This window comes from Leifsonia sp. Root4 (assembly GCF_001425085.1).
In the GTDB taxonomy this organism is placed as follows: domain Bacteria; phylum Actinomycetota; class Actinomycetes; order Actinomycetales; family Microbacteriaceae; genus Microterricola.
The window spans coordinates 1-88,462 of the sequence record NZ_LMDN01000006.1 but is presented as its reverse complement, the minus strand read 5'-3'; the positions used below and the strand labels follow the sequence as shown (position 1 = coordinate 88,462).

General features: G+C 67.6%; 84 protein-coding genes, 7 tRNA genes and 2 pseudogenes. 24 read left to right on the top strand and 69 right to left on the bottom strand.

What is annotated here, in order from left to right; translation table 11 throughout:
• The 3 genes and pseudogenes from ASC66_RS18635 to ASC66_RS17360 all read left to right on the top strand — a co-directional run.
• Nucleotides 1–430, top strand: a pseudogene (locus ASC66_RS18635) (HNH endonuclease signature motif containing protein); the annotation flags it as partial.
• A 1-nt stretch (nucleotide 431) separates the two neighbouring features.
• Nucleotides 432–818 (top strand): annotated as a pseudogene (locus tag ASC66_RS18510) (HNH endonuclease); the annotation flags it as partial.
• Between the two features lie 423 nt (nucleotides 819–1,241).
• Nucleotides 1,242–2,573, top strand: coding sequence for an MFS transporter (locus ASC66_RS17360; protein ID WP_235496998.1), 1,332 nt, complete (start codon nucleotides 1,242–1,244; stop codon nucleotides 2,571–2,573).
• Nucleotides 2,574–2,606: 33 nt separating this feature from the next.
• On the opposite strand, the gene nusB is transcribed toward ASC66_RS17360, so the two are convergent.
• The 15 genes from nusB to ASC66_RS17285 all read right to left on the bottom strand — a co-directional run bounded on the left by nusB (nucleotide 2,607) and on the right by ASC66_RS17285 (nucleotide 15,565).
• Complete coding sequence (gene nusB, locus ASC66_RS17355) at nucleotides 2,607–3,026, bottom strand: transcription antitermination factor NusB (protein WP_055842699.1); 420 nt, start codon at nucleotides 3,024–3,026, stop codon at nucleotides 2,607–2,609.
• A 14-nt stretch (nucleotides 3,027–3,040) separates the two neighbouring features.
• Nucleotides 3,041–3,601: an elongation factor P gene (efp, locus tag ASC66_RS17350; protein WP_055842696.1), complete on the bottom strand. Its 561-nt coding sequence runs from the start codon at nucleotides 3,599–3,601 to the stop codon at nucleotides 3,041–3,043.
• Between the two features lie 78 nt (nucleotides 3,602–3,679).
• Complete coding sequence (locus ASC66_RS17345; protein WP_055842692.1) at nucleotides 3,680–4,135, bottom strand: type II 3-dehydroquinate dehydratase; 456 nt, start codon at nucleotides 4,133–4,135, stop codon at nucleotides 3,680–3,682.
• A 27-nt stretch (nucleotides 4,136–4,162) separates the two neighbouring features.
• Entirely contained in the window at nucleotides 4,163–4,363 is a 201-nt protein-coding gene (locus tag ASC66_RS17340; RefSeq protein WP_055842689.1) for a hypothetical protein, read from the bottom strand.
• A gap of 94 nt (nucleotides 4,364–4,457) precedes the next feature.
• Nucleotides 4,458–5,540 carry a 3-dehydroquinate synthase gene (gene aroB, locus ASC66_RS17335; protein ID WP_055842722.1) on the bottom strand — a complete coding sequence of 361 codons (1,083 nt, stop codon included), beginning with the start codon at nucleotides 5,538–5,540 and terminating at the stop codon, nucleotides 4,458–4,460.
• Nucleotides 5,541–5,542: 2 nt separating this feature from the next.
• A complete protein-coding gene (locus tag ASC66_RS17330; RefSeq protein ID WP_235496997.1) occupies nucleotides 5,543–6,064 on the bottom strand; it encodes a shikimate kinase in 522 nt (173 codons plus the stop codon).
• Between the two features lie 11 nt (nucleotides 6,065–6,075).
• Complete coding sequence (gene aroC / locus ASC66_RS17325; RefSeq protein ID WP_055842686.1) at nucleotides 6,076–7,284, bottom strand: chorismate synthase; 1,209 nt, start codon at nucleotides 7,282–7,284, stop codon at nucleotides 6,076–6,078.
• A 5-nt stretch (nucleotides 7,285–7,289) separates the two neighbouring features.
• Nucleotides 7,290–8,165 carry a shikimate dehydrogenase gene (locus tag ASC66_RS17320; protein WP_055842683.1) on the bottom strand — a complete coding sequence of 292 codons (876 nt, stop codon included), beginning with the start codon at nucleotides 8,163–8,165 and terminating at the stop codon, nucleotides 7,290–7,292.
• Nucleotides 8,162–9,415, bottom strand: a complete 1,254-nt coding sequence (mltG, locus tag ASC66_RS17315; protein WP_082492482.1) for an endolytic transglycosylase MltG — start codon at nucleotides 9,413–9,415, stop codon at nucleotides 8,162–8,164. Before mltG ends, ASC66_RS17320 begins: the two co-directional genes overlap by 4 nt.
• A 2-nt stretch (nucleotides 9,416–9,417) precedes the next feature.
• Complete coding sequence (gene ruvX / locus ASC66_RS17310) at nucleotides 9,418–9,903, bottom strand: Holliday junction resolvase RuvX (protein ID WP_200944853.1); 486 nt, start codon at nucleotides 9,901–9,903, stop codon at nucleotides 9,418–9,420.
• A complete protein-coding gene (gene alaS, locus ASC66_RS17305) occupies nucleotides 9,903–12,572 on the bottom strand; it encodes an alanine--tRNA ligase (RefSeq protein WP_055842679.1) in 2,670 nt (889 codons plus the stop codon). The genes ruvX and alaS overlap by 1 nt, the downstream gene beginning before the upstream one ends.
• A 66-nt stretch (nucleotides 12,573–12,638) precedes the next feature.
• Nucleotides 12,639–12,836, bottom strand: a complete 198-nt coding sequence (locus tag ASC66_RS17300; protein WP_055842677.1) for a hypothetical protein — start codon at nucleotides 12,834–12,836, stop codon at nucleotides 12,639–12,641.
• Nucleotides 12,837–12,884: 48 nt separating this feature from the next.
• Nucleotides 12,885–13,259, bottom strand: coding sequence for a DUF948 domain-containing protein (locus ASC66_RS17295; RefSeq protein ID WP_055842673.1), 375 nt, complete (start codon nucleotides 13,257–13,259; stop codon nucleotides 12,885–12,887).
• Nucleotides 13,260–13,377: 118 nt separating this feature from the next.
• Entirely contained in the window at nucleotides 13,378–14,007 is a 630-nt protein-coding gene (gene rpsD, locus ASC66_RS17290; RefSeq protein ID WP_055842670.1) for a 30S ribosomal protein S4, read from the bottom strand.
• Between the two features lie 208 nt (nucleotides 14,008–14,215).
• Complete coding sequence (locus ASC66_RS17285) at nucleotides 14,216–15,565, bottom strand: replication-associated recombination protein A (protein ID WP_082492481.1); 1,350 nt, start codon at nucleotides 15,563–15,565, stop codon at nucleotides 14,216–14,218.
• A gap of 81 nt (nucleotides 15,566–15,646) precedes the next feature.
• Here ASC66_RS17285 and ASC66_RS17280 point away from each other — a divergent pair, with 81 nt between their 5' ends.
• The 3 genes from ASC66_RS17280 (at nucleotide 15,647) to ASC66_RS17270 (ending at nucleotide 18,473) form a co-directional block, all read left to right on the top strand.
• Nucleotides 15,647–16,438, top strand: coding sequence for a peptidylprolyl isomerase (locus tag ASC66_RS17280; protein WP_055842665.1), 792 nt, complete (start codon nucleotides 15,647–15,649; stop codon nucleotides 16,436–16,438).
• 154 nt (nucleotides 16,439–16,592) lie between these two features.
• A complete protein-coding gene (locus ASC66_RS17275; protein WP_055842661.1) occupies nucleotides 16,593–17,825 on the top strand; it encodes a DUF349 domain-containing protein in 1,233 nt (410 codons plus the stop codon).
• Between the two features lie 87 nt (nucleotides 17,826–17,912).
• Nucleotides 17,913–18,473, top strand: coding sequence for a type IV toxin-antitoxin system AbiEi family antitoxin (locus tag ASC66_RS17270; RefSeq protein ID WP_055842658.1), 561 nt, complete (start codon nucleotides 17,913–17,915; stop codon nucleotides 18,471–18,473).
• On the opposite strand, the gene ASC66_RS17265 is transcribed toward ASC66_RS17270, so the two are convergent.
• The 17 genes from ASC66_RS17265 to ASC66_RS17185 form a co-directional block, all read right to left on the bottom strand.
• Nucleotides 18,460–20,712, bottom strand: a complete 2,253-nt coding sequence (locus ASC66_RS17265; protein WP_055842655.1) for a RelA/SpoT family protein — start codon at nucleotides 20,710–20,712, stop codon at nucleotides 18,460–18,462. The genes ASC66_RS17270 and ASC66_RS17265 overlap by 14 nt on opposite strands.
• Nucleotides 20,713–20,748: 36 nt before the next feature.
• On the bottom strand, nucleotides 20,749–21,765 hold the full coding sequence (gene secF / locus ASC66_RS17260; protein ID WP_055842653.1) for a protein translocase subunit SecF: 1,017 nt from the start codon (nucleotides 21,763–21,765) through the stop codon (nucleotides 20,749–20,751).
• Nucleotides 21,765–23,504, bottom strand: a complete 1,740-nt coding sequence (secD, locus tag ASC66_RS17255; RefSeq protein WP_055842650.1) for a protein translocase subunit SecD — start codon at nucleotides 23,502–23,504, stop codon at nucleotides 21,765–21,767. Before secD ends, secF begins: the two co-directional genes overlap by 1 nt.
• 66 nt (nucleotides 23,505–23,570) lie before the next feature.
• Nucleotides 23,571–23,978 (bottom strand): preprotein translocase subunit YajC, encoded by a 408-nt coding sequence (gene yajC, locus ASC66_RS17250; RefSeq protein WP_055842647.1) that lies wholly within the window; start codon nucleotides 23,976–23,978, stop codon nucleotides 23,571–23,573.
• Between the two features lie 75 nt (nucleotides 23,979–24,053).
• On the bottom strand, nucleotides 24,054–25,097 hold the full coding sequence (ruvB, locus tag ASC66_RS17245; RefSeq protein WP_082492479.1) for a Holliday junction branch migration DNA helicase RuvB: 1,044 nt from the start codon (nucleotides 25,095–25,097) through the stop codon (nucleotides 24,054–24,056).
• Nucleotides 25,094–25,720, bottom strand: a complete 627-nt coding sequence (ruvA, locus tag ASC66_RS17240; RefSeq protein WP_055842644.1) for a Holliday junction branch migration protein RuvA — start codon at nucleotides 25,718–25,720, stop codon at nucleotides 25,094–25,096. Before ruvA ends, ruvB begins: the two co-directional genes overlap by 4 nt.
• On the bottom strand, nucleotides 25,717–26,319 hold the full coding sequence (gene ruvC / locus ASC66_RS17235; RefSeq protein ID WP_055842640.1) for a crossover junction endodeoxyribonuclease RuvC: 603 nt from the start codon (nucleotides 26,317–26,319) through the stop codon (nucleotides 25,717–25,719). Before ruvC ends, ruvA begins: the two co-directional genes overlap by 4 nt.
• Before the next feature lie 4 nt (nucleotides 26,320–26,323).
• Nucleotides 26,324–27,082: a YebC/PmpR family DNA-binding transcriptional regulator gene (locus ASC66_RS17230; protein WP_055842637.1), complete on the bottom strand. Its 759-nt coding sequence runs from the start codon at nucleotides 27,080–27,082 to the stop codon at nucleotides 26,324–26,326.
• Nucleotides 27,083–27,152: 70 nt separating this feature from the next.
• Complete coding sequence (locus ASC66_RS17225; RefSeq protein ID WP_055842634.1) at nucleotides 27,153–27,677, bottom strand: DUF1697 domain-containing protein; 525 nt, start codon at nucleotides 27,675–27,677, stop codon at nucleotides 27,153–27,155.
• The gene (gene pdxT / locus ASC66_RS17220) at nucleotides 27,674–28,267 is read right to left on the bottom strand and encodes a pyridoxal 5'-phosphate synthase glutaminase subunit PdxT (RefSeq protein WP_055842632.1); all 594 of its coding nucleotides are present in this window, start codon (nucleotides 28,265–28,267) and stop codon (nucleotides 27,674–27,676) included. Before pdxT ends, ASC66_RS17225 begins: the two co-directional genes overlap by 4 nt.
• A 32-nt stretch (nucleotides 28,268–28,299) precedes the next feature.
• Complete coding sequence (gene pdxS / locus ASC66_RS17215; protein ID WP_055842629.1) at nucleotides 28,300–29,202, bottom strand: pyridoxal 5'-phosphate synthase lyase subunit PdxS; 903 nt, start codon at nucleotides 29,200–29,202, stop codon at nucleotides 28,300–28,302.
• Nucleotides 29,203–29,245: 43 nt separating this feature from the next.
• Nucleotides 29,246–29,812, bottom strand: coding sequence for an HIT family protein (locus ASC66_RS17210; protein ID WP_055842626.1), 567 nt, complete (start codon nucleotides 29,810–29,812; stop codon nucleotides 29,246–29,248).
• A 1-nt stretch (nucleotide 29,813) separates the two neighbouring features.
• Nucleotides 29,814–31,754 carry a threonine--tRNA ligase gene (gene thrS / locus ASC66_RS17205; protein ID WP_235497001.1) on the bottom strand — a complete coding sequence of 647 codons (1,941 nt, stop codon included), beginning with the start codon at nucleotides 31,752–31,754 and terminating at the stop codon, nucleotides 29,814–29,816.
• Nucleotides 31,755–31,964: 210 nt separating this feature from the next.
• Nucleotides 31,965–32,036: transfer RNA gene (locus ASC66_RS17200), tRNA-Gly, on the bottom strand.
• 71 nt (nucleotides 32,037–32,107) lie between these two features.
• A tRNA-Val gene (locus tag ASC66_RS17195) sits at nucleotides 32,108–32,182 on the bottom strand.
• A gap of 48 nt (nucleotides 32,183–32,230) precedes the next feature.
• A tRNA-Cys gene (locus ASC66_RS17190) sits at nucleotides 32,231–32,301 on the bottom strand.
• A gap of 52 nt (nucleotides 32,302–32,353) precedes the next feature.
• A tRNA-Gly gene (locus ASC66_RS17185) sits at nucleotides 32,354–32,425 on the bottom strand.
• 205 nt (nucleotides 32,426–32,630) lie between these two features.
• Here ASC66_RS17185 and ASC66_RS17180 point away from each other — a divergent pair.
• Nucleotides 32,631–32,703: transfer RNA gene (locus ASC66_RS17180), tRNA-Val, on the top strand.
• Nucleotides 32,704–32,761: 58 nt separating this feature from the next.
• Here ASC66_RS17180 and ASC66_RS17175 read toward each other — a convergent pair.
• The 9 genes from ASC66_RS17175 to zapE form a co-directional block, all read right to left on the bottom strand.
• A complete protein-coding gene (locus tag ASC66_RS17175; RefSeq protein ID WP_055842620.1) occupies nucleotides 32,762–32,959 on the bottom strand; it encodes a hypothetical protein in 198 nt (65 codons plus the stop codon).
• Between the two features lie 91 nt (nucleotides 32,960–33,050).
• The gene (locus ASC66_RS17170; protein WP_157509844.1) at nucleotides 33,051–34,685 is read right to left on the bottom strand and encodes a DUF5671 domain-containing protein; all 1,635 of its coding nucleotides are present in this window, start codon (nucleotides 34,683–34,685) and stop codon (nucleotides 33,051–33,053) included.
• A complete protein-coding gene (locus ASC66_RS17165; protein WP_055842614.1) occupies nucleotides 34,685–35,146 on the bottom strand; it encodes an LpqB family beta-propeller domain-containing protein in 462 nt (153 codons plus the stop codon). Before ASC66_RS17165 ends, ASC66_RS17170 begins: the two co-directional genes overlap by 1 nt.
• 99 nt (nucleotides 35,147–35,245) lie before the next feature.
• Nucleotides 35,246–36,232, bottom strand: a complete 987-nt coding sequence (locus ASC66_RS17160) for an aldo/keto reductase (RefSeq protein ID WP_055842611.1) — start codon at nucleotides 36,230–36,232, stop codon at nucleotides 35,246–35,248.
• A 64-nt stretch (nucleotides 36,233–36,296) separates the two neighbouring features.
• Nucleotides 36,297–36,950, bottom strand: a complete 654-nt coding sequence (locus ASC66_RS17155; RefSeq protein WP_082492478.1) for an SOS response-associated peptidase — start codon at nucleotides 36,948–36,950, stop codon at nucleotides 36,297–36,299.
• A 72-nt stretch (nucleotides 36,951–37,022) separates the two neighbouring features.
• Nucleotides 37,023–38,444 (bottom strand): HNH endonuclease signature motif containing protein, encoded by a 1,422-nt coding sequence (locus ASC66_RS17150; RefSeq protein ID WP_082492477.1) that lies wholly within the window; start codon nucleotides 38,442–38,444, stop codon nucleotides 37,023–37,025.
• Between the two features lie 522 nt (nucleotides 38,445–38,966).
• Nucleotides 38,967–40,019 carry an ammonium transporter gene (locus ASC66_RS17145; protein WP_055842605.1) on the bottom strand — a complete coding sequence of 351 codons (1,053 nt, stop codon included), beginning with the start codon at nucleotides 40,017–40,019 and terminating at the stop codon, nucleotides 38,967–38,969.
• Nucleotides 40,020–40,243: 224 nt separating this feature from the next.
• Complete coding sequence (locus ASC66_RS17140; protein WP_055842602.1) at nucleotides 40,244–41,464, bottom strand: ammonium transporter; 1,221 nt, start codon at nucleotides 41,462–41,464, stop codon at nucleotides 40,244–40,246.
• A gap of 175 nt (nucleotides 41,465–41,639) precedes the next feature.
• Entirely contained in the window at nucleotides 41,640–42,680 is a 1,041-nt protein-coding gene (gene zapE, locus ASC66_RS17135; RefSeq protein ID WP_055842599.1) for a cell division protein ZapE, read from the bottom strand.
• A gap of 174 nt (nucleotides 42,681–42,854) precedes the next feature.
• On the opposite strand from zapE, the gene ASC66_RS17130 reads away from it, so the two are divergent.
• Together ASC66_RS17130 and ASC66_RS17125 are read left to right on the top strand one after the other, a co-directional pair.
• Nucleotides 42,855–43,772 (top strand): sulfurtransferase, encoded by a 918-nt coding sequence (locus tag ASC66_RS17130; protein ID WP_055842596.1) that lies wholly within the window; start codon nucleotides 42,855–42,857, stop codon nucleotides 43,770–43,772.
• Between the two features lie 5 nt (nucleotides 43,773–43,777).
• Nucleotides 43,778–44,245: a SufE family protein gene (locus tag ASC66_RS17125; RefSeq protein WP_055842593.1), complete on the top strand. Its 468-nt coding sequence runs from the start codon at nucleotides 43,778–43,780 to the stop codon at nucleotides 44,243–44,245.
• On the opposite strand, the gene ASC66_RS17120 is transcribed toward ASC66_RS17125, so the two are convergent.
• On the bottom strand, nucleotides 44,217–45,428 hold the full coding sequence (locus ASC66_RS17120; RefSeq protein WP_055842589.1) for an alpha/beta hydrolase: 1,212 nt from the start codon (nucleotides 45,426–45,428) through the stop codon (nucleotides 44,217–44,219). The two genes, ASC66_RS17125 and ASC66_RS17120, sit on opposite strands and share 29 nt — an antisense overlap.
• A 73-nt stretch (nucleotides 45,429–45,501) precedes the next feature.
• Here ASC66_RS17120 and ASC66_RS17115 point away from each other — a divergent pair, with 73 nt between their 5' ends.
• From ASC66_RS17115 to ASC66_RS17095, 5 genes are all read left to right on the top strand, one after another.
• Nucleotides 45,502–46,098: a DUF3000 domain-containing protein gene (locus ASC66_RS17115; RefSeq protein WP_055842587.1), complete on the top strand. Its 597-nt coding sequence runs from the start codon at nucleotides 45,502–45,504 to the stop codon at nucleotides 46,096–46,098.
• Nucleotides 46,091–47,293, top strand: a complete 1,203-nt coding sequence (locus tag ASC66_RS17110; protein WP_055842584.1) for an HRDC domain-containing protein — start codon at nucleotides 46,091–46,093, stop codon at nucleotides 47,291–47,293. Before ASC66_RS17115 ends, ASC66_RS17110 begins: the two co-directional genes overlap by 8 nt.
• A gap of 76 nt (nucleotides 47,294–47,369) precedes the next feature.
• On the top strand, nucleotides 47,370–48,569 hold the full coding sequence (locus tag ASC66_RS17105) for a thiolase family protein (protein WP_055842582.1): 1,200 nt from the start codon (nucleotides 47,370–47,372) through the stop codon (nucleotides 48,567–48,569).
• 11 nt (nucleotides 48,570–48,580) lie between these two features.
• Complete coding sequence (locus ASC66_RS17100; protein WP_055842579.1) at nucleotides 48,581–50,734, top strand: 3-hydroxyacyl-CoA dehydrogenase NAD-binding domain-containing protein; 2,154 nt, start codon at nucleotides 48,581–48,583, stop codon at nucleotides 50,732–50,734.
• A 78-nt stretch (nucleotides 50,735–50,812) separates the two neighbouring features.
• Nucleotides 50,813–51,418 (top strand): dihydrofolate reductase family protein, encoded by a 606-nt coding sequence (locus ASC66_RS17095; protein WP_055842577.1) that lies wholly within the window; start codon nucleotides 50,813–50,815, stop codon nucleotides 51,416–51,418.
• On the opposite strand, the gene dxs is transcribed toward ASC66_RS17095, so the two are convergent.
• Nucleotides 51,405–53,336, bottom strand: a complete 1,932-nt coding sequence (dxs, locus tag ASC66_RS17090) for a 1-deoxy-D-xylulose-5-phosphate synthase (RefSeq protein WP_055842573.1) — start codon at nucleotides 53,334–53,336, stop codon at nucleotides 51,405–51,407. The two genes, ASC66_RS17095 and dxs, sit on opposite strands and share 14 nt — an antisense overlap.
• Before the next feature lie 130 nt (nucleotides 53,337–53,466).
• Here dxs and ASC66_RS17085 point away from each other — a divergent pair, with 130 nt between their 5' ends.
• The gene (locus ASC66_RS17085) at nucleotides 53,467–54,918 is read left to right on the top strand and encodes a carboxylesterase/lipase family protein (protein ID WP_082492475.1); all 1,452 of its coding nucleotides are present in this window, start codon (nucleotides 53,467–53,469) and stop codon (nucleotides 54,916–54,918) included.
• A 7-nt stretch (nucleotides 54,919–54,925) separates the two neighbouring features.
• On the opposite strand, the gene ASC66_RS17080 is transcribed toward ASC66_RS17085, so the two are convergent.
• The 10 genes from ASC66_RS17080 to dut form a co-directional block, all read right to left on the bottom strand.
• The gene (locus tag ASC66_RS17080) at nucleotides 54,926–55,831 is read right to left on the bottom strand and encodes an ABC transporter substrate-binding protein (RefSeq protein WP_055842570.1); all 906 of its coding nucleotides are present in this window, start codon (nucleotides 55,829–55,831) and stop codon (nucleotides 54,926–54,928) included.
• A gap of 73 nt (nucleotides 55,832–55,904) precedes the next feature.
• Entirely contained in the window at nucleotides 55,905–56,876 is a 972-nt protein-coding gene (locus ASC66_RS17075; protein ID WP_055842568.1) for a carbohydrate kinase family protein, read from the bottom strand.
• Nucleotides 56,873–57,376, bottom strand: coding sequence for an ureidoglycolate lyase (locus ASC66_RS17070; RefSeq protein ID WP_055842564.1), 504 nt, complete (start codon nucleotides 57,374–57,376; stop codon nucleotides 56,873–56,875). The genes ASC66_RS17075 and ASC66_RS17070 overlap by 4 nt, the downstream gene beginning before the upstream one ends.
• On the bottom strand, nucleotides 57,373–58,110 hold the full coding sequence (locus ASC66_RS17065) for a BtpA/SgcQ family protein (RefSeq protein ID WP_055842561.1): 738 nt from the start codon (nucleotides 58,108–58,110) through the stop codon (nucleotides 57,373–57,375). Before ASC66_RS17065 ends, ASC66_RS17070 begins: the two co-directional genes overlap by 4 nt.
• 22 nt (nucleotides 58,111–58,132) lie before the next feature.
• A complete protein-coding gene (locus tag ASC66_RS17060; RefSeq protein WP_055842558.1) occupies nucleotides 58,133–58,852 on the bottom strand; it encodes a GntR family transcriptional regulator in 720 nt (239 codons plus the stop codon).
• A gap of 79 nt (nucleotides 58,853–58,931) precedes the next feature.
• Entirely contained in the window at nucleotides 58,932–59,243 is a 312-nt protein-coding gene (locus ASC66_RS17055) for a 4a-hydroxytetrahydrobiopterin dehydratase (RefSeq protein WP_055842555.1), read from the bottom strand.
• A 95-nt stretch (nucleotides 59,244–59,338) separates the two neighbouring features.
• Nucleotides 59,339–62,149 (bottom strand): aconitate hydratase AcnA, encoded by a 2,811-nt coding sequence (gene acnA, locus ASC66_RS17050; protein ID WP_055842553.1) that lies wholly within the window; start codon nucleotides 62,147–62,149, stop codon nucleotides 59,339–59,341.
• A 214-nt stretch (nucleotides 62,150–62,363) separates the two neighbouring features.
• The gene (locus tag ASC66_RS17045) at nucleotides 62,364–63,089 is read right to left on the bottom strand and encodes a DUF3159 domain-containing protein (RefSeq protein ID WP_055842550.1); all 726 of its coding nucleotides are present in this window, start codon (nucleotides 63,087–63,089) and stop codon (nucleotides 62,364–62,366) included.
• Nucleotides 63,082–63,708, bottom strand: a complete 627-nt coding sequence (locus tag ASC66_RS17040) for a DUF3710 domain-containing protein (protein ID WP_055842547.1) — start codon at nucleotides 63,706–63,708, stop codon at nucleotides 63,082–63,084. Before ASC66_RS17040 ends, ASC66_RS17045 begins: the two co-directional genes overlap by 8 nt.
• Complete coding sequence (gene dut, locus ASC66_RS17035) at nucleotides 63,705–64,175, bottom strand: dUTP diphosphatase (protein WP_055842545.1); 471 nt, start codon at nucleotides 64,173–64,175, stop codon at nucleotides 63,705–63,707. Before dut ends, ASC66_RS17040 begins: the two co-directional genes overlap by 4 nt.
• A 38-nt stretch (nucleotides 64,176–64,213) precedes the next feature.
• Between dut and ASC66_RS17030 the strand changes: the two genes are divergently transcribed.
• On the top strand, nucleotides 64,214–64,702 hold the full coding sequence (locus ASC66_RS17030) for a DUF3093 domain-containing protein (protein ID WP_055842542.1): 489 nt from the start codon (nucleotides 64,214–64,216) through the stop codon (nucleotides 64,700–64,702).
• Here ASC66_RS17030 and ASC66_RS17025 read toward each other — a convergent pair.
• Nucleotides 64,699–64,992 carry a DUF4193 domain-containing protein gene (locus ASC66_RS17025; protein ID WP_055842540.1) on the bottom strand — a complete coding sequence of 98 codons (294 nt, stop codon included), beginning with the start codon at nucleotides 64,990–64,992 and terminating at the stop codon, nucleotides 64,699–64,701. The genes ASC66_RS17030 and ASC66_RS17025 overlap by 4 nt on opposite strands.
• Before the next feature lie 204 nt (nucleotides 64,993–65,196).
• Here ASC66_RS17025 and sepH point away from each other — a divergent pair, with 204 nt between their 5' ends.
• A complete protein-coding gene (gene sepH, locus ASC66_RS17020; protein ID WP_055842536.1) occupies nucleotides 65,197–66,366 on the top strand; it encodes a septation protein SepH in 1,170 nt (389 codons plus the stop codon).
• Here the strand turns inward: sepH and ASC66_RS17015 are convergent.
• The 8 genes from ASC66_RS17015 to ASC66_RS16980 form a co-directional block, all read right to left on the bottom strand.
• A complete protein-coding gene (locus ASC66_RS17015) occupies nucleotides 66,363–67,574 on the bottom strand; it encodes a benzoate/H(+) symporter BenE family transporter (RefSeq protein WP_353612536.1) in 1,212 nt (403 codons plus the stop codon). The two genes, sepH and ASC66_RS17015, sit on opposite strands and share 4 nt — an antisense overlap.
• Before the next feature lie 106 nt (nucleotides 67,575–67,680).
• Entirely contained in the window at nucleotides 67,681–68,955 is a 1,275-nt protein-coding gene (clpX, locus tag ASC66_RS17010; RefSeq protein ID WP_055842530.1) for an ATP-dependent Clp protease ATP-binding subunit ClpX, read from the bottom strand.
• Nucleotides 68,956–69,288: 333 nt separating this feature from the next.
• Nucleotides 69,289–69,957, bottom strand: a complete 669-nt coding sequence (locus ASC66_RS17005; RefSeq protein WP_055842527.1) for an ATP-dependent Clp protease proteolytic subunit — start codon at nucleotides 69,955–69,957, stop codon at nucleotides 69,289–69,291.
• Between the two features lie 43 nt (nucleotides 69,958–70,000).
• The gene (locus ASC66_RS17000) at nucleotides 70,001–70,588 is read right to left on the bottom strand and encodes an ATP-dependent Clp protease proteolytic subunit (RefSeq protein ID WP_055842524.1); all 588 of its coding nucleotides are present in this window, start codon (nucleotides 70,586–70,588) and stop codon (nucleotides 70,001–70,003) included.
• 90 nt (nucleotides 70,589–70,678) lie between these two features.
• Nucleotides 70,679–71,587, bottom strand: coding sequence for an EamA family transporter (locus tag ASC66_RS16995; RefSeq protein WP_055842522.1), 909 nt, complete (start codon nucleotides 71,585–71,587; stop codon nucleotides 70,679–70,681).
• Between the two features lie 87 nt (nucleotides 71,588–71,674).
• A complete protein-coding gene (locus ASC66_RS16990; protein WP_055842518.1) occupies nucleotides 71,675–72,169 on the bottom strand; it encodes a tetratricopeptide repeat protein in 495 nt (164 codons plus the stop codon).
• An 87-nt stretch (nucleotides 72,170–72,256) separates the two neighbouring features.
• Nucleotides 72,257–73,720, bottom strand: a complete 1,464-nt coding sequence (gene tig, locus ASC66_RS16985) for a trigger factor (protein ID WP_055842517.1) — start codon at nucleotides 73,718–73,720, stop codon at nucleotides 72,257–72,259.
• A gap of 50 nt (nucleotides 73,721–73,770) precedes the next feature.
• Nucleotides 73,771–73,847: transfer RNA gene (locus ASC66_RS16980), tRNA-Pro, on the bottom strand.
• Between the two features lie 207 nt (nucleotides 73,848–74,054).
• Between ASC66_RS16980 and ASC66_RS16975 the strand changes: the two genes are divergently transcribed.
• The 3 genes from ASC66_RS16975 to ASC66_RS16970 all read left to right on the top strand — a co-directional run bounded on the left by ASC66_RS16975 (nucleotide 74,055) and on the right by ASC66_RS16970 (nucleotide 75,330).
• Nucleotides 74,055–74,128: transfer RNA gene (locus ASC66_RS16975), tRNA-Gly, on the top strand.
• Between the two features lie 62 nt (nucleotides 74,129–74,190).
• Nucleotides 74,191–74,334, top strand: a complete 144-nt coding sequence (locus ASC66_RS18230; RefSeq protein WP_157509843.1) for a hypothetical protein — start codon at nucleotides 74,191–74,193, stop codon at nucleotides 74,332–74,334.
• Between the two features lie 87 nt (nucleotides 74,335–74,421).
• Nucleotides 74,422–75,330: an alpha/beta fold hydrolase gene (locus ASC66_RS16970; RefSeq protein WP_055842514.1), complete on the top strand. Its 909-nt coding sequence runs from the start codon at nucleotides 74,422–74,424 to the stop codon at nucleotides 75,328–75,330.
• A 7-nt stretch (nucleotides 75,331–75,337) separates the two neighbouring features.
• Here ASC66_RS16970 and ASC66_RS16965 read toward each other — a convergent pair whose 3' ends face one another.
• The gene (locus tag ASC66_RS16965) at nucleotides 75,338–76,714 is read right to left on the bottom strand and encodes an NAD(P)-binding protein (RefSeq protein WP_055842512.1); all 1,377 of its coding nucleotides are present in this window, start codon (nucleotides 76,712–76,714) and stop codon (nucleotides 75,338–75,340) included.
• A gap of 115 nt (nucleotides 76,715–76,829) precedes the next feature.
• On the opposite strand from ASC66_RS16965, the gene ASC66_RS16960 reads away from it, so the two are divergent.
• Nucleotides 76,830–80,687, top strand: coding sequence for an SCO7613 C-terminal domain-containing membrane protein (locus tag ASC66_RS16960; RefSeq protein ID WP_055842509.1), 3,858 nt, complete (start codon nucleotides 76,830–76,832; stop codon nucleotides 80,685–80,687).
• A 58-nt stretch (nucleotides 80,688–80,745) separates the two neighbouring features.
• Nucleotides 80,746–81,438, top strand: a complete 693-nt coding sequence (locus ASC66_RS16955) for a hypothetical protein (protein ID WP_055842506.1) — start codon at nucleotides 80,746–80,748, stop codon at nucleotides 81,436–81,438.
• A gap of 181 nt (nucleotides 81,439–81,619) precedes the next feature.
• Here the strand turns inward: ASC66_RS16955 and ASC66_RS16950 are convergent, their stop codons facing one another.
• The 5 genes from ASC66_RS16950 to ASC66_RS16930 all read right to left on the bottom strand — a co-directional run bounded on the left by ASC66_RS16950 (nucleotide 81,620) and on the right by ASC66_RS16930 (nucleotide 85,978).
• Entirely contained in the window at nucleotides 81,620–82,300 is a 681-nt protein-coding gene (locus tag ASC66_RS16950) for a response regulator (protein ID WP_055842503.1), read from the bottom strand.
• A gap of 10 nt (nucleotides 82,301–82,310) precedes the next feature.
• Entirely contained in the window at nucleotides 82,311–83,675 is a 1,365-nt protein-coding gene (locus tag ASC66_RS16945; RefSeq protein WP_055842500.1) for a sensor histidine kinase, read from the bottom strand.
• A gap of 94 nt (nucleotides 83,676–83,769) precedes the next feature.
• Nucleotides 83,770–84,405: an FMN-binding negative transcriptional regulator gene (locus ASC66_RS16940; protein ID WP_055842497.1), complete on the bottom strand. Its 636-nt coding sequence runs from the start codon at nucleotides 84,403–84,405 to the stop codon at nucleotides 83,770–83,772.
• 38 nt (nucleotides 84,406–84,443) lie between these two features.
• Nucleotides 84,444–85,433 carry an Fpg/Nei family DNA glycosylase gene (locus ASC66_RS16935; RefSeq protein ID WP_055842493.1) on the bottom strand — a complete coding sequence of 330 codons (990 nt, stop codon included), beginning with the start codon at nucleotides 85,431–85,433 and terminating at the stop codon, nucleotides 84,444–84,446.
• A gap of 53 nt (nucleotides 85,434–85,486) precedes the next feature.
• Nucleotides 85,487–85,978, bottom strand: coding sequence for a ribose-5-phosphate isomerase (locus ASC66_RS16930; RefSeq protein WP_055842490.1), 492 nt, complete (start codon nucleotides 85,976–85,978; stop codon nucleotides 85,487–85,489).
• Nucleotides 85,979–86,034: 56 nt separating this feature from the next.
• Here ASC66_RS16930 and ASC66_RS16925 point away from each other — a divergent pair, with 56 nt between their 5' ends.
• Nucleotides 86,035–87,573 carry an SDR family NAD(P)-dependent oxidoreductase gene (locus ASC66_RS16925; RefSeq protein WP_082492473.1) on the top strand — a complete coding sequence of 513 codons (1,539 nt, stop codon included), beginning with the start codon at nucleotides 86,035–86,037 and terminating at the stop codon, nucleotides 87,571–87,573.
• Here ASC66_RS16925 and ASC66_RS16920 read toward each other — a convergent pair.
• Nucleotides 87,552–87,986 carry an ASCH domain-containing protein gene (locus ASC66_RS16920; protein ID WP_055842487.1) on the bottom strand — a complete coding sequence of 145 codons (435 nt, stop codon included), beginning with the start codon at nucleotides 87,984–87,986 and terminating at the stop codon, nucleotides 87,552–87,554. The genes ASC66_RS16925 and ASC66_RS16920 overlap by 22 nt on opposite strands.
• Nucleotides 87,987–88,038: 52 nt before the next feature.
• Here ASC66_RS16920 and ASC66_RS16915 point away from each other — a divergent pair, with 52 nt between their 5' ends.
• Nucleotides 88,039–88,272, top strand: a complete 234-nt coding sequence (locus tag ASC66_RS16915) for a putative acetyltransferase (protein WP_055842485.1) — start codon at nucleotides 88,039–88,041, stop codon at nucleotides 88,270–88,272.
• Nucleotides 88,273–88,462: the final 190 nt, after the last annotated feature.

Here is an 88,462-nt window from a genome sequence, read left to right as displayed (position 1 = left end):
CAGGCCCGGCACGACGTCTTCGCCAGCCTGATCGACGGGGCCGCCCGCAGTGCGGACAGCCCGACGATCGGCGGGGCGGCCCCGACCGTGCTCGTCTCCGTTCGACAGTCCGACCTCGATGCCGGCATCGGGTCCGGGTTCATTGAGGGCTGCGAGGCGCCGATCTCGATGGCGTCGGTGGAGCAGTTCATCTGCGCCGGCGGACAGCAACACGTGCTGATCGGCCCGGATGGCACGATCAACGCGATCGGCAACGATGACCGGTTGTTCAATGCCACACAGAGGCGGGCGATCAGCCTCCGCGATGGCGGCTGCATCATCCCGGGCTGCTCCATCCCCGCCGCCTGGAGCGAGATCCACCACGTCAAGGAGCACCACGACGGTGGCGCTCGCCTTGGTCTCCGGCGACATGTTCTTCGAGACGATCTGCNCCTTCGGCAGCACCGCTGCCAGCCATCGGCTCCCACGACCGCCTCTTCAACGTCACCCAGCGGCGGGCGATCAGCCTCCGCGATGGCGGCTGCATCATCCCGGGCTGCTCCATCCCCGCCGCCTGGAGCGAGATCCACCACGTCAAGGAGCACCACGACGGTGGCGAAACGGAAACCTGCAACGGTGTCCTACTCTGCTGGTTCCACCACCACACCATCGACACCAGCGGGTGGCAGATCATGATGGTCAACGGGGCCCCGTACGTGAAACCGCCACCCTGGCTCCGCGGCGGCCGCTCCGACACCGACACCCCGTGGCGACGATCGACCAAGTCCCGCACCCAGCAAGCCGATTTGCTGCAACACAGTCAGCTGCTGGTCCAGTAGGCCGCCCGCGGCCGTATCGAGACCCGGCGAGCTGATCGATCCGGTGAGGCGCTCAGGGCTTCGGTCGCTGGCGCTCCCTCAAGCCAGCGTGCAAATGCACGGCGGGGACGCACGACGTCTAGCTGCGGCGTGAGGACGCACGACGAGTGCCTGCGGCGGCACTCTGCACGATGGCTCGAGCGAGCGGCGCCGCGACGAAGGAGCAGCGACGCACGCGAAGCCCCGAGCGGATCCGCCGACACTCCAGGCGCGACATCCCGGGCGACCCGATCCGGTCAGCCGCTCAGGGCTTCGGTCGCTGGCGCTCCCTCAAGCCAGCGGCGCCGCGACGAAGGAGCAGCGACGCCCACGAAGCCCCGAGCGGATCCGCCGACACTGCTAGGCCGGTCCGGCCATCCGCTCCGGACCGGTATCGTTCTCCGAGTGACCGAAGCCCCTCCCCGCCGCCGTTTTGTCGACATCTCACCACTCAGGGAACCCGCGTTCGGCCGGCTCTGGGTAGGTGGCGCGATTTCCGGCATCGGCGCCCAGCTCACGATCGTCGCCGTCGGTCTGCAGATCTTCGACATGACGGGCTCGACGCTCGCCGTCGGCCTCGTCGGCGGCATCGCCCTGATTCCGATGATCATCGCGGGGCTCTGGGGCGGCGTGCTCGCCGACGCTTTCGACCGGCGCCGGGTCTTGATCGTGAGTTCGCTGGTGGCGTGGGTCGCGACATTGGGCCTCGTCGCCCTGTCGATGGCGGATACCGCGACGCGCGGCTCGGAGCACGCGATCCCGGTCTGGCCGTTCTACGTCGTCACGACGCTCGCGACCGTCGCCGCGACCATCAGCGGGGCGACGCGTGCGGCCATCACCCCGCGCATCCTGCCGCAGCACCTCATCTCCCGCGCCGCGGCGCTCAGCGGCATCAGCCTGGGCGTGCAGCTGACGCTGGGCCCGGCATTGGCCGGTGTGCTCGTCGCGACGGCCGGCTTCTCGATCACCTTCGCCGTCGACGCGGTGTTGTTCACCGCCGGCTTCCTCGGCATCGTCACGCTCCCCGCCCTGAAGCCGGATGGCGCGGCACCGCGCGCCGGCCTGCAGTCGCTCCGCGACGGTCTGGCCTTCCTGCGCCAGGCGCCCAACATCCGCACGAGCTTCCTCGTCGACATCGTCGCGATGACGTTCGGCCGCCCCTTCGCCCTGCTGCCGGCCGTCGCGGCCCTCGCCGTCGGCGGCGGGGCCATCACCGTCGGCATCCTCACGGCCGCCGCCGCGCTCGGCACCTTCCTGGCGAGCCTGTTCAGCGGCCCGGTGGCCCACGTGCACCGCTACGGCGTTGCGATCGCGCGCTCGATCATGATCTACGGCGGCTGCGTCGCACTGCTCGGTACGGTCGTCGGCGTGATGCAGACCGGTTGGTTCGGCCCGGTCGGCGAGAGCTTCGGCGAAGTCAATGTGCCCGCCCTGGTGATTGCAGCCATCGCGATGGCCGGCACGGGCGCATCCGACGAGGTGAGCGCCATCTTCCGCAGCACGATGATGCTCACGGCGACCCCGGATGCCATGCAGGGCCGCCTGCAGGGGATCTTCACCGTTGTCGTCGCCGGTGGCCCGCGACTCGGCGACCTCTACGTCGGAATCCTCGCGACGGCCGTCGGCCTGTGGTTCCCGCCGCTGTTCGGCGGTCTGGCCATCATCGCGCTGATCGCCGTGATCATGCGCGCGCAGCCCTCGTTCAGAAACTACGACGCCCGCAACCCCCAGCCGTAGCGGGGAGTGCGGGCGTCGTGGTGCGGTGACGGGCTAGGCGCCCGGCTTCACCTGCGAGATCTTCGCGAGCAGGCCGTTGATGAAACCGGCCGAGTCGTCGGTGGAGAGCACGGTGGCCGCCTCGACGGCCTCCGAGATGGCCACGGCATCCGGCACATCGTCGTTGTACATGATCTCCCAGATGCCGATGCGCAGCAGGGCGCGGTCGATCGCGGGCATCCTGGCGAGAGTCCAGCCGACGGCATAGGTCTCGATCATCTCGTCGATGTCGGCCTTGTTGTCGACGATGCCGTCGACGATCTCGCGGGCGTACAGCCAGCTGGCCGCACGGGCGGGCTCGCTGACGGCGCGCGCCGCCTCGGCCGCGATGGCGTCGTCGATCGAGATCTGCCGCATGTCGGCAGAGTAGAGAATGTCAAGGGCGCGCTTGCGTGCCTTGGTGCGTGCGCTCACAGCGTCAGCGTCGCTTAGTTGACGCGGCCGAGGTAGTCACCCGTGCGGGTGTCGACCTTGACCTTGGTGCCGGTCTCGAGGAACAGCGGGACCTGGATCTCGTAGCCGGTCTCGACGGTGGCCGGCTTGGTGCCGCCGGTCGAGCGGTCGCCCTGGAGGCCGGGGTCGGTGTGCGTGATGACCAGCACGACGGATGCCGGCAGCTCAATGAAGAGCGGGTTGCCGTTGTGCAGGCCGAGGGTGACGGCCTGGTTCTCCAGCATGAAGTTGACGGCGTCGCCGACGACGGAGGCCGGCACGTGCAGCTGGTCGTAGTCGGAGACGTCCATGAAGACGTAGGACTCGCCATCGGCGTAGAGGTACTGGAAGTCGCGGCGGTCGACGTTCTCGGTCTCGATCCTGGCGCCCGCGTTGAAGGTCTTGTCGACGGTCTTGCCGGTGACGACGTTCTTCATCTTGGTGCGCACGAATGCGCCGCCCTTGCCCGGCTTGACGTGCTGGAACTCGATGATGGTCCACAGCTGGCCATCGATGTTGAGCACGACGCCATTCTTGATGTCAGCGGTTGAAGCCATTGTTTGAGTCCATTCAGTTGGGAAAGTTTCGCGGCCACTGTGCGATCACGCACACGGCCCAGCGTTCAAGTTTAGACGCTAGAGGGCGGATCGCAGAATGTGGTCGACGGCGAGGCGGTAGGAGTCGAAACCGAAGCCCGCGATCACGCCCGTCGCCACCCCGCTGATGACGCTGTCGTGACGGAAGTTCTCGCGGGTGTGCGGGTTGGTGATGTGCACCTCGATCAGGGGCAGTCCCGCCTTGGTGACGAGGGCTGCGGCATCCCGCAGCCCGTAGCTGTAGTGCGTGAATGCGGCCGGGTTCATCACGACGGGGCTGGCCGAGTCGACCGCTTCGTGCAACCAGTCGATCAGCTCGGCCTCGTCGTTGGTCTGGCGCAGGTCGATCTCGACGCCGGCCGGGACCGACGCCACGAGCAGCGCCTCGAGGTCGGCCAGGTTGCCAGAGCCGTACACCTCCGGCTCCCGCGACCCGAGGCGGCCGAGGTTGGGACCATTGAGCACGAGGACGCGGGTGACGGGGTTGCTGGTCATGCGATCAGCCTAGCGTCACGAGACGGTTCAGGCCCCGAGCAGGACGAGCACGTGGTACACCACGTAGACCGGCCAGACGATCGCCTGGAGCAGGCCGAGGATGACGCCCCAGAAGGAGCCGTCAGACACCGAGACGAAGTAGATCGCCGCCCCGATGTACGCGAGGAACCAGAAGAAGCCCCACGAGCCATCCCTGACGGTGACTCGGCTTGTGCTGTCGGTGCCCATCTGATCCTCCGCCTCGGTCCTCGGCATCAGGGGGTGCCTGCGCGCAAGCTCAGCACAACTCCGAGCCACCGGCAAGAGCTACCGGCAGCTGGGATCAGTCGCCGATCTCCTGGTACGCCGCGAACAGCAGGCTCGTGTCCGGTCCCTGCAAGACGGTCGGGCGCGCCAGGTCGTCGAGCACGATGAAGCGCAGCATCGCGCCGCGCGCCTTCTTGTCGCGCTGCATGGTCGCCAGCAGTGTGCTCCACCGGCCGACCGGGTAGGTGGTCGGCAGCATCAGCGACTTCAGCACGCTGCGGTGGCGGGCGACGACCTCGTCGCTCAGCGAGCCAGTGAGGCGGCCGAGCTCGGCGGCGAAGACCATGCCGACCGCGACGGCTGCACCGTGCCGCCACTGGTAGCGCTCCGCGTGCTCGATGGCGTGGCCGAGGGTGTGGCCGTAGTTGAGGATCTCGCGCAGGGCGAGGTCGTGCAGGTCCTCGGCGACGACGCGGGCCTTCATATCGATCGAGAGTTCCACGACGCGGCGGAACTCCGGCGTCGTCACGTCGGTGACGCGGTCAACGTCCGCCTCGATGATGTCGAGGATCTCCGGGTAGTAGATGAAACCGGCCTTGACGATCTCGGCGAATCCGGCGAGCACCTCGTTGCGGGGCAGGGTGTCGAGGGTGTTGAGGTCGCAGAATACGGCGCTCGGCTCGTAGAAGGCACCCACGAGGTTCTTGCCCTCGTTGGTGTTGATGCCGGTCTTGCCGCCGACGGCCGCGTCGACCATGCCCGCGACGGATGTCGGCACCTGCACGAGCGTGACGCCGCGCAGCCAGGTGGCGGCCACGAAGCCGGCAACGTCGGTCACGGCGCCGCCGCCGAAGCCGATCACGGCATCGCTGCGGGTGAAGTCGGCCTGCCCGAGCACCTGCCAGCAGAACGCGGCGACCTCCATGCGCTTGCCGGCCTCGGCGTCCGGGATCTCGGCGAGCAGCACCTGGTAGTGCTCGGCGAGCTGCTCGCGCAGCACAGCGGCCTTGGCCGCGACGGTCGGGCTGTGCACGATGAGCACCTTGGCGACCTTGGTGCCGAGGTGCTCGCTGATGCCACCGAGGATGTCGTTGCCGACGCGTACGTCGTAGGGCTTCTCGCCGCCGACGGTGATGATGGTTGTCGTTGATTCGGTCACGGTCACGATCTTTCTCTTGCCCAGGTCACGATGTCGTCGGCGATCCGCGTGATCGGCCGAGCGGAGGTGTCAAACGTTTCGGTTGCCAGCGCTTCGTAGATCGGCATCCGCGCATCGGCGATGGCCGCCCACCGTTCGACGGCGTCGGTGTTCTCGCCTGCACTGCCGAGCAGCGGTCTGCCACTGCCGGCGAGGCGCTTGGCGACGGCGTCGCGGGTCACGGTGAGCAGCACGACGGTGCGGTCGGCCAGCTCGATGCGGGTGTCCGGATGCAGCACCGCTCCCCCGCCGAGCGAGACGACGGCGTCGCCACGCAAGGCCTCGACCACGGCATCCCGTTCGAATGCGCGGAAGGCCGGCTCACCCTGCGTGGCGAAGATCTCGGGGATCGGGCCGTGCTGGGCCGCGACGACCTTGTCGGTGTCGATGAACGGCACCGCGAGCCTGCGGGCGACGAGACGACCGATCTTGCTCTTGCCCGCGGCCATCGGACCGATGAAGACGAGTGGCAGCACAGAGGGCACGCTGTTCACGTTCAGGAGAACGGGCGGCTGGTGCTGCCCGTGGCCAGGCGGCTCGGGATCGCGTCGAGGTAGCCGCGGAGGTTCCGGCGGGTCTCGCCGATGGAGTCGCCGCCGAACTTCTCGAGCATCGCGTTCGCCAGGGTCAGTGCGACCATGGCCTCGGCGACGACACCGGCTGCCGGCACGGCACAGACGTCCGAACGCTGGTGGTGCGCGACGGCGGCCTCGCCCGTGGCGACGTCGACCGTGCGCAGCGAGTGCGGCACGGTAGCGATCGGCTTCATGCCCGCGCGCACGCGGAGCAGCGTTCCCGTGCTCATGCCGCCCTCGATGCCGCCGGCCTTGTCGCTGGCGCGCTGGATCTCCTCGCCGTCGACGAAGAGCTCGTCGTGGGCCGCTGAGCCCCGGCGGGTGGTGGTGAGGAAGCCGTCGCCGACCTCGACGCCCTTGATGGCCTGGATGCCCATCAGCGCGCTCGAGAGCTGCGCGTCGAGGCGGCGGTCGCCGTGCACGTAGGAACCGAGTCCGGGCGGAACCCCGTACGCGAGCACCTCCACGACACCACCGAGGGTGTCGCCCTCCTTGTGGGCGTCATCGACCTCCGCGACCATGAGTGCACTCGTGGCCTCGTCGAAACAGCGGAGCGGGTCGGCGTCGAGGGTGTCGACGTCATCCGGTGTCGGCAGCGTGCTGCCCTCCGGCACGCGCACCGGACCGATGGAGAGGGTGTGGCTGACCAGGCGGATGCCGAGTTCGGAGAGGAAGGAGCGCGCGACGGCGCCCAGTGCGACGCGGGCGGCGGTCTCACGGGCGCTGGCGCGCTCGAGGACGGGGCGGGCCTCGTCGAAGTCGTACTTCTGCATGCCGACGAGGTCGGCGTGGCCGGGCCGCGGCCTGGTCAGCGCGGCACCGCGGCCGCGGCCGAGCTTGGACTCGTCGATGGGCTCGGCGCTCATCACGTCTTTCCACTTCGGCCACTCGGAGTTGCCGATGCGCAGCGCGACAGGGCTGCCGAGGCTGAGGCCGTGGCGAACGCCGCCGGAGATGTTCAGCTCGTCCTGTTCGAACTTCATCCTGGCGCCGCGGCCGTAGCCGAGCTTGCGGCGTGCCAGATCGGCACGGATGTCGTCCAACGCGACCGGGACGCCCGCGGGGAGCCCTTCGATCACGGCAATGAGTTCTGGGCCGTGGGATTCCCCGGCGGTGAGCCAACGCAGCATGTTCTCTATCTTTCCACAGGGTCGGAGTGCGCTGCGCTCGCCATCGGCACCGCCGCGCTCATCGCGGCGAAGACCGCCTGCTCGTTCGGAAGCTCGGCGAATGGATCACCGGTGACGAAGATGCGCACCTGAACGAGGGCCTGGTGCAGCAGCATGCCGATGCCGGAGATCACCCGTCCACCCGTCTGCTGCCATGCCGCACCGAGCGGGCTCGGCCACGGCGAATATGCGACGTCGTAGAGCGGTGTGCGCAGCATGAAGTCCGTGTCGAAGCGCAGGCCGGCGTCTGCGCCACCCGGCAGCGTGCTGATGACGAGTTCGACCTCGGATGCCGCAGCCACGGCATCCGCGAGTGCGACGACGCGCAGCGCGAGGCCCGCAGCTCGCGCCAGCTCGCGCAGGCCGTCTGCGGACTCCGGTCTGCGCACGGCGACGACGACGCCGACAGCGCCGAGCTCGGCCGCCGCCATGATCGCGGATCCGGCCGTCGCTCCCCCACCGACGATGAGCACGGAGCGCGCCATCGTGATGCCGGCGTCGGCGAGCGAGTCGACCAGGCCGGCGACGTCGGTGTTGAAGCCGTGCAGCCGCCTGTCTGCACCGGCTCCGCTGAACAGCAGAGTGTTGACGGCGCCGGTGATCCGGGCCGTCGCGTCGACATCGTGGGCCAGGGCCAGTGCCTCGAATTTCAACGGCATGGTGAGCGAGAATCCGCGCCACTCCTGGTCGCGGCCGGCGAGGAACGAGGCGAGACCGTCGGCGGCGAGCTCGAATCGCCCGTACTCCCAATCGAGACCGAGCGCCGCATAGGCTGCGCTGTGGATCGCCGGCGACTGCGAGTGCGCGATCGGCGAGCCCAGGACGGCCAGGCGCGTTGTCACTGGTACTCCGGGTGCTCGTCCATCCAGGCCAGCCACTTGTCGACTGCGGCCTCGTGCTCCTCGACGGTCGCCGAAAAGATCGTCTCCCCGGTGTCGAGGTTCCAGGTCACGAAGAACAGCCATGGACCATCGGCCGGGTGCAGCGCGGCGTCGATGGCCAGGTCACCCGGGTTGGAGATCGGGGCGATGAGCATTCCGGGGTGCACGTAGGTGTTGTACGGGTTGCTCGCGTCCTCGCGCTCGGCGTCGCTCGTCGACACCCTGTGGGTGTTGCCTGTGCCGTATGCGACTGTCGCGTCGGACTGCAGCAGCCCGCTCTCCCAGAGTGCGGGGTCCAGACGGTTGAGGAAGACCCGGGAGACCTTGTAGTAGTCCTCGCGCAGGCCGGCCTCTTTCTGGACCAGGGAGGCGAGCACGATGGTGCTCCAGCGGTCTTCCGGAGCGACGCCGGCCGCGTCCAGCGCCTGGAACTGCCGCTCGACGAGCGTCGCGAGCGCATCGTGCGCGCTGAGGCCCGGGGTGAAGGTGTAGGTCGCGGGGAACAGGAAGCCCTCGAGGCTGGTGGCCTCGGCCGGGAGCCCGAAGGAGGCGACATCCGCCGCAGCCGTCTGCAGATCGGCCAGCGGGATCTCTGTTCCCTCCGAGATCAACTGCAACACATCGGCCGCGACGGTGCCCTCCGGCACGACCACGGTCTGTTGGAGCCAGTTCTCTGGATTCTCCAGTGCGTCGAGCGCGGCCTGGGCGCTCATCTCCTTGGCGAGCATGTATGCGCCGGGTTGGAACACGGGCGGCGTGCTCTGTGCCAGGAGCAGATCGTAGAAGGCATCGAAACTCTTGGTGACGCCGCTCTCGTGCAGCGTCGTCGCGACATCGGAGCCGATGTCACCCTCGTGGATCATCACGGTCACCTCGCCGGTGCCGCTGCCCTCGTAGTCCTCCGGCCCGGATGCCGCGGAGATCAGCTGCTGGATCGGTCCCTGCAACAGGAAGTAGCCGGCCGTGGCGATGCCGGCCAGGACGACGAGCACGATCAGGCAGCCGATGCCGCCCTTGCCGCGCTTCCGCTTCCTGCTCGATGCCCGGGGGCGCAGGCTCTCGGCCAGTTCCGGCTGGGTCGGCGCCGGAGCGGTGAAGAGCTCGTCGAACGACGGGCGTGCATCCGTCGCCGCAGGCGCCGTGACCTCCGCGGGTGTGCCGTCCTTCTGGGCACCCGCATCGTCGGGGGTGTCCGGCTGCAGCTGTGACACTGTCAGAGTCCTTCGTTCGGGCTGAGAGTCGTTCCGGGCGGAGTGCCCGTTCCACGCTCGGAGTCGAGAGCGTGCTGCAAAATGATAACCGCGGCCACCTGATCGATCACCGGACGGTGGGACTTCGCCTTCTTGCCCGATGAGCGGAGCGCCGACTGCGCTGACACGGTCGAGAGCCGTTCGTCGACCAGGCGGACCGGCACGGCGATGGCCTGCTGCAGCGCGGTCGCGAAGTGCCTGGCATCCGCCGTGGATGCCGTCTCTGCTCCGGAAAGCGCGAGCGGCAGCCCGACGACGACCTCGATCGCGTCGAGCTCCCGCTGCACCTCCGCTATGCGAAGAACGTCGGAACTTTGAGTGATCTCGCCCTCCGGCAGGGTGCGTGGAACCGTTTCGATCGGCGTTGCCAGCATGCCGTGCAGATCGGAGCGGGACAGCCCGACGCGCGCCTTGCCGACGTCGACGCCGAGCCGCACCCCCGACCGCACTATGCCCGTGCCGCTGCGGCGACCGTGCCGCGCACGGCATCCAGTGCGCGCGGGATCGCGCTCACATCGGGTCCGCCGCCCTGCGCGAGATCGTCTTTTCCGCCGCCGCCGCCGCCGAGGATTCCCGCCATCTCGCGGGCCAGAACGCCGGCCTTGATGCCGCGCTCGCGCGCAGCGGGGTTGCTCGCCACGATGGCGACGGCCTTGCCGCCCGCCTCGGCGGCCAGTGCGACCACCGCTGCCTCGTTGCCGAGGCGCTCGCGCACGGCGTTGACCAGGGTGCGAACATCGTCGGCGGATGCCAGCGTGCCGAGGTTCTCGGCGATGAGCGTGAGCCCGCCGTCGAGCGTCGCCTTCTCCAGCAGCGCTGGGACCTTGTCGCCGAGCGCCTTCGCCTCGAAGGCCGCGATCTTCTTCTCAGCGGCCTTGAGGTTGGCGACGAGCTCGGACACCTTCTCCGGAAGCTGTTCGCGCGGCGTCTTGAGCGAGCTGGTCAGCTGCGTGACGAGCGCACGCTCGGCCGCCAGGTCGCGGAACGCCTCGATGCCGACGAGAGACTCGACGCGGCGGTTCGTCGAACCGACGGAGGACTCGCTGATGAGGTTGATCATGCCGATCTCGGCGCTGGAGGCGACGTGGGTTCCCGCGCAGAGCTCGCGCGACCACGGGCCACCGATGTCGACCATGCGCACGCGATCGCCGTACTTCTCGCCGAACAGCGCCATGGCACCGAGCTCGCGGGCCTCGTCCAGCGCCATCTCCCGGGTGACGACCTCGAGGTTGTCGCGGATGGCGTTGTTGGAGATCTCCTCGATCTCGCTGCGCGTGGCGGCCGAGAGCCCCTGGTTCCAGGAGAAGTCGAGGCGCAGGTAGCCGGCCTTGTTGTACGAGCCGGACTGGTGGGCGTTCGGGCCGAGCACCTGCCGGAGCGCTGCGTGGATGATGTGCGTTCCGGAGTGTGCCTGCTGGGCACCACGGCGGTTGTCCGCGTCGACGACGCTCGTCGCGGCATCCCCGACGCCGACCTCGCCGAAGCGCACCTGCACCTTGTGGCTGATGAGCCCCTTGACGGGCTTCTGCACGTCGAGCACCTCGAGCTCGTAGCCGGGGCCGACGATGAGGCCGCTGTCGGCCTCCTGTCCACCGGATTCGGCGTAGAGCGCGGTCTCGGCCAGGATCACCTCTGCGATGTCGCCGGCGACGGACTTGGTGACCGAGTGACCGCCGACGATGAGCCCGAGGATCGTGGACTCGGTCTGCAGGTTGGTGTAGCCGGTGAACACCGTCTCACCGAACGCGCGGAACTCGCCGTAGACGGAGAGGTCGGCGAGGAGCGTCTTCTTGGCCTTGGCGTCGGCCTTGGCGCGGGAGCGCTGCTCGGCCATCAGGGCGTCGAATGCGGCGCGGTCGACGGTGAGGCCCGCTTCTTCCGCAACCTCCAGCGTCAGATCGATCGGGAACCCGTAGGTATCGTGCAGCAGGAACGCGGCGTCGCCGGCGAGCTGCGGCGATGAGGCTGCCTTCGTCTTGTTCAGGGCCAGGTCGAGCACGGTGGTGCCGGCCGCGAGGGTGCGGAGGAATGTCTCCTCCTCGCCGATGGCGCTCTGGGCGATGCGCGAGTAATCGCGCTCCACCTCGGGGTAGGCATCCTTCATCGCGTCGCGTGACGCGGCGAACAGCTCGGGGAAGGTGGCTGCGTCGACGCCGAGGAGGCGCATGGCACGCACGGTGCGCCGCATCAGGCGTCGCAGGATGTAGCCGCGGCCCTCATTGGACGGCGTCACACCGTCGCTCATCAGCATCAGCGAGGAGCGCACATGGTCGGCGATGACGCGCATGCGCACGTCGTCGTCGTGGTCGGCGCCGTAGCGGCGCCCGGAGAGCTCCGCTGCACGGTCGAGCACCGGGCGGACCTGGTCGATCTCATAGAAGTTCTCGACGCCCTGCTTGAGGAACGCGACGCGCTCCAGCCCCATGCCGGTGTCGATGTTCTTGTTCGGCAGCTCCTTGACGATCGTGAACTCGGTCTTGCCGCGCACGTCGCCGATCAGGTACTGCATGAACACGAGGTTCCAGATTTCGACGTAACGGTCGTCATCCGTGGCAGGGCCGCCGTCGCGCCCGTACGCCGGTCCGCGGTCGAAGAAGATCTCCGAGCAGGGTCCGGCCGGGCCGGACTGGCCGGTGTGCCAGTAGTTGGTGTCCTTGTCGAGGCGCTGGATGCGCTCGTCGGGCAGGCCGGCGACACGCTTCCAGATCTCGATGGCCTCGTCGTCGTCCTTGTAGACGGTGACCCAGAGGTCCTTCTCGGCGAAGCCGTAGCCGCCGTCGGCCTCCGAGCTGGTCAGCAGCTCCCAGGCGTAGCTGATCGCGCCCTCTTTAAAGTAGTCGCCGAACGAGAAGTTGCCGTTCATCTGGAAGAAGGTGCCGTGGCGCGGCGTCTTGCCGACCTCGTCGATGTCGAGGGTGCGGATGCACTTCTGCACGCTGGTCGCACGCGAGAACGGCGCAGGCACGAGACCGGTCAGGTACGGCACGAAGGGAACCATGCCGGCGACGGTGAAGAGGAGCGTTGGGTCGTCGCTGACCAGGGAGGCGGATGGCACGACGGTGTGACCGCGCTCTCCGAAGTAGTCAAGCCAGCGGCGGCGAATTTCTGCAGTCTGCATGGGTCCCGTAGTACGTAGTGGACAAGCGCCGGATCCGGCGCCTGATGGTGCGATGGTCGCTCGAGCTTAGTCGAGCACCTCGTCGATGGCCTGGCGCAGCTCGGCCTCGCGCTGGTGGTAGCCGTCGGCGACGGCCGCCCCGAATTCGCGCGCCTTGGCGTCAACGCCGGTGAAGAAGCGGCGCCCTTCCTGGGTCTTGTTGACCTCGTGAGCGATGACGAAGCCACCGATGATTCCGAGAATCAGCCACAGCAGGTTTTTCATGAGAAGAGTCTCCTTGCGATCCGAGAGTTCGTTGACAACAGTAGTGCTTCAGCGCCGGCTGGTTCCGCGTGCGGCCGGGCGTGCTGCCCGGAATGCGGCACGCACGCCGGCGGAGAATCCGGCCAGCTTGATCAGCGGGCCTCCGACGGTGGCGGCGAAGAGGGCGACAAGAGCCGAGACGTTGCCCGTGACATCCGCGACGTTGGCGGTGATGACATCGATGCGCGCCAGCTGCTTGTTCGTCTCCTTCAGGGTGACCGCCGTCTCCTCGAGGAGAGGCGTCACACCGTCCGTGGTCTCGCGGATGGAGTCGCGTGTCTGGTCGAGCACGCCGCCGAGCTTGATCAGCGGGATGGCCAGCAATCCGACGAGCACGGCGAATACACCGGCCGCGATGAGTCCTGCGATGTCACCGAGGGACATTGTCCACCTTCCATTCCACGAGCAGCCCATTCCTGCGCGGGCCATTCCCCGAGGGGCATATACCGCGAAGGGCGGACCATCCGAAGATGATCCGCCCTCCAGCGTAGTTCACTGGTGACTAGCGAGCCGCGTAGTACTCCACGACGAGCTGTACTTCACAGGTCACGGGGACCTCGGCGCGCTTCGGGCGGCGCACGAGGCGGGCCTGCAGCTTGTCGAGCTCAACCTCGAGGTATGCCGGGGTCTTCGGCAGAACGTCGACGTGTCCGCCGGCGGCAGCAACCTGGAAGGGCTCGGTGCCCTCGGAGCGTGCCTTGACGTGGATCTGCTGTCCCGGCTTCACGCGGAAGGAGGGACGGTCGACGAGCTGGCCGTCGACGAGGATGTGACGGTGCACAACCATCTGGCGAGCCTGAGCCGTGGTGCGGGCGAAGCCGGCACGCAGCACGAGAGCGTCAAGACGCGTCTCGAGGATCTCGACGAGGTTCTCACCGGTCAGGCCCTTGGTGCGACGAGCCTCTTCGAAGGCAATCTTCAGCTGCTTCTCGCGGATGCCGTACTGGGCGCGCAGACGCTGCTTCTCGCGCAGACGAACGGCGTAGTCGCTGTCCTGCTTGCGCTTGGTGCGGCCGTGCTCACCGGGAGCGTATGGGCGCTTCTCGAGGTACTTGGCTGCCTTCGGGGTGAGGGCGATGCCGAGTGCGCGCGAGAGGCGGGTCTTGCTGCGGGTACGTGACTTAGTAGACACGGTTTCCTTTCGAAATGAATCTCAAACAATGAAATACCGCGGGCACGATGTGCCACGGCAAAGTTAGAGGGGTGAGCCACGGGGACTGAGCGGCTACAGCTCCTGCCCCTTGAGCTCTGAGATTCGCGCAGCCGCACGCAAAAGTCAGGCTTTAGGCCTCAGACAGCCTAACACAGCGGTTGCCTGGGCAGTGCGCGGTGCGCACGCCTCACGGCTCCCCGCGGACGATGCGGCGGATCTTGGCGAGCCGGGCCGACACCTCGCGCTCGTTGCCGTGTTCGCTCGGCTGGTAGTACTCCCGACCACGCAGCTCGTCCGGCAGGTACTGCTGGGGCACGACGCCGACCGCGGCATCGTGCGGGTAGACGTAACCCTTGCCGTGGCCGAGGCGCTTTGCCCCCGGGTAGTGGCCGTCACGGAGGTGTTTCGGCACCCGGCCGAAGTCACCGGCCCGCACATCGGCGATCGCCGCGTCGATGCCGAGGTAGGCCGCGTTCGATTTGGGCGCCGTCGCCAGGTGCACGACGGCCTGCGCCAGCGGAATGCGCCCCTCTGGCATGCCGATGAACTGCACGGCATCTGCCGCGGCGATCGCGACGACGAGCGCCTGCGGGTCGGCGAGACCGATGTCCTCTGACGCCGAGACGATGATGCGCCTCGCGATGAAGCGCGGGTCCTCCCCCGCCTCGATCATGCGGGCCAGGTAGTGCAGTGCTGCGTCAACGTCCGAGCCGCGAACGGATTTGATGAATGCGCTGATCACGTCGTAGTGCTCGTCGCCGTTGCGGTCGTAGCGGAGCAGCGCGCGGTCGACGGCCAGCGCGACGAGTTCCGTCGTGATCACGGCTTTGTCGGCATCCGGCTCGCTGAGGTCGAGGCCGGTCGCCGCCGAAACCGATGCCGCCTCCAGCGCGGTGAGCGCGCGCCGCGCGTCGCCGGAGGCCAGCCGGATGATCGCGGCCCTCGCCTCTGGCTCGAGCGCGAAGCGGCCGCCGAGGCCGCGAGAGTCTTCGACGGCGCGATCGAGCACGACACCGAGGTCGTCGTCGCTGAGCTGCTCGAGTGTGAGCAGCAGGGAGCGCGAGAGCAGTGGGGAGATCACGGAGAAGGAGGGGTTCTCCGTGGTCGCGGCGACCAGGATCACCCAGCCGTTCTCGACGCCGGGCAGCAGGGCGTCCTGCTGCGCCTTCGTGAAGCGGTGGATCTCATCGAGGAAGAGCACGGTCGACGTGCCGTAGAGGTCGCGATTGGTCATCGCCTGCTCCATCACCTGGCGCACATCGCGCACGCCGGCGTTGACGGCGGAGAGCTCGACGAAGTTGCGGCCGGATGAGTGCGCGATCGCCTGGGCGAGGGTCGTCTTGCCCGTGCCGGGTGGGCCCCAGAGGATGACGGAGACCGAGCCCTTCTCCCCGGTCTTGTCGCTCGCCAGCGCGACGAGCGGCGAGCCCGGCGTGAGCAGGTGCTTCTGGCCCGCGACCTCGTCGAGAGAACGGGGCCTCATCCGAACGGCAAGCGGTGTCGCACCGCTGCGCAGACCAAGACCCTGATTCACCATGAACCCAGCGTACTTGGCGCCGCAGACACGCCTTGCGTAGAGTTCACTGTTGATCCCATCGCATCACCATTAAGGAGCAGTGTGGCCTCGAACCCGAAGCAGGAACGCGAAGCACGGGCGCGCCTGCGTGCCTACCAGGCCCGCCAGAGCGTGCACGAACGTCGCATCAGCCGACGCGCCCGCGACAACTGGATCGCCGCCATCGCGCTCGTGATCATCCTCGTGCTCGCGGTCGGGGCCCAGATCTTCTTCTTCAGCGGCGGACCGGGCACCCCGGCACCGACGCCATCCGCCTCGGCGACGCCGAGCGCGACGGCGACCCCGGATGCCGGGCAGAACATCGGCGATGTGCCACCGGCCGAGCTCGCCGAGGGGCGCACGTGGACGGGAACGCTCACCCTCAACGACGTCGCCCTCGGCGTCGAGCTCGACGGCGCGGCTGCACCGCAGGCCGTTGCATCGACGGTCAGCCTCGCCGAGAGCGGCTTCTACGACGGCGTCAGCTGCCACCGCCTCACCGACGGCGGCTTCTTCGTGCTGCAGTGCGGCGACCCGTCCGGCGACGGGACGGGCGGCCCCGGCTACAGCTACGGCCCCATCGAGGCGGCACCGGCAGACAACCTGTACCCGGCGGGCACCATCGCCATGGCCCGCTCGGGTGGCAACGCCTACAGCATGGGCAGCCAGTTCTTCATCGTCTACGACGACACCACGATCGGCGCGGACGCCGCGGGCGGCTACACCGTTCTCGGCCACGTGACGAGCGGGCTCGATGAGCTGAAGAAGCAGATCACGGATGCCGGCGTCGAGGGCGGCGCCGGCGACGGCGCCCCGGCCGTTCCGACCACGATCACAGGCTTCACGCTGGAGTAACGCGCGACACAGACGTAACGGTTCTATAGCAAGCCCAGTTTGAGCCACCGAGTGGAATAGGCTGGGCCGGGTATGGTCGCGCAGACGGAAGTCGTCTGGCGCGCAGACGGCCGCACCAATTGGGCGGCCCAGGCATTCAGCAAGGATGAGACTCTTGGCTCAAGCAGATCAGCAACCGTGGGGGCGCGTCGATGAGACGGGCACCGTCTTCGTTCGCGAGGAATCCGGTGAGCGCGCGGTTGGTCAGTACCCCGATGGCACACCAGAGGAAGCTCTGGCGTACTTCGAACGCAAATACGTCGACCTCGCCGGTCAGGTGACGCTGCTCGAGCAGCGCGCGAAGCGCGGAGCTCCGGCATCCGACATCGCCAAGGCCGTCGCCTCGATCAGTGCGAATGTCGAGGGCGCCAACGCCGTCGGCGACCTCGCCGCGCTCAAGGCACGCCTCGAGAAGCTTGGCGGCGCCGTGTCGGAGCTCACGGAGCAGCAGAGCGCGGAGGCGAAGGCCGCCGTTGAGGCCGCCATCGCTGAGCGCACCGAGATCGTCGAGGCCGCGGAGAAGCTCGCGGCCGGCGACCCGGCCAAGACGCAGTGGAAGCAGGCGACGTCGACCCTCGACGCCCTCTTCGCCCGCTGGCAGGCCCACCAGCACGACGCTCCGCGTCTGCCCAAGGCCGAGGCGAACGAGCTGTGGAAGCGGTTCCGTGCCGCCCGCACCACGATCGAGCAGCACCGCAAGGCGTTCTTCGCCGAGCTCGACAGCGCACACAAGGATGTCCGCACGCGCAAGCAGGCCCTGATCGACCAGGCAGAGGCACTCGCAGACAAGGGCGTCGACGGGATCCCCGGATACCGCCGCCTGCTCGACGAGTGGAAGCTTGCCGGCCGTGCAGGCAAGAAGCAGGATGACGCACTCTGGGCGCGCTTCAAGGCCGCCGGGGACGTGCTGTACTCGGCCAAGTCCGAGGTCGACGCCCAGGAGAACGAGGAGTTCTCCGAGAACCTCGCCCAGAAGCAGGCGCTGTTGGCCGAGGCCGAGCCGATCCTCGCGGAGAAGGACCGGGTCAAGGCCCGCGCTGCGCTCACCGCGATCCAACACCGCTGGGACGAGATCGGACGGGTCCCGCGCGAGCAGGTCCGCGTGATCGAGGACCGCCTGCGCAAGGTCGAGAATCACGTCCGCGCGCTCGACGACGACTACTGGGCGCGCAACAACCCGGAGACGAAGGCACGCGCAGAGGGCCTGACCGGCCAGCTCGAAGACGCCATCGCCAAGCTCGAGGCCACCATCGCCTCCGCTGAGGCCGCCGGCGACACGAAGGCAGCCAAGGCCGCGAGCGAGGAACTCGAGACCAAGCGCGCCTGGCTGAAGGCCATCGGGGGCTAGTTCTCCACAGCTGTACGCCCGGAGTGAATTCTCCACAGAAAGCGGCGCGTCTCGTTTCGACGAGGCGCGCCGCTTCACTGTTGGGTCATGCGTTCACCATCGTCCTCACCGCTGATCGGCACGGCGACGCTGTCGATCGCTGAACTCTCTGCGGCCCGGCTGGACGGCGAACTCTATCCTCTGGCCGAGATGTTCTGCCCGGTCGATCTGCCGCCGTTCCCCGCCGTGCGAGCCGCAGGCCTCGCTGCGGAGCTTCCCGAGTACGCCTTCGTCGAGCGGCTCAGCGCGGCCTGGCTGCATGGCGCACTCGCCGAGCCACCGCGCCCGGCCCAGTTCGCCCTGCCGTCCGGCATCGGCGCGAGGCCGCGTCGGCCACGCGCCTACGCCCTGCGACAGGTCGTCATCACCGAGCGCGAACTCGTCATCATCGGCGGATGCACTGTCACGTCTCCGGCGCGCACGCTCGTCGACGTGTTGCTCGACGACGAACTCGACACCCAGCGTGCCATCGCCGTCGCCAGTGCCATCGCTTTCACGGCCGGGCTCTCCCCCGCGATTGCGCGCGCGTCACTCCGCTCCCGTTACCGCGTGCCCAACACCGTGCTGGCCGAGGAACGGATCAGGCTCTGGCTGGCTAACCATCGCTGACGCGGTAGACGTCGTAGACGGCGTCGATGCGGCGCACGGCGTTGAGGACGCGGTCGAGGTGCGTCGTGTCGCCCATCTCGAAGACGAAGCGGCTGAGCGCGAGGCGATCATTGGATGTGGAGACGTTCGCGGAGAGTATGTTCACGTGGTGCTCTGAGAGCACGCGGGTGACATCGGAGAGCAGGCCTGCCCGGTCGAGCGCCTCGATCTGTATCTGCACGAGGAAGAGGCTCTTGGACGTCGGTGCCCAGGCGACCTCGATCATGCGCTCCGGCTCGTTCAGCAGCGACTGCACGTTGTGGCAGTTCGCCTGGTGCACCGAGACGCCGGAGCCGCGCGTGATGAATCCGACGATCTCGTCGCCGGGCACCGGGGTGCAGCAGCGGGCGAGCTTGACGAGGATGTCGGGCGCCCCCCGCACGAGCACGCCGGAGTCGCTGCTGCGCAGCTGCTGCGTGCGGCCCCTGACGGGGATGGAGAGCTCCGGTCCGTCCGTGTCGTCGACGGCCTGCACGGCGGCGACGACCTTCTCGAGCACCGACTGCGTCGACACGTGCCCCTCGCCGACCGCGGCGTAGAGGGCGGAGACGTCGACGTACTTCATCTGGGCCGCGACCTCGGCGAAGGAGTCCTGGCTCATCAGCTTCTGCAGCGGCAGGTTCTGCTTGCGCATGGCTCGGGCAATGGCATCCCTGCCCTGCTCGATGGCCTCGTCGCGGCGTTCCTTGGTGAACCACTGCCGGATCTTGTTGCGGGCGCGCGGGCTCTTGACGAAGTTCAGCCAGTCCTGGCTGGGCCCGGAATCGGGGTTCTTCGACGTGAACACCTCGACGACATCACCCGTGTTGAGTTCCGTCTCGAGCGGCACAAGCCGGCCGTTGACCTTGGACCCCATGGTGCGGTGGCCGATCTCGGTGTGCACGGCGTAGGCGAAGTCGACCGGCGTTGCTCCGGCAGGAAGCCCGATCACACGGCCCTTCGGCGTGAAGACGTAGACCTCTTTCGCACCGATCTCGTAGCGCAGCGAGTCCAGGAACTCCCCGGGGTCGGCGGTCTCCGCCTGCCAGTCGGAGATGTGGGCGAGCCACGCCATGTCGGTGTCGTTCTGCAACGAGGAGGAACCGGTCTTGCCTGTCGCCAGCTGCTCTTTGTACTTCCAGTGCGCCGCGACACCGAACTCGGCGCGCTGGTGCATCTCCTGCGTGCGGATTTGCAGCTCGACCGGGCGCCCCTCCGGGCCGAGCACGGTGGTGTGCAGCGACTGGTAGAGGTTGAACTTGGGGGTGGCGATGTAGTCCTTGAAGCGGCCGGGCAGCGGCGTCCACCTGGCGTGGATGGCGCCGAGCACGGCGTAGCAGTCGCGCACGGAGTTGACGAGCACCCGGATGCCGACGAGGTCGTAGATCTCGTCGAAGTCGCGGCCGCGCAGCACCATCTTCTGGTAGATCGAGTAGTACTGCTTCGGGCGACCGACGACCTGCCCGCGGATCTTGGATGCGCGCAGGTCTTCGTTGACCGCGTCGATCACCGACTGCACGAACTCTTCGCGCTGCGGCGTCCGCTGGCGCACGAGGCTCTCGATCTCGGCGTAGAGCTTGGGGTAGAGCACAGCGAATGAGAGGTCTTCCAGCTCCCACTTGATCGCCTGGATGCCGAGGCGATGCGCCAGGGGCGCGTAGATCTCGAGGGTCTCCGTCGCCTTGCGCGCCGCCGACTCGGCCGGGACGAAGCCCCAGGTTCGCGCGTTGTGCAGACGGTCGGCGAGCTTGATGATGAGAACGCGGATGTCCTTGGACATCGCAACGATCATTTTGCGGACGGTCTCCGCCTGGGTGGAGTCGCCGTACTTGACCTTGTCGAGTTTGGTGACACCGTCGACGAGCATCGCGATCTCGTCGCCGAAGTCGGCGCGCAACTGCTCGAGCGTGTACGCGGTGTCTTCGACGGTGTCGTGCAGCAGGGCGGCGGCGACCGTCTTGGAACCGATGCCGAGGTCGGCGAGGATCTGCGCGACCGCGAGGGGATGCGTGATGTACGGCTCGCCGCTGCGGCGCTTCTGCCCGCTGTGTGCGCGCTCCGCGGCCGTGTATGCGCGCTCGATGACGGTGAGGTCGGCCTTGGGGTGGTGCATGCGCACCGTGCGCACGAGGGTGTCGACGGCGCCGGCCGGCTGCGCCTTGGAGAAGATCCGCGGCACGAGACGGCGCAGGGAGGCTGTCGATGACGTCGAATCGCTCATCTGGCCACCTCCCTGCGTCTCATGGGCTCAGTAAGCCTACGCCGTGACGGCTTCGGCGGCGGCCGAAGCGGCAGCCTTCTCGCGGGCCGCGAGAACCGACTTGTCGTGGCGCACGACCTCTTTCTCGCCCTGACGGAACTGCACGTACATCGGCGCCGCGAGGAACACGGTCGACCACGTGCCGACCAGGATGCCGATGAACAGCGCGAGCGAGATGTCTCGCAGGGTGTCTGCGCCGAGCACGAACGATCCGATGAAGAGAATCGCGGCGACGGGCAGCACGGCGACGACGCTGGTGTTGATCGATCGCACCAGTGTCTGGTTGACGGCGAGGTTGGTCGACTCCGCGAAGGTGTGCTTCGACTTCACCGCATCTTCCGTCGTGTTCTCGCGGATCTTGTCGAACACCACGACGGTGTCATAGAGCGAGTACGCGAGGATCGTCAGGATACCGATGACGGCAGCCGGCGTGATCTCGAAGTCCGTCGCGGCGTAGACACCGACGGTGATCACGAGGTCGACGAGCAGGGCGGCGATGGCGGCAAGCGACATCTTCCACGTGCGGAAGTAGAGCGCCATGCCGACCGCTGCCAGAAGCAGGAAGACGACGAGGCCCTGGATTGTCTGTCGTGTGACGTCGGCGCCCCACACTGGACCGATGAAGGAGGAGGTGACCTCCGACTCCGGCACGGAGTAGGCGTCGGCGAGGGCGGTGGCGACCTCACGGTTCTCGGCCTGGCTCAGCTGGTCGGTCTGCACCCGCACGCCGGAGTCGCCGACGGTGGTGACGCGGGCGACGGCATCCGGAACCACGGAGGCGACGGCCTCAATGGCCGGCTCCTGGGTGGCGTTCTCGACACTCGTGACGACGAACTGCGAGCCGCCACGGAACTCGATGCCGAAGTTGAAGCCGCCCTTGGCGATCGGGATGGCGATCGCGAGCAGGACGAGCAGGCCGATGATGAAGTACCAGATGTTGCGCTTGCCGACGAAGTCGAAGGAGCGCTTACCGGTGTAGAGGTCGTTTCCGAAGGTAGCCAGTCGGTTGGCCATCAGGATTCCTTGCCTTCCGTGGTCTTGGTTCCGGTGCTCGCCGCGGCCAGCTCTGCGGCCTTGCGCTCGGCGATCGTCTGGCGCCGCTCGGCTTCCTTGGCGCTGGATGCCGCCTTCTTCGAGTCCACGGCTGCGGTGGGCTTCCGGAACTCCGCACGTCCTCGGTAGATCGCACCGAGTGCCTGCGGGTCGAGCCCGCTCCACGGGTGGCCGCTCGAGAAGAACTTCGTGCGCGAGAGCAGCTGAAGCATCGGGTGCGTGAACAGGATCACGATGATCACGTCGATGATCGTTGTGACACCGAGCGTGTACGCGAAGCCACGCACGTTGCCGACCGCGATGAGGAACAACACGATGGCGGCGAGCAGGTTCGTCGCCTTGGAGGCGAAGATCGTGCGCACGGCGCGCTTCCACCCGGCCTCGACGGCGGAGGTGAGGATTCGACCCTCACGCAACTCGTCTCGAACGCGTTCGAAGTAGACGATGAAGGAGTCCGCCGTGAAACCGATGGCGACGATCAGACCGGCGACACCGGCCAGCGAGAGCCGGTAGCCCTCGCGCCACGACAGGATCGTGATCACGATGTAGGTCATGATGCCGGCGACGATGAGCGAGGCGATGGTGACCATGCCGAGGAGTCGGTATTGGAACAGCGTGTAGATGACCACGAGCAGCAGACCGATCAGACCCGCGATCATTCCGCTCTGCAGCTGCGAGCTTCCAAGCGTCGGCGAGATGGTCTCAGAGCTCTGCACGGTGAAGCTGATCGGCAGGGCGCCGAATTTGAGCTGGTCGGCGAGAGCCTTGGAACTCTCCTCGGTGAACTGACCGGAGATGGATGGCCGTCCGTCGGTGATGACGCCGTTCATTGACGGGGCCGAGAGTACCTGGCCGTCGATCACGAAGGCGAACTGGTCGAGCGGAGGAGTCGCCTTCAGACCGAACAGACGCGTGCTGACCTCGGCGAAGTCCTTGGTGCCCTGGTCGTCGAAGACGAGGTTGACGACCCAGCGGCCCGTCGTTGCACCGGACTGCGTGGTCTCCATGCCCGCTGAGGCATCGGAGATGTTCGCGCCCTCGACCTCGACCGGGCCGAGGATGTACTTGACCGTGCCGTCGACGTCGCAGGTGACGAGCGGCTCGTCGGCCGGCGCGGCGTTCGCGGTGGCGGCCTCCGTCGACGCGCAGTCGAAGCTCTCGAACTCTGCCTGCAGTGCCGGGGTGACCCAGTTCAGGTCGCTGCCGTTGCTCGGCGTGACGCTCGGAGTCGTCTCCAGCGCGGGGTCGGGCGTGGCGCTCGGCTCCGGTGTGGCAGTCGACTCGCCGTCGATCGACGCGTTGGTCGGCGCACCGGCGACGAGCACCGGTCGCAGTTCCAGCTTGGCCGAGGACTGGATCCGGTTGCGCGTCTCGTCGTCGAGCTCGCCCGGGATCGCCACGACGATGTTCTGTCCACCCTGGGTGTTGATCTCCGCCTCGGAGACACCGGAGGCGTCAACGCGCTGACGGATGATCGTCACGGCCTGGTCGAGCTGCTCCTGCGAGACGGTCTGACCGCTCTCCAGCTTGGGCGCGAGAATGATCTGCGTTCCGCCCTCGAGGTCGAGTGCAAGCTTGGGCGTCCACGAACCACCGCCCCAGATGACGCCTGCTGCATTGATGGCGAACAGGCCAACGATGATGACGGCAAGCCAGGTGAGGGAACGCCAGGCTTTCTTGACCGGGGTCGACTTTGCCACCGCGGAACTCAGCTTTCTACGTTCGTGCCCACGCCTTCATCGGCGTGGGCACGGAAAACGGACTATTTAGTCGTTCGACTTCTTGTCGGTCGAGCCATCGGCATCGCCGGGCTCCGTGCCGGGCTCTGAGCCGGCACCCTCGATGCGCTCACCGAACTCGGGAGCGGCGTCGTCGATCGCGGAATCCGCTGCATCCGGGATGGCCACAACCTCGACGGGGGTGACGACACGGGCGATCGTCTGGCGGTGCAGTGCCAGAACGGTGCCGGGAGTCGACTCGAGGAGAACCTCGTTCTCCTCCTCGTCGATCGAGAGGATGGTTCCGTAGAGGCCGGAGTTGGTCATGACCTTGGCACCGGGAACGACCTGGGTCTGCAGCTCTGCTGCATCCTTCTGGCGCTTGCGGCTGTTGCGGAACATGAAGAAGATGAGCACCGCGAGAACGGCGAGCATGATCATTGTCAACGGATCCATAAAGTTGGAGAACCTTCCGATTTGCGGCTGGACTACCGCAGCTGTCTAGTGCGGTGCATGGTGAGCCAGCTTGAATTATAGGTCATCCAGCAGTGTCCCAGCCGACGCCGGGTGCAGGCCGAAGTGCTGCCATGCATCCGGGGTGGCGACACGCCCCCGCGGGGTGCGGGTCAAGAGTCCGATGCGCACCAGAAATGGCTCCACGACCGCCTCGATCGTCTCGCTCTCCTCGCCAACGGAGACGGCGAGCGTGTTGAGGCCGACCGGTCCACCGTTGAAGCGCGTGAGGATGATCTGCATCACGGCGCGGTCGAGACGGTCGAGGCCGAGGGCATCGACGTCGTAGAGCTCGAGTGCCGCGCGGACGGAGTGAATGTCGGCCCTGCCGTTTCCTGAGTAGACGAGTGCGTAGTCGCGCACGCGGCGCAGCAGACGGTTCGCGATTCGCGGGGTTCCCCGGCACCGGCCGGCGATCTCCGCCAGGGCCTCACGGTCGATGTCCAGGCCGAGCAGGGATGCCGCGCGGGTGAGCACCTGCTCGAGCTCGTCGTCGGCGTAGAACTCGAGGTGCGCCGTGAAGCCGAAGCGGTCCCGCAGCGGGTTCGGCAGGAGTCCTGCCCTGGTCGTGGCACCGACGAGGGTGAATGGGGCCAATTCGAGTGGCACCGAGGTAGCGCCTGCGCCTTTGCCGACCATGATGTCGATGCGGAAGTCTTCCATGGCGAGGTAGAGCATCTCCTCCGCGGAGCGCGCCATCCGGTGGATCTCGTCGATGAAGAGCACCTCGCCGGGAACGAGCGAGCTGAGCACGGCGGCCAGGTCCCCTGCGTGCTGAATCGCCGGGCCGCTCGCCATCCGCAACGGACGGTTGCCCTCGTGGGCGACGATCATCGCGAGAGTCGTCTTTCCCAGGCCGGGCGGGCCCGCGAAGAGGATGTGGTCTGGCGTGCGCCCCTGCATGGTCGCAGCCGTGAGCAGCAGTTGCAGCTGGCCACGCACCTTGACCTGCCCGACGAACTCGGTCAGCGAGGCCGGGCGCAGCGCACCCTCGAACGCAAGCTCGGCGTCCGATTCGAGCTCCGGTGCGAGCAGTTCCGTCGGGGTGTCGTCGTAGTTCACGAGCGGCCGCCGATCGTGTGCTGGGCCGGGCCGAGTCGACCGAGTGCGAGCCTCAGCAGCACGGCAACGGATGCCTTGTCTGCGTCGCCGGCCTCCGCCAGCGTCTCGTCAACGGCCTGAACGGCGATCTTCTCCGACCAGCCGAGGCCGACGAGCGCGGCGAGGACGCTCTCGCCGACGGCGCTCGGGGCGACCCTGGCCACGTTCGGGGCGCTGGCCGCTGTGACGGCAAGCTTGCCGGTCAGCGAGAGGACGATGAGTTTCGCGGTCTTCGGTCCGATGCCGCTGACCTTGCGGAACGCCGCATCGTCGTCATCCGCGACGGCGCGGGCGACCTGGTCGGGGCTCAGCACGGCGAGCACGCCGAGACCGGACTTCGGGCCGACGCCCGTCACTCCGGTGAGCAGTTCGAACACGGCGAGCTCGTCAGCGCTGTCGAAACCGTAGAGCGTCAGGGCGTCCTCACGCACGACGAGGGTCGTGTGCAGGCGCAGCTCCTGCCCGATGCGGGCGGACAGGGCCGTCGCGGGCGTGACGTTGATCGCGAGCCCGACTCCCCCGACCTCGACGACGACGGTTGAACCGAGAGCAGAGAGCACGAGGCCACGAACGGAAGAGATCACCGCTTAAGACTACGGGGGGCCACCGACATGCGAGTGCCGGACTCGGCGGCGCGCCACGCCTTTTGCGCTGGCGTGAGCCCGTCCGGCTGGCCGGGCGCGCTCGGCAGGGTGCCACCGCTTACGCCCGTGCGCCAGGCGTGGCAGATCGCGATGGCGAGTGCGTCGGCGGCGTCCGCGGGCTTGGGTGGCGCGGCGAGCTTCAGGATGCGGGTCACCATCGCGCCGACCTGGGCCTTGTCTGCCGCGCCGTAGCCCGTGATCGAGGCCTTGACCTCGCTCGGCGTGTGTAGGCCGACGGCGAGGCCACGCTGAGCGGAGAGGAAGAGGGCGACGCCGCTGATCTGGGCCGTGCCCATCACCGTGCTCAGGTTGTGCTGGGCGAAGACGCGCTCCAGCGCGACCGCGTCCGGCTGGTGCCGGTCGAGCAGCTCGGCAAGCCCGGTCGCGACGGTGAGCAGGCGCTTCTCGATCGGATCGCCCGGCGAGGAGCGGATGACGCTCACATCGACCAGGCGGGCCGTGCGATTGGGCTCGACATCGACGACTCCGACACCGCAACGGGTGAGGCCGGGATCGATGCCGAGCACACGCACGGCCATCGCTTTACTCAGCCTCGAGCTCTGCCTGGACCTCGGGGGTCAGATCGAAGTTGCTGTAGATGTTCTGCACGTCGTCGAGGTCCTCGAGCGCGTCGATGACCTTGAAGACCTTGCGGGCCGTCTCGGCGTCGACCTCGATCTTGAGCGACGGCACGAAGGCGGAGTCGGCGGAGTCGTAGTCGATCCCGGCCTCCTGCAGGGCGACGCGGGCGGCGACCATGTCGCTCGGATCCGTCAGGATCTCGAAGGTCTCGCCCTCGTCGTTGACTTCCTCAGCACCGGCGTCGAGCACGGCGTCCAGGATGGCGTCCTCGGTGAGGTCGGCCGTCTTGGAGACGACGATGACGCCCTTGCGGTGGAAGTTGTACGCGACGCTGCCCGGGTCACCCATGGTGCCGCCGTTGCGGCTGACCGCGGTGCGCACCTCGGCCGCGGCACGGTTCTTGTTGTCGGTCAGACACTCGATCAGCAGGGCGACGCCGTTTGCGGCGTAGCCCTCGTACATGATCGTCGTGTAGTCGACGGACTCGCCGCTGAGGCCGGCACCACGCTTGACGGCGCGGTCGATGTTGTCGTTGGGGACCGAGGTCTTCTTCGCCTTCTGGATGGCGTCGACGAGTGTCGGGTTGCCCGAGAGGTCTGCACCGCCCATCTTGGCGGCGACTTCGATGTTCTTGATCAGCTTGGCGAAGGCCTTCGCACGGCGGGAATCCGTGATGGCCTTCTTGTGCTTGGTCGTTGCCCACTTGGAATGCCCGGACATGAGTCTCCTGTTTTACTCGCTGAAATCTGCCTTGACAGTCTAGAACAGCACTGCGCCCCCGCCCGATAACTCAGGCGAGCTTCATCAACGTTCGCAGATTCCGGTTGGTGGTTGACGAGCGAAAGCGTGCCTTCGCGGTGAGCTTGCTGAACGCGCTGTTGACGCCGACCTCGCGGCGGCAGTGCCAGTAGAGAACGCCGTTCCCCTCGACGACGATCTCGTCGGCGGGGTCGAGCGTCGGCGCTGCGGCCAGCAGCTCGGCCAGCGAGGCCGCGTCCGAGCTGAAGAGGACGTATGGATGCCAGCCGTCCAGCTGAGCGTCGAACGGGAACCGTTCGATAACGCTCTGCACCCGGCTGAGCGGCTCGAGCACGATCCAGGCGTCGTAACCGAATCTCTCGGTGAGCGCCGTCTCGATGCGGAGCTTCAGCGCCGCGTCATCCGGTGCATCGGCATCGAAGACGACATTGCCGCTGGCCAGCACCGTGCGCACGTTCTCGAAGCCCAGAGTCCGGAACAGCTCAGCGAGATCGGCGGACTTGATGGAGATGCCGCCGACATTCACCCCGCGCAGGAGTGCGACGAATCGAGTCATGCAGCGAGTGTACGCGCGCGCACCTTGCTCAAGAAGTACTCGTGGAAGCGGTGCTCCCCCGTGATCTCGGGGTGGAAGCTGGTGCCGAGCAGATTGCCCTGCTCGACGGCGACGACGCGGCCGTCGGCGAGGGTTGCGAGGGGCCGCGCGTTCCGGCCGACGGATTCGACGACAGGGCCACGGATGAAGACGGCGTGCACGGGCACCTCGCCGAGCTCCGGGATGTCGAGATCGGTCTCGAATGACTGCGTCTGCGAGCCGAAGGCGTTCCGGCGCACGACGACGTCGAGGCCACCCAGGCTCTGCTGGCCCGCGATCGCATCGAGCACGGAGTCGGCGAGCATGATCAGGCCGGCGCAGGTGCCGTAGACCGGCAGTCCGTCGCGGATGCGCTCGCGCAGCGGATCGGCGAGGCCGAAGGTGCGCGCGAGTTTGTCCATCACGCTCGACTCGCCACCCGGAATCACCAGGCCGTCGATGGCGGCCAGTTCGTCCGGGCGTCGAACGAGGGTGACGTCGGCCCCCAGGGTGCGCAGAACACTCGCGTGTTCGCGGAAATCACCCTGGAGGGCCAGAACGCCAACGGTCATTTCGGCAGGCTCAATGCAAGCACGGCTGCGAGTTACCAGCCGCGCTCGGCGAGACGGTGCGGTGCGGGCAGGTCGGAGACGTTGATGCCGACCATGGCCTCGCCCAGGCCCCGCGACACCTCGGCGATGACCTTGGCGTCGTCGAAGAAGGTGACCGCCTTGACGACGGCCGCTGCGCGCTGAGCCGGGTTGCCCGACTTGAAGATGCCGGAGCCGACGAACACGCCGTCAGCACCGAGCTGCATCATCATGGCGGCATCCGCGGGGGTGGCGACGCCACCGGCGGTGAACAGCACGACGGGGAGCTTGCCGGTCTCGGCGATCTCGGCGACGAGCGCGTACGGCGCCTGCAGCTCCTTGGCCGCGACGTAGAGCTCGTCCTTGCTCATCGAGCTGAGCTGGGCGATCTCGCTCTTGATCTTGCGGATGTGCTTGGTCGCCTCAGAGACGTCGCCGGTGCCGGCCTCGCCCTTCGAGCGGATCATCGCAGCGCCCTCGTTGATGCGGCGGAGTGCCTCACCGAGGTTGGTCGCTCCACAGACGAAGGGAACGTTGTAGCCCCACTTGTCGATGTGGTTGACGTAGTCGGCCGGGCTCAGCACCTCGGACTCGTCGATGTAGTCGACCTCGAGTGCCTCAAGCACCTGGGCCTCGACGAAGTGGCCGATGCGGGCCTTGGCCATCACGGGGATGGAGACCTCGGCCTTGATGGCCTCGATCAGGTCGGGGTCGCTCATGCGGGCGACGCCGCCCTGCGAACGGATGTCGGCGGGCACGCGCTCGAGAGCCATGACGGCTACGGCGCCGGCATCCTCTGCGATACGGGCCTGCTCTGCGGTGACGACGTCCATGATGACGCCGCCCTTGAGCATCTCGGCGAGGCCGCGCTTGACGCGGCTGGAACCGAACTGCTCGGTAGAAGTGCTCTCAGTCATGCTGTTAATCCTATTCGGCTGTGAGGGTGGGACTGTGCAGGGGTTACGAAGTGTGAGCGGACGGCCAGCCGTCGGCGACTTCTTTGCGCACATCGCCGAGCAGGCGCGGAAGCGCCTTGGTGCCGGCGATGATCGGGAAGAAGTTCGCGTCGAGCGCCCAGCGCGGCACGATGTGCTGGTGCAGGTGCTCTGCGATGCCTGCTCCGGCGATGCGGCCTTGATTCATGCCGATGTTAAAGCCGTCGCAGTGTGAGACCTCGGTGAGCACGCGCATCGCGATCTGGGTCAGCTCGCCGATCTCGGCGACCTCTTCCGGCGTCGCCTGGTCATAGGTGGCGATGTGACGGTAGGGGCAGATCAAGAGGTGCCCGCTGTTGTACGGGTACAGGTTGAGCAGGACGTAGGCGTGCGTGCCGCGCGCGACGATCAGCGCCTTCTCATCGTCCATCGACGGGGCCAGGCAGAACGGGCAGTCGTCCTTGTGCGGCTGCTGCCCGTCCTGGATGTAGACCATGCGGTGCGGGGTCCAGAGGCGCTGGAACGCGTCGGGGACAGCGGCGAAGTCCGCACTGTTCTCGACCTCTGGCACGTCTGGCCCTGCATCCGTCATGTTAGATCTGACCCTGCGTCGTGACCTGGGCGCGGCTGTCGATCGCCGCGCGGATGCGGGCGATGGCGTCCGCGACCGGGACACCGTTCTCTTGCGTGCCGTCGCGGAAGCGGAAGCTGACGCTGCCGTTGTCGCGGTCTTCCTCGCCGACGATGAGCTGGAAGGGAACCTTGGCCATGGTGTGGTTGCGGATCTTCTTCTGCATGCGCTCATCGGAGAGGTCGAGCTCAGCGCGCACGCCGGCCTTTTTGAGCTGGTCGATGACGTCGCCCAGGAACTCGGCGTACTGCTCGGCGACGGGGATGCCGACGACCTGCACGGGCGAGAGCCAGACCGGGAACGCGCCGGCGTAGTGCTCGGTGAGCACGCCGAAGAAGCGCTCGATCGAGCCGAACAGCGCACGGTGGATCATGACGGGCCGCTGACGGCTGCCGTCCGGCGCCGTGTACTCGAGCTCGAAGCGCTCCGGCAGGTTGAAGTCGAGCTGGATCGTCGACATCTGCCAGGTGCGGCCGATGGCGTCGCGCGCCTGCACCGAGATCTTGGGGCCGTAGAAGGCGGCTCCGCCCGGGTCGGGAACGAGTTCGAGGCCGGATGCCGCGCCGACCTCTGCCAGGGTCGCCGTCGCCTCTTCCCAGGCGTCGTCGCTGCCGACGAACTTCTCCGGGTCCTTGGTGCTGAGCTCGAGGTAGAAGTCGTCGAGACCGTAGTCCTTCAGCAGGTCGAGCACGAAGTTGAGGGTGCTGGTGAGCTCCTCGCGCATCTTCTCGCGCGTCGTGTAGATGTGGGCGTCGTCCTGAGTCATGCCCCGCACCCGGGTGAGACCGTGCACGTTGCCGGACTTCTCGTAGCGGTAGACGCTCCCGAACTCGAACAGGCGCAGCGGCAGGTCACGGTAGGAGCGCGCGCTGGACCGGTAGATCAAGTTGTGCATCGGGCAGTTCATGGGCTTCAGGTAGTAGTCCTGGCCCTCGCGGTGCACGGTGCCGTCCTCGCCGATCTCGGCGTCGATGTGCATCGGCGGGTACATGCCGTCGCGGTACCAGTCGAGGTGTCCGGAAACCTCGTACAGCTTGCCCTTGGTGATGTGCGGGGTGTTGACGAAGGAGTAGCCCTCCTCAACATGGCGGGTGCGCGAGTAGTTCTCCATCTCGGCGCGGATGATGCCGCCCTTGGGGTGGAAGACGGGCAGGCCGCTGCCGAGCTCCTCCGGGAAGCTGAACAGGTCCAGCTCCGCTCCGAGCTTGCGGTGGTCGCGCTTGGCTGCCTCCTCGAGGCGCTCCTTGTACGCGCGCAGCTCGTCCTTGCTCGGCCACGCCGTGCCGAAGATGCGCTGCAGCTGCTTGTTCTTCTCCGAGCCGCGCCAGTAAGCGGCGGCGACGCGCATGAGTGAGTGCCCCTCGCCGATCAAGCGGGTGCTGGGCAGGTGCGGGCCGCGGCAGAGGTCGCTCCAGAGCGTCTCCCCCGTCTTCGGGTCCACGTTGTCGTAGATCGTGAGCTCTGCGCCACCGACCTCGACGTTCTCGTTGTCCGCGCCCAGCTCGCTGGTTGAGCCTGTCGAAACCCCGCCCTTGAGCCCGATGAGCTCGAGCTTGTACGGCTCGTCGGCGAGTTCTGCGCGCGCCTCATCGTCGGTCACGACCCGGCGCACGAAACGCTGGCCCTGACGGATGATGCGGCTCATGGCCTTCTCGATGGCCTTGAAATCGTCGATGCTGAAGGGTTCAGCGACGTCGAAGTCGTAGTAGAAGCCGTCGTTCACGGGAGGGCCGATGCCGAGCTTGGCCTCCGGGTTGATCGTCTGCACGGCCTGGGCGAGCACGTGGGCCGCCGAGTGGCGCAGGATGTTCAGACCATCGGGCGAATCGATCGTCACCGGCTCGACGACGTCGGTGGTCGTAGTCTGCGTGGCGAGGTCTTTCAGCTCACCGTTGACGCGCATCGCGACAACGGACCGGTCGGTGAAAAGCTCGAAGCCGTCAGCCACCTTCATCCACTCCCAAAATTGATTGATTTCCGCGAATGCGCGGACTTCATCAACTTTAGCGTTGCCAGCGCGGCGGCGTTGTCGCGCCAGTACTCCCCCGGCGCAGAATGGCCGGATACGCAGAAAGGCCCGCCAGTTCCCTGGCGGGCCTTTCTTGTGAATCTGAGCGGATGACGAGATTCGAACTCGCGACCCTAACCTTGGCAAGGTTATGCGCTACCACTGCGCCACATCCGCATTGTGTTGCTGTGTAGATGATACGACTCTACGCTTCAAGCAAAAACCCCCGGAGGTCCGGGGGTTTCACTTGGTGGGCGATACTGGGATCGAACCAGTGACCTCTTCCGTGTCAGGGAAGCGCGCTACCGCTGCGCCAATCGCCCATTTCTGGGGTGCTGCTGGGGGGTGTACTGCAAGTGTGGAGTGCTACGAGGTGGCGACGGGATTCGAACCCGTGTGGACGGCTTTGCAGGCCGCTGCCTCGCCTCTCGGCCACGCCACCATTGTGGGTTCCCCACCTGTGTTACCGAAACTGGCTTGCTCGGTTTCACTCGAGCGGATGACGAGATTCGAACTCGCGACCCTCACCTTGGCAAGGTGATGCGCTACCACTGCGCCACATCCGCATTTCTTTCGCCGCATTTCTGCGACGTCCAAAACTCTAACCGATGGATCTCTGGATCACCAAACCGGCGAAACCCGGGCGTGTTCGATCCCCCTCCGGATCGGCCGAGATCCGCCCCGAAACGCCGTGACCGATCGTCGATGTGCATTGCGACATCTGGGTCGGCTAGTATCGGTAATCGCGATCACCACACAGGTGAAAGCACTGGGCGATTGGCGCAGTTGGTAGCGCGCTTCCTTCACACGGAAGAGGTCATCGGTTCGAGTCCGGTATCGCCCACAGACAAAACCCCCGGCTCAGCCGGGGGTTTTCTGTTTCCCCCGCAGCGCGCGCCGGCCTAGCCGCCCAGCGCGTCGATTGCGGTCTGCAGCTCCCAGTATTCGCCGAGCGCAACCCAGCGCCGGTGCCGGACGTTGAGGCGGCGTGCACGGTATCGGATGCCGTCACGGGCGTCGATCGCGTCAACGTACCCGGCGAGCTCGCCACCCCGCGTGACCTTCCAGAGGCGCTCATGAACGGGGATGACGGTGACCATGCTGGGGACGAGCCTACGACGCCACTCTGACAGGGTCGAATGGCGTGGCCTGCCCACCACACGTCCTGCCCACCACACCTATCGCTCGACGTCACTCGGCCAGTGGCACGAGCTGCACCGCTCCGTCCGCTCCGGTGATGACGAGCAGCCGTGCTGCAGTGACGCCGTTCAGCGCCTCGCTGAGGCGCTCATCGGCGTGGTTCGGCACCTCCGCGGGCGACTCCCCCGGCGCAGCGGCGCGCACCCAGGTGGTGACGCTGGCTCCGGTGAGCTGCTCGATCAGCTGCCGCTGCCCCGTCGATGCGGCATCGGTCACCAGGATCACCTCGCCGATCGTGCGCTCACGGACGGGGGTTGTGAGGGCGACCGCTGCTCGATCACGCCGCCAGACGCTGAAGTGGTAGCCGAACACCGCCGCCGTCGCGATCAGCAGCCCGAGCGGGGCGCGCACCTGCTCGATCAGGCTCGTGCCCGTCGTGGAGTCGAGTGCGAACACGAACACCCCGTAGCCGACGATCAGGAGCGCGATCAGGGCGACGATGGCGCTGACGCCGAACACGGCCACCAGGTAGACGCGGCGCGAGGTGTCGCGCCGGTCCGCATCGGAGACCGGGTCTGCCGGCTTCCAGGCGAACCACCAGACCACACCGCCGACGAGGAACGCGCTCAGACCGCCGAGTAACAGGGTACGCGGGTCCGAACCCGCGATCGAGGTGCTGAGCGTCGCGAGCAGGGCGTTGATGATGACGCCGATCCCGGACGCCGTTGCGGCCATGCCGACCCCGGCCACAACGACGCTGCTCGCCCGCTGCACGCCGCCGGTGCGTTCCCGCGTGACCAGCCAGTGGTAGCGCCACACGACGGCACCGATGAGCGCGGCCGCGACCGCGTCGCCGAGCGGCTCGGTGATAACGGCGATCGGCTCGAGGCGGTCGAAGGCGAGACGGAGGGCAACGAACACGCTCATCCAGATCCCGCTGAGTGACAGGAGGCTGGCCCCGAGCACTCCCACCCAGATCAGGGCGACGGAGGCGAGCCCGCCAGTCACCCGCGACGCGCCGCCGCGCACCCAGTGCAACCACCACACCGCACCGCCGACGATGAACCAGAGCACCCCCGTGGTCATCGGGGAGAACACGCTCTCCCCGACCAGCACCAGGGCGCTCGCGCCGCGGATCGCGCTGTTCAGCAGCGCACCGAGCGCGCTCACGGCACCGCTGCTTGCCGCTATGAGGCCGTACACGCCGCCGAGAACCACGGGGACGGTGGCCAGACGCAGCGGTCGCCTGTCGTGCCGCGACATCGCGAGATGGGCAAGCCAGATCCCGAACCAGACCAGGGCGGTCGCGAACCGGGCGGGGTCCCATGCACCGCGGATCACCGAGTTCGCGGCATCCACCGTCGCCACGCTGAAGACAATGAGCGACACGACGTACATGCCGCTGAGGTAGAGCCCCCACGACAGCGCGGCGCGCTCCGTCCCCTCGTCGAGCCGGCGCCAGAGCCACCACCACAGCAGGGCGGCGAGGGGCGCACCGATCACCGTGAAGGCGAGCGACTGCGCGAGATCGGAGCTTCCGCCGCGGACGATCTCTGAGCCGGAGTCGAGGACGCGCCCGAGCACGCCGGAGATGCCCATGCCGGCGACCGTGACGAGCACGAAGAGCAGCACATACGCGATCACGCGGCGAACCGTGTGCTGTGCCGAGCCAGTCGTGTCAGCCATCAGTAGACCGCCGATGCTGCGCAGATCGCGAGCGGCCATGGCACCGCGGTGATCACCCATGCATCGTCGCTCTTCACGAGCGAGAACGACTCGGTGCTCTCGGACGACGATGAGCCGAACAATCCGCCCTCATAGCTGGTGACGAACGACACCGTCACGGTGGCCGATTCACCGCGATCGGTGCTGTCGACCAGCGCCACGCGCAGATTCTCGGTGTACACGCTGTCGAAGCCGTCGCACTGTTCGCGCACCTCCGGCGCGAGGTAGTTGAGGGCTGCCTCAGTGTCGCCGTCGATCACCGCAGCCGAGTAGCCCTGAACGACGCCCTCAGGCGTATCGGGGTCGAGTGCCGTCGGAGCGCCACGCGTGAACACGACGACCACGGCGATGATGACGAGTGCGGCGATCGCGATCAGGATGACGAGCAGGGTGCGGTCCGGCCTCCGCGCAGGTGGGTTCATAGTGCACATCATGGCGGTCATGCCCAGCTTGGCTCCGGATTGCGGTGCGGCGCGCCGGTCGGACGCGCCCGCGCGCCCGACCGGCGGATCGGCAGATCGTCACAGCCCGACTGCGCGCATCCCTGCTTCGTCGTAGCGGTTGCCTGCGACGCCGATGCGCTCGACCAGCAGGTTCAAGCCGTCGATGTCATCCGCCGAGAGAGCCACAGCGGTGGCGCCGGCGTTTTCGTCGATCCGCTCGCGCCGTCTGGTGCCCGGAATCGGCACAATGAACGACTGCTGGGCGAGCAACCAGGCGAGCGCGACCTGAGCGGGCGTTGCACCGCGCTGCGCGGCGAGGGCACGCACCTCATCGACGAGCGCCTGGTTGGCGGCGAGGTTCTCCGGTGCGAAGCGGGGAACGCGCGCGCGAATCTCCCCTGCGCCGAAGCTGGCACCGGCGTCGACCGTTCCGGTGAGAAAGCCCTTGCCGAGCGGGCTGAACGGTACGAAACCGATGCCCAGCTCCGCGCAGGCTGGAAGTACCTCGGCCTCTGGATCGCGCGTCCACAGCGAGTATTCGCTCTGAACGGCCGTCACGGGGAACACGGCGTGCGCACGACGGATCGTGCTCGCAGCGGCCTCGGAGAGGCCGAAGTGTTTGACCTTGCCCTCGCGCACCAGCTCGGCGACCGTGCCCGCGACATCCTCGATCGGGATCAACGGGTCGACGCGGTGCTGGTAGAACAGGTCGATCGTGTCGACTCCCAGGCGCCGGAGCGACGCATCGGCAACCGTGCGGATGTGCTCTGGCCTCGAGTCCGTGCCGCGGTTCGCGCCATCGACGATGTCGAAACCGAATTTCGTCGCCACGATGACCTCGTCGCGCAGCGGGGCGATGGCTTCACCCACCAGTTCCTCGTTGACGTATGGACCGTAGACCTCCGCAGTGTCGATAAATGTGGTCCCGCTCTCGATCGCGTAGCGGAGCACGCCGATCATGTCATCGCGGTCGCCCGGATTCGGCCCGTAACTCATCGACATCCCCATCGCGCCGAGCCCGATCGCCGACACCTCGAGTCCCTGTCCCAGTGTTCGCTTGTGCATTGCGTGTTCCCTTCGCTTCCTTCTCAGGATGCCGCGCGAGAGCGCCGCGCAACAGGTACTGTCGTTACCTTCCTTCGAGCTCATGCATCTGAACCCGCTGCGACGGTTCCTCTGAGGCCGCCAGCGCGGCATCCACGAGGGTCTGGTCGCCGGCGAGATCTGGGGCCAGCCAATCCGCGTACATCTCGGGCGGGATGATCAGCGGCATCCGGTCGTGGATCTCCTCGACGTGGCTCGCAGCCGGCCGAGTCACGATGGCGTAGGTGGGGAGCCAGCCGTCCGGCGTCGGGGCGGCGTCTGTGCGGTTGATGGTGTAGATCGCGCCGATGCTGAAGAGCTCTCCCCCGAGGTCGAAACGGCGGCCCTTCTCGAAGTAGTGCGTGACGGGGACGAGGGCACGGCGCGCCTTCGTCGGGCCGGCCCACACGCCCTTCAGCAGGTTCTCGCTGCGGGCATTGATTGTCGAGAATTTCGGGCGCTGGCCGCCGATCCACATCTGCCACCACGCCAGGTCAAGCTGACGCACCGGGTCGTCGCCGATGACGCGCTCGCGCACCAGCGGGTTGAGGTTGAGGGCGCGCGGCCCTGTCGGCTTCACGACCTCCGTTGCGTTCGCGGCCAGCCACTCGACAACGGCCGCATTGCGACCGCGTTCATCGAAGGCGAAGTGCTCGTCCAGTTCGTCTGGCGTGGTCTCAAGTCCGTAGCTCGCACACATGCGTTCAGGGTAGTCGCGCGCTCCGACGGCGGCCAGAACTCGGCGTGAGCTGGATCAGCTGCGAGAACACAATCAGAACGGCGGGGTGTCCGGGTATCGCATCCGGGTTTCGACAGGCTCAACCAGCGGGAGTGGCTCAACCGGCGGGGGCGGCGGCTCGTCCGGTGAACCCGGCGGGGGTCGTCGGCTGCCGGGCGGGGCCGGGTGGGTGTCGTAGGTGCGGCCGGCCGGGCTGGTCCAGCGGAGCACACCGTGGCCGAGTTGCATCACGCGCCAGCAGGAGTTGTGCTTGAGCCGGTGGTGCTTCTTGCAGAGCACCGCGAGATTGCACTCCTCGGTGAGCCCGTCGTGCTCGAAGGGGTGGGTGTGGTCGATCTCGCACCGCTCGGCTGTGCGGCTGCAGCCAGGGAAGCGGCAGATTTGGTCCCGATAGAGGATCCACCGGCGCAGCGCCTTCGTCATCGTGTACTTGGTCGGGTCCAGCTGGAGTGGGGTGTTGTCGACCGGGTCGACGAGGATCCGGTGCAAAGTGGGGGCGGCGGCGGCGAGGCGGCGGGCGGTGTCGGCGTCGATCGGTCCGTAGCCGTGCAGCTCGCTCGGCTCATCTGATTGGCCGATCAGGGTCGCGTACGGGATCGTCAGCTTCGGCACGGCCACGAAGACCTCGGGGCGAGAGAACGCCAGCCCCGGCATCCGCGACCGCTGTGTGCCCTCCGCGCTGCTGGAGGGCGGTGTCGGCGGGAGCAGCAGCAGTTCGGCGGCGATGTCCGCCTCCAACTGGGCGTGCGTTCCCGGGCTGAGCGCCGCCTCCGTGTCGGCGAGGTGAGCCGTGTCGAGCGCCTCGGCTTGGGCGTGGTCGGCGAGGTGGCTGATCCGTTCCGCGATCGCGATGGCCTTCTCCGCCTCCAGGTGCAGGTGCAGCCACGCCATGCCGTCCGCGGCGGGTTCGAACCAGAGCCGCCGCTCGGTGCGGCCCTGCGCCGCCCGCAGGGTGAGAGAGTCCGGGTGGAGGCGTTCTCGGAGCCGGGCCGCCGTGCGGCGGAACGCCGTCGGGGTCTGTGTCGCCGCGTTCAGCAGTGCTTCGGCTTCGAAGCGGGCGTGGAGCTCCGGCGGCAGGGAGATGGCTTGGGCGAGGATCTCGCGGACGTGGCGTTGCCCGACCGTGCCGGCCGCGAGAGCGGTGAGCGACTTGGTGAAGACGGTGCCGAGTTGCTTGGCCTCGTAGATCAGCCCGGTCATGGTGCGCTCGTGGACGCGGAGGACGAGGGCGAGCTCGGCCGTGATGCTGCGGAGGGCGAACTCTTCCTCGATGCGGCGGGTCCGGCCCATGGGGTCGGCGGTGGCGACGGCGTGGGAGCGGGCGGTTTCGATGACGCGGTACTGCTCCGCTTGGACGGCTCCGGCTTGGGCGACGCCCGAAGCCAGCCCGGTGAGGCACTGGGTGATGACCGGGTCGGTGGCCGATCCGGGAAGCTGCACCACTGCTTCGCTCATGCATGAAGCGTCTCACCGACCACCGACACGGACTGCTGCAAACGGGGTCGGTATCAGGGGTTATCCACAGAAGGAGTGGACCGTGACCCAACCGTGATCAAGTGGTTTCGACAGGCTCAACCAACGGGGTGTTCGGGGTTTCGACAGGCTCAACCAGCGGAGTGTGGGGTGGTGTCAGGGCTTCGGTCGCTGGCGCTCCCTCAAGGCAGCGTGGGCAGGGGCGGGGAGTTCGGGCGTGTCAGGGCATCGGACGCTGGTGCTCCCTCAAGCCAGCGTCGGAGAGAGGCGAGTCCGGCGGTATCAGGGTTTCGACAGGCTCAACCAGCGGAGTGTTCGGGGGGTGTCAGGGCTTCGGTCGCTGGCGCTCCCTCAAGCCAGCGTGGGAGCGGGCGGAGTGTTGGGTGGTGTCAGGGCTTCGGTCGCTGGCGCTCCCTCAAGCCAGCTTGGGGCTCGAAGCGTGTCCGGCGGGTGGGTTTCGACAGGCTCACCCAGCGGAGTGTTTGGCGGTGTCAGGGGCGTGGGCTATCCCACGGGCTCCGGGCGCTCACGCGACCACCCGGCGCTCACCATCACTCGCCCGACGGCGAGGGCGACCAGGCCCGCGACGAGGAAGGCGAACCCGGCGACCACCGCGATCGAGAACAGCTGGGTGCCCAGCTGCGCCCAACTGCCCGTGATGAGGCCGCCGACGCCGTCGCCGAGGATGCCGATGAAGACGCAGCCGAGCGCGGCAGCGCTGAGCTGGGTGAGCAGCAGGCCGAGCACGGAGCCGCGGGGACCGGCGAGTGCTGCCGCCACCGCCCCGGCGGCGAGCCCGAGCATGCAGGCCCAGAACGGAGAGAGCACATCGGCGGCCGGCGTCACCGCGACGAGCCCGGCGAAGATGCCGCGCACGGCGCCGCCGATGCTCACACGGTGGTGACGGATGTGCTCGACGACGACCCAGGCGACGACGCCGCCGAGCGGTGCGAGCAGGGTGTTCACCGCGGCATCCACCGCGATCTGGTCAGGCACGGCCTCTGATCCGACCGTCAGCGCGAAGAAGCCCACCCAGAGCGGGATGATGGTGGCGACGGCACGACGCGGTGTAGCAACGGCGATGATCGGCCCGCGACTGCGTTGCACGAGCAGACAGGCCAGCCCGGCCGCGGCAGTGGAAATGAAGAGCATGCTGCTGCCACCGAAGTCGAGCAGGCCGAGCGAGGCCACGAGCCAGCCGTCGACCAGATTGAGCGTCCACGCCGAAATGGCCAGCTGCGCCACGAGCGCCCACACGAGGACGAAAGCGACCCACCCGAGTGTGCGCGCACGCGGCTCGCGCGGCAGGATCGGACTCAATTGCACGGCGGTGAGCGAGAAGAGCAACCCGTAGTAGACGCTCAGTGACAAGGAGGCGTCGGCACCGAGCACCGCGCGCGCACCGAAGAACAGCCACAGTAGGAGGAGTGCGGCGCTGGCGATGACGACGACGGGGAACTGAGGCCTGCGCAACCCGGCCAGCAGCCCGAGGCCGAGCCCGAGCACCGGGATCAGCGCCGAGAAGGCGAGGACGAAACCGGCATCGTCGTAGTTCACGGGGTCCTCTCGAAGCGCAGGGCGCGTATCAGCCGACCCCCGCAGACAACCATATCGGGGGCGCCGTGCATAGCCGGCGACACAGACGGGCGACACAGACGAAGGGGCAGTGCGGTGTGAATTCCTTCACACCAACACTGCCCCACCGCTCGGCTTCGCCGGTTCCAAACGACGCCGCCTGTAGTACGCGCTCAGCGCCTTCGCGCAGTTAGCCTGCGCTACTGCTATGCGTTGTTGAGCGCGTAACCCTCCTCGCCGTGCACGACGGTGTCGATGCCGGCAACTTCATCCTCGTTCTTGATACGGAAGCCGATGCTCTTCTCGATCGCGAAGCCCAGGGCGAGGGCGATGACGAAGGAGTAGACGAGAACGGCGCCGGCCGCGATGACCTGAACGGTGAGCTGTCCGAAGTCGCCACCGGTGAAGAGGCCGGTGTCGATGGCGAAGAATCCGAGGTACAGGGTTCCGATGATTCCACCGACGAGGTGGATGCCGACGACGTCGAGCGAGTCATCGAAGCCGAGCTTGAACTTGAGCTCGATGGCCAGGGCGCAGACGGCACCGGCGACGACACCGAGAACCAGGGCCCAACCGGGCTCGAGATTGGCGCAGGCCGGGGTGATGGCGACGAGACCGGCGACCGCACCGGATGCCGCACCGACCGAGGTGGCCTTGCCGTCCTTGAGCTTCTCGACGACCATCCAGCCGAGGATCGCGGCCGCGGTCGCACCCAGGGTGTTGACGACGATGAGGCCGACGTTCGCGAGGCCGTTCAGCCACTCGGCACCGGCGTTGAATCCGAACCAGCCGAACCAGAGGATCGCGGCACCCATGAGCACCAGCGGAACGTTGTGGGGCTTGGTGATGCCCTTCTGGAAGCCGACACGCTTGCCGAGGACCAGGGCGAGAGCGAGCGCTGCCGCACCGGCGTTGATGTGCACGGCGGTTCCACCGGCGTAGTCGATCACGTTGGGGAGGCCGAGCGTGGTGCCGAGCTCCATGATCCAGCCACCACCCCAGACCCAGGCCGCGACCGGGAAGTAGACGAGCGTCGCCCAGATGCCGGCGAAGATCATCCACGAACCGAACTTCGCCCGGTCAGCGATGGCACCGGAGATCAGCGCGACGGTGATGATGGCGAACGTCGCACCGAATGTCGCGCCGAGCAGATCGGTGTTCGCCGACTCACCGGTTGCGAGCGAGCTGAGGCCGAAGTCGGCGAAGGGGTTGCCCGCGAAGTCGCCGGGCGAGCTGACCGCGCTCATGCTGAATCCGTAGAGGATCCAGAGCACGCTGATCAGGCCGAGTGCTCCAAAGCTCATCATCATCATGCTGACGACGCTCTTGGCCTTGACCAGCCCGCCGTAGAAGAATGCGACGCCCGGCGTCATCAACAGCACGAGTGCCGTCGCTGTGATCGCCCAAGCAATGCTGCCTGTGTCCATGATTACACCTCTCGAAGTTTCCATCAGGGGTGTACCTGTCGAGAACCTCGGGGTGGAACCGTGCACTTCTCGGGTACGAGCCCAGAGTGGCCCTGCGAGATTTCGGCGAGAGTGCCGCTCGTGTTTCGGCGCCGTTACGAAAACGGGTGCCACGTAACGGGCATGTTTCGCGAACTCAGTCGTGCGGGGGCAGCTCGCCCGTCGTCAGGGCGATCAGGCGGGACATGGCGCGCTGGTACTTCTTGCGGTATCCGCCGCCCATCATGTCGTCGTCGAAGACCTCGCTGAGCGGGGTGCCGCTGGCAACGATGGGGATCTCGGCGTCGTACACACGGTCGATGAAGGCCACCAGGCGCAGCGCATCGGTCTGGTTGTGCAGCACGTGCGCGCCGCGGAGGCCGATCACGTCGACGCCGCGGATCATCTTGATGTACTTGGACGGGTGCACGGTGGCCAGGTGCTTCATGAGCTCGTCGAATCCGTCGTAGCTCACCGTGGTCCCGCGCCCAACCATCGTCGACACCATGTGCTCAAGTGCGGCGTCATCGACGGTGGTCGCGCGCCCCTCGACGTTGCGGCGGCGGTAGTCGAGACCGTCGATGCGCACCGTCTGGAAGTTCGATGACAGCGCCTGGATCTCGCGCAGGAAGTCCGATGCGGCGAAGCGACCCTCGCCGAGAGAGTTCGGCGGGGTGTTGGATGTCGCCGCCACCCGGGTTCCCGTCTCCATCAGCTCACCGAGCAGCCGCGTCATCAGCATGGTGTCGCCCGGGTCGTCCAGCTCGAACTCGTCGATGCAGATGAGCTTGGTCCCGCTCAGCAGCTTCACCGTCTCCGCGTAGCCGAGCGCGCCGACGAGGGCCGTGTACTCGATGAAGGTGCCGAAGTACTTGGGCCCGGGGGCGGCGTGCCAGAGCGAGGCCAAGAGGTGGGTCTTGCCGACGCCGAAGCCGCCGTCGAGGTAGATGCCGGGCAGAGCGGCCTTGGGCTTGCGGTTGCGCGAGAAGAATCCGCCCGGTCGCTGCGCCCGCCACACCCCGTTGAACTCCTGCAGCAGCTCGACAGCACCGGCCTGGGACGGGTAGTCGGCATCCGGTCGGTACGACTCGAACGACGCATGCTCGAACTGCGGCGGCGGCACGAGCCCACCCGCGATCTCGCTGCCCGTGATGCTCGGCGAACGATCGATCAGGCGAAGTGCTGTGGAACTCTGCATGCGTGCGCGTGCCGTTTCTGCTGTGGGAACCGCGTGGTCGTGTTGCGCAGCATTGCGGGAGGGCACGCTGGCTCACGCGAGGACGCGTAGATTCGAGGAAGTGGACTGGCAACCAGCCTAATCTGCTCCCCACCGACATTCCTCGCCCGATCGGGCGTAATTCAGGAGGCCAGCATGCCCGTCGAGAACGACACCACCGCGAAGTTCGCCGAGTACGCCCACCCCGAGCGGCTCGTGTCAACGGAATGGCTGGCCGCGCACCTCGGCTCCCCCGGCCTCGTCGTCGTCGAGAGCGACGAAGACGTGCTCCTCTATGAGACGGGGCACATCCCGGGCGCGGTCAAGATCGATTGGCACACCGACCTGAACGACCCCGTGCTGCGCGACTTCGTGCAGGGCGAGGAGTTCGCGCGCCTGCTCGGAGCGAAGGGCATCAGCCGCGACAGCACGATCGTGCTCTACGGCGACAAGAACAACTGGTGGGCGGCGTATGCGCTCTGGATCTTCACGCTCTTCGGCCACGAGGATGTGCGACTGCTCGACGGAGGCCGCGCGCTCTGGATCGCGGAAGGGCGCGAGCTCACGACGGAGACGCCGGCCCCGGCATCCGTCGACTACCCGGTGATCGAGCGCGACGACAGCACCCTGCGCGCGTTCAAGGAGGACGTGCTCGCGCACTTCGGCAACCCGCTCATCGATGTCCGTTCCGTCGAGGAGTACACGGGCGAGCGCACCGAGATTCCCGGATACCCGACCGAGGGCGCACTCCGCGCCGGGCACATCCCGAGCGCGGCGAGCGTTCCGTGGGCGCGAGCCGCCGCACCGGATGCCACCTTCAAGAGCCGCGCAGAACTCGATGCGATCTACAAGGACGAGGCAGGGCTGCGGGAGGGCGACGACGTGATCGCCTATTGCCGCATCGGCGAGCGATCCAGCCACACCTGGTTCGTGCTCACCCACCTGCTCGGCTTCGACGCTGTGCGCAACTACGACGGTTCCTGGACCGAATGGGGTAGCGCCGTGCGCGTGCCGATCGCCGTCGGTGAGGAGCGCGGAATCGCGCCGAGGGCCACGGGCACCGTGGGACAATAGTCCCGATGACTACCGCAGCGCCCTCCAGCACGGAACTCCCCGAGCAGCTCGCCGAGATCCGCGACGACTTCCTCGCCCTCGAACAGCGTGATCGCTTGCAGCTCCTGCTCGAGTTCTCCAACGAGCTGCCGGAACTGCCAGAGCGCTATCAGGATCACCCGGATCTGTTCGAGCGCGTCGAGGAATGCCAGTCCCCCGTCTTCCTCTTCGTCGAGATCGATGAGTCCGGCGCCGTTCAGCTCTATGCGACAGCGCCGCGGGAATCGCCGACAACGCGCGGCTTCGCATCGATCCTGGCGCAGGGGCTCTCCGGCCTCAGCCCGGAGCAGGTCCTCGCCGTTCCGGACGACTACCCGCAGACGCTCGGCCTGACCCAGGCCGTGTCGCCGCTGCGCATCCGGGGCATGACGGGGATGCTCGGGCGCACCAAGCGGCAGATCCGGATCAGGCTCGCGCCGACAACCACCGCCTGATCGCCCCGTTCCACCGCTCTGGATCGTAGTTCCAGAGCTTGGTGTGGCGGGCGACCGTGAATTCTTCGAAGGTGACGATGTCCGGTCGCGCAGCGGCCAGCGCCCGTGAGCCGGTGATCGGCACGTAGCCGTCGTCGTCGCTGTGCATGAGCAGGATCGGCAGCTCCAGGATCTCCGCCCGCACGGCCATGTCGAGGCGGGGGAAGTCGATCGCCTGCTCAAGCCCCGTGATCACGCGACCCCACCGGGAACCGATCGTGCTGATCACGGCGCCGTTGACCGCGGCAGGCAGCCCGTAGCCGGTTCCCTGGAAGTGCAGGATGTCGCTCCAGTCCACGGCCGGCGATTCCAGCACGATTCCGCTCACCAGATCGCGGTCCTCTGCCCGCAACGCCGCCTGCATCACGATGGCGCCGCCCATCGACCAGCCCATCAGCACGATCTCCGTTGCGCCGTGCTCGCGGGCGAAGCGCATCGCCGCTGCGACATCCTGCCATTCCGTGTCGCCGAGGCCGTAGCGACCGTCCCGACTCTCCGGCGCCTCGCCGTCATTGCGGTACGACACCAGGAGGCTGTGCATCCCGGCCTCATGGAACACCGGCACGGCCCGCAGGCATTCCTGTCTGCGCACGGCACGGCCGTGCACCTGGATCACCCAGCGCGTGCTGTCGCCGGATGCCGATACCCACCAGGCCGGCGCCGGGCCGAGCAGAGTGGGAATCGTGACGTTCTCGAACGGCAGCCCGAACTCCCAGGGGCCGAGGTAGTACCAGCCACTCCAGCGCCCGCCCTCTGCGCGGTTCAGCTCGCCGAAGTCGCGCTGCAGCAGTCGGCGCGTCACGGTCGTCTGGCCGCGGGAGAGGATCTCGCCGACACGGGCGTGCCCGCTCTGGCCGGAGAACCAGAGGCCGTAACGGCCATCGAGCACCGTGTCGGCGGTTGCACGCAGCACGATGGCTCGCACCGGCTCGTGCTCTCCGGCGACGATGATCGACTCGGTGCCGAGGATCGCGACGTCGTCCTTGCGCACGCGCGGGGGCGTCACGACCGTGCGGGCGAAGACGACGACGACGACCGCCATGGCGCCCCCGGCGATCATCGCGAGGCCGCCCACCGCGACGCCGATGAAGCCGAGCGCGCGTAACCACCGTGGTGTCGTGCGAACCGTTACCCGAGCGTTCATGCAATGCCCCCGTCAACCACGCCGTTCGGCGTGCCTCACCGACAGCGCCGTGAAAAAACTCTAGTCTGCACACGTGCCCGAAACGTCGCCAGCGCCCCACCTCCCGCCGGAGTTCCAAGCGGCACTCGATGCGGTGCGTCGAGCCAAGACCCGCGCGGAGCTCGTCGTCACCGAGATTCCGGCACCGGCACGTCTGGCACCCCACGCTGTCGCATTGGCCGCCGATGTGTCCCCGGCCCGCCACGGCAGCGATTCCGACTACGGAACCGGTCGCTTCATCTTGTTGTACGACGAGGACGAACCAGAGGAATGGGGCGGTCGATTCCGGGTCGTCTGCTTCGCCCAGGCACCGCTCGAAACCGAGATCGGCCTCGATCCCTTCCTCGCCGAAGTAGCATGGTCATGGTTGGTCGACGCGCTCGACGCCCGCGGAGCGCAGTATTCCGCGGCATCCGGCACAGCGACCAAGACTCTCTCAACCGGTTTCGGTGAACTCTCTGCACAGGGTGACGGCGCTCAGATTGAGTTGCGTGCTTCGTGGACTCCGCGTGATCACAACCTCGCGTCGCACGTCGAAGGCTGGGGCGAACTCCTGTGCATGCTCGCCGGACTGCCACCGACTATGGAAGGCGTAAGCGTGCTGACACCGAAACGGATGCCCCGTGGCTGAGCCGGCGCGTCACGTCATCGATACCCGCGCCGAGTATCTCGACGCCGTCGCACTGATCGCCGCCGGAACCGGCCCGATCGCCATCGACGCTGAGCGCGCCAGCGGATTCCGCTACTCGCAGCGCGCCTATCTGATCCAGGTCTTCCGCCGCGACGCCGGCGTCTTCCTCTTCGACCCGCCGGCCATCGGCCGCTTCGACGAGCTGCAGGATGCCATCGCGGACGTCGAATGGATCCTGCATGCGGCCAGCCAGGACATCGCCTGCCTCCGCGAGGTCGGCCTGGACCCTCACGTCATCTTCGACACGGAGCTCTGCGCCCGCCTGCTCGGCTTCGCCAGGGTCGGGCTCGGAACCGTGATCGAGCAACAGCTCGGCATCCACCTCGCGAAGGAACACTCCGCGGCTGACTGGTCGACCCGCCCGCTGCCGGACTCCTGGCTCGAGTACGCCGCTCTCGACGTCGAGCTTCTCGTCGACCTGCGCGATTCCCTGCAGGAACTGCTCGTCAGCTCCGGCAAAGAGGAGATCGCCAGGCAGGAGTTCGCCGCCGTGCTGCAGAAGGAGGCCAAGCCGCTCGCGGCCGAGCCGTGGCGCCGACTCTCCGGCATCCACAGTGTGCGGAGCGCCAGGAACCTCGCCGTCGCCAGAGAGCTCTGGCTGGCTCGCGACGCCTACGCGCAGGAGATCGACACCGCTCCTGGCAGGCTCGTTCCCGACTCGTCTCTGCTCGCGGTCGTCAAGGCCATGCCGACGACCCGCAAGGCGCTGTCTGAGCTGCGCGAGTTCACCGGCCGCGCGAGCCGCAGCGAGCTCAGCCGTTGGTGGGAGGCCGTCGAACGCGGGCTCGCCACCGACGAGATTCCAGCCGTCCGGGTCAACGGAGACACTCTTCCGCCTCCCCGCGTCTGGTCGGAGCGCAACCCGGAAGCCGATCTGCGGCTGAAGGCCGCACGCACCGCGCTGAACGAGGTCTCAGAGGAGCTGCAGATTCCGCTCGAGAATCTGCTCACGCCGGATTACCTGCGTCGCGTGGCCTGGCACCCGCCGGCATCCGTCGACGCGGAAGCGATCGGCGAAGCCCTGACAGAGCTCGGCGCGCGCCCCTGGCAGCTTGACGCAACCGCACAGAAGATCAGTGACGCCTTTGTAGAAGCCCACCAAACGTTGCTCGAATCATCCGAGGCCCCCTCGTAGAAACCGGCAAACGATTCAGGGCGCTCCCTGAGCCCTCCTAGGATCAGAACAGGATTGTTCGATCAATGGAGGCGAAGTGGCCGAAAGAACTGAAGTCGTGTTTGTGGATGGGGTTCGTACCCCGTTCGGTCGAGCCGGCGAAAAGGGCATGTACTGGAACACCCGGGCCGACGATCTCGTCGTCAAGGCCATCATCGGGCTGCTTGAGCGCAACCCGAGCGTCCCGAAGGACCGCATCGACGAGGTGGCGATCGCCGCAACGACGCAGCAGGGCGATCAGGGTCTGACGTTGGGTCGCACGGCCGCGCTGCTCGCCGGCCTGCCGAAGTCGGTTCCCGGCTTCGCGATCGACCGCATGTGCGCCGGCGCCATGACCTCGGTGACGACGCTCGGCTCCGGCATCGGTTTCGGCGCCTACGACCTCGTCATCGCCGGCGGTGTCGAGCACATGGGTCGTCACCCCATGGGCCTGGATGCCGACCCGAACCCGCGTTTCCTCTCCGAGCGTCTGGTCAGCCCGGACGCGCTGAACATGGGCAACACGGCCGAGCGCATCCACGACCGTTTCCCGCACCTGACCAAGGAGCGTGCTGACCGCTTCGGCCTGCGCAGCCAGCAGAAGGTCGCCGCGGCGTACGCCGCCGGCCAGATCCAGCCCGACCTGGTGTCCGTCGCCCTGCGCACGGACGCCGGCTGGGGTCTTGCCACGCAGGACGAGGGCATGCGCCCCGAGACGACGATGGAGGGCCTTGCCGGTCTGAAGACACCGTTCCGCCCGCATGGCCGCGTGACGGCCGGCAACGCCTCCCCGCTCACCGACGGCGCGACGGCCAGCCTGCTGGCGAGCGCGGAGACGGCGAAGGAACTCGGCCTCCGCGCCAAGATGCGCATGGTCAGCTTCGCCTTCGCGGGCGTCGAACCGGAGATCATGGGGCTCGGCCCCGTGCCATCCACGGAGAAGGCACTCCGCAAGGCGGGTCTCAGCATCACCGACATCGGCCTGTTCGAGCTGAACGAGGCGTTCGCCGTCCAGGTGCTCTCCTTCCTCGACCACTTCGGCATCGAGGACGACGACACGCGCGTCAACCCGTGGGGCGGCGCGATCGCGATCGGTCACCCGCTCGCGGCCAGCGGCGTGCGCCTGATGATCCAGCTCGCCCGACAGTTCGAGCAGCACCCGGAGGTGCGCTACGGCCTGACGGCGATGTGCGTCGGCCTCGGCCAGGGCGGAACAGTCATCTGGGAGAACCCCAACTACACCGGCAAGAAGAAGTAAGGCCAGCGAACATGACTGACACTGCAATCAATCAATACGCGAAGATTGACTTCTCCCTGCTCGAAGAGCTCTCCGCCGACGAGGTGATCTCGCACAGCTACGTGCGCGACGTGCCCCTGGCCAGCGGCAAGGTGCTCGCGCTCGTCACCCTCGACAACGGCCGCGACCACACCCGCCCGAACACCCTCGGCCCGGCGACGTTGATGGAGCTCGGCCGCACCTTCGACGCGCTCGCCGAGCGCGCGGCACGCGGAGAGATCCACGCCGTCGCCACAACCGGCAAGCCGTTCATCCTCGCGGCCGGCGCCGACCTCTCCAAGATCAGCGACATCCCGAACCGACAGATCGGCCTGCAGATGGCTCAGCTCGGGCACTTTGTGTTCGGCAAGCAGTCGACGCTGGGTGTTCCGTCGTTTGTGTTCATCAACGGCCTCGCCCTCGGCGGCGGCGTCGAGTTGCCGCTGAACGCCGACTACCGCACGATCGACAGCTCCGTTCCGGCCCTGGCGCTGCCCGAGGTCTTCCTCGGTCTGATCCCCGGTTGGGGCGGCACGTACCTGCTGCCGAACCTGATCGGCATCGAGAACGCACTCAAGGTCGTCATCGAGAACCCGCTCAAGCAGAACCGCATGCTCAAGGGCCCGCAGGCCTTCGAGCTCGGAATCGCCGACGCCATGTTCTCCCCGGTCAACTTCCTCGAGGATTCCATCGCCTGGGCAGACGGCGTCATCTCCGGCACGACGAAGGTCGAGCGCAAGAACGCGCCGGGCAAGATCGAACGCCTGGTCAAGTGGGATGCAGCCATCGGCATTGCGCGAAAGATGCTCGAGAGCCGCATCGGCACCGTTCCGCAGTCGCCCTATGCCGCGCTTGACCTGCTCAAGGCCGCGAAGAACGGCACAAAGGAGGAGTGCTTCGCCCTCGAGGACGAGGCCCTCGCCGATCGGATCATCAGCGACCAGCTGCAGGCCAGCATCTACGCCTTCAATCTGGTGCAGAAGCGGGCCAAGCGGCCTGCCGGCGCGCCGGACAAGGGGCTCGCCCAGAAGGTGACGAAGGTCGGCATCATCGGCGCAGGGCTCATGGCCAGCCAGTTCGCGCTGCTGTTCGTGCGTCGGCTCCAGGTTCCCGTCGTCATCACCGACCTCGACCAGGCCCGGGTCGACAAGGGCCTGGCGTACATCACCGATGAGATCGACGCGCTTGCCGAGAAGGGCCGCATCAACCCCGATGAGGCCAACCGCCTCCGTGCGCTGATCTCCGGCACCACCGACAAGGCAGACTTCCACGACTGCGACTGGGTGATCGAGGCCGTCTTCGAGGACCTCGCCGTGAAGCAGCAGGTCTTCGCCGACGTCGAGAAGCATGTCTCCCCCACGACAATTCTCGCCACCAACACCTCCTCGCTCTCCGTCGAACAGATCGGTGCCGGCCTGGAGCACCCGGAGCGCGTCGTCGGCTTCCACTTCTTCAATCCGGTGGCCGTGATGCCGCTGCTCGAGATCGTGAAGGCCCCGGCCACGAACGACGCCACACTCGCCACGGCGTTCGCGACGGCGGCCAAGCTGCGCAAGTCCGCTGTGCTCACCGCCGACGCCCCCGGCTTCGTCGTGAACCGCCTCCTCGCCAAGGTGATGGGCGAGGCTGCGCGCGCCGTCGACGAGGGCACTCCGGTTCCCGTCGTCGAGCGGGCGTTCGCGCCGATCGGCCTGCCGATGGGCCCGTTCGAACTGATCGATCTGGTCGGTTGGGCCGTCGCGGCCCACGTGCAGGACACGATGGTGCGCGAGTTCCCCGAACGCTTCTACGCCTCGGAGAACATGCATGCCCTGTCGAAGCTCTCCCAGGTCGTCGAGAAGGACAAGGCCGGCAAGGTGACCGACTTCACCAAGGAGGCCAAGAAGACGATCAGCGTCGGCACGAGCCCCGTGGACGAGGCGACGATCCTGCGCCGCGTGGAAGACCAGCTCGCGCAGGAGATCAAGCTGATGCTCGACGAGAAGGTCGTCGCCGCTCCGGAGGACATCGACCTCTGCCTGATCCTCGGTGCCGGCTGGCCCTTCCAGGCCGGAGGGGCGACGCCGTACCTGGACCGCGTCGGCGCCAGCGAGCGCGTCTTCGGTGGCACCTTCCACGATCCGCAGATTCGCGGCGTCGGGGCCTGAGCGCAGCATGAACGAGGGGCGAGCCGGATGCCGGTTCGCCCCTCGTGGCATGTCGGAGCCTGGATCTAGGCTGCTGCCATGACGAAAACCGTGTATTACGTTGCCTGCAGCCTCGACGGGTTCATCGCCGACCGGGAGAATTCCCTCGACTGGCTGATGGAGTTCGGCTTCGAGGAGTTCGCCGAGCAGTATGCCGACTTCATCGCCGACATCGGCGCGGTGATCATGGGAGCGGACACCTACGACTTCATCCTGAACGATCCGTCGGAGTGGAGCTACACGATGCCGGCCTGGGTGCTCAGCCACCGGGAGCTGCCGGGCATCGACGGCGCCGACATCCGATTCACCCGCGCCGATGGCCCGGGTGATATCGCGGCCCTGCACGCCGCCGCGACCCTCGCGGCCGGCGAGAAGAAGGTGTGGGTGATCGGCGGCGGCAATGTCGCGAGCCAATTCGCCGATGCCGGCCTGCTCGACGAGTTGCAGGTGACGATCATGCCGGTGCTGCTGGGCGCCGGGCGGCCGTTGCTCCCGCTCGCGAGGAACACGGGGCTCACCGCGCTGGGCACGACGTCGTTCGCCGGCGGCGCCATCGAACTGCGCTATTCCGTGAACAAGCCAGCCGTGAACAAGCCAGCCCTGGACAAGCCAGCCGTGGACAACCCCGCGGTCACTCGACCCTGATCTGCGGGATCGCGGCCGTCGGTGGGCCGACGTGCGGGACCTTGCTGCCGGCGAACATGGCGGCGATGTCCTCGGCCACCTGCGGCGCCGTGAGGCCGATGTCCTGCATGATCTGGGCGCGCGTCGCGTGGTCGATGAATTCGTCCGGCAGGCCGAGCTCGGTGACGGCCGTGTCGACGCCGGCCTCGCGCAGATCCTGACGGATGCGGGTGCCGATGCCACCGACCTTGATGCCGTCTTCGAGGCTCACCACGAGGCGGTGCCCGCGGGAGAGCTCGATCACGCTGTGCGGGACGGGCACAACCCAGCGCGGATCGATGACGGTCGAGCCGATGCCCTGGAGGGCGAGCAGATCGGCGACCTCGAGCGCCATGCCGGCCAGCGGGCCGACGGCGACGAGCAGAACATCGCTCGTTGCCGATTCCCGCAGCACGTCGACGCCGTCATCCGTTCGACGGATCGCATCGAATTCAACGCCGACGCTGCCCTTGGGGAAGCGCAGCACGGTCGGGGCGTTGTCGACCGCAACGGCTTCCGCCAGCTCCTCGCGCAAGCGGGTGGCGTCGCGCGGTGCGGCAAGACGGATGCCGGGGACGACCTGCAGGATCGCGAGATCCCACATGCCGTGGTGGCTCGGGCCGTCCGGCCCGGTCACACCGGCGCGGTCGAGCACGAAGGTGACGCCGGCTTTGTGCAGGGCGACGTCCATCAGCACCTGATCGAAGGCACGGTTGATGAAGGTCGCATAGACGGCGACGACCGGGTGCATTCCGCCGAAGGCGAGCCCGGCAGCCGAGGTCGCGGCGTGCTGCTCGGCGATGCCGACATCCAGGACGCGCTCGGGGAAACGCTCCGCCATGCGGTGGAGTCCGGTTGGCCGGAGCATCGCGGCGGTGATACCGACGAGCTTGTCGTTGCGGGCGGCCAGCTGCACCATCTCATCGGCGAAGACCGATGTCCAGGACTGCGCTGACGAGGAGTCGAGCGACGAGCCGGTTTCCGGGTCGATCTGCCCGACGGCGTGGAACTGGTCGGCTGCATCCTGACGGGCGGGCTCGTAGCCGCGGCCCTTGTCGGTGATCGTGTGCACGATCACCGGCGCTCCGTAGCCCTTGGCCTGGCGCAGCGCCTCCTCCATCGCGACGAGGTCGTGACCGTGAATCGGCCCGATGTACTTGATGTCGAGGTTGGAGTAGAGCGCCTCGTTGTTGGAGAAGCGGCTGAGGAAGCCGTGCAGGCCGCCACGTACGCCACGGTAGACGGCGCGTCCGGGGCCGCCCAGCTTGTCGAACGCCCTGCGGCTGGAGATGTAGAGATTGCGGTAGCTGCGACGGGTCCGCACGGTGTTGAGGAAGCGGGCCATGCCGCCGATCGTCGGAGCGTAGGAGCGACCGTTGTCGTTGACGATGATGATGAGCCGACGCGCGTTGTCATCGGTGATGTTGTTGAGCGCTTCCCAGGTCATGCCGCCGGTGAGCGCACCGTCGCCGACGACGGCGATCACGTGGCGGTCGCGCTGCCCGGTCATGCTGAACGCCCGCGAGATACCGTCTGCCCAGCTGAGCGAGCTGGAGGCGTGGGAGCTCTCGACGATGTCGTGCTCGGATTCCGAGCGCTGCGGGTAGCCGGCGAGGCCACCACGCTGGCGCAGCGTGCTGAAGTCCTGGCGCCCCGTCAGGAGCTTGTGCACATAGGACTGGTGCCCGGTGTCGAAGACCATCGCGTCACGCGGAGAGTCGAAGACGCGGTGCATGGCGATCGTCATCTCGACCACACCGAGGTTCGGGCCGAGGTGGCCACCGGTCTTGGCGACGTTCTGTACCAGGAACTCGCGGATCTCGGCGGCGAGTTGCACGAGCTGGTCTTTCGAGAGTGCGTCGAGGTCTCTGGGACCTTTGATCGTCTCGAGAAGGCTCACGCCCCACCGCCTTTCAGACACGACCACCTGATATCGGCGGTACCTGTCGAGTTTACGCGCTTGTCACCGCTTCGCCGATTTCGACCCGGCTCATGGCACAGTGGTGCTACCGGATTCGCGAAGGAGCGATATGACCGATCACGAGATCAGCATGGAGGTGGAGAGCGGCCGCATCCAGGGCCTCTTCATCAATGGCGTGCACCGTTATCTCGGCGTGCCGTACGCCGCGGCGCCGTTCGGCGAGAACCGGTTCAGACCGCCACAGCCGGTGCGGAGTTGGAACGGGGAGCGGGACTGCAGGCACGCCGGAGCCACGGCTCCCCAATTGCCGTATGCGGGAGGCATGGAGAAGTTCCTCGGCAGCACGTCCATCGCCGGAGAGGAGATCCTCAATCTGGCGATCTGGGCTCCCGAACGTACCGGTGCCGAGCTCGCCCCCGTCATCGTCTGGATCCACGGTGGAGCGCTCACCCGCGGCAGCAACGCCCTGCCGATCTACGACGGCACGACCTTCGCACGCGACGGCATCGTCTTCGTCGGGGTCAACTATCGCCTCGGCAGCGAGGGATTCTCGGTGCTCGATGGCGCGGAGGCGAATCTCGGCCTCGAGGATCAGATCGCGGCGCTGCGCTGGGTGCGCAGGAACATCTGGTCGTTCGGCGGCGACCCGAGCAGGGTGACCGTCATGGGCGAGTCGGCCGGTGCGATCACGATCGCGGCTTTGCTCGCGCTGCCGGATGCCGCGTCGCTCTTCGATCGGGCGATCATGCAGAGCGGGCCGCCCGATGCGCGACCAGCCGCCGTCTCCGGCGCCGTGACGCGGATCATGGCGAAATTGCTCGGGACCCAGTCGAATCGCGCCGGATTCGCCGACTTCTCCCCCGCCGCGTTGCTGGACGCCCAGCGACGCGCGACGGCCGGCACGACGCCGATCACCGGCGGGCCGGCCTTCAACCTGACAATCGGCGGAGAGAACGTTCCGCGGCATCCACGGGACGCCCTGGATGCCGGCGCCGGGGCGACGATTCCGGTGCTGATGGGCGCGAACACCGAGGAGTATCGGCTCTGGTTCATCCCAACCGGTCTGATCGAGAAGATCGGGAGGCTGCACATCGTCGTCGCGATGGCGAAGTTCCGGATCAGCGCCGCGACGGTCCGGTTGTACCGCCGCAACCGCCCTGGCAGCAGCATCGGCGAACTGTTCGGGGCGCTGGCGACGGATCTGCTGTTGCGGATCCCATTGAACCGACTCGCCGATGCCAGGCTCCGGGCGAAGGCCGCACCCAGCTACGTCTACGAATTCGCCTGGCGCTCCCCCGTGGACGCGCTGGGGGCGTGTCATGCCCTGGAGCTCGGTTTCGTCTTTGACACGCTGCGAAGCCCGGATGCCGCGGCGATGGCCGGGCCGGATGCCCCGCAACGCCTGGCCGACGACATGCACGCGGCCTGGGTGCGGTTCGCGGCAACCGGCGATCCCGGCTGGCCGGCGTGGGACGGCACCCGCCCCGTCAAGGTCTGGGACGGTGGGGCGGATGCCGTCGTGCTCGCGCCGCGGGAGGACGAACGTTCCCGCTGGCGCTGAGCGGTGCCTAGAAGATGGCGCCGTTGATGCCGGCCTCTGCGACGGCGCCGTCCTGCACGCCCCACTTCTCGAGGATGGCCGTGTAGCTGCCGTCATCGATGATCGCCTGAACGGATGCCTCGACGGCCTCGGCCAGCGTGCCGGCATCCTTGGGGATCGCGAAGCCGAACGGTGCGGAGTCATACTGCTCGCCGACCAGGGAGAGCTTGCCCTCCGTTGCCGCGACGGCGTAGGCGGTGACGGGCGAGTCGGCGGCGAAACCGTCGGCCTGGCCGAGCACGACCGCGTTCGTGATCGCGTCCTGGGTGTCGAACTTCAGGATCGTGATCGGCTCCTTGCCCGAGGCGACGCACGCCTCGGAGCGGGCGGGCAGGTCGTTCGTCTCCTGGTAGGTCGTTGCGCCGGCCGCGATCGTGAGTCCGCAGGCGTTCTCCGGGTCGAGCGTGCTGCCCGTCTGGGCCGCCCAGCGGGTTCCGGCCGAGTAGTAGTTCACGAAGTCGACGATCTTCTCGCGCTCCTTCGTGTCGGTGAATGAGCCCTGGCCGACGTCGTACTTGCCGCCGATGACACCGGGAAGGATGTTGTCGAAGGCCGCGGGCGAGTACTCGACCTGGAGGCCCATCTTCGCCGCGATTGCGTCCATCAGCTCGATGGCCCATCCCGTCGGCGCGCCCTCGGGCGTCTTGAACTCATTCGGCGAGTAGGTGAGGTTGACGCCGACACGCAGGGTGCCGGAGTCGGTGATGGCTGCCGGCACGAGCGCTGCGACGGCTTCGTCGGCGGTCACTGCGATGGCGTCGCCGGTCGGCGCTGCGGTTGTGGGTGCGTTCTGCACGCAGCCGACGAGGCTGACGGCCGTCAGGGATGCTGCGGCCCAGAGCAGCAGACGCGAGGCGGTGCGGGGTGCTGACATGGTTACTCCATTTCGGGGGGGGGTGAGAGGGATGCTGTGTGATGGGGTGTGCGAGGGTGCGCCGTGCGTCAGCTCACCGGATGTCGGGCAGCAATGCCGCGGCCAGACGTCCGGTGTCCTGCCCGGCGGCGCTGAGGTAGTCGAGAACGTCGCCAACCGTGCCGACGCCCGACCGCGCGCCGTGCGATTCGGTGGCCCTGGCTCCGGCCCCATTGGCGAACTGCGCCGCGATGGCCGCGTCGCCAGAGCGGTCGAACGCGAAGAGGAACGAGCTGCAGAAGGTGTCGCCCGCACCGGTCACATCGACGACCGCGGCGGCGATGCCGCCGACCACCGTCTGACCGTCGCTGCCGTGGACGATGCAGCCGTCGGCGTCCAATGTGACGATGAGCTGCGTCATCCCGCCGGTCAGCAGCCCGGCGACGACCGTCTCGTGAGCCTCGCCCGCCGCAAGACGCTCGAAGCCGATCCTGTTGACGAAACAGATGTCGGTTGCGCCGATCAGTTCGCGGTCGCCCGGCTCCAGGTCCGCGACGTCGAGGTCGAGGACGACGCGGACGCCAGCGGCTCTCAGCGCACGGACGATCTCGGTCGCGGAGAGCGAGCCGAAGCGCAACCGGCGCAGATCGCCGATCGAGCTGTAGATGCTGCGCGCGGCGCCGAGCGTCGCGAAGGAGGCGTCATCGAGTTCGAATCGCTGTTCGCCGATGCGCGGGGTGATCACGACGTGCTGCTCGGCGGTGAGGAAGATCAGACAGCGGGAATCGGCGAGGCTGTCGTCGACGAGGCAGAGCCCGGTGTCGATGCCCTGCCCATTCAGCTCGGCCAACAGCCGGCGGCTGAGCGGGCCGTCGTTCATCGTCGTGAGGAAGCGCGTGGAACCGCCGAGCGCCGCGTGTACGCTCGCCGCGTTGGCGATCATGCCGCCGAGCTCCGCTTCCCGCGGCTCCGCCCAGACCTTGTCTCCGAGCGCCGGCCATTCCTCGACCCCGAAATACTCGTCGAGGGCGACGTCGCCGATGAAGATCGCGTCCTCGCGCGTCATGAGTGCGACCCAGGAGTCATGACGTGCACCGATCCACCGAGCGGCGGGGCCCACACGTCGGCGATCGAGTCGTCTGCCGTCGCCAGCCAGTAGTAGGGCGTTGCCGTGCCGACTCCGTAGCAGGCGGTGTGCCAGATGCCGCGCTTCAGCACGATCACGTCGCCGGGCTCCAACACGAACGCCCGCACATCGGCGGCGTCCGGGCGATCGGCTGGGGTGTCAGCCACCGCGACAACGACGGGCTCTCCGGCGCAGAACAGCGCCTCCTCGGTATGCGGATGCCGCTCCATCCCGGAGATCCGGAACGGCGTCGCCGCACCGACCGTGTGACCGAGGCTGCCCGGGGTGTCGATGATCGCGTCCAGGGAGCGCCGATCGCTCCAGCCGTCGCCCTCCGAGCTGACCACTCCGTCGCCACCGCCCCGGAGGCTGAGGTGGCGCCCGAACGGCAGCAGCGCCTCGGCGGTCGCCGGCGCGGGAAGCAGCGCGTACGCGTTCATCGCAGCGCGTGCAGCAGGCCGCTGAGCTCGGCGACCCGTGCACCATCGACGTCGCCGTTGTCTTTGCCCGTGTCCTTGAGGAAGCTGCCGACGATCGCGCCGTCGGCCTGCTCCAACTGGGCGTCGTAGTTGGCGCTCGTCACGCCGGCGCCCACGATGAGGGGGAAGCCCTTGAGGACCTCGCGGAACTCCCGGATCCGCTCGAGATCGGTCTCCATGCCCGTTCCATCGCCGGTCACGACGATGGCGTCGGCGCGCTCCATGCCGAGGCGCAGATCGGTTTCGACGTCATTGCCGCTGAGGTACGGCTGGTACTTGAAGCGCACGCCGCCGAGCACGGCGGCGTCGGTGCCGCTGCGCCACGCGGACAGGCGTTCGGCGAACGCCGCTTCGTCGTCGGCGCTCAGGTGCCCCGCGACGGAGTCGAGCTGCACGAAGCTGGCGCCGAAGCGGCCGGCCATCGTGAAACCGCGTTCGTCGTCATCCAGCACGTTCACGCCGTAGCAATCGGCCGGGCGGGTGGCCTGGAGCCAGCCGAGCACTCGCTCCATGTCCTCCGGCGCGCCGAAGTAGTTCTCGACGATGACGGCGTCGACTCCGTTGGCGTACAACAGTCCGATCTCGCGTTGCGCGATCTCGAGCTTCTCCTCCGCCGACTCACCCTTCAGGTGGACCATGCCGAGCAGGACCGGGCCGGCGGCGATGCGGTCGAGGAATGCGGTGCGTTTGGACATCGGGCTGTTCTCGTTTCGTGTCTCAGGCGCCGGTGCTCGGCATGGTGGTGGAAATCTTGAACTCGATCGAGGACGAGTAGACGATCTCGATCCGCTCGATCTGCCGGTCATCGCTGTCGTAGGCGTGCCCGCGGAGCGTGACCAGGGCAGGAGATCGCGGTGTCTCACCGAGCAGCGTGAAGACAGCGGCATCCGGTGCCACCGTCGTCAGCGCCAGCTCGGTGCGGTGGGGATGCACGCCGTAGCGCTCGCGCAGAGTCTGATAGAGCGACGCGTTCTCGAAGTTCACCGTGTCGAGGCCGGGGAAGAGCCGCAGCGAGAGGTGTGAGGTGTCGAGCGAGTGGATGCTCTCGTCGCCCTCCGGCGTGCGGATGCCGCGGAGCCGGACGAGGCGGAGCGTCGGCTCGCCGTCGAGCTCGACCACCTCGTGCTCGATGACGCGGGCGACGCCGAGCCCGGCTCTGCCCCTGATGCTGTCGCTGAAGCCGCCGAAGTTCCAGATGCTGTGCGTCATCGGGCGGAACTGCACGAAGGTGCCCTTGCCCTGCTCCCGGCGCACGAGGCCTTCGTTGACGAGCTCACCGATGGCCTGGCGCACGGTGCCGCGCGTGGTGCCGAACGTCTTCATGAGGCTGGGCTCAGAGGGGATCGCGTCGCCGTCGCTCAGCTGGCCACCGAGGATCTGGGATCGGACGTGCCGCCCGATCTGCACGTACAGCGGAAGGTACTCGTCTGATGCCATGTCGCTCTCCCTAGCTTGTATAGACGACTATACAAACTTTGGGCGTAAAGGGGAAGAGCCAACGGCAGTGCGGCGGCGCTCAGGCCGCGCTGGCGCCCGCGGCGTCCGCCAGGGCCTGAATGCGCAGCGCGAGGGCGACGTCGCGGCTGGTGACTCCCCCGGCATCGTGAGAGCTGAGCTCGAACTCGATACGGCCGTAGCCGAGGCTGACGTCTGGGTGGTGGTTCAGCTCATCGGCGACCGTCGCCACGGAATCCAGGAGCCCGACGGCTGCAGCGAAGTCAGCGGTCGCGTAGTGGGCACGCAGGCGCCCTGGCACATGGGTGAAGGCCGTGCCGCTCAGCTCGGAGGAGGTGTCGGCCGCTGCAAGGAGTTCGTTGTGTGCGCTCATGGCTCCACTCTGCGCCCCGCCCACTCCGCGCGCAACGGAAACGGCCGGTCTCAGTGAGACCGGCCGTCCTATGATGCTGTTGCTTCTGCTGCGTGTTAGACGAGCGAGCGCAGCACGTACTGCAGGATTCCGCCGTTGCGGTAGTAGTCTGCCTCGCCCGGGGTGTCGATGCGCACGACGGCGTCGAACTCGACGGTCGCCTTGCCGGCCGGCGACTGCTCGCTCGGAACGGCGGTGACGCGCACCGTCTTCGGGGTTGTGCCCTCGTTCAGCTGCTCGAGGCCCGTGATCGACACGGTCTCCGTGCCGTCGAGGCCGAGCGATGCCCAGCTCTGACCGGCCGGGAACTGCAGCGGGACGACGCCCATTCCGATGAGGTTGGAGCGGTGGATGCGCTCGAAGCTCTCGGTGATGACGGCCTTGACGCCGAGGAGGCTGGTGCCCTTGGCCGCCCAGTCACGCGAGGAACCGGAGCCGTACTCCTTGCCACCGAAGATCACCAGCGGGATGCCGGCGGCCTGGTAGTTCTGGCTGGCATCGTAGATGAACGACTGCGGAGCGCCCTCCTGCGTGAAGTCACGGGTGTAGCCGCCCTCCACGTTGTCGAGCAGCTGGTTGCGCAGACGGATGTTGGCGAAGGTGCCACGGATCATGATCTCGTGGTTGCCGCGACGCGAGCCGTAGGAGTTGAAGTCCTTGCGCTCGACGCCGTGCTCCACGAGGTACTGGCCTGCGGGGCTGTCTGCCTTGATGTTGCCGGCCGGGCTGATGTGGTCGGTGGTGACCGAGTCGCCGAGCTTGGCCAGGACGCGGGCGCCCTGGATGTCGCTGACCGGGGTGGTCTCCATCGTCATGCCGTCGAAGTACGGGGGCTTCCGCACGTACGTCGACTTCTCGTCCCACTCGAAGACGGCCCCTGCGGGGGTCTCCAGCGAACGCCAGCGCTCGTCACCGTCGAAGACGCCGGCGTACTGCGTCTCGAACATGCCCTTGTTGATCGAGTTGTCGATCGTGTACTGCACCTCTGCGGCATCCGGCCAGATGTCCTTGAGGAAGACAGCGTTGCCCTCTGTATCCGTTCCGAGCGCGTCGGCCTCGAAGTCGAAGTTCATCGAACCGGCGATCGCGTAGGCGATGACCAGGGGCGGGCTCGCCAGGTAGTTCATCTTGACGTCGGGGTTGATGCGACCCTCGAAGTTGCGGTTACCGGAGAGCACAGCGGTGACGGCGAGGTCCTGCTCATTGACGGCGGCCGAGATCTCGTCGAGGAGCGGGCCGGAGTTGCCGATGCAGGTGGTGCAGCCGTAGCCGACGGTGTAGAAGCCGAGGGCTTCGAGGTCGTCGGTGAGGCCGGCCTTCTCGTAGTAGTCCGTGACGACCTTGGAGCCGGGTGCCAGCGTGGTCTTGACCCACGGCTTGACCTTGAGGCCCTTCTTGACGGCGTTGCGGGCCAGCAGGCCGGCCGCGAGCATCACGGAGGGGTTCGAGGTGTTCGTGCACGAGGTGATGGCCGCGATCGCGACGGCACCGTGGTCGAGCACGAAGTTCTCACCGGTCGCGAGCGACACATCGGTCGGCTTGGAGGCCGAGGCCGGAGCGTGGCTGCGGTGCGTGTGGTGGTGGTCGCTGTGCTCGCTCTCCGGGGTGTTCCCGGGAGGGTCGGATGCCGGGAAGGACTCGGCGATCTCAAGGTCGACGAGGTCGTGGTCGACGTCGGCGTAGTTGAGGAGGTCCTTCTCGAACTGCGACTTCGAGTCACTGAGCTCGATGCGGTCCTGCGGACGCTTCGGGCCGGCGATCGAGGGAACGACGGTGGAGAGGTCGAGCTCGATGTACTCGCTGAACGCCGGCTCCAGCTCGGGGTCGTGCCAGAGCTTCTGCAGCTTGGAGTACGACTCGACCAGGGCGACCTGCTCCTCGCTGCGGCCCGTGAGGCGCAGGTAGTCGAGGGTGACGTCATCGATCGGGAACATGGCGGCCGTCGAGCCGAACTCGGGGCTCATGTTGCCGATGGTGGCACGGTTGGCCAGCGGCACGGCCGCGACACCCGATCCGTAGAACTCGACGAACTTGCCGACGACGCCGTGCTTGCGCAGCATGTCGGTGATCGTGAGCACGACGTCGGTCGCGGTGACCGCTGCCGGGATGGCGCCGGTCAGCTTGAAGCCGACGACCTTGGGGATGAGCATGGAGACGGGCTGGCCGAGCATGGCCGCCTCGGCCTCGATGCCGCCGACGCCCCAGCCCAGCACGCCGAGGCCGTTGACCATCGTCGTGTGCGAGTCGGTGCCGACACAGGTGTCCGGGTAGGCCTGCAGGGCGCCACCGACGGTGCGGGTCATGGTGACGCGGGCCAGGTACTCGATGTTGACCTGGTGCACGATGCCGGTTCCGGGCGGGACGACCTTGAAGTCTTCGAACGCGGTCTGGCCCCAGCGCAGGAACTGGTAGCGCTCACCGTTGCGCTCGTACTCGATCTCGACGTTGCGCTCGAGGGCGTTCTCGGTGCCGAAGAGGTCGGCGATGACGGAGTGGTCGATGACCATCTCGGCCGGCGCCAGGGGGTTGATCTTGTTCGGGTCGCCGCCGAGGGCGGAGACGGCCTCGCGCATGGTGGCGAGGTCGACGATGCAGGGAACACCGGTGAAGTCCTGCATGATCACGCGGGCGGGCGTGAACTGGATCTCGGTGTCCGGCTCCGACTCGGGAACCCAGGAACCCAGGGCCTCGATCTGCGACTTGGTGACGTTTGCGCCATCCTCGGTGCGGAGAAGATTCTCCAGAAGCACCTTGAGGCTGAACGGAAGCTTCTCATAACCGGCGACGGTGTCGACGCGGAAAACTTCGTAGTCGGTCTCACCGACCCGGAGGGTGTCTTTTGCTCCAAAGCTATTTACTGCAGACACGTAGCCCTCTCCTTAAGCTGGACGCCGCCAGATACGCGGCATGTCTTCAATCTTTGCGGCCACACCGAGGCTGTTGCCAGCAAGGTTAGCCTAAGTAGGCTGCACCGAGCGAGGGATGTGGCTATCGAAGAATTTATCTTGATGTCAAGATAACTCTAGCATTCCGGATGGCGCACTCTGCACCGATCGAGCTCCGTGTCTGCGCCGAGAGGAGCTACCGCGTCGGCTTGGCGTAGACCGCCTTGACGATGAGCCAGGAGACCAGCAGCAGGATGGCGTAGAGCGGAACGCCCATCAACAGTTTGGTGATGGCGAGGCCCTCGACGTTGCCGGCGAAATACAGCGGGAGCTGCACGAGCAGGCGGGCGGCGAACAGCCCGAACCAGCACGCGGTGAGCAGCTGCATCGCCTGGAAGCGGCGCTTGTTCTCGCGCCAGGCGAGCCCGTCACCCATGAGATACCCGACGGCGAGGCCGATGAGCGGCCAGCGCACGAGCATCGACACGAGCAGCGCGGTTGCGTAGACCGCATTGGTTATGAGGCCGAGCACGAAGTTGTCCTCGCCCCGCCCCGTCCACAGCGCGAGTGCCGCGGAGACGACGACGCCGATCAGGCCGGCGACCGCCTGCATGACGGGCGTCTTGCCGATGACGCGCACGATCGTGAAGACCACGGCCAGGGCGACGGAGACCCCGAGCGCCCAGACGAGGTCCTTCGCGAAGGTGTAGATGACCAGGAAGACGAGTCCTGGCACGATCGTCTCGGCCAGGCCGCGGATACCGCCGAGGGCGGCGAGCATGTCACGCGGAGAGAGCTTCTCGTCGTCGGCGAGCTTGCCGAGTCCGGCCTTGCGGGCTGCGTCGGCGAGCTGGTTGCCGAAGGTCGCGGCGACCTCCGGGGTCTGCTCGTCGTCGGGCTCGTTGCGGGTGTTCTCAGACACTGGTCGGTGCGTCGCCGGCTGGCGCGGCCGGCATCCGGAGAGGAATGAGGTCGCGCGGGGGCATCGGGGTCGTGCCGCGCACGACGACGATGCTGCGGAACAGCTCTTCGACGGCCGCGGCCGCGTCGGGGTTGACCGCAGCCTCACCGGCGATGACGCCACGGAGGAACCAACGCGGTCCGTCGACGCCGACGAAGCGGGCGAGGCGGGTGCCGCCGGCCGTTCCTGAGCCTGCGGCCACGGGGATCTGGGCGAGGAGCTCCGGCCCGAACGCACCGTCGCGCAAGGTCGTCGTTCCACCCTGACGGGCGATCTGCTCGGAGATCTGCTCACGAATCTCGTGCCAGAGCCCACTCGAACGCGGGGCGGCGAACGGCTGGACCTGCAGGGTCGAGTTGGCGTAGTCGAGGCCGATGGCGACGACGCGCTTGCTCTCCTCCTCGATCTCGAGGCGGAGGTGCAGACCCTCGCGGGGCAGGATCTTCACGCCGCCGAGGTCGACGTAGGGGCGAACCGGGTTCGCCTCGCTGTCGTCGAGCGGACCGTTCTCTGCGCGGTCCTCCGGTGCTGACTTGGGGTGTTCGACCGGCAGATCGCCGGCGCTCTCGATGTCGCTCATGCGATACCTCCTGAAGTTGGGGTGCCCGCGATCGGGCTGGTGCCGGTCGAGCCGAATCCACCCTCGCCGCGGGCGCTGCCTGGCAGCGTCTCGACCGGGATGAAGTTCGCGCGGGTGACGGGCATGATGATGAGCTGCGCGATCCGATCGCCGGCCGCGATCTCGAACGGCGCGCTCGTGTCTGTGTTCAGCAGCGCGACCTTGATCTCGCCGCGGTAGCCGGCATCGACGGTGCCTGGACTGTTCACGATGGTGATGCCGTGCTTGGCCGCGAGGCCGCTCCGCGGAACGACGAAGGCGGCGAAGCCGTGAGGCAACGCGATCGACACGCCGGTGCCGACGAGGGCACGCTCCCCCGGGGCCAGAGTCAGCGACTCCGCCGAGTGCAGGTCGGCTCCCGCATCGCCCGGATGGGCGTAGTGGGGAACGACGGATGCCGTGATCAGTACTTCAACGCTTTCAGCCACGTGTCGAGGGTAGTGCAGAACTCTGATCGAATAGAGCCATGCCCGTTAACAAAGACACGTCAGCACCCGCATACAGCGAACGGCTCTGGCCGAACCCATGGATGTTCATCTCCACGGCCCTCGTCATCCCGGCAAGCATCCTCGTACTCGCACCGATCAGCATGCCGGCCGGCATCGTCACGGCCATCGTGCTCTACGCCGGATGCGTCGCACTGCTGCTTCTGGCGTCGCCGCGCATCACGGTCGCCGACGGGATGCTCACGGCCGGTCGGGCCGGCATCCGCCTCGACCAGCTCGGAGAGGCCTCAGCCTGTGAAGGAGCTGAGGCTTTCGCGGAACGCGGCCCTCGGCTGGACGCACGGGCCTGGATGCTCATTCGCGGATGGGTGAAGTCGGTCGTGCGCGTGCCCCTGCTCGACGCGGCAGACCCGACGCCGTACTGGCTGCTCTCGAGCCGCCACCCAACAGAATTGGCCGCCGCGATCAATCGATCGCGACGGCCAGAAACTGATTCGCCTGCTGCCTAGGCTGCGCACTCCAGGCAGATTGGTCCGAGCTTCGACTCGTGGTCAACCTGCGAGCGGTGCTTCACGAGGAAGCAGCTCACACACGTGAATTCGTCTGCCTGCGGGGGCAGCACGACCACGTCAAGATCCAGGTCTGAGAGGTCGGCACCAGGCAGGTCGAAGCCGCCGGGGTTGTCGGCGTCTTCGACATCCACGACGCCCGACATCTTGTCGGGTACTCGCTCCTTCAGCGCCTCGATCGAGTCAGAATCATCGTCGGTCTTCCGAGGTGCGTCGTAATCCGTTGCCATACCCATCCACTTCCATATACTGCCGCCACAACTTAAATCGGCGGGCATAGTTTGCAACAAAGCGCGGGGAATAGCAAACCCTGCTTCGCGCCCATTTTTGCGCCCGTGCAAGAGAACTTCCGGCGCGCCCGGTGTATTCCCTCGAATTGGGCCTTGTGCGTGGCATTCTAGGCAGCGTCGGCCAGCGTGAAAGGGCTCAACGCAATGCAGGAACTGAAGGTAATCGGCGTCGAGAACGGGGCACTACTTGTCGCCTCAGACGAAGGCGAACGCTTTCGCATCGTCATCGACGAAGTCTTGCAATCGCGACTGCGCCAGGCGCAGCCCGAGGTGACGAACAGTCCCAAACTTTCCCCGCGCGAGGTTCAGGCCTACATCCGCTCCGGAATGTCTGCCGACGATGTCGCGGCTGTCACCGGTGCATCGCTGGAGTACATCCAGCGCTTCGAGGGGCCCGTCGTCGCCGAACGCGAGCACATGGTCTCCTCCGCGCTCGGCGTGCCGGTGCACACGGCGATCGACCCCGAGCCGGCCGACGATGCCATGAACTTCGGAACCGTCATCCGCGACCGGCTCGCATCGCTCGGCGCGCAGGGCGAACGCTGGGCCAGCTGGAAGGAACCGGCAGGCGGCTGGGTCATCAAGCTGGCGTTCACGGCCGATGGAATCGACCACGACGCCCGCTGGGCCTTCGAACCGAAGAAGCTCACGCTCTCCCCGCTGAACTCCGAGGCCGTCACGCTCTCGCAGCAGGGCGAGATCAGTGGATCTCTGATCCCCCGCCTTCGCGCAGTCGGCCACGACACCACGATCGACGAGTCGCGCTTCGACAGCGGAGCCTTCACCTTCCGCGATCCGATCATCGGCGACGACCTCGGCGATGTCGTTCCCCAGCTCGAACCCGTTCCCTACGGCCGGGCGGCATCATCGAGCCCCGCCGTCACGAAGGCCGCGATCAAGCGTGCAGACGAGCCGGCGCCGTCGCTCAGCGAGACCGCCGATCTGCTCGAGGCGCTGCGCCGCCGCCGCGGTGAGCGCGAGGCTGCCGCCGTCACAGAGTCCGCTGCGGCACCCGCAGCGGAGCTGCCAGCCGCACCGGCCGACACCGAGCTGGACCTGCCAGCCGCAGACGAGGCGCACGAGGCCGAGGACGAGCAGAACGAGCCGGAGCCGAGTAACCCGACCTTGCGGCTCTGGGGTGCCGCCAGCAGGCCGACCAGCGCGTCAACGACGCCGCAGGCCCCGCCTGCCCCCACTCAGGCCCCTGCCCCCGCTCCTGCGGCCGCACAGGCCCGCGGCAAGAAGGGCAGGGCATCGATGCCGAGCTGGGATGAAATCGTCTTCGGTGCCCGCACCGACGACGACCTCGCCTAGACCGACTCCCGCTCCGTTTCGGGCTCGGGCTCCGGCTCCGGGTTGGGCATCGACTTGAGGACCCCAGCACGTGGGCGAATCGATGGACCGAGCCACAGCGCGAACACGCCGCCGACGAGCAGGCCCCAGAACGCGGAACCGATTCCGGCGATCGTGACACCGGACGCCGTGACGAGGAAGGTCGCGATCGCCGTGATGCGGTGCTCTGCGGCATCCAGCGCCGACGTCACCGAGGTGACGAGCGCGCCGAGGAGTGCCAGCCCCGCGACCGCCGTGATCAGGATGGGCGGCGCCGCCGAGACGAGCGCGGAGGCGAAGCCGGCACCCGCGCCGAGCAGCAGATAGGCGAAACCGGACGTCACGGTGGCGATCCACCGCTTCGACCGGTCGGGGTGCGCTTCTGGGCTCGCCATCAGTGCAGCGGTGATCGCGGCCAGGTTGATCACGTGCCCGCCGAAGAGCGCGCCGGCGGCGGAGGCGACACCGCTCGTCAGCAGCACCGGCCGGGGCGCCACGGCGTACCCGAACGTCGACATGACTGCGAAACCGGGCACGTTCTGCCCCGCCATCGTCACGATGAACAGTGGGAGCCCCAGGCTCACGATGACGGCGGGAACGAACTCGGGAGAGACGAACTCCAGCCGTGGCACGGAGGACTGCGCGGTGAACGCCTCCGGCCCGGCCATGACGGCGATGCCGACCGCGGCAACGAGCATTGCGGCCGGCACAGCCCAGCGCGGCGCCAGCCGGGCGAGGATCAGCCAGACGAGGATCATGGGCAGCGCGATGAGCGGCTGTTCGACCGATGCTGTCACCGGCGCGAGGCAGATCGGGAACAGAATCCCGGCGAGCATCGCGGCGGCGATCGGCTTCGGGATGCGCGTGATCAGACGCCCGAGCGCCGGCCACAGCCCGCACAGCACGATCAGGATGGCGCACACGATGAACGCGCCGACCGCTGCGGCGAAGTTCTGCGTCGATGCGGCCGCCGCAAGCAGCAGCGCAGCGCCCGGTGTCGACCACGCGAAGGAGATCGGGACCTTCGTCAGCCACGGCACGACGATGCAGCAGATGCCCACCGTGATGCAGAGCGCGAAGAGTCCGGATGCCGCCTGGGCATCGGTGGCGCCGACCGCGGCGAGACCGGCGATGACCAGGGCGAAGGAACTGGCGAATCCTGTGATCGCGGCGACGATGCCGGCGAAGATCGGTTGCAGAATGGCAGAGCCTTTCGTTCTCTGGCGCGGTGCTACCCGGCCCAGCCCGACTTCGCTAGGCCGGATTCGCTACGCCGACTTCGCTACGCGGACTTCTCTACGCGGACTTCTCTTGGCGACGCGCCTTGTGGGGCACAATCGTCGGCGCCGCGTTTTCGAGCACGGCGGCCCTGGTCACGACGACGCGAGCGACTTCCTCGCTCGAGGGCACCTCGAACATGATCGGCCCGAGGACTTCTTCCATGATCGCCCGGAGACCTCGAGCGCCGGTCTGACGGAGCACGGCGAGATCGGCGATCGCCTCGAGCGCCGGCTGCTCGAACTCGAGCTCGACGCCGTCGTACTCGAACATGCGCTGGTACTGACGCACGAGCGCGTTCTTCGGCTTGGTGAGGATCTCCATCAACGCGACCTGGTCGAGCTGAGTGACCGTGGTGACGACGGGGAGGCGCCCGATGAACTCCGGGATCAGCCCGAACTTCTGCAGGTCTTCTGGGAGAACCTCGCTGAACAGGTTGACGTCGTCGCCCTTGGAGTGGAGCGGGGCGCCGAAGCCGATGCCCTTCTTGCCCGCACGAGACGAGATGATGTCTTCGAGACCGGCGAAGGCGCCGGCGACGATGAACAGCACGTTGGTGGTGTCGATCTGGATGAACTCTTGGTGAGGGTGCTTGCGCCCACCCTGCGGCGGGACGGATGCGACGGTGCCCTCGAGAATCTTGAGCAACGCCTGCTGAACACCCTCGCCGGAGACATCTCGCGTGATCGACGGATTCTCGGCCTTGCGGGCGATCTTGTCGACCTCGTCGATGTAGATGATTCCGGTCTCGGCGCGCTTGACGTCGTAGTCGGCGGCCTGGATCAGTTTCAGCAGGATGTTCTCGACGTCTTCACCGACATAACCGGCCTCGGTGAGCGCGGTGGCATCCGCGACGGCGAAGGGAACGTTGAGGCGCTTGGCCAGCGTCTGTGCAAGGTAGGTCTTGCCGCAGCCGGTCGGGCCGATCAACAGGATGTTGGACTTGGCGATCTCGATCTCGTCTTTGACATCGGCCGGGCCAATGGAGGTGCGAGCGCGAACGCGCTTGTAGTGGTTGTAGACGGCGACGGCCAACGCACGCTTCGCGGGCTCCTGGCCGATGACGTACTCCTCGAGGAAACCGAAGATCTCCTTGGGCTTGGGCAGCTCGAACTCGCTGCTCACCTCGTCGCCGGACTCGGCCAGACGTTCCTCGATGATCTCGTTGCAGAGTTCGACGCACTCGTCACAGATGTAGACACCTGGGCCCGCGATGAGCTGCTGGACCTGCTTCTGGCTCTTGCCACAGAAGGAGCATTTGAGCAGGTCGGCGCTCTCACCTATGCGTGCCATTCGTCCGCCTCCTCAGCGTCTCGAAACTGATGTTTCAGAACGTAATCCGAGCCTAGCCTGTGATGCCGACATCCCGGCGGTTGCGGCTCGCAGATTCTCTGGCGCGTCGCCTGTCGCCTGCCGCCCACGACCGCCGACTCGCGGCAGAAACGACAGTTCCGCGCCAGACGTTTTCACCGCGCAGCTGCACGGTCTGCCGCGGGGCCGGCGTCCGCGGTTTCGACAGGCTCAACCATCGGCGTGAGTGGCTCAACCATCGGCGTGGGTGAGCGCAGAAACGCGGCGGGTGCCGGGCCGTGTGGGCCGGCCCCCGCCGCGTTCGGTGTGCTGATACTACTTGGTCAGCGCGGCGAGGCTCTTGCGCGAAGTGAGCACCTGGTCGATGAGACCGTACTCGAGTGCCTCTTCTGCGCTGAGGATCTTGTCGCGGTCGATGTCCTTGTTCACCTGAGCCGCGTCGCGGTTCGAGTGCTTGGCCAGCGTGTCTTCAAGCCAGGTACGCATGCGCAGGATCTCCTTGGCCTGGATCTCGATGTCCGAGGCCTGACCGCGCCCGGCCTCGCCGACGGCGGGCTGGTGGATCAGGATGCGGGCGTTCGGCAGGGCCAGGCGCTTGCCGGGAGCACCGGCGGCGGTCAGCACGGCGGCAGCGGAAGCGGCCTGGCCGAGAACGACCGTCTGCACCTGCGGCTTGATGTACTGCATCGTGTCGTAGATGGCCGTCATCGCGGTGAACGAGCCACCGGGCGAGTTGATGTACATCACGATGTCGCGGTCGGGGTCCATGCTCTCGAGCACGAGAAGCTGGGCCATCACGTCGTCGGCCGAGGCGTCGTCAACCTGCACGCCGAGGAAGATGATGCGGTCCTCGAACAGCTTGGCGTACGGGTCCTGGCGCTTGTAGCCGTAGGCCGTGCGCTCCTCGAAGCTGGGCAGAATGTAGCGGGAGCCGGGTGCCTGCATGTTGGAGTATGCGGTGCCACCGAAGCTGGGTGTCGTCATAGTCGTCTCTTCGTTTCTGATCGAATTGTCGAAGCTCGGGGGCTTACTTGGTTTCGGTTCCGCCGCCGCCGGCGACATCCAGCGCAGATTCGCGGATGTGGTCGACGAAGCCGTACTCGAGCGCCTGCTGGGCGTCGAACCAGCGGTCGCGGTCGCCGTCGGCGTTGATCTGCTCAACGCTCTTTCCGGTCTGCGCAGCGGTGATCTCGGCGAGACGCTTCTTCATGTCGTTGATGAGCTGCGCCTGCGTCTGGATGTCGCTGGACGTTCCACCGAAGCCACCGTGCGGCTGGTGGAGCAGCACACGGGCGTTCGGCGTGATGTATCGCTTGCCCTTCGTGCCAGCCGTCAGCAGGAGCTGACCCATGGATGCCGCCATGCCGATGCCGACGGTGACGATGTCGTTCGGCACGAACTGCATCGTGTCGTAGATCGCCATGCCGGCCGTGATCGAGCCACCGGGCGAGTTGATGTAGAGGTAGATGTCGCGCTTGGAATCCTCGGCGGCAAGCAGCAGAAGCTTGGCGGCGATTTCGTTGGCGTTATCGTCGCGCACCTCGGAACCGAGCCAGATGATGCGGTCCTTCAGCAGTCGATCAAAAACGCTGGTGGCTACCAGAGGTTCAGCCATGTTGTCGCTCCGTTTCAGTTAACGCGGTATGTCGAATCTATCTGAGCCAACGCGCTGGAAGAGCGGTGTTCGCCGTGGGCAGATCGCGTGTCACGCGACGGCGAGCAGCGCGACCCCGCCGAGCACCACGATGGCGCCCGCCATCCGCTGCACCGGGTTGGGTTCGCGGTAGATCAGCCAGCCGGCGAGGCTCACCAGCACGACACTGAGTTCGCGGGCCGGTGCCACCAGGGACACAGGTGCGAGCTGCATCGCCCAGAGCACCAGGATGTACGAGAGTGGCGAGAGCAGGCCGACGATCGCCGCCTCGCGCTTGAAGCTTCGCCACACGACCGCGAGCTGGGCGCGTCTGCGCAGCGCGACGGGTGTGAGCAGCACCAACTCCCCCAGCGTGCAGCCGACCATGAAGGTGAGCGGAGAGACCCCACCGCCGGTGACGACCGACGCATCCCAGAGTGTGTACGCCGCAATCGCGACGCCCGTGAGCAGGCCGTAGACGGTGCCGGCACGCATGCGGGAGGGTGGCGCAGGCGGCATCCCAGGCCCGCCGGATGCCGTGCGCACGCGCCTGCGCCCTGCGGAACCCGCCAACCCGATCGCCACGACGCCGGCCACGATCACGAGTGCACCGAGCAACGCGAGAGGCGGCGGGCGCTCACCGAAGATCACGATCGCGAGAATCACCGTCAGCAGCGGTCCGGTGCCGCGGGCCATCGGGTAGACGACCGAGATGTCGCCGGCCGCATAGCCGCGCTGCAACAGGAACATGTAGGCGACGTGGAGCACCGCTGACACCGACGCCCCCAGGAGGAAGGAGCGCAGTTCCAGCCCGTTCAGGCCGATGTCGACGACGGCAAGCGGCAGGTAGAACACCGTGGAGGCCGCGGCTCCGAGCCAGATGAACGTCAGCCCGCTGGCGCTGGCCTTCTTCGAGGCGAGGTTCCACGCGGCGTGCGCGATGGCGGCGACCACGACGAGCGTGAAAGCGAAGAACGACATGGGATCCCTGCAGTGACGGTGAGGTCGCAGCGCCGGAACCCCGAGAGCCACCCATCATGCCAGACGGGTGCGAACGGAATGCGCGGGTCAGGCGCCCGCGGTCAGCTCCATCGCGTATGCGCGGACGCTGCGCTGATAGCGCGGCAGCTGAGGCACGAGGGCGAGGAGCGCCAGCTGCGTCGCCTCGAGCGCATCTCCACGGCTGGCCAGAGCCAGGGCGAGGAAGGCCGTCGCCGCGCCGGCCAGTTCGCCGTCGGGTGCGGCGTCGAGTTCGGCGCGCAACAGAGCGACGGACTCATCGATGTGGCCGAGGTTCCGGATCGTGCTGGCGAGCTGGATCGTGGCCTGCGCCCGCTCCGACTCCGGCAGCCCCAGTCGCAGGGCGCGGCGGTAGAGCGGCTCGGCCTGCGCCTCCAGCCCAGCGGAATCGCGGGCGCCGGCCTTCTCGAAGAGGGAGAGGGCGTCGTCATCCGGCCATTCGGCGGCGAGCTCGTCGATGCGGTCGATGACCTCGGCGTTGTTCAGGGTGCTGTCGGCCCAGACGGCGTCGACGCGGTTCTTCCACTCTGTGCGGCGGTCCATGGTGTGCTTCCTCTGTCGCTCGTGTGCGTTAACGAGAGCGGGGGCCGGATGCCATCGGCATCCGACCCCCGTTCAACGGAACTCTGACTACTCAGCAGCCTTGGCGTCAGCCTCAGCGTCGTCGGCCTTGGCGTCAGCCTTGGCGTCGTCGGCCTTGGCGTCGTCAGCCTTGGCGGCCTTCTTCGCGGGGGCCTTCTTCGCTGCAGCCTTCTTGGCAGGAGCCTTCTTGGCGGGCTTCTCGGCCTCGGCCTCAGCCTCGTCCTCGTCATCGCCGTCAACAGCAACGAAGTCGCTGAGGTCAACGGTCTTGCCGTTGGAGTCGGTGACAACAGCCTTGCCGAGGATGATCGCGAGCGCCTTGTTGCGGGCAACCTCGCCGACCATGGCCTGGATCTGGCCGTTCTCGCTGAGGACCTGAACGAACTCGCTCGGGTTCATGCCGTACTGGGCCGCGCCCTGGATGAGGTACTGCGAGAGCTCGTCCTGGCTGACCTTGACCTCTTCGGCCTCGGCGATCGCGTCGAGCAGGATCTGGCTGCGGAAGGTCTTCTCGCTGGACTCGGTGACCTCGGCGCGGTGCTCGTCGTCTTCGAGACGACCCTCACCCTCGAGGTGACGGTTCACCTCGTCCTCGACGAGGGAAGCGGGAACCGGAACCTCGACGAGCTCGTGGAGCTTGTCGATGAGCAGGTCGCGTGCCTGGCCGCCCTGAGCGAAGGTCTTGTTGGCCTCAACCTGCTTCACGAGGCTCTCGCGCAGCTCGGCGATGGTGTCGAACTCGCTGGCGATCTGGGCGAAGTCGTCGTCGGCAGCGGGAAGCTCGCGCTCCTTGACGGCCGTGACGGTCACCGTGATGAGAGCGGTCTCGCCCTCGCGGTCGCCGCCGAGCAGCTTCGACTCGAAGGTGGTGGTCTCGTCGGCGGAGAGTGCGTCGAGGGCCTCGTCGATGCCCTCGATCAGCTCGCCGGAGCCGACCTCGTAGGAGATGCCGCTGGCGTTGTCGACCTCGTCGTCGCCGATCTTGGCGGTGAGGTCGATGGTGACGAAGTCACCGGTCTTGGCGGGCCGGTCAACCGTGATGAGCGTGCCGAAGCGGCTGCGGAGCTTCTCGAGCTCGGCGTCAACCTCGTCGTCACCGATCTCGGCTGCGTCAACCGTGACGGCGATGCCGGACAGGTCGGGGAGCGTGAGCTCGGGGCGCACGTCAACCTCGATCGAGAGGAGAAGGTCTCCGGAGAAGTCCTTGTCGCTCGGCCACTCGACGATGTCGGCGGCGGGGCGGCCCAGCGGGCGCAGGTCGTGCTCGGCAACGGCGAGACGGTAGAAGGTGTCGAGACCCTCGTTCACGGCGTGCTCAAGAACGGCGTTCTTGCCGACACGCTGGTCGATGATGGCCGGCGGAACCTTGCCCTTGCGGAAGCCAGGAACGCTGACCTGCTCGGCAATGTGGCCGTAGGCGTGGGTGATGCTGGGCTTCAGCTCTTCGGGCGACACCGAGATGGTGAGCTTGGCGCGCGTCGGGCTGAGCTTTTCAACCGAGGTGGTTGGCATTGTGGCAATTCTCCTAGACGTCAAAAGTTCTGCTGGGATGTCTCACGACGTGGTCGGGGCGACAGGATTCGAACCTGCGACCTCTCGGTCCCAAACCGAGCGCTCTACCAAGCTGAGCTACGCCCCGAGTCAGTGCCGCAACCCGTCGTACCTTTTCTGGAGACGTGCAGAACCGCACGCAGTCAGAAAGGCCTCCGCAAGTCTACTGCACGGTTTCGGATGCCATTGCCCAGCAGTGTGAACACAGCACCCCAAAAGCTGTACTAACATTGTTCGAGTGCCTGCAGGTGATGCAGATCACGGGGATTCATCCCGACGGACTCACGTCCGAATCGGGGCTGTAGCTTAGTGGTAAAGCCTCTGTCTTCCAAACAGATGATGCGAGTTCGATTCTCGTCAGCCCCTCCAGATATTGACAAAAGGCTCCGACCGCTTGGTTGGGGCCTTTTTCTTGTGCCTATGCTTTCACCATGACCGACAGCGCCGGTCTGACCGCGACCTTCATCGTCATCGCCGCCGGAATGCTCGTGTGGGTGACCGTCGGGATGGTCGTGCGGCTTGCGCGGCACCGCCGCGCCAGATCCGAGCACTCCGCGCTCCGAGACGGGGCTTGACACGGCGCGCCGCGACTGCGAAATTGCATTCAGGAGTCGACCGTCGTGCCGGCACGTGCGCCATAGCCTCCGAGGGGAGGACACATAATGGGGTCGAGTTCACGCGGAGTGAGTGCTTCCGGCAGTAAGCCGCGGCGGCTGCCGCGGCGCCCCGCATCGCGTCTGGCCGAGCACTGGACCACGATCGACGGCATCGATGTGTTCTATCGCGAGTCCCCCGCGCCATCGAACGCCCCCGTCATGATGCACCTGCACGGCTTCGGGCTCTCCGGCCGGTATCTGCTGCCGACGGCCGAACTGCTGATGGATGACTTCTACACGCTCGTGCCCGATCTTCCGGGTTTCGGGCGGAGCGGCAAGGACCCCAACTCACTCGACGTGCCCGATCTCGCACACGCCGCCGCACGCTTCCTCGACGAGCGCGGGGTTGAGAAGGTAACGCTGGTCGGCAACTCGATGGGCTGCCCGGTCATCCTCGAGTTCGCGCACCACTATCCGGAGCGCCTGGAGCGCGCGATCCTCGTCTCCCCCGCCGGCGGCCTGCACAACCAGCCGCTGCGCCGCGCCATGGGCCAACTCACCAAGGACGGGCCGCGTGAGCCGGCGCGGATGATGCGGGTGGCGACCCCCGACTATCTGCGTTTCGGCGTACCGAGCACGGTGAAGATGTTCCAGGCGCTCACCAAGTACCCGACGCTGGAGCGCTTGTTGGAGCTGAGGCTCCCCACGCTCGCCGTGATCGGCAGCAGGGACCCGCTGATGCCTGACTCCGATCGCGTCAGGGAGGTTGCGGGCCAGACCGACAACCACCTGCTGCTCGTCGTGATCGACGGAGCAGCGCACGCGATCAACTTCAGCCACCCGGGCGAACTGGCCCACGTCATCCGCCTGTTCATGGCGGACAAGCCGATCGTCGACGACCCCGATTCACCCGGCCACGCCAGTGTGTATGAGATCCACCGCGGCACGTTCCACCCGCCGGCGTCCGAGGCCTGAGCCACGCTCAGCCTGCGTGACGCAACTCGGCGAGCCGGGCAAGCCCATCGGGCAGCCGCGTCTTCAAACGGGCACGCGCGTCGTCCAGTTCGGCGGATCGTCCACGCTCGGGCGGGACCCGCGCCGGATTGAGCGCGACGCCGTCTGCCCAGGCCTTGATGTCTGGTTCGGAGCCGAACGACATCGTGGCGCGGGTGCCGAGCAGTGTCATGGCGGCCCATCCCGCCAGAGTGTTCGGGTACGGCGTCGGTGGGCACAGCCGGTTCTTCTCCGCGTCGTCGTGACGCGTCGCCTCCACATATCCGGCGAGCGCCGCTCCGAAGCACGGAAAGCCTGCTCTGATCGGCTGCAGCGTGATCGCCGATGGGCCCCAGATCGGCACGAGCGGCGGATACTGCAGACCTGATGCCGCACAGTGCACGACCAGCGCGTCCCTCGCAATCGTTACGGCGCCCTTGTCGAGCGTGACGCGCCCATGCTCCACGCGACGGACATGCCCCAAGCGCACAACGCGCTCGATACTGCGCAATTGTTCGAGTTCCCACTGGGCCAGCGTCGGCGTCTTCGCCATGGTCGGCATGACAGACCGGTTGATGCGCAGCATGATGCCGGCCCTTTCCAACCGGAGGAACAGGTCTTCCAGGGATGACGCGGCGGCTGCGGCTTCCATCGTGGTGGCCGCCATGCCGACGAACACGGCAGGATCTGGCTGAATCATCGCCCGGTTCAGCATCCACGGCTCGCGCGGTCTCACCCAACAGATCGCCCCGGCATCCACACCCCGCGAGAGCAGCCATATGCAGGCGTCGGTGGCGGTCTTTCCCGATCCCACGATCACATACTGCGAGGGCGCCTCGCTGAGGCGGGCGAGGTCGTTGACGGGAATCACGCGGGCATCCTCCGCAACGTCGAACGGTGGCGGCGTGGTCGCCGGGATATCGGGGGCGAGGTATCGTGCGTCCACGATGCGACACGTCGGCGGCACGTCGAACCGCCGGCCGGAGATGCGCGAGACGATCTGACGTGCCGCGTAGTCGCAATTGGCGAAGAACTCGACCCTGCCAGATTCCAGGAGCCGGTCACGCAGAAGGTGACGGTAGTAGGCGCAGATCTCAGAGACATCGGCTCGCTCGTGCAGGCCGGCCTCCGGACCGTGCGACTGCACTCGGCCGCCACCCAAGAGCGTCGACGCGACCCCGTAGAACGCGGACGCCTGGTGCAGGCGCACGAATGGGTACGCGTCCAGCCAGTGCCCGCCGGCGCTGTGCCGACGGTCGACGATCGCAACCCGGACGTCGGCGTGATCGATCAGCGCGTCGGTGAACGCCATGCCCATGGCGCCGGCACCGACGACGAGGTAGTCAGCCTGCAGGCTGCGCGTCATGGCGCAATTCAATCACCGCGACGCCACGACCGCTACGCCGCACTGCCGCTACGTCGCGCTGCCGCTACGCTGAAGCCGTTGCGCCCGCGAGCGCGGGCCGGGTGGGGGCTTGAGTGTGACGGCAGGACAGGGCGAGCCGAAGGTGTCCGCACAACTGGCATGGCCGCGCAACACCGACGAGCTCGTCAACCGGGCTCTCTGCCCCGCCTGCTTCCAGACGCTGCGCGGTGTGCGGTGCACGGTGTGCGGTCTCGATCTGAGCAGCCCACTCGCGGCCGAGCTGCTGCACGCGTCGACGGATGCCGCCGAGCTCCTGAATCGGCGCGGCCGACTGATCGCACAGATGCGTGAGGCCGTGCCGGTGGCTGCAGCCGTTCCTGCAGCTGTGACTGGCCCCGTTGTTGTGCCCGCCGCCGCGTGGATCCCGCCCGTCGCAGCGCCCGCCCCGACGTTTGAGGCTCAGCCTGCCGCCCCGCCCGCGGCGCCACCTGCCACTCCGCCGCTTGCATCACGCCCAGCCGAGCCGGCGGCTCCCCGGCGATCCAGTGTGCAGATGCTGTTGCTCGTCGTCGGCGTCTCCCTCGTCGCCGTCGCTCTGGTCTTCTTCCTGATCATCGCCTGGTTTGTCGCCGGGCTCGCCTTCCGCGCCGTCATCGTCGCCGCCATCACCGTCTTGGTGTTCGCCGCGGTGTCGCTCCTGGACCGATTCCGACTGCACTCCACGGCGGAGGGCGTCTCCGTGCTCGCCGTTCTCCTGGTCTATCTCGACATCTGGGCGGTTCAGGCGAACGACCTCTTCGGTGCCGGCGGCGTCGATTCGGCCCAGTACTGGGGAATCGCGGTTCTGCTCAGCGCTCCCCTGCTGCTCGGCTGGTTCCGCTTCACGGGCATGCGCGCCGCCAGCGTGGCCGGCTTCGCTGCTGTGCCCGTGGGAGCTGGGCTCCTCGCCTGGGCAGTCGCGGCCCCGTCTGGGCAGGCCATCGACCCGTTCCAGCGTCCATGGCTGGCTGCCGTCGTGATCGTCGCCGCGGCCCTGGTGCAGCTGCTCGCGCCACGGTTCGGGCGCAGCCTGGCGATGCCGCGTGCCCTGCATGCGGAGCGCGTGATCGTGCTCACGCTCGCGGTCCCCGCAGTGCCTGCAGCCGTCATACTCGGATTCTTCGTGGCACCCGGCGAGCACTGGGCGCCGCTCTGGGGCCTCGGAGTGCCGACGGTCGTGTTCGCGCTGCACGTGCTGGCCGGGTTGCGGATGCCGGACGCGCTGAACCGTGCGACCGGCACCGTCGCCGCGGCCGCGGCCGGGTTCAGCCTCGCCGCGATGCCGATCGTGATCGGAATCCGGGTCAGCACGGTCTCGGAGCCCCTGGGGTGGTCGGTGCTGCTGAGCGTCGCGGTGCTTCTGGCCTTCGATGCGCTCCGGCTGCGCCTTCACCGTGCCGGCACGGGGGCGGGAGTCGCTGCCAGCATCGGTGCCAGCATCGGTGCCGGCGTCGTCGTCGCGAACGCACTGATCGTTGCGCTCGGCGCGCTCCTCGTGACCTTCGTGATGCGCGCGCCGGCCGTGAACGGCTTCGGGCTCTGGACGCCGGCCGATCCGGCGGCGCTGCAGCCTGACGTGCTTGCGATCCAGGCCGCGTTGGTGTTTGTCGGCGCCACGGTGCTCGCCACACTGACGTGGGCGGTGCTGGGCGTGATCAGGGGCAGGGCCGTCGCGCTCCACGCCCTCGTCGTCCTCAGCACGCTCGGCTGCGCGGTGCTGATTCCCTCGCCGACGGTCGCGGCCCTGACATACCTCGCCATCGCCGGCTGCGCGCTCGCCGTGCTCGCGGTGCCGTCCCTGCGCGCCCGCCTCGCCGCGCCAGGGACGCGCGTGCTCGGTGTCGCTGCGCTGATCGTGGCGGCATCCGCCGGCTACACCCTCGCATTCGACTCGCTCTGGCTCTGGCTGCTCGCCTCTGGCGTGATCATCTCTCTGCTGCTCGGTGCCCGCGAGATCGCCGCGGTGCTCCGCCCGGTACTGCTCGCTGCCGCGGTACTAGTCGCGCTCGGCACGACGGCGATCATCCCCTCCGCGATCGTCGCCTCAGCGCCCGGCACCGAATGGGCGAGGGTTGTCGATACCCGCGCGCTCGTGATGCTGGTCTCCGGAGCGTTGCTGCTGCTGTTCAGCCTGCCGCTCGGGCGTTTCGCCTCCCCGCTGGATCGTGCATGGGCGCTCGTCCCCGCCGCGGGCGTGGGGGTGCTCGCTTCTCTGACCGGGTCCTTCTCCGGCGGCGGCGGCTTGCTCGCTCCCTCGCTACTCGCCTGTATCGGCTCCGCGGCCGCCGGCATCGCAGCCGTGCTGCTGATCGCGCTGCCGACGAACCGCGACCTCACCGTGACGCGGATGCTCGCTCTTCTCGGCGTCACGCCGGCATTCTGGCTGAGCGGGCAGTACGCCTTCGCCGGGCTGGCTGCGGCGGGATCGCCGGCACCGACGATGCTGGTCGAGCTCTGGCCTGCCGCCGTCGGCTTCCTCGCGCTGGCGATCAGCCTCGCCCGGGAGCTGCGTCCGGCCACGGAGACACGTGCGAATCGCGCGCTCGACCGCGTGTTGCTCGATGCCAGCGCCGGGCTCGTGCTCCTCATCGGCATGGTGAACGCACTCGGCGTCTCCGGCGGGCCGGCGGCATGGCTCGTCTACCTCGTTGCGGGGATCGCCGTGCTGCTCGCCTCCGTCGACCGCAGCGGACTGTTCAACGCGGCGAACCCGCGTCACCACCTGGGGTGGCTCGCGCTGGTACTCGGCACGGCCGCACTCTGGACGGGGCTGTGGGATGCCGGGGTCGCGGCACCGGAGCCCTACTCCATTCCGCTGGCCGCCGCACTTCTGCTGATCGCGGCGCTGCTGGTGCGCGCGGCGAACTCGGAGGGAAGCGGGCCGGCCGCCAGCACCGCGGTCTCCGCTCTCGTGGCCGCTGGGATCCTGATCGGACTCGCGCCGTCTGCGATCTACGGCGCGAACGGCTCCGTGCTGCGCCCGATCCTCACGATCGCGCTCGCCGGCGTCATCCTGCTCGCCGCCTGCCTCTGGCGCGCCCCGTTGCCGACCACGCCGCTCCGGCTCGCCGTGATCGCTGCCGCCGGAGCCTCGCTGCTGGTCGCCGTCGGCGCCCGCGCACTCGGCCTGATCGGCGTCTCGGCCGGCTCCGTTTCCGGAATCTTCGAGCTGTGGGTGCTCTCCGGCGCCGGCATCCTGATCGCCGCGGCCGCGGCGCTCGGCGGTGAATCACGTCGCCTGAGCACCGCGCTCGTCGCGACCGCCCTCGTCGGCAGCACCCTGCTCGAGATCGCGGCGCTGACGGCGACAGCGGATGCCGCTGGTGCCGGCGTGCGCGCGATCGCGGTCATCGTCGCCCTCAGCGGAGCGCACGTGCTGCTGGTCTGGCTGCGTCCGGCCGCGCTGGCGAGCTGGATGCCGACCCTGGCGTTGGGCCTGGCCGGGGCGAGCGCCCTCTATTACCTCGCGGCATTCGTGGTCGGAGTCGACGGCGCACCGCCCTTCGAGTGGGCGGCCGTGCCCATCGCTGCCGCCTGGACGGCGAGCGGCGTCGTCCGGCTGCGACGGAACCCGGCAACCCGGAGCTGGCCGGCACTCGGCGGCGGACTCGCCCTGCTCCTCGTGCCGTCGCTGCTGGCCGACTACAGCGATTCCCCGCTGTGGCGCGTTGTCGGCCTCGGCGTCGTCGGGATCGCGGTACTGCTCATCGGCCTCGCGACGCGCCTGCAGGCGCCCTTCGTGCTCGGCGGGCTCGTCGTGCTGCTGCACGGCCTGGCGCAGCTCTGGCCCTGGCTGTCGTCGCTCTACGACCCGACCGCCTGGTGGCTCTGGTTCGGCATCGGCGGCATCCTGCTGATCGTTGTCGCTGCCCGCTACGAGAAGCGGGTGCAGAACGTGAAGGATGCCGTGGCCATGGTCGGTGCACTGCGCTGACGGTGGCCGGTCCCCGCGTGCGCTCGCAATCGCGTGCGCGCGGGAGGACAATGGCTGCATGTCTCAGCAGGCGGCTCTGCCGCCAGAAGGAGTTCCGGCCGCATCGGCCTCGGTTCGCGCGCAGTTGTTGGCGACCGAGCACTGGAGCCTGCTCGCGTCGCGGAGCACGACGCAGGGCGAGGTACTCACCCGGATCAGCATGTTCCTGACGCTGACCTCGGCGAGTCTGCTCAGCATCGCGCTCGTCGGTCAGGCCACTGACTTCAGCGACGCGTTCCGGGTGTTCGCCGTGGTGATCCTCGGCATCCTCTGCGTGATCGGCGTGCTGACGAATGTGCGCGTCAACAACGTCGGGGCCGAGGACTTGATGTACGTGCTCGCCATGAACCGGCTCCGCGCCGCCTACCTCGAAATCGATCCGGGCATCGCGCCGCATCTGATGGCCTCAGCTCACGACGACATGTCCGGTATGGAGCAGACCTATTTCTGGCTCGGCCGGCGCAGCAGCCTCAGCCAGGTGGCCGGAAGCAGCATGATCTTCATCGCCGCGGTGTGCTCGGCTCTGATCGGCCTGCTCGCGGCCGGAATCGGCGGCTTGCTGCACGCCCCGGTCTGGGCACTCTACGCCCTCGGCTTCGGCCTGGGGATCGTCTATCTCGCGCTCGCCGCGTGGCTCGGCGGGCGCAGCTACTTCGCCTTCTGGCGCAGCTACAAGCCGGTCTCGCCGACCCCGGATGCCGCCGGCGGCTGAGTACCCCGCCGACACGGGCGCGACTGTCCCAGGCACGCGCTCAGGGCTTCGCGTGCGTCGCTGCTCCTTCGTCGCGGCGCCGCTCGCTCAAGCCAACGTGAATCAGAACGCTGGCTCGAGGGAGCACCCGAGGAACGAGGCCGCGCCCGAAGCCCTGACACACGCCGACGGGCTTCGTTGCCTAGCGCTGCAGGAAGGCGAGCACCGCGAGCACCCGGCGGTGGTCGGAGCCGGAGTCGTCCAGCTGCAGCTTCTGGAAGATCGACGTCACGTTCTTCTCGACCGCTCCGACGCCGATGAAGAGCCGTTCGGCGATGCCTGCGTTGGTGCGCCCCTCCGCCATCAGCTCGAGCACCTCGCGCTCTCGCGGGGTGAGGGCGTCGAGCGGGTCGGAACGCCGGGCGAGCAGCTCGCGCACCACCTGCGGGTCGAGCACGGTTCCACCCGCGCTGACCCTGGCCACGGCATCCTGCAGCTCGTCGAGCGAGGCGACGCGGTCCTTCAGCAGGTAGCCCATGCCGCCGGATCCGCTGGAGAGCAGCTCGTGGGCGTAGCTGCCCTCGACGTACTGGCTGAGCAATAGGATGCCGATTCCCGGCTGCCTGCGGCGCAGCTCGATCGCGGCGCGCACGCCCTCGTCGCGGAAGGTCGGCGGCATCCGCACGTCGAGAACGGCGAGGTCCGGCCGGAGCTCGTCGACCTCGGCCAGCAACTGCTCGGCATCGCCGTAGGCTGCGACCGTGTTGTAGCCGGCCTCGTCGAAGAGGCGCACCAGCCCCTCGCGCAGCAGCAGCGAGTCCTCGGCGAGAACCAGGCGGAGCGCGGGGGCGGGCGAGCTGGTGGTGGAGTCTGTGGTCGGCACAGACCCAACGCTAGCGCGGCAGCGGGATGTGTGCGCCCACGGCCGTCGGACCGCCGAGCGGGCTGTCGATCGAGAGCACGCCGCGGAGACCGGTGAGGCGGTCTTCGAGCCCGCTCAGGCCGTGGCCCGCCTGCTTCTCTGCGCCGCCGGCACCGTTGTCGATCACCCAGAGGTCGAGCCACTGGGCGGCCTGCTCCGTGCGCAGTGTGAGGTGCAGGCGGATCGCGCTGGCCCCGGAGTGCTTCGCGGCGTTGGTGAGGAGTTCGGCCGCCACGAAGTACGCGCTGCGTTCGATCTCCGGTGCCAGTCGGATGCCCTGGTCCAGTTGCAGCTCCAGGCTGACCGGGATCGTGCTGCGGGCCGCGAGGGACTCGAGGCCGGCGATGAGACCGCGGTCCTGCAGGATCGGCGGAGCGAATCCGCGGGAGAGGGCGCGCAGCTCTTCGAGCGTGTCCCTGGCCTGTTCGCGGGCCTCCGCGAGCAGGGCCTTGGCGGCATCCGGGTCGGCATCGATCTTGCGTTCTGCACTGGCGAGATCCATCTGCAGCCGTACGAGGCGCTGCTGCGGTCCGTCGTGGATGTCGCGCTCCAGACGGCGCAGCGACTGGTCTTCGGCCAGCACCGCGGCGCCACGGGAGGCGCTGAGCGATGCCACCTCGCGGCTGAGCGCCTCCGAGCGCCAGGCGGAGAGCATGCCGCGGGCGATGACGTTGTGCAGCAGCGTGAGGCCGCGGGTGACGAGCGGCAGCGTCGCGAGGAAGATCAGGCCGATTGCAAGGAAGAGCAGGGTTTCGCCGAGGTAGGGCTCGATGTCCCAGTCGTTGTCCGGGAACGCCCAATCGAGGATGACCTCGTGCAGCCAGAACTCATCGGAGTCCCCCGCGAACGTGCGGGGCCACAGCCAGCTCGTCGTACCGGCGAGGCCGATCACGAGCCAGACGAAGGAGATCGTCCAGCTGAGGATTCCGACGATCGGTGCGATGACCATGCCGTGCAGCAGGTAGAGCCAGTAGTGGCCGTCGGCGAACGGGCCGAGCATGACTCTCCAGAAGCCCTGGGTCTCCCCTGGCTTCTCCCACTGCGGACGGGCGATCCGGGGGCGCCCGGCCCACTGCAGGCGCAGCAGTTCCAACACGCCGAAGGCGCGCGCCGTGTACATCGTCGCGACGAGGATGAACAGACCGACGAGGATGGCGACGAGACCGAGACCCGTGAAGAACAGCGTCGACAGCACGACGAGGCTGATGATCGCGATCGGCAGGTTCAGCAGCAGGAAGCCGAGTTCTTGCGGAACGCGCAGCCAGAGTCTGCCGTAGTTGTCGCGCGTGCGCGGCGCCGTCTGAGTCGCCGCCTGGGTTGCCGTGATGGTGGTCATGATTCGATTCTGGCCAGCGGATGCCGGCGGCCCCAGCCAGCTGGCAACCCAAGGCGTGCGGGGGTTATCCCCACCCGAGGTCTCACCCGCTCGCTCACACCGCTTCGCCGCGAGCGCGGCGCATCTCGCGGGCAAGCTCCGGGCTAGCGTAGTGCTCGCCGTGCTCGAGCTCGTGGATGATGCGCTCGACCGTCTCGGCCGGACGGTTCTGACTCATTTTGTTCTTGCCGGTGTAGCGCTCGACGCGCATCCGGAAGCCGACCGTGCCGGAGACGATGCGGGCGGCATACTCCGCGTTGGCCTCCGTGCCGTTCATGCGGCGGGGCTCCGGCATCCGCTCCTCGAAGTGGTCGACGAGGCGGTCCAGCACCCGGAGGTTCTCGTCATCGCTCAGCAGTTCCGGCGTTCCGTGCAGGTGGGCGACGACGAAGTTCCAGGTGGGGACGGCCGGCTTCGCGTCGTACCAGCCGGGCGAGATGTAGCCGTGCGGCCCCTGCACGATCACGAGCAGCTCGTGCCTGCCGAGCTCGTGCAACTGTTCGTCCGGGCGGCCGACGTGGCTGAGCAGCACGATGCCGTCCTCGGCGGAGTCGTCGAGGATCACCGGGTAGTGCGAGGCGACGAGCTCGCCGGCATCCGTGTGGCTGATCATCGTGACCCAAGGGTTCTCGCGGATGAGCCGTTTGACGGCATCGTCGCTGGCGAGGATGAAGCTCGGAGTCTGGCGCATGCTGCTAGCTTCTCACCTCTGGAACGAAGGATGGGTGTTCAACGCTGACAGTTGGGGCACCAGTACAGCTTGCGCGCGCCGAAGTCCTCGAGGGTGATGTGCGTCCCGCAGACCCGGCAGGGCAGGCCCTCGCGCTTGTACACCCAATGCCGGTCGGCGCGGTTGGCCATCGCCTGGGTGTACGCGTCGCCCTCGAGGTCGTCCATGGTCATCATCTGCCCGGTCTCGACGCCGATCCGCAGCAGATGCGCCCAGTCGCGCCAGAGGCCGCGAACGACGTCCTCGGGGACGAGCTTGCCCGGCGTGTGCGGGTTCAGCCGGGCGCGGAAGAGCATCTCGGCGCGGTAGACGTTGCCGATGCCGGCGACGACGTTCTGATCCATCAACAACAGTCCGATGGGTGTCGGCTTCTTCCGCACGACGGCGGTGAAGCGGTCCTCTGCGGCCTGAGAGTCATCGAGCAGCGGGTCTGGTCCGAGTTTGGCGATGATGGAGTCGACCTGGGCCGGGTCGAGCACCTCGCACGCGGTCGGGCCACGGAGGTCGGCGCAGACGGTGTCGGTCAGCAGCCGCACGCGCACCTGGCCGATCGGCTCGGGCGGGAACGTCTCCAGCGCCGCGCTCTCCTTCTCCGACTCCGCCATGCGCACCCGCGTGCGCCGCGGGGCACCGATCGAGTGCATCGAGTTCTCGCCGGCGGTGTCGTGGATCGGGCCGTCGAGGATCGTGCCACGCTGATTGGTCTGACCCATGCGCCCGTTCGCCGAGGCGATCGTGGCGTCCATCAGGATGTCGCCGGCGAAGTCCCACGCCCCGTACATGCCGAGGTGCACGCGCAGCCAGAGCCCGTTGTCGAACTCGAGGTACATCTGCTTGCCGACGGCCTTGGCATCGGTCACGATGCGGCCGTCGATCATGCTCGCGCCCTCGACGAAGCGCCCCTGCGGGCTCGAGGCGCTCACCCGGTGGCCGACGAAGTTGCGCGCGAACTGACGGGTGATCCTGTGGACGGAGTGGCCCTCTGGCATGTCTGACGAAACCGCTCTGATCTAGTACTGCTCTGATCTAGTACTGGTGGACTCTAGTACTGCTCGACGTTCTTGCCGGCGATGTCGCCCGTCGTCTCGTACTCGGCGAGCTGGGCGATACGGCGGGCGTGACGCTCGTCGCCGGAGAACGGCTCGGCGATGAAGGCGTCGATGAAGCTGGTCGCGTCTTCGATGGTGTGCTGGCGCGCACCGATCGAGATCACGTTGGCGTCGTTGTGCTCGCGGGCGAGCTGCGCGGTGCTGAGGTTCCAGACCAACGCGGCGCGGATGCCGGTGACCTTGTTGGCCGCGATCTGCTCGCCATTGCCAGAGCCGCCGAAGACGACTCCGAGGGCCTCGATGCCATGCGCCTGGTCGTGCGCGACGGCGAGGGCGGCGTTGATGCAGAAGGCCGGGTAGTCGTCGAGGGCGTCGTAGGCGGTCGGCCCGTGGTCGATGACCTCATGGCCCGCCGCACCGAGGTGCGTGATGAGGTGCGTGCTGAAGTCGAGGCCGGCGTGGTCCGTGGCGATGTGGATGCGCATCACAGCAGTCTAGGGTTCACAGCAGAGCAGCCAGCTTCGCCGCGTAGAATTCAGGGATGCCCTCCGCACCATCTCTTGAGCCCGACTCTGCCGCGATCGATTCCGACATCGAGTCCGCCATCGACGGTGTGCGCGACGACGCCGCCCGCATCGACCCGGAGGAGCTCGCGATCGCCCTGCGCGTGCTCGCCACCCTCAGTGAGGTCGACGAGGAGGACCCGGACTTCCTCACCGTTCGGCACGCGACGGCCAAGATGTTCAAGTCGGTCAAGGTCTCGCGCCGCGCCATCAAGCGGGCACGCATCGCGGACGCCGACAAGGCCGTCATCGCCGCGACCGCGACGGGTGCGCCGAGCCGCATCGACGACGAGACGCAGGGCCACGAACTCTCCAGCGCCACCGACGCGCCGGTCGCCGGCGAACTGCTCGTCGCCCGCGCCTGCTACATCTGCAAGCAGCGTTACACGCTCGTCGATGCCTTCTACCACCAGCTCTGCCCGCGCTGCGCGCTGCTGAACCACGCCAAGCGCACCGCACGCACCGACCTCACCGGCAAGCGCGCCCTGCTCACGGGCGGCCGCGCGAAGATCGGCATGTACATCGCGCTGCGCCTGCTGCGTGACGGAGCACACACCACGATCACGACCCGCTTCCCGCGCGACGCCGTGCGTCGTTTCGCGGCGATGCCCGATTCGGCCGAGTGGCTGCACCGGCTGCGCGTCGTCGGCATCGACCTGCGCGACCCGGCCCAGGTGGTCGGGCTGGCGGATGACGTGGCCGCACAGGGTCCGCTCGACATTCTGATCAACAACGCGACACAGACGGTGCGCCGCTCCCCCGGCGCTTACTCGCCGCTGGTGGAGGCGGAACTCTCCCCGCTGCCGGACGGCGATCTGCCGGAGATCGTGAGTTTCGGCCACACGAGTGACCAGCACCCGCTGGCGCTGGCGGCATCCGTTGCCAGCCACCCCATCCTGGCCGCGGCCGCCGGTGCAGGAACGCTCACCGCCGACGACCTCACCGCGCTCGCGCTGGCGCCGGGCTCGAGTTCGCTCGACCGTCTCGCCGCCGGCACCGCGATCGACGCCGGAGGCCTGCTGCCGGATCTGCACCACGAGAACAGCTGGACCGACAAGGTGCAGGATGTCGACCCGCTCGAGATGCTCGAGGTGCAGCTCTGCAACACCACGGCGCCGTTCCTGCTGATCAGCCGGCTGCGCGCCTCGATGGCCGCCGCTCCCTCCGGCCGCAGCTACGTCGTGAATGTGTCGGCGATGGAGGGCGTGTTCAACCGCGGTTACAAGGGCCCGGGCCACCCGCACACGAACATGGCCAAGGCCGCCGTCAACATGCTCACCCGCACCAGCGCACGCGAGATGACGAGCGACGGCATCTACATGACCAGCGTCGACACCGGTTGGATCACCGACGAGCGCCCGCACCCGACCAAGGTGCGCCTGGCCGAGGAGGGATTCCACGCCCCGCTCGACCTGGTCGACGGTGCAGCAAGGGTGTACGACCCGATCGTGCGCGGCGAGGCCGGCGAAGAGCTGTTCGGGGTGTTCCTGAAGGACTACAAGCCCTCTGACTGGTAATCGCGGGCCGAGTAGCTGCGAGCGACCAGCTCGAAGTAGATGCACAGCACCGGGGTGGCAGCGGTGACGTGCTCGCCCTCCGTCGCCCAGTAGTCGCGGTGCGCCCGTCGCCAATCCTCCAGGTCGACGAAACCCTCGCCCTCGGCCTGGGCGAACTCCCACGTCACCTCGGCGAAGGTCGTCGGCAGCACAGCGGTCACCTCGATGACGCCGAGCGGCGCCTCGTCGTCATCGACGAGCACGAGCCGCTCGCCGACGTGCTCCCACGGCTCGTTCTCGGTGATGTACTCGCTCAGCAGACCGGCCGTGGCCCTCTTGGTGCCGTTGAGAACGCAGTCGTTGAGGTGGGCGCGCAAGCCTCCCGGGCTTCCGAGTTCCATGGTCCGCAGCCCGTCGACGGTGGGGAAAGTCATGCACCCACCCTATTGCGCGCCCCGGATCCGAGCCGGGTCATAGGCTTGGTTCATGGCTGACCCCGTGCACTTCATCACGACGGCGCCGCTCGGCACGCGGGTGGTCGTCAGGCAGCGGATTCCCGGTGGGCTGACCGATGCACTCGGATTTCTCCGCAGCGTGAGCGCGGAGGAGTGCGTCGTCGAGACGCGCGACGGCCTCAAGACGGTTCCGCTGGCGGCGGTGGTCGCCGCCAAGGAGGTACCGCCTGCTCCCCCGCGCCACCGCCCGGCTCGCCCCGCCTGAGCCCGAGCCCCCGCTGGTTGAGCCCGTCGAAACCTTCGCTGGTTGAGCTTGTCGAAACCCCGCCGCGCCCTACTCGTTGAACTTGTCGCACCCCGTTGGTTGAGCCTGTCGAAACCCCGTCGGTTGAGCTAGTCGAAACCCGCGAAACCCGATCAACGTCGAGCTGGTTCCGGACAACGGCGTTGACCCG

Bases quoted from the DNA above. Each gene is read 5' to 3' on its own strand.
- efp (WP_055842696.1), bottom strand. From the start codon at position 3,601: ATGGCTTCAACCGCTGACATCAAGAATGGCGTCGTGCTCAACATCGAT.
- ASC66_RS17345 (WP_055842692.1), bottom strand. From the start codon at position 4,135: ATGACCAGCAACCCCGTCACCCGCGTCCTCGTGCTCAATGGTCCCAAC.
- ASC66_RS17340 (WP_055842689.1), bottom strand. From the start codon at position 4,363: ATGGGCACCGACAGCACAAGCCGAGTCACCGTCAGGGATGGCTCGTGG.
- aroC (WP_055842686.1), bottom strand. From the start codon at position 7,284: ATGCTGCGTTGGCTCACCGCCGGGGAATCCCACGGCCCAGAACTCATT.
- alaS (WP_055842679.1), bottom strand. From the start codon at position 12,572: ATGCAGACTGCAGAAATTCGCCGCCGCTGGCTTGACTACTTCGGAGAG.
- ASC66_RS17300 (WP_055842677.1), bottom strand. From the start codon at position 12,836: ATGAAAAACCTGCTGTGGCTGATTCTCGGAATCATCGGTGGCTTCGTC.
- ASC66_RS17295 (WP_055842673.1), bottom strand. From the start codon at position 13,259: ATGTCCCTCGGTGACATCGCAGGACTCATCGCGGCCGGTGTATTCGCC.
- ASC66_RS17285 (WP_082492481.1), bottom strand. From the start codon at position 15,565: ATGGTGAATCAGGGTCTTGGTCTGCGCAGCGGTGCGACACCGCTTGCC.
- ASC66_RS17270 (WP_055842658.1), top strand. From the start codon at position 17,913: ATGCGTTCACCATCGTCCTCACCGCTGATCGGCACGGCGACGCTGTCG.
- ASC66_RS17265 (WP_055842655.1), bottom strand. From the start codon at position 20,712: ATGAGCGATTCGACGTCATCGACAGCCTCCCTGCGCCGTCTCGTGCCG.
- secF (WP_055842653.1), bottom strand. From the start codon at position 21,765: ATGGCCAACCGACTGGCTACCTTCGGAAACGACCTCTACACCGGTAAG.
- yajC (WP_055842647.1), bottom strand. From the start codon at position 23,978: ATGGATCCGTTGACAATGATCATGCTCGCCGTTCTCGCGGTGCTCATC.
- ruvC (WP_055842640.1), bottom strand. From the start codon at position 26,319: ATGGCCGTGCGTGTGCTCGGCATCGATCCCGGCCTCACCCGTTGCGGT.
- ASC66_RS17230 (WP_055842637.1), bottom strand. From the start codon at position 27,082: ATGTCCGGGCATTCCAAGTGGGCAACGACCAAGCACAAGAAGGCCATC.
- ASC66_RS17225 (WP_055842634.1), bottom strand. From the start codon at position 27,677: ATGACTCGATTCGTCGCACTCCTGCGCGGGGTGAATGTCGGCGGCATC.
- pdxT (WP_055842632.1), bottom strand. From the start codon at position 28,267: ATGACCGTTGGCGTTCTGGCCCTCCAGGGTGATTTCCGCGAACACGCG.
- pdxS (WP_055842629.1), bottom strand. From the start codon at position 29,202: ATGACTGAGAGCACTTCTACCGAGCAGTTCGGTTCCAGCCGCGTCAAG.
- ASC66_RS17210 (WP_055842626.1), bottom strand. From the start codon at position 29,812: ATGACGGATGCAGGGCCAGACGTGCCAGAGGTCGAGAACAGTGCGGAC.
- thrS (WP_235497001.1), bottom strand. From the start codon at position 31,754: ATGCGCGTCAACGGTGAGCTGAAAGACCTCGCCACGCAGACTACGACC.
- ASC66_RS17175 (WP_055842620.1), bottom strand. From the start codon at position 32,959: ATGGTCACCGTCATCCCCGTTCATGAGCGCCTCTGGAAGGTCACGCGG.
- ASC66_RS17170 (WP_157509844.1), bottom strand. From the start codon at position 34,685: ATGGCTGACACGACTGGCTCGGCACAGCACACGGTTCGCCGCGTGATC.
- ASC66_RS17165 (WP_055842614.1), bottom strand. From the start codon at position 35,146: ATGAACCCACCTGCGCGGAGGCCGGACCGCACCCTGCTCGTCATCCTG.
- ASC66_RS17160 (WP_055842611.1), bottom strand. From the start codon at position 36,232: ATGCACAAGCGAACACTGGGACAGGGACTCGAGGTGTCGGCGATCGGG.
- ASC66_RS17155 (WP_082492478.1), bottom strand. From the start codon at position 36,950: ATGTGTGCGAGCTACGGACTTGAGACCACGCCAGACGAACTGGACGAG.
- ASC66_RS17150 (WP_082492477.1), bottom strand. From the start codon at position 38,444: ATGAGCGAAGCAGTGGTGCAGCTTCCCGGATCGGCCACCGACCCGGTC.
- ASC66_RS17140 (WP_055842602.1), bottom strand. From the start codon at position 41,464: ATGGACACAGGCAGCATTGCTTGGGCGATCACAGCGACGGCACTCGTG.
- zapE (WP_055842599.1), bottom strand. From the start codon at position 42,680: ATGCAGAGTTCCACAGCACTTCGCCTGATCGATCGTTCGCCGAGCATC.
- ASC66_RS17130 (WP_055842596.1), top strand. From the start codon at position 42,855: ATGCCCGTCGAGAACGACACCACCGCGAAGTTCGCCGAGTACGCCCAC.
- ASC66_RS17125 (WP_055842593.1), top strand. From the start codon at position 43,778: ATGACTACCGCAGCGCCCTCCAGCACGGAACTCCCCGAGCAGCTCGCC.
- ASC66_RS17120 (WP_055842589.1), bottom strand. From the start codon at position 45,428: ATGAACGCTCGGGTAACGGTTCGCACGACACCACGGTGGTTACGCGCG.
- ASC66_RS17100 (WP_055842579.1), top strand. From the start codon at position 48,581: ATGACTGACACTGCAATCAATCAATACGCGAAGATTGACTTCTCCCTG.
- ASC66_RS17095 (WP_055842577.1), top strand. From the start codon at position 50,813: ATGACGAAAACCGTGTATTACGTTGCCTGCAGCCTCGACGGGTTCATC.
- ASC66_RS17085 (WP_082492475.1), top strand. From the start codon at position 53,467: ATGACCGATCACGAGATCAGCATGGAGGTGGAGAGCGGCCGCATCCAG.
- ASC66_RS17080 (WP_055842570.1), bottom strand. From the start codon at position 55,831: ATGTCAGCACCCCGCACCGCCTCGCGTCTGCTGCTCTGGGCCGCAGCA.
- ASC66_RS17075 (WP_055842568.1), bottom strand. From the start codon at position 56,876: ATGACGCGCGAGGACGCGATCTTCATCGGCGACGTCGCCCTCGACGAG.
- ASC66_RS17070 (WP_055842564.1), bottom strand. From the start codon at position 57,376: ATGAACGCGTACGCGCTGCTTCCCGCGCCGGCGACCGCCGAGGCGCTG.
- ASC66_RS17065 (WP_055842561.1), bottom strand. From the start codon at position 58,110: ATGTCCAAACGCACCGCATTCCTCGACCGCATCGCCGCCGGCCCGGTC.
- ASC66_RS17060 (WP_055842558.1), bottom strand. From the start codon at position 58,852: ATGGCATCAGACGAGTACCTTCCGCTGTACGTGCAGATCGGGCGGCAC.
- ASC66_RS17055 (WP_055842555.1), bottom strand. From the start codon at position 59,243: ATGAGCGCACACAACGAACTCCTTGCAGCGGCCGACACCTCCTCCGAG.
- ASC66_RS17040 (WP_055842547.1), bottom strand. From the start codon at position 63,708: ATGAGCGACATCGAGAGCGCCGGCGATCTGCCGGTCGAACACCCCAAG.
- ASC66_RS17030 (WP_055842542.1), top strand. From the start codon at position 64,214: ATGCCCGTTAACAAAGACACGTCAGCACCCGCATACAGCGAACGGCTC.
- ASC66_RS17025 (WP_055842540.1), bottom strand. From the start codon at position 64,992: ATGGCAACGGATTACGACGCACCTCGGAAGACCGACGATGATTCTGAC.
- sepH (WP_055842536.1), top strand. From the start codon at position 65,197: ATGCAGGAACTGAAGGTAATCGGCGTCGAGAACGGGGCACTACTTGTC.
- clpX (WP_055842530.1), bottom strand. From the start codon at position 68,955: ATGGCACGCATAGGTGAGAGCGCCGACCTGCTCAAATGCTCCTTCTGT.
- ASC66_RS17005 (WP_055842527.1), bottom strand. From the start codon at position 69,957: ATGACGACACCCAGCTTCGGTGGCACCGCATACTCCAACATGCAGGCA.
- ASC66_RS17000 (WP_055842524.1), bottom strand. From the start codon at position 70,588: ATGGCTGAACCTCTGGTAGCCACCAGCGTTTTTGATCGACTGCTGAAG.
- ASC66_RS16995 (WP_055842522.1), bottom strand. From the start codon at position 71,587: ATGTCGTTCTTCGCTTTCACGCTCGTCGTGGTCGCCGCCATCGCGCAC.
- ASC66_RS16990 (WP_055842518.1), bottom strand. From the start codon at position 72,169: ATGGACCGCCGCACAGAGTGGAAGAACCGCGTCGACGCCGTCTGGGCC.
- tig (WP_055842517.1), bottom strand. From the start codon at position 73,720: ATGCCAACCACCTCGGTTGAAAAGCTCAGCCCGACGCGCGCCAAGCTC.
- ASC66_RS18230 (WP_157509843.1), top strand. From the start codon at position 74,191: ATGACCGACAGCGCCGGTCTGACCGCGACCTTCATCGTCATCGCCGCC.
- ASC66_RS16970 (WP_055842514.1), top strand. From the start codon at position 74,422: ATGGGGTCGAGTTCACGCGGAGTGAGTGCTTCCGGCAGTAAGCCGCGG.
- ASC66_RS16965 (WP_055842512.1), bottom strand. From the start codon at position 76,714: ATGACGCGCAGCCTGCAGGCTGACTACCTCGTCGTCGGTGCCGGCGCC.
- ASC66_RS16955 (WP_055842506.1), top strand. From the start codon at position 80,746: ATGTCTCAGCAGGCGGCTCTGCCGCCAGAAGGAGTTCCGGCCGCATCG.
- ASC66_RS16945 (WP_055842500.1), bottom strand. From the start codon at position 83,675: ATGACCACCATCACGGCAACCCAGGCGGCGACTCAGACGGCGCCGCGC.
- ASC66_RS16940 (WP_055842497.1), bottom strand. From the start codon at position 84,405: ATGCGCCAGACTCCGAGCTTCATCCTCGCCAGCGACGATGCCGTCAAA.
- ASC66_RS16935 (WP_055842493.1), bottom strand. From the start codon at position 85,433: ATGCCAGAGGGCCACTCCGTCCACAGGATCACCCGTCAGTTCGCGCGC.
- ASC66_RS16930 (WP_055842490.1), bottom strand. From the start codon at position 85,978: ATGCGCATCCACATCGCCACGGACCACGCCGGCCTCGACTTCAGCACG.
- ASC66_RS16925 (WP_082492473.1), top strand. From the start codon at position 86,035: ATGCCCTCCGCACCATCTCTTGAGCCCGACTCTGCCGCGATCGATTCC.
- ASC66_RS16920 (WP_055842487.1), bottom strand. From the start codon at position 87,986: ATGACTTTCCCCACCGTCGACGGGCTGCGGACCATGGAACTCGGAAGC.
- ASC66_RS16915 (WP_055842485.1), top strand. From the start codon at position 88,039: ATGGCTGACCCCGTGCACTTCATCACGACGGCGCCGCTCGGCACGCGG.